At 62.5% G+C, this 115,343-nt stretch carries 94 protein-coding genes and 5 tRNA genes (2 of these 99 running past the window's edge); 47 read left to right on the top strand and 52 right to left on the bottom strand.

Going from position 1 to position 115,343, the window contains the following annotated elements; genetic code table 11:
- From parA to sseA, 4 genes are all read left to right on the top strand, one after another.
- Window positions 1-55, top strand: partial view of a ParA family partition ATPase gene (parA, locus tag G365_RS0101385; protein ID WP_281163839.1) — the 3' end only. 617 nt of this gene lie to the left of the window's left edge; 55 of the gene's 672 nt are visible here — the last part of the coding sequence; its start codon lies beyond the left edge, outside the window; it ends in the stop codon at window positions 53-55.
- A gap of 29 nt (window positions 56-84) precedes the next feature.
- Window positions 85-696 carry an NUDIX domain-containing protein gene (locus tag G365_RS0101380; protein WP_019643704.1) on the top strand — a complete coding sequence of 204 codons (612 nt, stop codon included), beginning with the start codon at window positions 85-87 and terminating at the stop codon, window positions 694-696.
- 67 nt (window positions 697-763) lie between these two features.
- Window positions 764-1,744, top strand: a complete 981-nt coding sequence (locus G365_RS0101375; RefSeq protein WP_026345001.1) for a cysteine synthase A — start codon at window positions 764-766, stop codon at window positions 1,742-1,744.
- Between the two features lie 104 nt (window positions 1,745-1,848).
- Window positions 1,849-2,706 (top strand): 3-mercaptopyruvate sulfurtransferase, encoded by an 858-nt coding sequence (gene sseA, locus G365_RS0101370; RefSeq protein ID WP_019643702.1) that lies wholly within the window; start codon window positions 1,849-1,851, stop codon window positions 2,704-2,706.
- Between the two features lie 85 nt (window positions 2,707-2,791).
- Here sseA and G365_RS0101365 read toward each other — a convergent pair whose 3' ends face one another.
- The gene (locus tag G365_RS0101365) at window positions 2,792-3,043 is read right to left on the bottom strand and encodes a hypothetical protein (RefSeq protein WP_019643701.1); all 252 of its coding nucleotides are present in this window, start codon (window positions 3,041-3,043) and stop codon (window positions 2,792-2,794) included.
- Between the two features lie 344 nt (window positions 3,044-3,387).
- Between G365_RS0101365 and metC the strand changes: the two genes are divergently transcribed.
- Genes metC through G365_RS0101345 form a run of 3 tightly spaced genes read left to right on the top strand, consistent with a single transcriptional unit; the run spans window position 3,388 to window position 6,073 of the window.
- The gene (gene metC / locus G365_RS0101355; RefSeq protein ID WP_019643699.1) at window positions 3,388-4,554 is read left to right on the top strand and encodes a cystathionine beta-lyase; all 1,167 of its coding nucleotides are present in this window, start codon (window positions 3,388-3,390) and stop codon (window positions 4,552-4,554) included.
- Complete coding sequence (gene hisI, locus G365_RS0101350) at window positions 4,554-4,973, top strand: phosphoribosyl-AMP cyclohydrolase (protein ID WP_019643698.1); 420 nt, start codon at window positions 4,554-4,556, stop codon at window positions 4,971-4,973. Before metC ends, hisI begins: the two co-directional genes overlap by 1 nt.
- Window positions 4,970-6,073, top strand: coding sequence for a CobW family GTP-binding protein (locus G365_RS0101345; RefSeq protein WP_019643697.1), 1,104 nt, complete (start codon window positions 4,970-4,972; stop codon window positions 6,071-6,073). Before hisI ends, G365_RS0101345 begins: the two co-directional genes overlap by 4 nt.
- Window positions 6,074-6,317: 244 nt before the next feature.
- On the opposite strand, the gene G365_RS22555 is transcribed toward G365_RS0101345, so the two are convergent.
- Window positions 6,318-8,378 carry a sensor histidine kinase gene (locus tag G365_RS22555; RefSeq protein WP_019643696.1) on the bottom strand — a complete coding sequence of 687 codons (2,061 nt, stop codon included), beginning with the start codon at window positions 8,376-8,378 and terminating at the stop codon, window positions 6,318-6,320.
- A 71-nt stretch (window positions 8,379-8,449) separates the two neighbouring features.
- Window positions 8,450-9,508, bottom strand: coding sequence for a TRAP transporter substrate-binding protein (locus G365_RS0101335; protein WP_019643695.1), 1,059 nt, complete (start codon window positions 9,506-9,508; stop codon window positions 8,450-8,452).
- Window positions 9,509-9,800: 292 nt separating this feature from the next.
- On the opposite strand from G365_RS0101335, the gene G365_RS0101330 reads away from it, so the two are divergent.
- The 4 genes from G365_RS0101330 (at window position 9,801) to G365_RS0101315 (ending at window position 11,029) form a co-directional block, all read left to right on the top strand.
- A tRNA-Pro gene (locus G365_RS0101330) sits at window positions 9,801-9,877 on the top strand.
- 154 nt (window positions 9,878-10,031) lie between these two features.
- Window positions 10,032-10,331, top strand: coding sequence for an ETC complex I subunit (locus tag G365_RS0101325; RefSeq protein ID WP_019643694.1), 300 nt, complete (start codon window positions 10,032-10,034; stop codon window positions 10,329-10,331).
- A gap of 69 nt (window positions 10,332-10,400) precedes the next feature.
- Window positions 10,401-10,477 (top strand) — tRNA-Arg (locus G365_RS0101320).
- Window positions 10,478-10,708: 231 nt separating this feature from the next.
- Complete coding sequence (locus G365_RS0101315; RefSeq protein ID WP_019643693.1) at window positions 10,709-11,029, top strand: hypothetical protein; 321 nt, start codon at window positions 10,709-10,711, stop codon at window positions 11,027-11,029.
- 19 nt (window positions 11,030-11,048) lie between these two features.
- On the opposite strand, the gene G365_RS0101310 is transcribed toward G365_RS0101315, so the two are convergent.
- Window positions 11,049-11,552: a DUF192 domain-containing protein gene (locus G365_RS0101310; protein ID WP_019643692.1), complete on the bottom strand. Its 504-nt coding sequence runs from the start codon at window positions 11,550-11,552 to the stop codon at window positions 11,049-11,051.
- Window positions 11,553-12,169: 617 nt separating this feature from the next.
- On the opposite strand from G365_RS0101310, the gene G365_RS0101305 reads away from it, so the two are divergent.
- Window positions 12,170-13,429 carry a putative Na+/H+ antiporter gene (locus tag G365_RS0101305; RefSeq protein WP_043741065.1) on the top strand — a complete coding sequence of 420 codons (1,260 nt, stop codon included), beginning with the start codon at window positions 12,170-12,172 and terminating at the stop codon, window positions 13,427-13,429.
- 28 nt (window positions 13,430-13,457) lie between these two features.
- Complete coding sequence (locus G365_RS0101300) at window positions 13,458-15,122, top strand: sensor domain-containing diguanylate cyclase (protein ID WP_019643690.1); 1,665 nt, start codon at window positions 13,458-13,460, stop codon at window positions 15,120-15,122.
- On the opposite strand, the gene G365_RS0101295 is transcribed toward G365_RS0101300, so the two are convergent.
- From G365_RS0101295 to tpiA, 6 genes are all read right to left on the bottom strand, one after another.
- Entirely contained in the window at window positions 15,123-15,689 is a 567-nt protein-coding gene (locus G365_RS0101295) for a Panacea domain-containing protein (RefSeq protein WP_019643689.1), read from the bottom strand.
- 134 nt (window positions 15,690-15,823) lie between these two features.
- A complete protein-coding gene (eno, locus tag G365_RS0101290; protein WP_026344998.1) occupies window positions 15,824-17,101 on the bottom strand; it encodes a phosphopyruvate hydratase in 1,278 nt (425 codons plus the stop codon).
- Window positions 17,102-17,161: 60 nt separating this feature from the next.
- Window positions 17,162-18,019: a 3-deoxy-8-phosphooctulonate synthase gene (kdsA, locus tag G365_RS0101285; protein ID WP_019643687.1), complete on the bottom strand. Its 858-nt coding sequence runs from the start codon at window positions 18,017-18,019 to the stop codon at window positions 17,162-17,164.
- A gap of 46 nt (window positions 18,020-18,065) precedes the next feature.
- On the bottom strand, window positions 18,066-19,694 hold the full coding sequence (locus tag G365_RS0101280; protein WP_019643686.1) for a CTP synthase: 1,629 nt from the start codon (window positions 19,692-19,694) through the stop codon (window positions 18,066-18,068).
- Between the two features lie 381 nt (window positions 19,695-20,075).
- Window positions 20,076-20,378 carry a preprotein translocase subunit SecG gene (secG, locus tag G365_RS0101275; protein WP_019643685.1) on the bottom strand — a complete coding sequence of 101 codons (303 nt, stop codon included), beginning with the start codon at window positions 20,376-20,378 and terminating at the stop codon, window positions 20,076-20,078.
- A gap of 209 nt (window positions 20,379-20,587) precedes the next feature.
- Window positions 20,588-21,346, bottom strand: coding sequence for a triose-phosphate isomerase (gene tpiA, locus G365_RS0101270; protein ID WP_019643684.1), 759 nt, complete (start codon window positions 21,344-21,346; stop codon window positions 20,588-20,590).
- 337 nt (window positions 21,347-21,683) lie between these two features.
- Here tpiA and G365_RS0101265 point away from each other — a divergent pair, with 337 nt between their 5' ends.
- Both G365_RS0101265 and trpE read left to right on the top strand, forming a co-directional pair.
- A complete protein-coding gene (locus tag G365_RS0101265) occupies window positions 21,684-23,567 on the top strand; it encodes a peptidyl-prolyl cis-trans isomerase (protein ID WP_019643683.1) in 1,884 nt (627 codons plus the stop codon).
- Between the two features lie 171 nt (window positions 23,568-23,738).
- On the top strand, window positions 23,739-25,238 hold the full coding sequence (gene trpE / locus G365_RS0101260) for an anthranilate synthase component I (RefSeq protein ID WP_019643682.1): 1,500 nt from the start codon (window positions 23,739-23,741) through the stop codon (window positions 25,236-25,238).
- Between the two features lie 115 nt (window positions 25,239-25,353).
- Here trpE and G365_RS0101255 read toward each other — a convergent pair whose 3' ends face one another.
- The gene (locus tag G365_RS0101255) at window positions 25,354-27,159 is read right to left on the bottom strand and encodes an ABC-F family ATP-binding cassette domain-containing protein (protein ID WP_019643681.1); all 1,806 of its coding nucleotides are present in this window, start codon (window positions 27,157-27,159) and stop codon (window positions 25,354-25,356) included.
- A gap of 192 nt (window positions 27,160-27,351) precedes the next feature.
- On the opposite strand from G365_RS0101255, the gene G365_RS0101250 reads away from it, so the two are divergent.
- The gene (locus G365_RS0101250; RefSeq protein ID WP_019643680.1) at window positions 27,352-28,149 is read left to right on the top strand and encodes an undecaprenyl-diphosphate phosphatase; all 798 of its coding nucleotides are present in this window, start codon (window positions 27,352-27,354) and stop codon (window positions 28,147-28,149) included.
- A 19-nt stretch (window positions 28,150-28,168) separates the two neighbouring features.
- On the opposite strand, the gene G365_RS0101245 is transcribed toward G365_RS0101250, so the two are convergent.
- Complete coding sequence (locus G365_RS0101245) at window positions 28,169-30,727, bottom strand: glycogen/starch/alpha-glucan phosphorylase (RefSeq protein ID WP_019643679.1); 2,559 nt, start codon at window positions 30,725-30,727, stop codon at window positions 28,169-28,171.
- 109 nt (window positions 30,728-30,836) lie between these two features.
- Entirely contained in the window at window positions 30,837-31,085 is a 249-nt protein-coding gene (locus tag G365_RS0101240; RefSeq protein WP_155976078.1) for a hypothetical protein, read from the bottom strand.
- 305 nt (window positions 31,086-31,390) lie between these two features.
- Between G365_RS0101240 and G365_RS0101235 the strand changes: the two genes are divergently transcribed.
- Window positions 31,391-32,434, top strand: a complete 1,044-nt coding sequence (locus G365_RS0101235) for an aldo/keto reductase (RefSeq protein WP_019643677.1) — start codon at window positions 31,391-31,393, stop codon at window positions 32,432-32,434.
- A 21-nt stretch (window positions 32,435-32,455) separates the two neighbouring features.
- Here the strand turns inward: G365_RS0101235 and alkB are convergent, their stop codons facing one another.
- The 4 genes from alkB to G365_RS0101215 form a co-directional block, all read right to left on the bottom strand.
- Entirely contained in the window at window positions 32,456-33,121 is a 666-nt protein-coding gene (alkB, locus tag G365_RS0101230) for a DNA oxidative demethylase AlkB (protein WP_019643676.1), read from the bottom strand.
- Window positions 33,122-33,124: 3 nt separating this feature from the next.
- Window positions 33,125-33,907, bottom strand: a complete 783-nt coding sequence (locus G365_RS0101225; protein WP_019643675.1) for an N-acetylmuramoyl-L-alanine amidase — start codon at window positions 33,905-33,907, stop codon at window positions 33,125-33,127.
- The gene (locus G365_RS0101220) at window positions 33,907-34,764 is read right to left on the bottom strand and encodes a DMT family transporter (RefSeq protein WP_019643674.1); all 858 of its coding nucleotides are present in this window, start codon (window positions 34,762-34,764) and stop codon (window positions 33,907-33,909) included. The genes G365_RS0101225 and G365_RS0101220 overlap by 1 nt, the downstream gene beginning before the upstream one ends.
- A gap of 115 nt (window positions 34,765-34,879) precedes the next feature.
- Window positions 34,880-35,659: a DnaJ domain-containing protein gene (locus tag G365_RS0101215; RefSeq protein ID WP_019643673.1), complete on the bottom strand. Its 780-nt coding sequence runs from the start codon at window positions 35,657-35,659 to the stop codon at window positions 34,880-34,882.
- Window positions 35,660-35,802: 143 nt separating this feature from the next.
- On the opposite strand from G365_RS0101215, the gene G365_RS0101210 reads away from it, so the two are divergent.
- From G365_RS0101210 to G365_RS0101195, 4 genes are all read left to right on the top strand, one after another.
- Window positions 35,803-36,351 carry a prolyl-tRNA synthetase associated domain-containing protein gene (locus tag G365_RS0101210; RefSeq protein ID WP_019643672.1) on the top strand — a complete coding sequence of 183 codons (549 nt, stop codon included), beginning with the start codon at window positions 35,803-35,805 and terminating at the stop codon, window positions 36,349-36,351.
- A 60-nt stretch (window positions 36,352-36,411) separates the two neighbouring features.
- On the top strand, window positions 36,412-37,815 hold the full coding sequence (locus tag G365_RS0101205; protein WP_019643671.1) for an FAD-linked oxidase C-terminal domain-containing protein: 1,404 nt from the start codon (window positions 36,412-36,414) through the stop codon (window positions 37,813-37,815).
- 356 nt (window positions 37,816-38,171) lie between these two features.
- A complete protein-coding gene (locus G365_RS0101200) occupies window positions 38,172-38,828 on the top strand; it encodes a LysE family translocator (protein WP_019643670.1) in 657 nt (218 codons plus the stop codon).
- A 298-nt stretch (window positions 38,829-39,126) separates the two neighbouring features.
- Window positions 39,127-39,465 carry a hypothetical protein gene (locus G365_RS0101195; RefSeq protein ID WP_019643669.1) on the top strand — a complete coding sequence of 113 codons (339 nt, stop codon included), beginning with the start codon at window positions 39,127-39,129 and terminating at the stop codon, window positions 39,463-39,465.
- Between the two features lie 75 nt (window positions 39,466-39,540).
- Here G365_RS0101195 and G365_RS0101190 read toward each other — a convergent pair whose 3' ends face one another.
- The gene (locus G365_RS0101190; RefSeq protein ID WP_245554686.1) at window positions 39,541-41,355 is read right to left on the bottom strand and encodes a M3 family oligoendopeptidase; all 1,815 of its coding nucleotides are present in this window, start codon (window positions 41,353-41,355) and stop codon (window positions 39,541-39,543) included.
- A gap of 285 nt (window positions 41,356-41,640) precedes the next feature.
- Here G365_RS0101190 and G365_RS0101185 point away from each other — a divergent pair, with 285 nt between their 5' ends.
- Window positions 41,641-43,431: an AMP-dependent synthetase/ligase gene (locus G365_RS0101185; protein WP_043741199.1), complete on the top strand. Its 1,791-nt coding sequence runs from the start codon at window positions 41,641-41,643 to the stop codon at window positions 43,429-43,431.
- On the opposite strand, the gene pdxR is transcribed toward G365_RS0101185, so the two are convergent.
- A complete protein-coding gene (gene pdxR, locus G365_RS0101180) occupies window positions 43,422-44,921 on the bottom strand; it encodes a MocR-like pyridoxine biosynthesis transcription factor PdxR (RefSeq protein WP_019643666.1) in 1,500 nt (499 codons plus the stop codon). The genes G365_RS0101185 and pdxR overlap by 10 nt on opposite strands.
- A 106-nt stretch (window positions 44,922-45,027) precedes the next feature.
- On the opposite strand from pdxR, the gene G365_RS0101175 reads away from it, so the two are divergent.
- Window positions 45,028-46,254 carry a benzoate/H(+) symporter BenE family transporter gene (locus G365_RS0101175; RefSeq protein WP_019643665.1) on the top strand — a complete coding sequence of 409 codons (1,227 nt, stop codon included), beginning with the start codon at window positions 45,028-45,030 and terminating at the stop codon, window positions 46,252-46,254.
- 85 nt (window positions 46,255-46,339) lie between these two features.
- Here G365_RS0101175 and G365_RS0101170 read toward each other — a convergent pair whose 3' ends face one another.
- The 4 genes from G365_RS0101170 to G365_RS0101155 all read right to left on the bottom strand — a co-directional run bounded on the left by G365_RS0101170 (window position 46,340) and on the right by G365_RS0101155 (window position 50,842).
- Window positions 46,340-46,546 carry a heavy-metal-associated domain-containing protein gene (locus G365_RS0101170; protein WP_019643664.1) on the bottom strand — a complete coding sequence of 69 codons (207 nt, stop codon included), beginning with the start codon at window positions 46,544-46,546 and terminating at the stop codon, window positions 46,340-46,342.
- Between the two features lie 15 nt (window positions 46,547-46,561).
- Window positions 46,562-47,749, bottom strand: a complete 1,188-nt coding sequence (locus tag G365_RS0101165; RefSeq protein WP_019643663.1) for a divergent polysaccharide deacetylase family protein — start codon at window positions 47,747-47,749, stop codon at window positions 46,562-46,564.
- 218 nt (window positions 47,750-47,967) lie between these two features.
- A complete protein-coding gene (gene cueR / locus G365_RS0101160) occupies window positions 47,968-48,423 on the bottom strand; it encodes a Cu(I)-responsive transcriptional regulator (protein ID WP_019643662.1) in 456 nt (151 codons plus the stop codon).
- 190 nt (window positions 48,424-48,613) lie between these two features.
- Complete coding sequence (locus G365_RS0101155) at window positions 48,614-50,842, bottom strand: heavy metal translocating P-type ATPase (RefSeq protein WP_019643661.1); 2,229 nt, start codon at window positions 50,840-50,842, stop codon at window positions 48,614-48,616.
- A gap of 261 nt (window positions 50,843-51,103) precedes the next feature.
- Here G365_RS0101155 and G365_RS0101150 point away from each other — a divergent pair, with 261 nt between their 5' ends.
- The 5 genes from G365_RS0101150 (at window position 51,104) to lexA (ending at window position 54,898) form a co-directional block, all read left to right on the top strand.
- Window positions 51,104-51,694, top strand: a complete 591-nt coding sequence (locus G365_RS0101150) for an anthranilate synthase component II (RefSeq protein ID WP_019643660.1) — start codon at window positions 51,104-51,106, stop codon at window positions 51,692-51,694.
- Window position 51,695: 1 nt separating this feature from the next.
- Window positions 51,696-52,730, top strand: coding sequence for an anthranilate phosphoribosyltransferase (gene trpD, locus G365_RS0101145; RefSeq protein ID WP_019643659.1), 1,035 nt, complete (start codon window positions 51,696-51,698; stop codon window positions 52,728-52,730).
- A gap of 5 nt (window positions 52,731-52,735) precedes the next feature.
- A complete protein-coding gene (gene trpC, locus G365_RS0101140; RefSeq protein WP_019643658.1) occupies window positions 52,736-53,533 on the top strand; it encodes an indole-3-glycerol phosphate synthase TrpC in 798 nt (265 codons plus the stop codon).
- A 2-nt stretch (window positions 53,534-53,535) separates the two neighbouring features.
- Entirely contained in the window at window positions 53,536-54,012 is a 477-nt protein-coding gene (gene moaC / locus G365_RS0101135) for a cyclic pyranopterin monophosphate synthase MoaC (RefSeq protein WP_019643657.1), read from the top strand.
- A 166-nt stretch (window positions 54,013-54,178) separates the two neighbouring features.
- Entirely contained in the window at window positions 54,179-54,898 is a 720-nt protein-coding gene (lexA, locus tag G365_RS0101130; protein WP_019643656.1) for a transcriptional repressor LexA, read from the top strand.
- A 15-nt stretch (window positions 54,899-54,913) separates the two neighbouring features.
- Here lexA and G365_RS19800 read toward each other — a convergent pair whose 3' ends face one another.
- Window positions 54,914-57,265: a ComEC/Rec2 family competence protein gene (locus tag G365_RS19800; protein ID WP_169545020.1), complete on the bottom strand. Its 2,352-nt coding sequence runs from the start codon at window positions 57,263-57,265 to the stop codon at window positions 54,914-54,916.
- 223 nt (window positions 57,266-57,488) lie between these two features.
- On the opposite strand from G365_RS19800, the gene gltX reads away from it, so the two are divergent.
- Window positions 57,489-58,895, top strand: a complete 1,407-nt coding sequence (gene gltX / locus G365_RS0101120; protein WP_019643654.1) for a glutamate--tRNA ligase — start codon at window positions 57,489-57,491, stop codon at window positions 58,893-58,895.
- A 242-nt stretch (window positions 58,896-59,137) separates the two neighbouring features.
- Window positions 59,138-60,442, top strand: coding sequence for a citrate synthase (gltA, locus tag G365_RS0101115; protein WP_019643653.1), 1,305 nt, complete (start codon window positions 59,138-59,140; stop codon window positions 60,440-60,442).
- Between the two features lie 195 nt (window positions 60,443-60,637).
- On the opposite strand, the gene G365_RS0101110 is transcribed toward gltA, so the two are convergent.
- The 11 genes from G365_RS0101110 to G365_RS0101060 all read right to left on the bottom strand — a co-directional run bounded on the left by G365_RS0101110 (window position 60,638) and on the right by G365_RS0101060 (window position 71,464).
- Window positions 60,638-60,712: transfer RNA gene (locus tag G365_RS0101110), tRNA-Lys, on the bottom strand.
- Window positions 60,713-60,858: 146 nt separating this feature from the next.
- Window positions 60,859-61,368, bottom strand: coding sequence for a peptidylprolyl isomerase (locus G365_RS0101105; RefSeq protein ID WP_245554670.1), 510 nt, complete (start codon window positions 61,366-61,368; stop codon window positions 60,859-60,861).
- A 124-nt stretch (window positions 61,369-61,492) separates the two neighbouring features.
- Window positions 61,493-61,993, bottom strand: coding sequence for a pantetheine-phosphate adenylyltransferase (gene coaD / locus G365_RS0101100; RefSeq protein ID WP_019643651.1), 501 nt, complete (start codon window positions 61,991-61,993; stop codon window positions 61,493-61,495).
- 167 nt (window positions 61,994-62,160) lie between these two features.
- Window positions 62,161-64,824 (bottom strand): DNA gyrase subunit A, encoded by a 2,664-nt coding sequence (gyrA, locus tag G365_RS0101095; protein WP_081628414.1) that lies wholly within the window; start codon window positions 64,822-64,824, stop codon window positions 62,161-62,163.
- Window positions 64,825-65,156: 332 nt separating this feature from the next.
- Entirely contained in the window at window positions 65,157-65,756 is a 600-nt protein-coding gene (gene ssb / locus G365_RS0101090) for a single-stranded DNA-binding protein (protein ID WP_019643649.1), read from the bottom strand.
- Window positions 65,757-65,962: 206 nt separating this feature from the next.
- Complete coding sequence (locus G365_RS0101085; protein WP_019643648.1) at window positions 65,963-67,066, bottom strand: branched-chain amino acid ABC transporter substrate-binding protein; 1,104 nt, start codon at window positions 67,064-67,066, stop codon at window positions 65,963-65,965.
- Window positions 67,067-67,291: 225 nt separating this feature from the next.
- Entirely contained in the window at window positions 67,292-67,636 is a 345-nt protein-coding gene (locus tag G365_RS0101080) for a DUF6867 family protein (RefSeq protein ID WP_019643647.1), read from the bottom strand.
- Window positions 67,636-68,346 (bottom strand): ABC transporter ATP-binding protein, encoded by a 711-nt coding sequence (locus G365_RS0101075; protein WP_019643646.1) that lies wholly within the window; start codon window positions 68,344-68,346, stop codon window positions 67,636-67,638. Before G365_RS0101075 ends, G365_RS0101080 begins: the two co-directional genes overlap by 1 nt.
- Entirely contained in the window at window positions 68,346-69,251 is a 906-nt protein-coding gene (locus G365_RS0101070) for an ABC transporter ATP-binding protein (RefSeq protein ID WP_019643645.1), read from the bottom strand. Before G365_RS0101070 ends, G365_RS0101075 begins: the two co-directional genes overlap by 1 nt.
- Window positions 69,251-70,543: a high-affinity branched-chain amino acid ABC transporter permease LivM gene (livM, locus tag G365_RS0101065; RefSeq protein ID WP_019643644.1), complete on the bottom strand. Its 1,293-nt coding sequence runs from the start codon at window positions 70,541-70,543 to the stop codon at window positions 69,251-69,253. The genes G365_RS0101070 and livM overlap by 1 nt, the downstream gene beginning before the upstream one ends.
- A gap of 3 nt (window positions 70,544-70,546) precedes the next feature.
- Entirely contained in the window at window positions 70,547-71,464 is a 918-nt protein-coding gene (locus G365_RS0101060; protein WP_026344990.1) for an ABC transporter permease subunit, read from the bottom strand.
- Between the two features lie 401 nt (window positions 71,465-71,865).
- On the opposite strand from G365_RS0101060, the gene uvrA reads away from it, so the two are divergent.
- Window positions 71,866-74,697 (top strand): excinuclease ABC subunit UvrA, encoded by a 2,832-nt coding sequence (gene uvrA / locus G365_RS0101055; RefSeq protein WP_019643642.1) that lies wholly within the window; start codon window positions 71,866-71,868, stop codon window positions 74,695-74,697.
- A 29-nt stretch (window positions 74,698-74,726) separates the two neighbouring features.
- Here the strand turns inward: uvrA and G365_RS0101050 are convergent, their stop codons facing one another.
- From G365_RS0101050 to G365_RS0101015, 8 genes are all read right to left on the bottom strand, one after another.
- On the bottom strand, window positions 74,727-75,254 hold the full coding sequence (locus G365_RS0101050) for a GNAT family N-acetyltransferase (RefSeq protein ID WP_019643641.1): 528 nt from the start codon (window positions 75,252-75,254) through the stop codon (window positions 74,727-74,729).
- A 118-nt stretch (window positions 75,255-75,372) separates the two neighbouring features.
- Window positions 75,373-77,229 (bottom strand): dihydroxy-acid dehydratase, encoded by a 1,857-nt coding sequence (gene ilvD / locus G365_RS0101045; protein WP_019643640.1) that lies wholly within the window; start codon window positions 77,227-77,229, stop codon window positions 75,373-75,375.
- A 146-nt stretch (window positions 77,230-77,375) separates the two neighbouring features.
- On the bottom strand, window positions 77,376-78,272 hold the full coding sequence (locus G365_RS0101040) for an HAD-IIA family hydrolase (protein WP_019643639.1): 897 nt from the start codon (window positions 78,270-78,272) through the stop codon (window positions 77,376-77,378).
- Between the two features lie 79 nt (window positions 78,273-78,351).
- Window positions 78,352-78,972 (bottom strand): hypothetical protein, encoded by a 621-nt coding sequence (locus tag G365_RS0101035; RefSeq protein WP_019643638.1) that lies wholly within the window; start codon window positions 78,970-78,972, stop codon window positions 78,352-78,354.
- Window positions 78,973-78,984: 12 nt separating this feature from the next.
- Window positions 78,985-81,705 carry a valine--tRNA ligase gene (locus G365_RS0101030; protein ID WP_019643637.1) on the bottom strand — a complete coding sequence of 907 codons (2,721 nt, stop codon included), beginning with the start codon at window positions 81,703-81,705 and terminating at the stop codon, window positions 78,985-78,987.
- A 245-nt stretch (window positions 81,706-81,950) separates the two neighbouring features.
- A complete protein-coding gene (locus G365_RS0101025; RefSeq protein WP_245554668.1) occupies window positions 81,951-82,604 on the bottom strand; it encodes a DUF2497 domain-containing protein in 654 nt (217 codons plus the stop codon).
- 343 nt (window positions 82,605-82,947) lie between these two features.
- On the bottom strand, window positions 82,948-84,345 hold the full coding sequence (locus tag G365_RS0101020; protein ID WP_043741192.1) for a TolC family outer membrane protein: 1,398 nt from the start codon (window positions 84,343-84,345) through the stop codon (window positions 82,948-82,950).
- Between the two features lie 262 nt (window positions 84,346-84,607).
- Window positions 84,608-85,258, bottom strand: a complete 651-nt coding sequence (locus G365_RS0101015; RefSeq protein WP_019643634.1) for a protein-L-isoaspartate O-methyltransferase family protein — start codon at window positions 85,256-85,258, stop codon at window positions 84,608-84,610.
- Between the two features lie 364 nt (window positions 85,259-85,622).
- Between G365_RS0101015 and G365_RS0101010 the strand changes: the two genes are divergently transcribed.
- The 3 genes from G365_RS0101010 (at window position 85,623) to G365_RS0101000 (ending at window position 86,599) form a co-directional block, all read left to right on the top strand.
- Window positions 85,623-85,696: transfer RNA gene (locus tag G365_RS0101010), tRNA-Cys, on the top strand.
- A 20-nt stretch (window positions 85,697-85,716) separates the two neighbouring features.
- Window positions 85,717-85,791: transfer RNA gene (locus G365_RS0101005), tRNA-Asn, on the top strand.
- Between the two features lie 265 nt (window positions 85,792-86,056).
- A complete protein-coding gene (locus G365_RS0101000; protein ID WP_155976076.1) occupies window positions 86,057-86,599 on the top strand; it encodes a hypothetical protein in 543 nt (180 codons plus the stop codon).
- A 14-nt stretch (window positions 86,600-86,613) separates the two neighbouring features.
- On the opposite strand, the gene G365_RS0100995 is transcribed toward G365_RS0101000, so the two are convergent.
- Complete coding sequence (locus G365_RS0100995) at window positions 86,614-87,537, bottom strand: glutaminase (RefSeq protein ID WP_211217644.1); 924 nt, start codon at window positions 87,535-87,537, stop codon at window positions 86,614-86,616.
- A gap of 200 nt (window positions 87,538-87,737) precedes the next feature.
- Between G365_RS0100995 and G365_RS0100990 the strand changes: the two genes are divergently transcribed.
- The 5 genes from G365_RS0100990 to G365_RS0100970 all read left to right on the top strand — a co-directional run bounded on the left by G365_RS0100990 (window position 87,738) and on the right by G365_RS0100970 (window position 93,407).
- Entirely contained in the window at window positions 87,738-88,115 is a 378-nt protein-coding gene (locus G365_RS0100990; protein WP_019643631.1) for a CidA/LrgA family protein, read from the top strand.
- A complete protein-coding gene (locus tag G365_RS0100985) occupies window positions 88,115-88,858 on the top strand; it encodes an LrgB family protein (RefSeq protein WP_019643630.1) in 744 nt (247 codons plus the stop codon). Before G365_RS0100990 ends, G365_RS0100985 begins: the two co-directional genes overlap by 1 nt.
- 183 nt (window positions 88,859-89,041) lie before the next feature.
- Window positions 89,042-89,767 carry a substrate-binding periplasmic protein gene (locus G365_RS19795; RefSeq protein WP_019643629.1) on the top strand — a complete coding sequence of 242 codons (726 nt, stop codon included), beginning with the start codon at window positions 89,042-89,044 and terminating at the stop codon, window positions 89,765-89,767.
- 174 nt (window positions 89,768-89,941) lie between these two features.
- Window positions 89,942-90,535 (top strand): 2OG-Fe(II) oxygenase, encoded by a 594-nt coding sequence (locus G365_RS0100975; RefSeq protein WP_019643628.1) that lies wholly within the window; start codon window positions 89,942-89,944, stop codon window positions 90,533-90,535.
- 160 nt (window positions 90,536-90,695) lie between these two features.
- Window positions 90,696-93,407: a bifunctional acetate--CoA ligase family protein/GNAT family N-acetyltransferase gene (locus G365_RS0100970; RefSeq protein ID WP_019643627.1), complete on the top strand. Its 2,712-nt coding sequence runs from the start codon at window positions 90,696-90,698 to the stop codon at window positions 93,405-93,407.
- 125 nt (window positions 93,408-93,532) lie between these two features.
- Here G365_RS0100970 and G365_RS22550 read toward each other — a convergent pair whose 3' ends face one another.
- Complete coding sequence (locus G365_RS22550) at window positions 93,533-96,619, bottom strand: bifunctional diguanylate cyclase/phosphodiesterase (protein ID WP_169545018.1); 3,087 nt, start codon at window positions 96,617-96,619, stop codon at window positions 93,533-93,535.
- Between the two features lie 582 nt (window positions 96,620-97,201).
- Here G365_RS22550 and G365_RS19785 point away from each other — a divergent pair.
- Window positions 97,202-98,560, top strand: a complete 1,359-nt coding sequence (locus tag G365_RS19785) for a TolC family outer membrane protein (RefSeq protein ID WP_019643625.1) — start codon at window positions 97,202-97,204, stop codon at window positions 98,558-98,560.
- Between the two features lie 209 nt (window positions 98,561-98,769).
- Here the strand turns inward: G365_RS19785 and G365_RS0100955 are convergent, their stop codons facing one another.
- The gene (locus G365_RS0100955; RefSeq protein ID WP_019643624.1) at window positions 98,770-101,064 is read right to left on the bottom strand and encodes a CHASE2 domain-containing protein; all 2,295 of its coding nucleotides are present in this window, start codon (window positions 101,062-101,064) and stop codon (window positions 98,770-98,772) included.
- A 277-nt stretch (window positions 101,065-101,341) separates the two neighbouring features.
- On the opposite strand from G365_RS0100955, the gene G365_RS0100945 reads away from it, so the two are divergent.
- From G365_RS0100945 to G365_RS0100930, 4 genes are all read left to right on the top strand, one after another.
- Window positions 101,342-103,126: a peptidase domain-containing ABC transporter gene (locus G365_RS0100945; protein WP_019643622.1), complete on the top strand. Its 1,785-nt coding sequence runs from the start codon at window positions 101,342-101,344 to the stop codon at window positions 103,124-103,126.
- A gap of 5 nt (window positions 103,127-103,131) precedes the next feature.
- Window positions 103,132-104,466, top strand: a complete 1,335-nt coding sequence (locus tag G365_RS0100940) for an HlyD family type I secretion periplasmic adaptor subunit (protein ID WP_019643621.1) — start codon at window positions 103,132-103,134, stop codon at window positions 104,464-104,466.
- Between the two features lie 119 nt (window positions 104,467-104,585).
- Window positions 104,586-105,380 carry a motility protein A gene (locus G365_RS0100935; protein WP_019643620.1) on the top strand — a complete coding sequence of 265 codons (795 nt, stop codon included), beginning with the start codon at window positions 104,586-104,588 and terminating at the stop codon, window positions 105,378-105,380.
- Between the two features lie 23 nt (window positions 105,381-105,403).
- On the top strand, window positions 105,404-106,072 hold the full coding sequence (locus tag G365_RS0100930; protein WP_019643619.1) for an OmpA/MotB family protein: 669 nt from the start codon (window positions 105,404-105,406) through the stop codon (window positions 106,070-106,072).
- 144 nt (window positions 106,073-106,216) lie between these two features.
- On the opposite strand, the gene G365_RS0100925 is transcribed toward G365_RS0100930, so the two are convergent.
- From G365_RS0100925 to G365_RS0100915, 3 genes are all read right to left on the bottom strand, one after another.
- Window positions 106,217-107,041, bottom strand: coding sequence for an MBL fold metallo-hydrolase (locus tag G365_RS0100925; protein WP_019643618.1), 825 nt, complete (start codon window positions 107,039-107,041; stop codon window positions 106,217-106,219).
- Window positions 107,042-107,145: 104 nt separating this feature from the next.
- Entirely contained in the window at window positions 107,146-107,901 is a 756-nt protein-coding gene (locus G365_RS0100920) for an SAM hydrolase/SAM-dependent halogenase family protein (RefSeq protein WP_019643617.1), read from the bottom strand.
- Between the two features lie 5 nt (window positions 107,902-107,906).
- Entirely contained in the window at window positions 107,907-109,196 is a 1,290-nt protein-coding gene (locus G365_RS0100915; protein ID WP_019643616.1) for an MFS transporter, read from the bottom strand.
- A gap of 223 nt (window positions 109,197-109,419) precedes the next feature.
- Here G365_RS0100915 and G365_RS0100910 point away from each other — a divergent pair, with 223 nt between their 5' ends.
- The 3 genes from G365_RS0100910 (at window position 109,420) to G365_RS0100900 (ending at window position 113,440) form a co-directional block, all read left to right on the top strand.
- The gene (locus tag G365_RS0100910) at window positions 109,420-110,592 is read left to right on the top strand and encodes a M20 aminoacylase family protein (RefSeq protein ID WP_019643615.1); all 1,173 of its coding nucleotides are present in this window, start codon (window positions 109,420-109,422) and stop codon (window positions 110,590-110,592) included.
- Window positions 110,589-111,569: a 2-hydroxyacid dehydrogenase gene (locus G365_RS0100905; RefSeq protein WP_019643614.1), complete on the top strand. Its 981-nt coding sequence runs from the start codon at window positions 110,589-110,591 to the stop codon at window positions 111,567-111,569. The genes G365_RS0100910 and G365_RS0100905 overlap by 4 nt, the downstream gene beginning before the upstream one ends.
- Window positions 111,570-111,718: 149 nt before the next feature.
- Window positions 111,719-113,440, top strand: a complete 1,722-nt coding sequence (locus tag G365_RS0100900; RefSeq protein ID WP_019643613.1) for an EAL domain-containing protein — start codon at window positions 111,719-111,721, stop codon at window positions 113,438-113,440.
- A gap of 26 nt (window positions 113,441-113,466) precedes the next feature.
- On the opposite strand, the gene G365_RS19780 is transcribed toward G365_RS0100900, so the two are convergent.
- The 3 genes from G365_RS19780 to G365_RS0100885 form a co-directional block, all read right to left on the bottom strand.
- On the bottom strand, window positions 113,467-113,916 hold the full coding sequence (locus G365_RS19780; protein ID WP_019643612.1) for a hypothetical protein: 450 nt from the start codon (window positions 113,914-113,916) through the stop codon (window positions 113,467-113,469).
- Window positions 113,917-114,341: 425 nt separating this feature from the next.
- Complete coding sequence (gene mce / locus G365_RS0100890; RefSeq protein ID WP_019643611.1) at window positions 114,342-114,746, bottom strand: methylmalonyl-CoA epimerase; 405 nt, start codon at window positions 114,744-114,746, stop codon at window positions 114,342-114,344.
- Window positions 114,747-114,858: 112 nt separating this feature from the next.
- Window positions 114,859-115,343: the final stretch of a ribonuclease J gene (locus tag G365_RS0100885; protein ID WP_019643610.1), read on the bottom strand. It continues 1,198 nt past the right edge of the window; 485 of the gene's 1,683 nt are visible here — the last part of the coding sequence; its start codon lies beyond the right edge, outside the window — the gene reads right to left on this strand; the stop codon is at window positions 114,859-114,861.

Genomic DNA, 115,343 nt, shown 5'->3' with positions numbered 1-115,343 from the left:
AATCAAAGCCCTGTCAGCCGAAATCTGCACCCACCTGCATTTGACCCCGGCCTGAGCCCCCCGCGCAACCATATCGGAATCATCATGACCTCCCCCAGCCACCGCCCCACAGCCGTCAAGGTTGCGCAGAAAGAAACCCTGTTCAAAGCCTATTCCCGGCTGGACCGCTACCGCCTGCGGCACGAGCTGTTCGCCGGTGGCATGGGGCCGGAGGTCAGCCGGGAAGTGCTGGAACGCGGCCACGCCGTTGCGGTGCTGCTGTTTGACCCGGACCGGGACTGTGTTGTGCTGATCGAACAGTTCCGCCCCGGCGCCTATGCCGCCGGAATGGAGCCATGGCTGATTGAAGTCGTGGCCGGAATTATTGAGGACGGTGAAACGGCGGAAGATGTCGCCCGCCGGGAAACCATCGAAGAAGCAGGTCTGATCCCGGAAAAGCTGTTCCGGGTGCAGTCGTGGCTTGCAACCCCCGGCATCAGCTCGGAAAGCATCGAACTGTGGTGCGGCCGGGTAGACAGCCGCCAGGCCGGGGGTCTGCACGGCGTCGCGGCTGAAGGGGAAGATATCCGCGTTTTCGTATCCCCCCTGCCGGAAGTCCGGCAGGCGCTGCGCGATGGCCGCTACACCAACGCCGCAACGCTGATCGCCCTTCAGTGGCTGCTGTTGAACGAGGATGATATACGAAAAAAACTGTGATTATCCCTTGAGGGAAAAACAAACAACACCTATCATTCCGTTAAATACTCCATTCAACGGAATGATCATGGACATTAAAAGCGGCCTGACCGGCAGCATCGGCAATACCCCGCTCATCCGTCTGGACTGGGCCTCCCGTCAGGCGGGCTGCACCATTCTGGGCAAGGCGGAGTTCCTTAATCCCGGTGGGTCGGTCAAGGACCGTGCCGCGCTTGCCCTGATCACCGATGCTGAAGGGCGCGGCGTGCTGCAACCTGGCGGCACAATCGTCGAAGGCACCGCAGGCAACACCGGCATTGGTCTGACCCACGTCGGCAATGCCCGTGGCTATAAAACCATCATCGTCATGCCCGAAACCCAGAGTCAGGAAAAGAAGGACACCCTCCGCCTGCTGGGGGCTGACCTGCGGCTGGTTCCGGCAGTCCCCTTCAAGGACCCCGGCAATTACGTCCACGTTTCGCGCCGGATTGCCGAAGAAACCGGCGGCTTCTGGGCCAACCAGTTTGACAACGTCGCCAACCGGCAGGGTCACATCGACACCACCGGACCGGAAATCTATGAACAGTCCGGCGGCACTGTCACCGCCTTCACCGCAGCGGTGGGCACCGGCGGCACGCTGGCCGGGGTTTCCATTGCCCTGAAGGCCCGCAATCCGGCGATCCGTTGCGTCGCGGCTGATCCGCACGGCTCCGGCATCTATGACTGGATCAAGACCGGCACCCCGAAGGCGGAAGGCAGCTCGATCACCGAAGGGATCGGTCAGGGCCGGGTGACCGCAAACCTTGAGGGCGCACCGCTGGATGACGCCATCCGGGTTTCTGACGCCGAAGCGCTGGAGGTTCTGTACGCCCTACTGCAACACGACGGCCTGCTGCTGGGCGGGTCTGCCGGTATCAACGTTGCCGCCGCCATCGCGCTCGGCCGTCAGCTGGGGCCGGATGCCGTGGTTGCCACCATTCTGTGTGATGGCGGGGCCCGCTATCAGAGCAAGCTGTTCAACCCGGATTTTCTGCGCCCGCTGGGTCTGCCGACCCCGCCCTGGCTGTAAGGGGCCGCATGGCCGGTTGACCTGCCGGGTCCGCCGGGGTATGGCCTTTCGGGGTGCTTCTGTCAACGGAAGCACCCCGAAGCCAATATCGCCGGGAGGATACCGTGACCGATTACATCAATCCCGACGCCCTTGTCAGCACCCAGTGGCTGGCGGACCGTCTTCAGGCCCCCGATATCCGTGTGGTGGATGCCACCTTTTTTCTGCCGACCCTGAACCGGGATGCCCGGGCAGAATACCAGCGCTGCCACATTCCCGGCGCGGTCTTCTTTGATATCGACGACATCGCCGATACCGCCAGCCCTTACAAGCACACCATGCCCGCACCGGAGGTCTTCTCCGCCAAGGTCCGCAAGCTGGGGCTGGGCGATGGCAATCATATCGTTGTCTATGATGCCAATGGCGGCGCTGCGGCAGCAGCCCGGGTGTGGTGGATGTTCCGCTATTTCGGTCACCGGTCAGTCTCCGTCCTCAACGGCGGACTGGGCAAGTGGGTTGCTGAAGGCCGCCCGACCGATGACATGCCGCCGGTCCCGCGAGACCGGCATTTCACCGCACGGGTCAACACCACACTGTTCCGGTCTGCGGAAGACCTGCTGGCCAATATAACCAGCCGCCGCGACACCGTGATCGATGCCCGCGCTGCCGCCCGCTATCGTGGGGAAGCGCCGGAACCGCGCGCGACCCTGCAGGTCGGCCATATTCCCGGTGCGCTGAACCTGCCCTTTGCTGAGCTGCTGTCACCGCAGGATCAAACTTTTCTGCCCGCCGACGCCCTGCGCCAGAAATTCGCCGATGCCGGAATTGACCTGAAAGCCCCGCTGGTTGCCAGCTGCGGCTCCGGCGTAACCGCCTGCGTCATCGCCCTGGGGGCCTATCTGCTGGGCAACACCGATGTCGCGGTGTTTGATGGCTCGTGGGCCGAGTGGGGCATGCGGACCGAACTGCCGGTCGAGGTTTAAGACCTGCCTCATGAGCCAAAGCAAAAGGCAGGGGCCTGCGGGCACCCTGCCTTTTCTACTTCCGGCACGTTACACCGGCACCCGTTCAGGCAGCCGCAACCGCAGCATTTGCCTCTTCCCGCCGGACACCATAGGCCCCGATGCTGGCATGCGAGCCATCGGGGAAGCGCCACAGATTGGCGTCTTTCAGGCGGCCATTGAAGCCGATAACGATTTCTTCAGCCAGATGGATCACCTGCGCCGGGTCAACAGTCATGCGCCAGCTGTGGCCATGGCGGCTTTCCATGGTCAGGGAAAACAGGGTACAGGCATGGCTGGCGGTGGGGATGGACGGCACGGGATTTCTCCTGTCAAGGCGGTAGCGCGATGGCGGAGCTTCCTTCCCACGGTAAAGCGGCTTAACCCGCTTCCGGCCCGGACCTCTGGGGATGATCCGGTTTCTGTTATTGGCTGCATTGCAGTGCAACAATTCTTAAATGCATACCTACACTTTATTGCAGCGCACAACACCCCTCCTTTTACGCGCGGCAGCCATGCATTTTGCGAATGCCACGCAGTTCTCCCGCAAATCGGCATTTGCAACCGGCCGATTTGATGATCAGAATGGATCCCTTTTTTCCGCCGGGGCAGACCCGCCGGAACAGGGACAGAAAACGCGGATCAGAATAAGGCTTAGCGACCATGAAGCGTGACACCCGGATCATCCACGCCGGCAGCCATCCCGAGCGCTGGAACGGCGCGGTCAATCCCCCGGTCTGGCGGGCATCCACCATCGTGTCGCCATCGGTTGCCGCCCAGCGGGATCTGAACGGCCCTAACCGCTTCGCCAATGTCACCTACGGGCGCCATGGCACCCCGACCAGCAAGGCCTTCGAGGAAGCGGTGGCGGAACTGGAAGGGGGCAGCCATTGTATCGCCGTCGGATCCGGGCTTGCCGCGATCACCGCGACCCTGACCGGCCTGCTGGAAACCGGCGACCATCTGCTGATGACCGATGGCTGCTATGGGCCAACCCGCTATTTCTGCGACAAGTCCCTCAGCCGCTTTGGCATCGAGACCACCTATTACGATCCCCGCATCGGTGCCGGTATCGCCGATCTGATCCGCCCGAACACCAAAGTTGTGTTTGTGGAAAGCCCCAGCTCGGGGACTTTTGAAATTCAGGATATCCCCGCGATTGCCGCCGCAGCCCACGCCGCCGGGGCGCTGGTGGTGGCTGATAACACCTGGGGCCTTGGCACATTCCTGCCGTTCAGCCATGGCGTCGATGTGTCATTGCAGGCCGCGACCAAATACATCGTCGGCCATTCCGACGCCATGCTGGGCACCATCACCGTCAATTCCGCCGATCTGTATGCCCGGGTACGCGGCAGCGTCGCCCTGTTCGGCTTCAGCGCTGGCAGCGAGGAAGTCTGGCTGGGCCTGCGTGGCCTGCGGACTGTGTCAGTACGCCTGCGCCAGCAGTTCGACAGCGGCCTGAAAGTCGCCCGCTGGCTGCAGGCCCGGCCGGAAGTATTGACCGTCTGGCATCCGGCCCTGCCGACACACCCGGATCATGCCCTGTGGCAGCGGGATTTTACCGGCGGCTGCTCGCTGTTTTCGTTCGAGCTGCACCCGGTGGCGCGGGATCGGCTGGAAGCGATGGTCGATGGATACCATCTGTTCCAGCTCGGCTATTCCTGGGGCGGCTTTGAAAGTCTGGCTGTCGTAACATCAGACGAATACGCCCGTACCGCCACCGCCAAAAGCGGCAACCCGATCATCCGCCTGCATGTGGGTCTGGAAGACCCCGATGATCTGATTGCCGATCTGGAGCAAGGCTTCGCCCGCCTGAAGGACCTGCCGTAATGACCGAGACCTATACCATTCCCAGCACAGAAGCCGTCGATGCCCTGCTGTCAGAGGTGCGCTTCAATGCCGACGGGCTGATCACCGCCATTGCCCAGCAGCACGACACCGGCGAAATCCTGATGCTGGCCTGGATGAATGCCGACGCCCTGCGTGAGACCCTGCTGACCGGCCGGGTCTGTTACTGGTCGCGGTCCCGCAAGGGGCTGTGGCGGAAGGGCGAAACCTCCGGGCAGATGCAAAGGCTGGTCGATCTGCGCGTTGACTGCGACGGCGACGCCGTGCTGGCGTTGGTCCATCAGGATGGGGTCGCCTGCCACACCGGGCGCCGCAACTGCTTCTTCCGTGCCATCCGCGACGGCGTGGTGGTCAATGTGGCAGAGCCGCTGATTTCTGAAGAGGAGCTGTACGGGCGATGAGCCAGCCATCCTCCCCCCTGCTGCCGGTAACGGTCCTGACCGGTTTCCTCGGCAGCGGCAAGACCACCCTGCTCAATGCCCTGCTGCCCCAGCCAGCCCTGAGCAACGCTGCGGTCCTGATCAATGAATTCGGTGAGATCGGCCTGGATCACCATCTGGTGGCGCAGGCCGATGATGACATTGTGGTGCTGCAATCCGGCTGCGTCTGCTGCACGGTACGCAGCGATATGATCACCGCCCTGCGGGATCTGTATCTGCGCCGGGTGCGTGGTGATATCCCGGAATTTGACCGGGTGGTGATTGAAACCACCGGGCTCGCTGACCCAGCCCCGATTCTGCATACACTGCTGACGGACCCGCTGCTGTCAGCCCGCTACCGGATGGATGGGGTCGTGACCACCATTGATGCGGTCAACGCCCTGTCCCAACTGGATCACTTCAACGAGCCGGTGAAGCAGGCGGCACTGGCCGACCGCCTGATCCTGACCAAAACTGATCTCGCCGGACCGGAACGGACCGCGCAGATACAGGCCCGGCTGCGGGCGCTCAATCCGGCGGCCCCGCAGATCATTGCCCTGCATGGCGGGCTGGATGCGGCCACCCTGCTTGACTGCGGTCTGTTCACGGTACAGGGAAAACACCCCGACGCCGAAGGCTGGCTGAAGGCAGAAGCCTACGCCAGCCATGACCACAGCCACCATCACGATCACACCTGCACCCCGGCCTGTGATCATGATGACCACCACCATCATCACCATGACCACGGCGATGACGCCCAGCGTCACGCCGGTATTTCCAGCTTCTGCCTGACATTCGACACCCCGGTCGAATGGAGCCGCTTTATCGAGGCGGTGGAGATGCTGGTCACCACGCAAGGGGATCGGCTGCTGCGCCTGAAAGGTATCCTCGACGTTATCGGGCAGGATGTTCCCGTGGCGATCCACGGCGTTCATCATTTATTCCACCCACCGGCCCCGCTGCCGGATTGGGGGACACTGCCCCGCCAGAGCCGGGTGGTCTTCATCACCCACGGGCTGGAAGCCGAAGCGGTGCAGGGGCTGTTCAGTGATGTGCTGCAGCTTCCCGCACACCGTATCTAACACCGATGCAGCCTAAAGCCGTACAGGCCCTGCGAGAAAGCAGAGAAAAACAGTCACCTTTTTTCTATGATGTTTCTAAAGTGCATTGACAGCGCCATAATCCCGTATATGGTTGTCCTTGGCCGGTTTTTACAAATCGGCCTCCCTCTTTGAGACTCCCCTTGCAGCCATCGGTTTTCCGGTGGCTGTCTTTTTTTGTCCGGCCCGCAGGGTTTTTCCGGTCAGGTTTTAAAGAGGGAGAGCCTCAGGGTGGCAGGGGCCGATGCTCGGCGGGCCCTGCCTTGGGCAGCTGGAAGTAGAAGGTTGCCCCCCGCCCCTCTTCCGCCGAACACCAGATCCGGCCGCCATAGCTGTCAACCAGCTTGCGGCAAATGGCCAGACCGATGCCGGTGCCCTCATACTCCGACACCGAATGCAGGCGCTGAAACAGCTTAAAGATCCGGTCCTGATACTCAGCCGGAAACCCGATACCATTGTCTTTTACCGAAAATTCCCACTGCGCCCCCAGATCTTCGCAGCCGATCACCACCTCCGGCACCCTGTCCGGAGACCGGTACTTCAGGGCATTGCCAATCAGGTTGACGAACAGCCGCGACAGATCCGTCTGGCGGCAGACCAGCAACGCCTGCCCGTCAAAGGGGATCACCTGCGCCCCGGCCCCGGCAATACTGGCAGACAGCGACGTCAGCACATCGGCCAGAACATCCCGGGCATCTACTTCCGTCAGCGGCATCACCTCGCGCCCGGCCCGGGAATAATCCAGCAGATCGCGGATCAGGCTGGACATCCGGTGTGCCCCCTGCACGGCATAGGTAATGTATTCCCGGCCATCAGCCGACAGGTCAGCCCCATGACGGCGCTGCAACAGCTGCAGATAACTGACGACCATCCGCAGGGGCTCCTGCAGATCGTGGGATGCCACATAAGCGAACTGCTCCAGCTCGGTGTTCGACCGGGCCAGTTCATCGGCCTTGGCGGCAAGGCTCTGCTCTGCTGTCCGCCGCTCAGAGATGTCGGCGACCACAGCCACCAGATTACCCGCACCTTTACCGCCATCGGCATCCTGCGGTGTCAGACTGACCTCCACCCACACCGGCACACCGTTGGCCCGCATATACCGCTTCTCGTACACCAGTCCGACCGGACTGATTCCCCCCAGACTGCTCTCCGTCCGCCGCAGATCTTCCGGGTGGGTCAACGCCTGAATGTTCACCCCGATCAGGTCTGCCGTCCGACGTCCGACGATCCGGGCAAAGGCATCGTTGGCAGCATGGATGACCCCATCCCGCCCCAGCAGAACAATACCCGCCCCGGCATTGCTGAAGATGGAATGCAGCTGGGCCTCGCGCACCGACAGCAGCCTGATCGCCTGACGCTGACGCTCCAGCGCACGGTGCAGCATGACCATTGCCCCGATCACCACCAGAGACAGCAGCCCGCCCAGCAGGGCATAGTTCCGGGTATCTTCCCGCCAGCGGTCCAGTGCGTCGTCCTGCTCCACCGCAACCGCCAGCAGCAGGTCAAAGCCTTCAATCTTGTGATAGGTGACCAGATGCGGCTCCGGGGTTTCGACAACCCGGGTTTCCGCACAGCAGGGGCCATCCGGGGCCAGAAACTTCAGGGCCCAGTCCGGGGCCCGTTCGGATGGCAGAAGGTTGGAGCTGGGGGTTTCAACCACCCGCCCGGCCTGCCGGTACAGCACGCTCTGACCGGATGCCCCCATATCAGACGCATTAAAGACTGCCATAAAAAAATCACGCCGGACCATCGCCGTCACTGTCCCGAGGCGGTCCCCCTGCGGCGACAGGATGTGGCGTGAAAACCCGATCACTTCTGACAGGTCCCCCACCTGCACGGATTGCCCCACCAGCAGCAGACCATTCGCCGCAGGGTCCATCGACACATAATTCCGCGGCAAGGGATAAATGCCGCGCAGATTCCGGCTGCGGCTGTCAAACACCAGCACCCCGTCGGCATCGGTCACCAGCACCCGTGTCACCTGCGGCAGCCCGGTAAAGGTTGCAACCAGATAATCCAGTGCCCGGTAACGCTCGAACTGATATCTCTGCCATTCCCGCGCCAGCGTTTCCTCGCTGCGGCGCAGGGCGACATCAAGATTGGCAACCACAGAGCTGAAATTATAGGCCAGAGAGGTGGCAAGCCGGGCGTTATAGCCCTGTGCCCGTTCCAGTTCCCGCCAATACGAATGAGTTGCGAACAGCGCCCCGAATGCCCAGATGGCCAGAAGCAATCCACTGCCCAGCAGCAGGGGCAGTAACGGGCGAAGGCGGGACCGCAGCGTCATTGGCGTATCCTCATCATCTCAGGCCCTTCCGCAGCATTGTAAGAACCACAGCACTCTTTGGGTCAACCGGCTTAGCGGGGAACACGACGCGGCAGGCCCTGCAGTTCCTCCCACGACAGTTCCTGCTCCATAAACGCCGTCAGGCTGCGATACACCCGGGCAAATTCCGGGTCACGCTTTGCCTTATCCTCCAGCACGTCACGGCTGGTACGGGCCAGCGCCTGTAAAACACCGTCAGGGAACCGCCGGACCGTCACCCCAAGGGCGCGGATCTGTTCCACCGCCGTCACCTGTGACCCGGTCTGTGCCGTCAGCGTCCACAGGGTATTCAGGCGGCAGGCCGTCTCAATCCCCCGGCGGTCCGCGGCGGTCAGTCCCTTCCAGACCCCGGCGTTGACAATCAGTGCGTTCCAGCTCGACGGCTGATGCCAGCCGGGAAAATAATAATGGCGGGCAAACGTCTCGAAACCGATGCTCATATCCGCCATCGGCACCGAAAACTCGGCCGCATCCAGCGTTCCCCCGGCAAGCGCCGGATACATCTGCTCTAACGGCTGGGCCGATGTCACCGCCCCCAGCTTTTGCAGCACCTCGCCCCCCAGACCGGAGATGCGCATCCTTAGGCCCCTGAAGTCTTCCGGGGAGCGGATCTCGGCACGGAACCAGCCACCGGCCTCCGATGCGACGATGTGGCAGGGCAGAATTTCGACCCCTTGCGGGCGGAAAACGTCTTTGAGCAACGTCAGGCCGTCGCCCCCATACATCCAGGAAACCGCCGTCGCCGGAGACGGACCAAACGGCATCGCCCCCAGCAGTTCAGCGACCGGCACCTTATCCGCCCAGTACCCGACCCAACCGAAGCCGGCAGCGACCTTCCCGCTCTGTACCGCAGTCAGCACATCCTTCCCGGCGATCACCTCGCCGGAGTTATAGAGACGCGCCGCCAGCCGTCCGTCCGTCTGCTCGTTAATCAGGCCGGTCAACCGGGTCTCGCTGTCAGCGATGAAGGCAACGCCGCGCGGAAACGTCGAGTGGATCTCAAACTCCGCCGCAGCGGCCCCCCGGAGGAAGACCATTATACCCACCGTCAGCGCCGCAATCGCCCCCGCCGCTTTCCTGTGTCCGCTCATCCTCACGCCCCTCACTCTCAGGCATCCCCTGAGTCTTACAGACAACGGTTACGGTAGCACGTTCAGGGATGAAACCCAGCCCCGACCTTCCTCTAACAGACGTATGAACTGACCAAGCCGGGGCAGTTCCTTACCGCAGCAGAGATACCCCGCATAGTAACCACATCCACAGAATGGAATAAAGCCGGTAACCGGCTTACGCCGTCCGGACAAAGTGAAAAGAGATCTGGATTGCTGCGGGTTTAGCTTGCCAAGCGATGACAAACCCCATATTTTCCGCTTCGGACAGGTCCGGGGTGTAGCTCAGCCTGGTAGAGTGCCTGCTTTGGGAGCAGGATGTCGGAGGTTCGAATCCTCTCACCCCGACCATAATGTCCAGTCAAATCCGGTCAGGTTACGGTCAGCACCACGGCAGTGGCGGCTGAGACCGCCGCCGGTAGGAATGAAAACAGAACCGTCCGCCTTCCGCCGCACAGACGGCAGCGGAACGACAGGCGGTAGTGACTGCGGGAGTTACCGAACGATGGCCACTGTTGTCCGCATTTTTCGTCCGGCGAAAAACGCCATGCAGTCCGGGCGCGGCACTCTCGGCACCTGGCTGCTGGAAGTTGAAGCCTCAGCCCCGGTTGCCAACGACGGCCTGATGGGCTGGGCCGGATCTGCTGATACCGCGAAACAGATCCGCCTGAAGTTCGCCACCCGGGAAGAGGCTGTGAGCTACGCCAAGCGTCAGGGCTGGACCATCCGCCTGTCGGAGCCCAACGAGCGGTCAATCCGCCCGAAAAGCTACGCCGAAAACTTTGCGTTCAACCGCGTTTCCTGACATGGGCCGTCGGGCTGACGGTTTCCGTCGGCCCGGCCCGTTAAGCCTGCCACTGTCAGGATCATTTCTGCGCCCTTAGCTCAGCTGGATAGAGCAGCCGCCTTCTAAGCGGCTGGTCGGGGGTTCGAATCCCTCAGGGCGCGCCAGACACCCCGCTTCTGCACCAGCAGGGCGGGGTTTTTGCATTCTGCCATCCGATTGCGGGCAAACAGGGCCCTGACCGCCCTTTCCGGCGGAATATTCCCGCTCTTTCTGGTCCATGATCACTATTGGTTTACCCCGCCGACAGGCGCACCATAGCTGGGTGAACGGGCAGATGCGGATCTGCCGGTCCACACCGGGGGGTCTCCATAGCGGCATAGCCGGAAGGAGGGACCATGGCACACATTATCGATCACAATACCTTTCGGGTCATGAAAGCCTGCCGTGAGATTGAGCACACCAACTCAGGGATTCTGAGTCATGTGCAGCAGCTGCGGTGTGACGCCATAAAAGTTGGCCAAACACTGCAGGAAGCCGGTCGGGTTCTTGAGGATGCCCTGGTGGAGTTTGCACAGGTCCAGCAGCGGCTGTCCCTGTCGCAGGATGAGCACGCCCGCATCATGCAGATGGTTGACGAGATCATGGCCCAGAGCCCGGTCTTTCAGGCGCTGGCTGCAGAAAGCGTTTCCGCGCCCCCTCTCGCCGGTCAGGGGTGAGGGGGTCCCGCCCCTCTCCTCAGGGGGTGGGCCGGAACATCGGCTGAATCAGGCGGTCCCCGACCGCAATCCCGGCGCGGGCGGCTTCGCCCCCCGGCAATTCCAGTACGGCACGGACCGGCACACCGGACCGGCGGATCGTCAGGCTCTGCGGCTCAGCATTGGCATCAATGCGGGCGATCCGTCCATCTTCCGTGATGAAAAGCATATCCAGAGAAATCAGGGTATTCTTCATCCACATCGCGACATCACGGACGCTGCCGAAATCAAACAGCATCCCGTGGCCGGCAGGCAGACTGGTCCGGTGCATCAGGCCCCGCTCCCTCTGTGCCGGGGTCAGCGCCATCTCCACCCGATAGGCCCGCGTCCCTCCGGTGGTTTCAATCTGCACTGTCTGCACGTCAAACCTCAGATCTTCCGTCTGTGACGGTGCCTGCGCGCGGGCATCCACCGGGGCCAGCCCCGCCCCTGACCAGACCGTCAACACCAGTATGGCCGCACAGACCCGACGACACCATCCCATCCTGCACTCTCTCATTCTGTTATCATCCCCGGCCGGAGTGTCCCCCGGCTGCCACACCGGGCCCGCCCTGCCCCCGGAGGAGGACAAAAAACTGTCCCGGACGACCATTTTGGCCTGACCACCGGACCGTGATACATTTGGGTATCTTCCGCTATACCTTTTTCATGTTTCTCCCGAAACCGTCACTGGATATAGTCCCTTTTGTCGCGCAGGTTTCCCGGCGCGACGGTAACAAAACCAAAGTTTGCTGTAGATTTATGGCGCATCTTGCGCTAAACGATCTAATACCTTTGGTCGAAACGAAATGCAGATTCAGCGAGGGGCGCCCCCCGACTGCCCCCCATGCCCTTCGCTGGAAGAAACGCCGGACAGCCATGCTGTCCGGCGTTTTCTATTGCACCGCACACAGAATTTTCCGCAATTTCTGCGGCGGAACCGGGTAAAATCCGGTCTCAAACTGTCTGCTGGCGGGTGTTTTTCTTGCGCCATGCCAAGTCGGCATCCATTATGGGGCAACCGTATCCGATCCTCTGCCGACAGGTGGCCCCGACCGGGCCGATGGCTGTCTGTACCGATGGATCAGAACACCGCCGACGCAATGAGGACCCCGGAAGCCCATGCACCCGACAACAGTTGAGATGATCGGCGCTGGCCTGTTCGCCATCGCCGTTCTTCATACCTTCTCCACCAAATTTTTTGAGCATCTGGCCCACACCCGCCCGGCTCACGCCGGTCTGTGGCACCTTCTGGGCGAGGTGGAGGCGGTTTTCGGGTTCTGGGCCCTTGTTCTTGTTATGTTCATGTTTTCTATTGACGGGAAGGCGGCCGCGACCACCTACCTTGATACCCAGAATTATACTGAGCCCCTGTTTGTTTTCGCCATTATGGTGATCGCCGGCAGCAAGCCGATCATTCAGGTGGCCCGGGTCGGCGTCAGCGCCATTGCCCGGCTGCTGCCGATGCCCGCCGGGATGGCCTATTTCATCACCACCCTGTCTGTGGTGCCGCTGATGGGGTCATTGATCACCGAACCGGCAGCAATGACCCTTGCCGCCATGCTGCTGCGGGACCGCTACTACAGCAACCCGATTTCCCAGCGGCTGAAGTACGCCGCCATCGGCACCCTGTTCGTCAACGTCTCAATCGGTGGCACCCTGACCCCCTTCGCCGCCCCGCCGGTGCTGATGGTTGCCGCCAAGTGGAACTGGGACCTGATGTATATGCTGACCCATTTCGGATGGAAGTCAGCCATTGCCGTTCTGGTGAATGCCAGTGTGCTGACTGCCCTGTTCGCCGCCGAGCTGCGCCGCCTGCCTGCGGCCCCGGCAGATCATCCGGCAGATCAGGTTCCCGTTGCCGTTATGATGATCCACATGCTGTTTCTGGGCGGTGTCGTCCTGTTCTCGCACCATCCGGCCGTGTTTATGGGGCTGTTTCTGTTCTTCCTCGGCTTCACGCAGGCCTACCGCCGTTATCAGGATCCGCTGATCCTGCGGGAAGGGCTGATGGTCGCCTTCTTCCTGGCCGGGCTGGTGGTGCTGGGCGGACAGCAGAAATGGTGGCTGCAGCCGATGCTGGCCAATATGGATGCGACGATGATTTATTTTGGCGCCACGGCCCTGACCGCAATCACCGATAATGCAGCCCTGACCTATCTCGGCTCGCTGGTCGATGGCCTGAGTGAATCGTTTAAATACGCACTGGTGGCCGGTGCGGTGACCGGTGGTGGCCTGACCGTCATCGCCAATGCCCCCAATCCCGCCGGTTTCTCCATTCTGCGTGGCAGCTTTGACGAAGGCGCGATCAACCCGCTGTATCTGTTTCTGGCAGCCCTGCCGCCGACCATTACAGCCATTCTCGCCTTCCAGCTTCTCTGACCGACGCCCCTAACCACATGAGATTACGATGTTTTTCAACAGCCTGCGAACCCGCCTGACATTGTGGTTCGGGGGACTGGCCCTGACCGGCGTTGTTGTTGCAGGTGCCTATGTCGGTTCCATCGCCACAGACGAACTGAAAACAATCGCCGGGCACCGGCTGGAAGCGGCGGCAGAGTCCGCCGCGGCCCTGCTGTCAGAAAACCTGCGGGAGCGGCAGCTGGAAGCCCAGCTTCTGGCGCAGGGGCCTCTGTTTACTGACGGCGATCTGGCGGGCAGAGATGTCCGCCGGGTTCTTGATATACGAAAAGCCGCCCATGGGGCCTATGCCTGGATCGGGGTCACCGATCAGACCGGGCTGATCCTGCAGGCGACCGACGGTGTTCTGGTCGGCCAGAATGCCGCGGCGAGGCCGTGGTTTCAGGCCGGGCAGAGCGGAAATTTCTTTGGCGACATCCACGAAGCGGTGATGCTGGCCAAACTTCTCCCCCAGCCGACCAGCGGGCAGCCGCTGCGCTTCATTGACATCGCCACCCCGGTCCGGACCCGGGATGGTGCATTGCGCGGCGTTCTGTCAGCCCATGTCACCTGGGACTGGGTGACCGAAACCATTGCCACAGCGGTCAGGGATTCCCTGAACAACACGCAGGCCGAAGTGATTCTGGTCAACGGAAACCGGTCTATCCTCTATCCCTACAGCCTGATTGGTGCGGAACAGGCACCCGCCCTTCCAGACCGCAGCTTCCGTGATCTGACATGGCCGGATGGTGCCGCGTATCTGACTGCCGCCGCGCAGGTGGATACCGGCCCTGATTCCAGCGTTGTCTGGACCATTCTGGTCCGCCAGCCCCGCGCTGATGCCGTTGCCCCGGTGCAGGCGTTGATCAGAAAACTCCTGGTCCTTGGCCTGATCGGTGTGGTGGTTTTCTCGGCGATCGCGTATCGCTTTGCGCTGCGTCTCAGCCGCCCGATTGAGGATCTGGCCGAAGCCGCCCGCAGCATTGAGGAAAAAGACCGCCTGCCGGAAACGTTCCCCAACGCAAAAACCGGTCCCGCAGAAATCAGGCTGCTGAACACAGCCTTCCGGTCGATGGCGGAAAGCCTGCTGAAGCGGGAACACGATCTGGCGGCCCTTAACGCGTCTCTTGAAATGCTGGTCGCACAACGGACCGCCGCCCTTGAGGAGGCCAACCGGGAACTGCAACGTCTCGCCACCCATGACGGCCTGACCGGAGTGCTGAACCGTCGCCGCTTTGACGCCATTGCGGCTGAACACTTCAGCCTGTTTCAGCGGTCCGCCATTCCGTTCACCATTCTCCTAGTAGATGCCGACCACTTCAAGAGCGTCAACGACACCTACGGCCATCAGGCCGGGGACCGGGTGTTGCAGGCGCTGGCCGGGTTGCTGCTGACCAACATCCGCACCTGCGATATCCTCGCCCGCTATGGCGGGGAAGAATTCGTGCTGCTGCTGCCGGAAACCCCGGCCCAGCCCGATGGAGAAGGACTGGCTGAGCGGCTGTGCGCTCTGGTCGCCAAGGCCCCCTTCCCTGACGTCGGGACCATGACCATCAGTCTGGGGGTGGCACAGGTGCTGACCACCGACAGCAGCATCGCAGATGCCATCGCCCGGGCCGATATGGCCCTGTACGAAGCCAAACGGAGCGGGCGGAACCGCGCTGTGACCGGATAATCAGGAGGCCGGGGGCGTTTTACGCCCCGGCGTCCAACTGGTGACATTGACCGGCTTGCCGGTCTGCGAGCGCATGACCCGTGGCCGCAGCACCCGGTCAATCGGCGGAGCTGCTTTCAGGCTCTGCTCGTTCTGGGTCGGCTTACGGCCATAATAGGCCACCATTGCCTCCAGCGGGATCAGCGCGCGCCGCCCCTGCGCAAAGGCATCCTGATAGGGGGGGTGGCTGCACACCAGCTTATTCAGATACTCGGCACTGTGCGGGCTGAACTTACGCCACAGACTGTCGAGAAACGGCTGCACCTCCGGCGGGATCTTCTGATAATCCACTTTCGGGCGGCCATGCTCAAACGCCCGCCAGGAAGACGGCTCCAGCGGCCCCATGCCCGACGCGATGAACAGACAGGGCATCAGCATGTCCCCCCGGCTCATCACCGCATAATAGGCCTGCGCCAGAAACAGCAGGCGTTGCAGCTTCTGGGGCTGCAGATATTCCCCGTCATCCAGCGCCCGGTCGATCAGCCAGAAAGCCACATCAAACACACTGTCGCAAATGGGCGGCTTCATCCCGTCTTCCAACCCCTGTCTTTTTTCCGGCTTTGATCCTGCCGTTGCCCAGCATACCGACCCGGCAGCAAAAAAGAAACGGGCCGGAGCATCTCGCCCCGGCCCGTCTTCTGTACCAATCAAACCGGAAGGGATCAGCCCTTCAGGATCGAGGTCCCGGCATACAGGGCGGCATCGCCCAGCTCTTCCTCGATACGGATCAGCTGGTTGTACTTGGCCATACGGTCAGAACGGCTGAGCGAGCCGGTCTTGATCTGGCCGCAGTTGGTGGCAACCGCGATATCAGCAATGGTGCTGTCTTCGGTTTCGCCCGAACGGTGCGACAGAACGGCAGTGTAGCGGGCCTTATGGGCCATCTGCACGGCTTCCAGGGTTTCCGACAGGGTGCCGATCTGGTTAACCTTAACCAGAATGGAGTTGCCGACGCCCTTCTGGATCCCGTCAGCCAGACGGACCGGATTGGTGACGAACAGATCGTCACCGACCAGCTGCACCTTGCTGCCGAGCGCGTCGGTCAGCAGCTTCCAGCCATCCCAGTCATCTTCAGACACGCCGTCTTCGATCGAGAAGATCGGGAAGCGGCTGCACAGGTCTTCGTAATACTTCACCATACCGGCAGCATCCAGCACCTTGCCTTCGCCGTCCATCCGGTACAGACCGTCCTTATAGAACTCGGTCGAGGCGGAATCCAGCGCCAGCATGATGTCTTCGCCCGGCTTGTACCCGGCCTTTTCGATCGACTTCATGATGAAGCTCAGCGCTTCGTCAGCCGACTTCAGGTTGGGGGCGAAGCCGCCTTCGTCACCGACGTTGGTGTTGTGACCGGCGTCGTGCAGCTGCTTCTTCAGGTTATGGAACACTTCCGAACCCATGCGGATCGCATCGGCGACCGAACCGGCGGACACCGGCATAATCATGAATTCCTGAATGTCGATCGGGTTGTCGGCATGCTGGCCGCCGTTGATGATATTCATCATCGGCACCGGCAGGGTGCGGGCATAGGCACCACCGATGTAACGGTACAGCGGCAGGCTGGATTCTTCAGCAGCAGCCTTGGCAACGGCAAGCGACACGCCGAGGATGGCGTTGGCGCCCAGACGGGCCTTGTTCGGGGTGCCGTCGAGGTCGATCATGATCTGGTCGAGCAGAACCTGATCATCCGCATCCAGACCGGCGAGCGCCTGGAAGATCTCGTCGTTGACCATGTCAACGGCCTTCAGCACGCCCTTGCCAAGGTAACGGCCCTTGTCGCCGTCACGCAGTTCAACCGCTTCATGCGCGCCGGTGGAAGCCCCCGAGGGAACGGCGGCGCGGCCGAAAGCGCCGCTTTCCAGAATCACATCGACTTCGACGGTCGGATTGCCGCGGGAGTCGAGGATTTCACGGGCATGAATATCAACAATGGCGGTCATGGAGGACATCTCCCAGGGTTGAAAGTGGCAAAGCCGGAATGTTGGGTAAAAAACCCGGCCTTACAGTACAACCGGATTGGCCTTGGCCAGCCGGTCGAATTGCACCAGAACCTGAAGCAGGGACTGCATCTGGTCCAGCGGAATCATGTTCGGGCCGTCAGACGGCGCGCAGTCAGGATTTTCGTGGGTCTCAATGAAGACCCCGGCAATCCCCAGTGACAGGGCTGCCCGGGCCATCACCGGGGCAAATTCCCGCTGACCGCCGGAAGAGCCGCCCTGACCGCCCGGCTGCTGCACCGCATGGGTGGCATCCATGATGATCGGGCAGCCGGTATCCCGCGCCATGGTCGGCAGGCCCCGCATATCGACCACCAGCGTATTATAGCCGAAAGAGGCCCCGCGCTCGGTGACAATCACGTTGCTGTTGCCCGCCCCGTCAAGCTTGGCGACGACGTTCTTCATATCCCACGGGGCAAGAAACTGCCCCTTTTTGACGTTCACCGCCCGTCCGGTTGCTGCGGCAGCCAGCAGCAGATCTGTCTGACGGCACAGGAACGCCGGGATCTGAAGCACATCAACCACCGGGGCCACCTCGGCGCAGTGCCAGGGCTCATGCACGTCGGTCAGCACCGGAATGCCATAGGTGTCCCGGATTTCGGCAAACACCGGCAGCGCCGCTTCCAGCCCCGCCCCACGACGGCCCCCCAGCGAAGTGCGGTTGGCCTTATCGAAGGAGGTTTTATAGATCAGCGGTACGCCGGTGGCCTGACAGATTTCCACCAGACGGCCCGCCGTCTCCATCGCATGATCCCGGCTTTCCATCTGGCAGGGGCCGGCGATCAGCACCATCGGCAGATCGTTCCCGAATGTGACGGAGCCGACAGAAACATGACGCGGGGCGGCGGCAGTCTGGGTCATCTGAATATCCTTAAAACCGGCAGGAAAACCAGCGGGGAGTTGGCAATCACACCAGGCGCGACTTGGTCAGCGCCGCAGTGATGAAAGAGGTGAACAGCGGATGCGGATCAAACGGCTTGGACTTCAGTTCCGGGTGGAACTGCACACCGATGAACCACGGATGATCTTTGTATTCAACAATTTCCGGCAGCAGACCGTCCGGCGACAGACCGGAGAAGCGCAGACCGGTGGCTTCCAGCTGGTCCTTATAGTGCACGTTCACCTCATAACGGTGACGGTGACGCTCCCGGATCACTTCGGTGCCATAGATCTCGCGGACGCGGGACCCTTCTTCCAGATGGCACTCATAAGCCCCCAGACGCATGGTACCGCCCAGATCACCGGAGGCAGAGCGCTTGACCAGCTCGTTCCCGCGCAGCCATTCGGTCATCAGACCGACCAGCGGGGTTTCCGACGGGCCGAATTCAGAGGACGATGCCTTCGGCAGCCCGGCCAGATTGCGGGCACATTCGATCACCGCCATCTGCATGCCGAAGCAGATACCAAAGTACGGCACATTGTTTTCACGGGCGAAGGTGGCGGCCCGGATCTTCCCTTCCGAGCCACGCTCCCCGAAGCCGCCCGGCACCATGATGCCGTCAACCCCGCTGAGGACGTCGACCGGATTTTCCTTCTCCAGTTGCTCGGCGTCGATCCACTCCAGCTTAACCTTGACGTTGTTGGCGATGCCGCCATGGGTCAGGGCTTCCGACAGGGACTTATAGCTGTCGAGCAGCGAAGTGTACTTGCCGACCACACCGATGGTCACTTCCCCTTCCGGCTTGGTCACCCGTTCCAGAATGGTGTGCCAGCGGCTGAGATCCGGGGCCTTTTCATGCGGCAGATGGAAATGCTTGCACACCTGAGTGTCCAGACCCTGCGCATGATAATCAATCGGCACCGCATAGATGCTGGAGGCATCAAGGGCCGCAATCACGTTCTTTTCATTGACGTTGCAGAACAGCGCAATCTTGCGGCGCTCGCCTTCCGGGATCGGGCGGTCAGAGCGGCACATCAGGATATCGGGCTGAATGCCGACGCTCAGCAGTTCCTTCACCGAATGCTGGGTCGGCTTGGTCTTCAGCTCCCCGGCGGTCGGAATATAGGGCAGCAGGGTGACATGAATCACCATCGCCCGCTCACGGCCCAGCTCGTTGTTCAGCTGGCGGATCGCTTCAAGGAACGGCAGGCTTTCGATATCGCCGACGGTGCCGCCGATTTCACACAGACAGAAGTCTTCATCGGTCAGGTCAGACAGGACGAAGGTTTTGATCTGGTCGGTGACGTGCGGAATAACCTGCACGGTACCGCCGAGATAATCCCCCCGGCGTTCTTTTTCCAGAACGGTCTTATAGATGCGCCCGGCGGTGACGTTATCTGACCGGCGGGACGAAACACCGGTGAAGCGCTCGTAATGGCCGAGGTCGAGGTCAGTTTCGGCCCCGTCGTCGGTCACATACACTTCGCCGTGCTGGGTCGGGCTCATGGTGCCGGGATCGACGTTAAGGTACGGATCCAGCTTGCGCATGCGCACTTTGTAGCCGCGCGTCTGCAGACAGGCGGCAAGTGCCGCCGACGCCAGCCCCTTACCCAGAGAAGAAACCACACCGCCGGTGATGAAGATGAACCGAGTCATGGAGCGACACTCTGCCTGCTAAAAACGGGATCGGCCACCACCGGCGGGCACTGCGGATAAGGGTATCCCGGCACACCACGGGGCAGCATCTGACCTGCATCAAGATTGCGGACCCGGCGATATGGCAGACATAGCCTTACCATTCCCCCGGATCCAACGGAAACGGATCGAAAAATGCCAACCGGGCGGCAAACGCCGCCCGACGGGCCCCGGGGGCACCCCCGGAACCATGTTCAACCTGTCCCGCGCTTTTCGGGGGCGGGATCCCCTGTGCGTCAGTCTGCTGCCGGATTTAACCACCGGGGTCTCCCCCACAGGACCGTAACAGCAGACGCCGGAATGTCCGGGCAACGGAACGGGGCCGGAAAGCCCCGCCGCAGCTTACTGCGACACCGGAGCGGCCGGGGCCGCCGGGGTCTGGGCCGGAACATCAACGATCGACGACTTGGCGCCGGAACCGCTGTTGTTGGCCAGAATCGCCAGCACCAGGCTGGTGATGAAAAACGCGGTCGCCAGAATGGCGGTGGTACGGGTCAGGATGTTGCCGGCAGCGCGGCCAGACACCAGACCGCCGCCGCCACCGCCGCCAATGCCAAGGGCACCGCCTTCGGAACGCTGCAGCAGAATGACGCCGACCAGAGCAAGCGCGATCAGCAGATGGATGACCAGAACGACGGTAATCATGGACAATCAATACCCATTCTGGGCTGATGCACCGCACCGCGCCTGCGGACCGGCACCGATCAGCCTAACCTCTCAAACGCGGCTTTTTAATGTGACCGCGCGCCAGATGCCAGCACTAAATGCACTGATCATCCGTTTTTCCCCGAATGCCACCCCTGCGTGCCCTGCACGGCCCAAGGCAGCACAGGGCGCGGGGGCAGGCAAAAGTCTTACGCAACCGCCTCAGCAATTGCCCAGAAATCATCGACCTTCAGACTGGCACCGCCGACCAGCGCGCCATCAACATCAGCCAGCCCCAGAAACTCCATGGCGTTAGACGGTTTGACCGAACCACCATAAAGAATGTTCAGGCGCAGCGCCCCATCCCCCAGCACTTCCGCCGCGACCTTCCGGATTTCGGCATGCACTTCAGCGACGTCATCCGGGGTCGGGGTGCGGCCGGTGCCGATCGCCCACACCGGCTCGTACGCCAGAACGGTGTTTTCCGCCGTCGATCCGGCCGGCATCGAGCCGCGCACCTGATCGGCCACAACCCGCAGGGTTTCGCCACGGTCGCGCTCCGCCTCGGTCTCGCCGATGCAGATCACCGCCACCAGACCGGCAGCCTGAGCGGCCTGAGCTTTGTCCTTCACCACAGCATTGGTCTCGGCGTGATCCTGACGGCGCTCCGAATGGCCGACAATCACATGGCTGGCCCCGACGTCACGCAGCATCCACGCCGAAATATCGCCGGTGTGAGCACCCTTTTCATTGCGGTGACAGTCCTGCCCGCCAACCTTCAGGCCGGACCCGGCGGCCTGCGCCGCAACGGCGGCAACCAGTGTTGCCGGGGGGCACAGCAGCATGTCGAACGCCGGGGCCGACAGGGCCTTATAGCGCGCAGCAAGACCGGAAACGAGCAGGTCGGCATCAGCCCGCAGGCCATTCATCTTCCAGTTACCGGCGATCAGCGGACGACGCGAGCTCATTTTCTGTCCTCTTCTTTTAAAGGGCGCTGTGGCTGTTGCAGGGACCTGCAGGGCAATACCCTAGATCCCCTTGATCTCGGCAGGGTGTTTACCATGATCGCCACATTTTTCCAACGGCACTGACGCGTCACGGTCGCCGGGCAGGATAAAAAGCGGCAGCCGATCATACTTTTCCGCTGCGGCAGATGTGTTCCATGGTTGCGGCCCCGGCGGGCTGTCCGTATCATGCGCCGCCTGAGATGACTGCCTTCGGCGGGATCTCGCTTTCTGATTTCCTCGCGGAAGGGCCCCCGCGTCTCCGTATTCACAGCCCTTCCGTTCAGTCTGGGACTTCCCTATGCTTGACGTTCTGCGTAAATCCTCCGGATCGTGGGTTATCAAAATCCTGTTCGTGCTGCTGATCCTCAGCTTCGGCGTCTGGGGTGTCGGTGACGTGGTGCGCGGTCTGGCCACAGACCGGGTCGCCATCAAGGTCGGCGATATCGAATATGATCCGGCCTACGTCGCCAAGCAGTTCTCCCGGCAGGTGGAACAGTTCCGCGGCATGTTCGGCCCGACATTCAACGCGGAATCGGCCAAGCAGCTTGGCATGCTCGACAGCACGGTTGCCGGTATCGTGTCCTCCGCCACCCAGCAGATGGCGGCGAAGGATCTTGGTCTGGTGGTCTCTGATCACGGCCTGCGTCAGGCGATTGTTGAGCAGCCCGCGTTCAAGGGGGCCGACGGCAAGTTTGACAAGGATCTGTATCAGCGGACCCTGATGTCAAACAACATGACCGAAGATATGTACCTTAAGCTGGTACGGCCTGACCTGACCGTCCGCCGCCTGACCGGCAGCGTCGAGGTGAACGCCGCCGCCCCGAAAATTCTGGCGGAAACCCTGTACCGTTATCAGCAGGAAACCCGCAGCGGCGAAGCGCTGGTGGTTTCTGCCAAGGCGCAGCCGCTTGACAAGACTGCCACCGACGATGACCTGAAGGCCGTCTACGATGCCAATGCCGCCCGCTTTATGGCCCCGGAGACCCGTGCCATTTCTGTCCTGCTGCTGCGCAGCGGCGATATGAACAGCCGGATCGAGGTCAGCGAGCAGGAAATCGAAAGCCAGTACACCGCCAACAAAGACCAGTACACCAGCCCGGAAACCCGGGATGTGTCACAGGTGCTGGTGGAAACTGAAGATGCTGCCAAAGCCGTGATTGCCGCCGCCAAGACCCCTGCGGATCTGGAAAAGGCTTCTGCCGCTGTTAACGGCAGCGTCTTCCTGCCGATGGGGGCCGTCACCCGTGACGGTCTGCCGGGCGAAACCGCTGATGCGGTTCTGGCGCTGACCCCCGGCCAGATTTCCGCCCCGGTGCAGAGCCCGCTGGGCTGGCATGTCTTCGGCGTGACCGCCGTTCACGCTGCGGCCCTGAAGCCGCTGGCTGAGGTGAAGGACGAGATCCGCAAGGAACTGGCCCGCGCCAAGGCTGAAGACGCGGTCTATCAGGTTGCCCGTCAGGCGCAGGATGAACTGGCGAGCGGGGCCGGTTTTGCTGTTGCCGCCCAGAAGCTGTCCCTGCCGCTGATCGACCTGCCCGCCGTCACCGACAAGGGCATGGATGCGGCCGGCAAGCTGGTCACCACCCTGCCGGATGGCATGCGGGACCAGATCCTTGCCAGCGCCTTTGCCCTGCAGTCCGGCGAGGAAAGCCGTCTGGAACAGGCCGAGGGCGGGCAGTTCCTGCTGCGCGTCAACGCCATCACCCCGGCGGCACAGCGCCCGCTGAACGATGTGCGGGCAGAGGTCACCGCCCTGTGGGAAGACAGTGCCCGTAAGGCCAAGGCTGAGGCCGTTGCCCAGTCCCTGACCGAGCAGGCCAAGACCGGCAAGCCGCTGGCATCGCTGACCGACCCGGCCAAGGGCATCACTCTGGCCCCGATCCCGGCAGTGACCCGTAACGGCACCGCCGGTGCCAGCACCCTGCCCCGTCAGATGGTGCAGAAGCTGTTCTCCATGGCGGTCAACGATACCGCGATGGTTGCCGGTGACTCCGGTGCCACCGTACTGCACCTGACCACCATCACCGCCGCTGATCCGTCAAAGGATCCGGCCGGGGTCGAGGCTGTTGCCGCCACCCTGAAACAGGAAACCGCCGCCGACCTCACCGATGCTGTCACCGATGGCTTCGGCACCCGCTTCAAAACCGTCGTGAAGCGGGAGTTGATCGAAAAGGCGCTGTAAGCCAAAATCCGGCTCCGGGGTCGCAGACACTGCGGCCCCGGTTTCGTTTCCGGCGCGTTTCAAAACGCCCCGTCCCCTCTCCCCCAACCCCCAGCCCGGTCTTTTTTTTCTCACCCCGGCCCCGGACCAAACGCAACAGACGGGGCCACGATCACTCAGGAGTACCTTCCCATGTTGACGCTTCCCGCGTTCCAGGACTTCCGCACCGCCTATGCTGCCGGTCAGGCGCAGGTGGTCTGGTCCCGCATGGTGGCGGATCTGGAAACCCCGGTTTCTGCCATGCTGAAGCTGGCTGACGGCCAGCCGAACAGCTTCCTGCTGGAATCGGTGGAAGGGGGCGCGGTGCGCGGGCGGTATTCCTTTATCGGGCTTAAGCCGGATATCTTGTGGCGATGCCACGGTAACAGCGCAGAAATCAACCGCTCCGCCCGGCTGACCGCCGACGCCTATGAACCGGCAGGCGATACCCTGACCTCCTTCCGGGCTCTGGTGGCGGAAAGCAGCATTGACCTGCCGCAGGGCCTGCCGCCGATGGCAGCCGGTCTGGTCGGGTACATGAGCTATGATTTCGTGCGGCTGGCCGAGCGCCTGCCCGATGCCAATCCCGACACCATCGGCATCCCCGACGGTATTTTCATGCGCCCGACGGTGATGGCAATCTTCGACAACGTCGACGGTCTGGTCACGATCGTCACCCCGGTACGTCCGCAGGATGGCGTCTCGGCTGAAGCGGCCTATCAGCAGGCCGGGGAACGCATTGCCGATGTGATGGATGACTTCCAGCGGTCCCTGCCCTACCGGCGGGAAACCCCGCGTGCGACCGACACCCCGCCTGAACCGGTCAGCAACGTCAGCCGGGAAGAGTTCCACGGCATGGTTGCCAAGGCCAAAGAATACATTTCGGCAGGCGATATTTTTCAGGTCGTGCTGTCGCAGCGCTTCCGCATTCCGTTCAAGCTGCCGCCGTTTGCCCTGTACCGGGCCCTGCGGCGCACCAACCCGTCCCCGTTCCTGTTCCATCTGGATCTCGGCGACGCCACGCTGGTCGGATCCAGCCCGGAGATTCTGGTCCGGCTGCGGGATGGCAAAGTGACGATCCGCCCGATCGCCGGGACCCGCCCGCGCGGCAAAACCCCGGAGCAGGACCGTGAACTGGCCGAAGACCTGCTCGCCGATCCGAAAGAGCTGGCCGAACACCTGATGCTGCTGGACCTTGGCCGCAACGACGTCGGCCGCGTTGCCAAGGTCGGCACCGTCAAGGTCACCGACCAGATGATCATCGAGAACTACAGCCACGTGATGCACATCGTCTCGAACGTGGAGGGTGAGATCGCCGAGGATCACGATGCCCTGTCGGCGCTGATGGCCGGGTTCCCGGCGGGAACGGTCTCCGGGGCGCCGAAGGTGCGGGCGATGGAAATCATCGACGAGCTGGAGAAGGAACGCCGCAGCTTCTACGCCGGGTGCGTCGGTTATATTTCTGCCAATGGCCAGATGGATACCTGCATCGCCCTGCGGACCGCGCTGGTCAAGGACGGTGAAGTGATTATTCAGGCCGGAGCCGGGATCGTTCTCGACAGCGACCCGGACAGCGAATACGAGGAATGCCGCAACAAGGCCCGGGCTCTGGTCCGTGCCACCGAGGAAGCGGTTAACTTCGCCCGGCGCTGACCGCCCCCCCCTTTTAAACACTAAAACCGGGGAAGAGTGCCGCTGGCCTCTTCCCCGGTTTCTTTTTTACGCTCAGATAAACCCCACAGGCGGGCAGCAGAACGGAAAGCCGCGATCAGCCCCCCAGCTCTTCCTTCAGCATCTCGATTTCCAGCCACTGTTCCTCGGCGGCAGCCTGTTCGGCCTTCAGCGCTTCCAGCCCCTCGACAGCCTTGGCGAACCCCTGCGGGTCACGGGTATAGAAGCCGTCGTCGGCCAGCTTCTTTTCCAGCGCCGCACTTTCCGCCTCCAGCCGCTCCATCAGCTTGGGGAACTCATCAAGGAACCGCTGCTGCTTGTAAGACAGCTTCACCGATTTCGATTTCGGCTTTTCCTTCGGAGTGTCGGCCCGCGCGTCATCCTTGCCCTTGGCCGGAGCCTGCACCTTGGGGCGCTGGCTTTCATAATCGGAATACCCGCCCGGATATTCCCGCACCAGTCCCTCGCCCTCAAAAACGATTGAGGATGTCACCACCCGGTCAAGAAAATCACGGTCATGGCTGACCAGCAGCAGGGTACCGTCATAATCGCCCAACATATCCTGCAACAGATCCAGCGTTTCCATATCCAGATCGTTGGTCGGTTCGTCGAGGATCAGGAAATTAGACGGGCGGGCCAGCGCCTTCGCCAGCAGCAGGCGGTTCCGCTCCCCGCCCGACAGGCTGCCGACCGGGCTGCGGGCCTGACGCTCATCAAACAGGAAGTCGCGCATATACCCGACCACATGGCGCAGATGGCCGCGCACATTGATGGAATCGCCACCGGTGTCAGCCAGCGTATCCCAGATGGTTTTGGCCGGATCCAGCGCGCTGCGGCTCTGGTCAAGGTAAACGGTGGACAGGTTGGTGCCGCGTTTGACCGTGCCGGTATCCGGGGCCTCTTCCCCCATCAGTATCCGCAGCAGAGTGGACTTACCGGCCCCATTGGGGCCGATGATCCCGACCCGGTCACCGCGCAGGATGCGGGTGGAAAACGGGGTGAGGATCACCCTGTCCCCATACGCCTTGCTGATGCCTTCCGCCTCAATCACCAGCTTGCCGGAGGTCTGGCCGCTGTCACTTTCCATTTTGACAAGCCCGGTCCGGGCGATCATCTGGGCGCGCTCGCTCCGCAGTTCCTGCAGGCGGCGCATACGGCCCATGTTGCGGGTCCGGCGGGCCTCGATACCCTTTTTCGACCACGCCACTTCCTGCTCAAGAAACTTGTCGAACTTGGCGGTTTCCACCGCCTCCTGCTCCAGAATACCCTGTGACCAGCCTTCAAAGTCCTTAAACCCGGCCTCCAGACGGCGCACCACACCCCGGTCCAGCCACAGGGTGGTGCGGGTCAGCCGGTTGAGGAAGGCACGGTCGTGCGAGATCAGGATAAAGCCGCAGCGGGTGTTCGACAGATAGTCTTCCAGCCACTGAATCGTCGGCAGATCCAGATGGTTGGTCGGTTCGTCCATCAGCATGATATCGGGCTGGCTGACCAGCAGCCGGGCAATGGCGGCCCGGCGCTTTTCCCCACCCGACATTGCCGCCGGATCGGCATCCGGACGGACCTGAAGATCATCCAGCATGATATCGACGGTATGATAATCGTGCAGCTGCTCCGGCCCCAGACCGGCTGCCACGTAATCATGGGCAGTCGCGAAGCCGGACAGGTCAGGCTCCTGCGGCAGATAGGCGATGCGGGTGCCGGGCTGCACAAAAATCTCACCGCTTTCGGCATCGACCATTCCGGCGATCACCTTCATCAGGGTCGATTTGCCGGACCCGTTACGCCCGACCAGACAGACGCGGTCCCCCTTACCGACCGCCAGCTCAACCCCCTGAAACAGAGGATGACCGCCAAAGCCAAGGCGGATGTCACGCAGGGTCAGCAGGGGAGGAAGAGCCACGGGCGCACCTGTCACTATCAAGCATCGGAAAAGATGCCCCGATGATTACGGCCTCCTCCCGCCTGCGGCAAGAGAAAAGGCCCAAATAACAGAGGCCAGCCATGCTGCACTGCCCCCTTGCACCGCGCCGCCGCCGGAGCCATGATGCCGCCGAACCCCCTCTCCCCCTTTTGCTGACGAGTTTCCGCGATTATGGATCTGCTGCTTCTGGCTGCCTTTCTGGGCATCATCGAAGGCCTGACCGAATTTCTGCCGGTGTCATCCACCGGGCATCTGGTGCTGCTGGTCGATCTGCTGGGGTTCCCTGCCCCGTCGGGTAAAACCTTTGAGGTGGTGATCCAGCTCGGGGCGATTCTGGCCGTCTGCGTCGCCTATTTCCCGCGTCTGTGGCAGGCGGCGACCGGCATGGTCAGCGTGCGCAGCGAACAGATGTTCGTCCGTAATATCCTGATTGCCTTCCTGCCTGCCATGGTGATCGGGGCCGGGGCGTATTCGATGATCCGTGCCCTGCTGGACTCCCCGATGGTGGTGGCAGTGGCGCTGGTGGTCGGTGGCATCGCCATTCTGCTGATCGAACGACGGAACCACAGCCCCCGCTTCCATGCCATCGAAGAGTTTCCGCTGCCGCTGACCGTCAAAATCGGCCTGTTTCAGTGTATTGCCATGATCCCCGGCGTTTCCCGCTCCGGGGCGACCATCATGGGGTCTCTGCTGATGGGGGTTGACCGTAAAACCGCCGCCGAGTTCTCTTTCTTCCTTGCCATCCCGACCATGGCCGGGGCCACCGCCTACAGCCTGTATAAAAACTGGTCAGCGCTGGACTTTTCTGCCCTCGGCATGATTGCCGTCGGCCTGATCACCGCCTTTCTGACCGCCCTGCTGGTGGTGCGGGTGGCAATCGGCTTTATCGGGCGGCACGGGTTTGCGCCGTTTGCATGGTACCGCATCGCGCTGGGTCTGGTGATGATCGTCGTCCTCACCCTGCGCTGATCCGGCTTTTCAGCCCCCGTTACCGATACGGCCCCAGATCCTGCATGATCGGGGCCGTTGCCTTTACGCCCCAGATATCGCGGGCGTAATCCAGTACCGTCAGATCGGCCGAGAATTTACCCATCCGCGCCACGGTGGTAATCGCTGACCGGGTCCATCCCTGCGGGTTCTGCCATGCGGCATCCACCTGTGTCTGCGCCGTCAGATAGGCCGCATAATCAGCCAGCAGCAGATAATGATCACCGCCATACAGCAGCGCATCGACCAGCGGGCGGAAAGCCTCCGGTTCTGTCGGGCTGAAATAGCCACCCCGGATCATATTGAGCACTTCAGCCAGCTCCGGGTTGGCATGCATCACCGCCAGCGGATCATACCCCCCGGCACGGCGGGCGGCGACGTCTTCCGCTGACAGACCGAAGAAGAACAGGTTTTCCTCCCCCACCTCTTCAGCGATTTCAATGTTGGCACCGTCGCGGGTGCCGATGGTCAGGGCCCCGTTCAGGGCCAGCTTCATGTTGCCGGTGCCCGAGGCCTCGGTCCCGGCGGTGGAAATCTGTTGCGACAGATCTGCGGCGGGAATGATCACCTCTGCCGAAGACACATTGTAGTTGGGCACAAACACCACCCGCAGCCAGTCCCGGGTCCGGGGATCGGCGTTGATCACGGCAGCAACGGCATGAATCAGCCGGATGGTCAGCTTGGCCGCGGCATAGCCCGGGGCGGCCTTACCGGCAAAAATTACGGTCCGCGGCACCATACCGGCTGTCAGGCCATGCCGAAGACGGTTATAGCGGGTGATGACGTGCAACACGTTCAGCAGCTGACGCTTATATTCATGAATGCGCTTGACCTGCACATCAAACAGGCTGCCGGGGTCGATCCAGACCCCCAGCGTCCGCCCGGCGAAGCTGGTGAAACGGTCTTTGTTGGCTGCTTTGGCGTGCCGGAACTCCTCGGCGAACCCGGCATCTTCGGCCAGCGGCAACAGGGCCCGCAGCAGATCCAGATTGACCGGCCAGTCTTCCTCCACATGCCGTGAAATCAGCCGGGCCAGCGGGCGGTTGGCCTGATTCAGCCAGCGGCGCGGGGTGATACCATTGGTGCGGTTGACGATTTTATCCGGCGTAAGGCGATGGAAATCCGCGAACAGGCCGGATTTCATCAGGTCGGTATGAATCCGCGCCACCCCGTTAACGCAATGGCTGCCGACCACCGCCAGATGGGCCATCCGCACCCGCCGGGGGCCCGTTTCCTCAATCAGCGACACCCGCCGGATCAGATCCTCATCCCCCGGCACCTGTGCCCGCACCTGATCCAGAAAACGGCGGTTGATTTCGTAAATGATCTGCAGATGGCGCGGCAGAAGCCGTTCAAACAACGCCACCGGCCAGCACTCCAGCGCCTCAGGCAGCAGGGTGTGATTGGTATAGGCAAAGACGCCGTGACTGATCTCCCACGCTTCATCCCAGCCCAGGCCCTGCTCGTCCATCAGCAGGCGCAGCAGCTCGGGGATGGCGATGGTGGGGTGGGTATCGTTGAGCTGGATTGCCACCTTTTCCGGCAGCAGGGACCAATCGGCCCCCGACTGGGCCCGGAACCGGTGCAGGATATCGGCCACCGACGCGGCGGCAAAAAAGTATTCCTGCCGGAAGCGCAGCATCTTGCCTTGTTCGGTGGAATCATCGGGATATAGCACCTTTGACAGGCTTTCCGATTCCATTTCCGCCATCACCGAGCCGATGTAGTCACCCCGGTTGAAGTCCTGAAGATCGAATTCCCGCGAGGCCCGCGCCGACCACAGCCGGATGCTGGAGGCACCAAAGCCGCCATACCCCGGCACCGGCAGATCGTTGGCAATCGCCAGCACCTCTTCGCCGCTGACCCACAGGAAGGTGTGATGGCCTTCACCGTCATCCACCATTTCCACCCGCCCGCCGAAACGGACCGGATAGCAGACATCCGGGCGCTTGAATTCCCACGGATTTCCATAGGTCAGCCAGTTTTCCGGCACCTCAACCTGCCGCCCGTCGTCAATCCGCTGACGGAACATGCCGTGGTGATAGTGAATGCCATAGCCTTCGCCGGGGATCCCCAGCGTGGCGAGCGAGTCAACGAAGCAGGCGGCCAGCCGCCCCAGCCCGCCGTTGCCCAGCGCCGCCTCCGGTTCCTGTTCGCGGATGGCCCCGAAATCCAGCCCCATCTCGGCCAGTGCGGCGTGACAGATATCCATCATGCCAATCGCCAGCAGGTTGCTTTCAAGTGACCGGCCGATCAGGAATTCCAGCGACAGATAACAGACCCGCTTGGCGTCAGCGCTGGCTGCGGCCCGCTGGCTGTCAGTCCACGTTTCCACCAGCAGATCACGGGTGGTATGCGCCAGCGCGGTGTACCAGTCATGCAGGCTGGCTTCTTCCGCACCGCGGGCCAGAGTGTGCTTCAGGTGGGCATACAGACGGCGTTTGAAGACGTCGATATCGCCACGGTTCAGGCGGCTCCAGTCAACAGTCATCCAGTCGGCAGAGGACAGACCATTGCCCCCGTCCTCGGCCTTTGCGGCCTGATCCCGGTTTTCCTGCATGGCCTGACGCTCCTGCGCTGATCCCCCGCCGGAAGAGTATCACGGAGACAGCCCCGGAGACAAACCGGGCAGATGTGGCAGGCGCGCCCACCTGCCACTCTGGCATGTTTCAGTGCCTGACAGTCGGCACCCCGCTGCTGCCTCCGCTGCGGTATACCTCCAGCCAATAGCGGCGGAAGGGGTGATCAACCGCCTCATTCTCGGCCCGGAATTCAGCCAGATCCCGGGGCATCGGGTCACCGGCACCGCAGGCAGCGGTAAAGACCGACGACCAGCAGACCCGATAGAGGGTCCTTTCCTGCGGGGTCAGGGGGGCTTTTGCTTTTTTCTGGCTGCTCCGGTTTTCAGAGCCGGCCATTTCTGTATCTTTACGGGGTTCTGCCTGCGCACTATCTGCTTTCAGCCCGGCCTCAGGCTGACGGCTGCCTGCCTTGCAGACTTTCTCGGAAATCATGATCGACCTCCCGATGGGGAGTGCGGTACCGGGATTTTCAGCCGCCACCACGGCGGTTACCGGCAGGACTCCCTGATTTATTTATTGTACGCCTGCCGGAGCCGGGAAAATATTACCAAAAGGTTTATTTGCACTGCGAAATCCACAACACTGGTTCCGGTACCGGGCTCCCCGCCCGCTCTCTCTCCATTCCCTGAGGAGTTTGTTCATTGGAATACCGTTCCCTTGGCCGCAGCGGCCTGAAGGTGTCCACCATCAGCATGGGCACCATGACCTTCGGTGAACAGAACACCGAAAGCGAAAGCTTCGCCCTGCTGGATATCGCCCGCGATCACGGCATTAATTTTCTGGATGCCGCCGAGCTGTACCCGATTTCTCCCCGCCCGGAAACACAGGGCCGGACCGAAGAGATCGTCGGCAGCTGGGTCAAAGCCCGTGGCAACCGCAGCGACGTGATCATCGCCACCAAAGTGGTCGCCTACAGCCCGCCGATGCCGTGGTTCCGTGGCCCCGATCACCGTCTGGACCGGGTGAATATCGAGGCTGCCCTTGATGCCTCGCTCAAGCGGTTGCAGACCGATTATATCGACCTTTACTACCTGCACTGGCCGGACCGGCAGACCAACTTCTTCGGCCGTCTGGGGTATGATCATCACCCGGAACAGGACCAGACCCCGCTGGAAGAAAGCCTGTCGGTGCTGGCCGACGCGGTAAAGGCAGGCAAGATCCGCCATATCGCCGTCTCGAACGAAACACCGTGGGGCGTTCACCGCTGCCTGCGGGCGGCGGAAACCGCCGGAGCCCCGCGTATTGCCTGCATCCAGAACCCCTACAGCCTGCTGAACCGGACCTTCGAGGTCGGGCTGGCGGAAATGGCCCTGCGGGAAGACGTGCCGCTGGCCGCCTATTCCCCCCTTGGCGGCGGGGTCCTGACCGGAAAGTACCGTAACGGGGCCAAACCGCAGGGCGCCCGCGTCACCCGCTGGCCGGAACGCTATGCCCGCTACACCAAGCCCGCCGCCCTGACTGCGACGGAGCTGTACTGCACGCTGGCCGAAGCCGCCGGATGGTCACCGACCACCATGGCAATCCGCTATTGTCTGGAACGCCCGTTCCTTGCCTCTGCCATTGTCGGGGCAACCACGCCGGAACAGTTCGCCGCCAGCCTGGCCGCTGCCGACCGCCCGTTGCCGCCGGAACTGACCGCCGCGATTGAGGCGATCCACACCGCTTACCCCAATCCGGCACCGTAACAGCGGCAAGCGTTTTCGCTGTCACCCACCGGCACGGCGGAAGGTCAGGTTGATCCTGACCTCCCCCGTCGCCGGATGGACCGCCGCCTTCAGCGGGGCGATACCGTGGAACACCAGCCGCGACGGCCCACCCCACACCACCACATCCCCATGATGCAGGGCAATGCGGCGCACCGGGCCGGTGCGTGTCAGACCCCCCCACAGGAACACCGCCGGGATCCCCAGTGACAGCGACACAATCGGCTGGGTAAAGTCCACCTCATCCCGGTCCTGATGCAGCCCCATCTTGACCCCGGGGGCATAGCGGTTGATCAGGCAACTGTCAGGGTCAAACCCCGGATACCCTGCCTCAGCCGCCGCCGCGCGGGCAAAGGCATGCAGTACGGCGGGCATCTCCGGCCACGGCTGCCCGGTCAGTGGATCCTGCGACACATAGCGGTATCCTTTGCGGTCAGTCACCCAGCCAAGCGCACCGCAGCTGCTGGTCGCGACCGACATTGACTGTCCGCCCGGCGTCTGCATCTGCCGGAACGCCGTCTGCGCCGTCACCGCCTGCACCGCCGCCAGCACCGCATCCTGCTGTTCCCCCAACTGGCCGCGCAGCAGCGCCGCGCCGGGGGCGATCTCTTCCCGCCGGGTCTTCAGGCTGCCTGCGCCGTCGCCCAGCGCGGAAAACAGGTCGGTCATCTCCTATCCTTCCTCTGGTGCTTTCTCTGGCCCTTTCTTTGGCCCTTGCCCTGACAGGGCCTGTGCCACCGCCGACAGCATTGCCAGCGTTTGCGCATCCGGCTGTCCGGACAGATCAGCCGGACGGTAGCGACGCTGAAAGGCCACCAATGCCGCCCGCAGGCCATCCGGGGTTTCGGCGTCACCGTCCCCCAGCGGGTAGCCGATGCGCCGCAACAGGGCGGCGGCATCCGCTGGGGTGGCCTGTCCCTCGCCGGGGGACGGGAACAGACCGACCCCCTGCGCCGCCAGAAACCGCCAGTCAAACAGTTCGCCGGGGTCTTCCTTCCGGGCCGGGGCCACATCAGCATGCGCCACCACACCACCGGGAGAAATCGCCGGGTGCCGGGACAGGATATCACGGCACAATGCCGTCACCGCCTGCATCTGCACCGCCGGAAACGGACGGTAGCCGAATTCATGGCCGGGGTTGACGATCTCGATCCCGATCGAATGGCTGTTGACGTCCGCCCGGCCCCGCCAGCAGGCCACCCCGGCATGCCAGGCCCGCCGGGCTTCCGGCACCAGCTGAAAGACCGTTCCGTCTTCCTCCACCATATAATGGGCAGACACCTGCGCCTCGGCCTGACACATCCGCAGCAGGGCTGCCGGACCATCCGGCATGCCGGTATAATGCAGCACCAAAAGATCCACCACCGCCCCGGCGGCGCGTGGCCCATGGTTGGGCGACGGCACCACGGTCAGCCCCGGCAGGGCTGCATCAGGGGAAAAGACCGCTCCCGCCATCAGGCGCCGCCCCTTTTTGCCTGCCGCCACAGAATGATCCCGACCCCGCCCAGCGTCAGCAGGCCCCCGGCGATTTTCTCCGGCCCGACGGCCTCGCCCAGCACCCATGCACCGACAATCACCCCGAACACCGGGTTAAGCAGCGAAATCGGCACCACCTGACTGACAGTGTAACGCCCCAGCAGCCAATACCACAGACCATAGGCGATGATCGACGATCCCACCGCCGTATAGACCATTGCCCCCCAGCCGACCAAAGACGCCTGCTGAATGGCCTCAATCTGCCCATGCTCAAACAGCAGGGTCCACAACAGGCATTGCGGGACGGCAAACAGCGACATCCAGCCGGTCAGGGCAATCGGGCTGACATCGGTCACCTTTTTCACCAGCAGGTTTGAGACCGCCCAGAAAAAGGCAGAGACAATCAACAGCGCCGCAGGGGCGAAGGCAGGCACATGCGGGCCCCACGCCAGCACCGCCGCCCCGGAAAAGGCCACCAGCAGGCCGCTGATCCGCCAGATCCCCAGACGGTCCCCCAGAAAGACCACACCAAGCAGGGTGGAAAACGGCACCCCCAGCTGCAGCAGCAGGGCGCTGGTGCCTGCCTCGGTCATCTGCAGGGCGACAAACAGCAGGGCGAAATGAGCTGACCCGAAAGAAAAGGACAGCAGCAGCACCCCCGGCACCTGCCTGCGGGTGATACGATAGAACGGCACCAGCAACACCGCCACCAGCGCGAAGCGCAGGGTAATCAGCAGCAGCGGCGGAAATTCCGAGACCCCCAGTTTGACGGCAACGTAATTCGCGCCCCAGAGAATCATCACAAACAGGGCCAGTAACGTATCGCGGACACTCACGGTGCAACACTCCGGGGAGACGGGGAGAGAGAGAGGGGGGGAGCAAAAATCAGACCCCGCCCGCATCAGGGGTACGGGCGGGGGTGGCAAAGTCGGGAAGCCTGTCAGAAGGCTGTCAGCGGCGGTATCCGCGCTGGCGGGATATTTCATCCCAGGCTGCATTGATATCCGCCATCCGGCGGTTAGCAACAGCAATAAACTCCTCAGGCAATCCCTGTGCCATCAGGGTATCCGGGTGGGTCTCCCGCAGCAGACGGCGATAGGCGGCACGGATTGCCGCCTCGTCACTGTCCGGCGCGACGCCCAGAACCTGCCATGGATCGGGGCCGGACCCTTTCGCTCCCGGCCCGGCGCGGTACTGTCGCCAGTCGCGTCCCGGTCTGCCCAGATCTTCAGCAATTGCCTGCAGGTGCGGCGCCGCCTGCTCCAGCCGACCGGCAGCGGCGGCAATCATGCCCAGCGCCTCAAGGATCTCATCCAGCAGACCCGGACTGTTTTCAAACAGCGCGGATAAAACGGCGGTCACTGTTTCCGGCCCGTTGTCTGACTGCCATGCCCGGCTGTACAGACCCCGCACGCCATCCTGTTCCTCAGGCCCGATACTGGCAACCCGGATCAGGGCCGCAAAGCCGTCAGCCTCACTCAGGCCACTGGCCCGGGCCACCTTGGCTGACAGCAGCACCACCCCCATGGCGAACCCGCTCTGGCGGCCCTGTTCTTTGGCAGAGGCGACAAAGCCCTGCCAGCCCGGCATAAAGGCCATGGGATTGAACAGGTTCCGAAAGGGGTTGCGGTCATAGAACAGATGCCCGACCGAGGCCCCCATCATCGCCCCAAGCGGGCCACCGACCATCATGCCGGTCATACCGCCGACCAGTTTGCCCCAGATGCTCATCGGCTTCAGTCTCTCCGCAGGGTCATCCGGCTATGATTTATGCAAAAAGCGTGATGCGGTCCACTGTTCCGGCTTGACCGGATCCAATCAATCCCGGCACCATTCCGGCCCGCATAACCGGAACATTAAGTCACCCGCCGATCATGAGCAATCCCGCAGCCGAAACCGCGCCTTCCGCCCCGCTGTCCCTGTCGCCCCGCCATGCCAGCCGGGCCGGGTTGATGGCTTTCCTCGACGGGCTGGACATCCGCACCAGCACCGTTGACCATCCGCCGATCATGACCGTCGATGACGGTCATCAGTTCTGGGCCGATATCCCCGGCGTCCATTGCAAAAACCTGTTTCTGCGCGATGCCAAAAAGCAGACCTGGCTGGTGGTGGCCCCGATTGACCGCCAGATCGACCTGAAGACCCTGCCGGACCGGATCGGATCAAAACGGCTGTCCTTTGGCTCGGCAGAACGGCTGGTGGATATGCTGGGGGTGTTTCCCGGCTCCGTCACTCCGTTTTCGCTGATCAACGACCGCGACGCGCAGGCCGTGCGGGTGGTGCTGGACCAGTGGATGATGGATCAGCCGCTGCTGAACTATCACCCGCTGGAGAATACCGCCACCACCACAATTTCCAATACCGACCTGCTGACCTTTGTGCGGGCCTGCGGCCATGACCCGCAGATTGCCGCACTCGCCTGACGTTCCGGGTTCCCGACGTTCTGCCTTCCTGACTCCCCCTTCCGTTGACTGGACACGATCATGTCGCATCTGCCCCCCGCCCTGCCCGCCCGCACCGCATCACCCGAGTGTCTGGCTGAACTGGCCGCGCTGGTCGGAGACCGCCTTGCCACCGGCACCGCCATCCGCGAACAGCATGGCAAGGATGAATCGTTCCATGCCCCCTTCCCGCCCGATGCCGTGGTGTTTGCCATCAGCACCGAAGAAGTGTCGGCGGTGGTCAAAATCTGCGCCCGCTACGGAACTCCGGTCATTCCGTTCGGTACCGGCACCTCGCTGGAAGGGCACATCGCCGCCCTGCAGGGCGGTATCTGCATTGACGTGTCGCGCATGAATGCGGTGCTGGAGGTCCGGGCCGAAGATCTGGACTGCACCGTACAAGCCGGTGTGACCCGGAAGCAGCTGAATGAATTCATCCGGGACACCGGCCTGTTTTTCCCGATTGATCCGGGTGCTGATGCCAGCATCGGCGGCATGACCGCCACCCGCGCCAGCGGCACCAATGCCGTACGCTATGGCACCATGCGCGAGAACGTGCTGGCCCTGACCGTGGTGCTGTCTGACGGGCGGGTGATCCGCACCAGCCGCCGCGCCCGGAAGTCCGCCGCCGGGTATGATCTGACCCGCCTGTTCGTCGGCTCGGAAGGGACGCTCGGCATCATCACCGAAGTGACCCTGCGCCTGTACGGCATCCCCGAAACCATTTCTGCTGCCGTCTGCCCGTTCCCCGGCGTCGAAGAGGCGGTTAACACCGTGATCGCCACGATTCAGAGCGGTATCCCGGTGGCCCGTGTTGAATTCCTCGACGCCCTGCAGATGAAGGCGATCAACGCCTATTCCAAGCTGTCTCACGCCGAAATCCCGACCCTGTTCTTCGAGTTCCACGGCTCCCCCGCCGGGGTACAGGAACAGGTCGAGATGGTGCAGGCACTGGCAGCCGACCACGGCGGCACCGACTTCCAATGGGCCAACGCACCGGAAGACCGTGCCCGCCTGTGGGATGCCCGCCATAAGGCCTATTATGCCGGTCTGGGGCTGCGCCCCGGCTGTTCCGGTTTTTCGTCTGACGTTTGCGTGCCGATCTCGCGTCTGGCGGACTGCATTGTCGAAACCCGCGCCGATCTCGATGCCAGCGGCCTGCTGTGCCCGATCGTCGGGCATGTCGGTGACGGTAACTTCCACGTGCTGTTCATCGTCAACCCCGATGACCCGCAGGAAATGGAAACCGCGCTGGCCCTGAATGAGCGGCTGGTACAGCGGGCCCTGTCGATGGATGGCACCTGCACCGGTGAGCATGGTGTCGGATATGGCAAGATGGATTTTCTGGAGACAGAACACGGCGACGCGCTGGATGTCATGCGGTCGATCAAGAAGGCGCTTGATCCGGCCAATCTGCTGAATCCGGGCAAGATCGTCCGCCTGTAAACCGACCCCGCCTGTCCCCCGACCCCTGACGGCCCCTTTGCTTATAACGGCGGAGGGGTCGCCTCTTTTTCATAAGCACAGCTTATCCTCACCCTTAGGGAATGCAGCTTGAGGGGCCGCCCCTGACACGGCAGCATAGGGCCGTCAGAGACAGGGGGCCTCCCCCTGCCTGCTGATGGATGAGGTTCATTTCATTCCCCCTGATTGTTACAGGTATCCCAGACGTTAACAGCCTCGGTGTTCCGGCGGCAGGCCACCTGCTGACCCCAGGCCGGAACACCCCCTTTTCCCCTGTTCTGCTTATCCGGTGGCCTCACCCGTATCCGATGGCCTCACCGGGCCGGAGCCTTCGTGCCATGCTGATCGACCTTGAACTGTATCGCCTTTACCTGCTTGCCGTGCTGGTCCTGATTGTGATCCCCGGCCCGGATATGTTGCTGATCCTCAGCCGTGGCCTGTTTGAAGGCTGGAAATCCGGCTGGATTGCCAGCGCCGGAATTTTCTTCGGGGCACTGGTGCATTCCGTGCTGGCCGCATTCGGCGTATCCGCCCTTATTGCCGCGTCACCGCACCTGTTTGATGCCATGCGGCTGATTGGGGCGGTCTATCTGGCATGGATCGGTGCCAAGTCGCTGCGGGGGGCATGGCAGATGTGGAAGGCGCAGGCCGACGGCGGTGTTCCGCAGGTTGAGCGGCTGTCAACCCGCCGCACCTTTCTGCACGGCATGATGACCAATCTGCTGAACGTGAAGGTGATTCTGTTCTTTCTCGCCTTCGTACCGCAGTTCATCAATCCGTCCCTCGGCCATGTCGGCCTGCAAAGCCTGATCCTCGGCCTGACCCTGACCCTGTGCGGCACCGGCTTCCTGCTGGTGATGTCGGTGATGGCATCCGGCGTCGGCCGGGCCCTGATGGGCAATGTGCGGGTACGGGCAGCGCTGGATGGCACCGCCGGGATCATCTTCCTTGGGTTTGCGGTGCGCCTGTTCCTGACCGAACGGAAGTTCGTCTGATCCTTTTTCCGGCCTGTTGCCGCACAGGAACAGGTCAGACAGATCCCGGTCTTTTCCAAAAGGCCGGGATCTTTTCTGTATCCAGAATACTGTGTCTCAACAGACACCCCAAATTAGCCGTATAGATATAGATTTTCTTTTTTATATCAGATTGATGATAAAAAATAAAGAAACACTTAAAAAGAGATTTTATAAAATAATACACTCTTAGAGAGAATCGCCCGATGATGATCAGGCGCATCAGGGGGATGCGCTTCCGCTCTGACGGAACACCCACCATCTCATAGGGGATTGCTCCATGACTGATACCGCTACCCTCTCCGCCACCCGTGTCGGCATTGCCCGCCCGAATGCCACCAACGTGTTTGTCTCCTCGCAGTTCGGTCTGCTGATGGTCAGCCATTGCAGTGCCAATGTGTCCTCGATCCCCGGCGCCACCACCGTGCAGGTTAACCTGCCGGCCAACCACCCGGACTTTCAGGTCGGCACCGAATATATCGTCGGGGGCCAGCTGTCTGATCCGCCGGCTGAATATATCGAGCCGTTCGTGCTGAAGAACGCGGTGTTCAAGGGCTACGGCACCGGCCTGCTGCAGAATGTCGGCTTCTTCGTCGGCATGATCGTCAAGCCGGAATAATCCCCGGCCCGAAGCGATAAAAAACCCCCGGTGCCTGCCCACCGGGGGTTTTTCCTGTTCCCGGGAAGCGGGGCCTCAGCCCAGCTTTTCCAGCTCATCGATAAAGCCTGCCACCACCGACAGGCCCCGCTGCCAGAAAGCCGGGTCACTGGCATCCAGCCCGAACGGGGCCAGCAGCTCTTTATGCCGCAGGGTCCCGCCCGCCGACAGCATCGCCAGATACTTGGCCTCAAACTCCGGCAGGCCCTGCTGGTAGACTTCGTACAGAGAATTGACCAGACAATCCCCGAAAGCATAGGCATACACATAGAACGGGGTATGGATGAAGTGCGGAATGTACGACCAGTAATGGGCGTATTCCGGCTCGAAACGGATTGCCGGCCCAAGGCTTTCGCCCTGCACCTGCATCCAGATTTCACCGATCCGCTCGGCCGACAGTTCGCCGCTGGTGCGCCGCTCGGCATGCAGGGCCTGCTCGAAGTGGTGGAAGGCAATCTGCCGCACCACGGTGTTGAGCATATCCTCAACCTTCGAGGCCAGAAGCACCTTGCGGCGGGCCGGGTCAGTCTCGGCATCCAGCATTGCCCGGAAGGTCAGCATTTCACCGAAGACTGAAGCGGTTTCGGCAAGCGTCAGCGGAGTATCCGACAGGAAGCAGCCCTGTTTTCCGGCCAGAATCTGATGGCAGCCATGGCCCAGCTCATGGGCCAGCGTCATCACATCGCGGCCCCGGCCCATGTAATTCAGCAGCAGATACGGATGGGCGCTGGGCACCACCGGATGGGCAAAGGCACCGCTGGCCTTGCCCGGGCGGGCGGGGACGTCAATCCACGCATTATCGAAAAACTTCTGACCGACCGCCGCCAGATCCGGGGAAAAGCGCCGATAGGCCCCCAGCACCAGTTCCGTCGCTTCCGGCCAGGTATACTTGCGGTCGCTGTCGTCCGGCAGCGGGGCATTGCGGTCCCAGTATTCCAGCTGGTCCTGCCCGAACCATTTCGCCTTCAGGGCATAATAGCGGTGAGACAGGCGCGGATAACTGTCCCTGACGGCAGACGCCAGCGCGTTAACCACCTCGTCCTCCACCTGATTGCTCAGATTGCGGGAGGCCATCGGCGAGGCGTAGCCGCGCCAGCGGTCGTCAATTTCCTTATCTTTCGCCAGCGTATTGGTGATCAGGCTGAACACCCGGCTGTTTGCCCCCAGCACCGTGCCAATGCTTTTCGCCGCCGCCTTCCGCACGGCCGGGTCGGTGCTGGACAGCAGGTTGGTCGCCTCGGTGATCGTCAGGTCCTTGCCATTGACCGGAAAGCGCAGCGCCGCCAGCGTCTCGTCAAACAGACGCACCCATGCCCCGGCACCGGTGATGCCTTTCTCGGTCACCATCCGCTCAAGATCATCGGTCAGCTGATGATCCTTGTACTGGCGGATCCCGTCGATCCACGGGCGGTAACGGGCCACCACCGGGTCGGTCAGCAGGGTCGCCAGCGCCGCATCGTCAAGACGGTTGATTTCCAGCGTGAAAAACAGCGTCAGGGTGGAAATATCCGTCCCCTTCTCGCTCAGGCCCTGATAAAAGCGGCCCACCTCGGGGTCGCTGACGTTGCCTGCATGCACCAGCTGGCCGTAGGACAGCGCCTTATACAGCACCTCGCACAGATCTTCATAAGCCCGGATGGCCGTACCGAACTCCGCCGGAGACAGGCCAGCCACCTTGCCCTGATACGCCGCGGCAAAGGCCCGGGCGGCAGCATCGACCGCGTCCAGATCCGCCTTCAGCTCGGCAGAGTCCGGGGCCGGGTACAGGTCGCGCAGATCCCATTCCGGCAGTGCCCCCAGATCAGCCCCGTCAGAGGCCACGGCACCGGCCTGTTCCCGCATCACACGCATCATCATCAGCACCATCTCCACACTTTTATTCCGGCACGGCGACACCATATTCGCGATAGCAGAGGGGGCGCCTGCCCTATACACTGTCATTGAACACTACTATGGGGTCTGAACACCGCTGCGGCAATGACAGATCAGAAAAGCGGCGTCAGACTGCCGTATCCGTCACAGCCATGCCGTATGCTGCGCAGTAAAGATTGCCCCTGCCGGAATTTCGGGTTAACCGGAACCGGATTTTAACAAGGGAGGATCACGGTGCCTGGCCGTGTTGTTGATTATGCCGCCATGACCAGCCTGCCCGGGCTGTTCTTCGATCAGGCGCAGGCCCTGCGGGGCGCCCCGTTTCTGCTGGCCAAACGCGCCCGCGACAATACCCCCCTGCAAACCTTCTCCGCCTGGAGCTGGGACGAGGTTGCCGCAGCCGTGACCGCACTGGCCAACGGGCTTGACGCGATTGGCGTCCGCCCCGGCGACCGTGTGGTGCTGGTGTCGGAAAACCGGCCGGAATGGTGCATTGCCGATCTGGCGGTGATGACCGCCGGGGCAATTACGGTGCCCGCCTATACCACCAACACCGCCAACGACCATCTGCACATCCTGAATGACAGTCAGGCCAGCGTGGTGATCGTCTCCACCGGCAAACTGGCCCGGCAGGTCCTGCATGCCGCCACCCAGATGGGGCATCCGCCGCAGGTGGTGCTGATTGACCCCACCGATCTGCATCAGAACCCCGGCGTGGTGCTGCACCGCTGGAACGACCTGCTGGCGCTGGGCGACGGCAAACCGGCACCCGCCGCGCTGCACACCCTGAAACGGACCGATACCGCCTGCATCATCTATACCTCCGGCACCGGCGGGGCTCCTAAAGGGGTGGAGCTGTCGCACGGCGCGATCATCACCAACAGCGAAGGCCCCTACCGGGTGCTGAAAGATCTTGGCGTCGGGCAGGAAGTGTTCCTGTCCTTCCTGCCGCTGTCGCACGCTTATGAACATACCGCCGGACAGTTCTTCCCGATGTCGCTGGGGGCCCGGATCTATTACGCTGAAGGACTGGAGGCTCTGGCCACCAACCTGCAGGAAGCCCGCCCGACGATTATGACCGCCGTCCCCCGGCTGTACGAGGTGCTGCGCCAGAAGATTCTGCGCGGGGTGCAGGCACAGGGCGGCCTGAAAGAAAAACTGTTCCTGCGGACTGTCGCCATCGGCATGAAGCGCCAGTGCAGCCCGGAAAGTCTGACACTGGCCGACCGCCTGCTTGACCCGCTGCTGACCCTGCTGGTCCGGCGCAAGGTGGCGGCCCGCTTCGGCGGCAGGCTGAAAGCGTTTGTCTCCGGCGGGGCACCGCTGAACGCCGATGTCGGCCACTTTTTCACCGCGCTGGGGGTGCGGATTTTACAGGGCTACGGCCAGACCGAAGCCTCGCCGGTTATTTCGGTCAATGTCCCCGCCTCGGTCAAAATGGATACGGTCGGCCCGCCCCTGTACGGTGTGACTGTCAGACTGGCAGAGGACGGCGAAATCTGCGTGCGGGGCGAAACCGTCATGAAAGGCTACTGGAACAACCCAGAAGCCACCGCCGCCGCCATTGATGCCGAAGGCTGGCTGCATACCGGCGATATCGGCACCCTCGACAGCCTCGGGCGGCTGAAAATCACCGACCGCAAGAAGGATATCATCGTCAACTCCGGCGGGGATAACGTCTCACCGCAGCGGGTTGAGGGGTTCCTGACGCTGGAGCCGGAAATCGCTCAGGCCATGGTCTATGGCGACCGCCGCCCGCATCTGCTGGCCCTGATCGTGCCGGACCCGGACTTCATCCAGACCTTCCTGTCGCGCCACGGGCTCGACCTTATGCCGCAGGAAACCCTGATTGCGCGCGCTGACTTCCGGGCGGCCATCAGCGATGCCGTCAGCCGGGTTAACCGCAACCTGTCCAACATTGAGAAAGTCCGCAAATTCGTGCTGGCCCCGGCCGCCTTCACCACCGACAACGGTATGCTGACCCCAACCCTGAAAATCCGCCGTCATGTCATCCGTCAGCACTACGCCACGGCACTGGATGCCCTTTACGAGTGACCGGCGCCCCGCAGGCGGCCGAACGCCCCGGCCAGCGCCTTGACCGCCTCTTCCATCTCCGTGGTGGTATAGGCGGCAAACCCGAGAAGAAAGCCGGATATACCGGGGCTGTTGCGGTCGGCATACAGCCCCGACAGCCCGAGAAGAGTGACCCCGGCGGCGCGGGCGGCCTCAACCGCCGCCTGTTCCGTCGTGGCATCCGTCAGGCCGCAGGCCATCTGCAGGCCACCGGCGGGGCAGTGCGCCTCCAGCCTGCCGGACAGGTGGCGGCGTACCAGCCCTGACAGCACATCCAGCCGCCGTGCATACAGGCTGCGCATACTGCGGACATGGGCCCCGAAATGGCCCCCTTCCATAAACCGGGCCAGCGTCAGCTGGGCCAGCGGAGCGGTATGGCCATCCAGCAGGGTCCGGGCCGCCGTCATCGGCTGCACCAAGTGCGGCGGCAGCACCGCATAACCGATCCGCAGGCCGGGAAACAGCGACTTGGTGAAGGTGCCGATGTAGATGGTCCGTCCATGCGGATCCAGCCCCTGCACACAGGCCGTCGGCCTGCCCGCATAATGAAATTCGCTGTCGTAATCATCCTCGATGATCCACGCCTGCTGCCGGGCTGCCCAGTCAATCAATGCCAGACGGCGATCCAGCGCCAGCGTCGCCCCGGTGGGGAACTGATGGGACGGTGTCAGGCACAGGGCACGGGCCGGGCGCGGATCATCCAGAACCGGCGCGACCGTAATCCCCTGCCCGTCAACCGGTACCGGAACGCAATCAAGCCCCGCAGCCTCAAATGCCCGTCTGGCACCGTAATAGGCGGGATCCTCGAGATAGATCCGCTCCCCCGGATCCAGCAGAACCGTCGCACACAGCATCATTGCCTGCTGGGCACAGGTCAGCACCAGCACCTGATCAGGGCTGGCCCGCGCCCCCCGTTCCAGATTGACATAATCGGCGATGGCGCGACGCAGCGGCTCCACCCCCTGCGGATCACCATGCAGCAGGGCGCGGGTTCCCGCCTCTTTCATCACCTGCCGCTGCAACCGCTCCCACAGGGCCAGCGGAAACGTCCGCGTCTCCGGTATTCCCGGCGCGAAAGGGTGCGGCGATGCCGCTTCACGCACACCGCCCCCCATCGCCATCATCGTCCCGCGCCGGCTGAGGGCCGGGGGTGAGACCATCGCGCCGGAAGACTGCCGCCGGGGCCTGACCGGAAACCCCGAGCCGTCAGCCACAAAGCTGCCGCTGCCGACGCGGCGTTCGATAAACCCTTCAGCATGCAGCTGGGTATAGGCGGCCTCCACCGTATCGCGCGAAACCCCGAGCGAGACCGCCAGCGCCCGCGATGCCGGAAGCGGTCTGCCCGGCGCGATCGCCCCATCCAGAATCATCTGCCGGATCGCCCGCTGAATCCGTGCGTGCAGGGGCAGTGCCGCCGATGCGGGATGCGTCAGCCATGACTTGACACTTTCCAGCTGCGAATGCCTGAACAATTGGTCTGATCCTATCGAAAAAATTGGCGGGATCAGTCAGGCCACTGGCCGGGTAAATGTCAAGCCGCATCCACGGTGACACCCCCATGCGGAGACACCCCCGACCATGTCGACCCATTCCTCCCCCCTGCGTCTGCGGGATCTGCCCAACCCGGTTATTGCCGGGATGATCTCTGTGATCGTCAACTATGGCGGCACCTTCATCCTGATCTTTCAGGCTGCCCGCGCCGCGGGCCTCAGCCCGGAGATGACCGCATCGTGGGTGTGGTCCGTCTCCATCGGTGTCGGCCTCACCGGTCTGTTCCTGAGCTGGCGCTACCGCGAGCCGATCATCACCGCGTGGTCAACCCCGGCAGCGGCCTTTCTTGTCACCACGCTGGCCACAACCCCCTACGCCGAGGCGGTCGGGGCCTACATGCTGTCAGCCGCCGCGTTTGTCCTGCTCGGCCTGTCAGGATATTTTGAGAAAGTGATCCGGCTGATTCCGGCGGGCATCGCCTCCGGCCTTCTGGCGGGCATTCTGCTGCCGTTCGGAATCGGGGCTTTTGGCGGGGTCACCGTCGATCCGCTGCTGGCCGGTCTGCTGATTGTCGCCTATGTGACCCTCAAGCGGATATCCGCCCGCTATGCGGTGGTGGGCATTCTGGTCCTCGGGCTGGCTTTTCTGCTGATGCAGGACCGGGTTGATCTGTCCGGCCTGCGCCTGGCCACCGCCGCCCCGGTCCTGACCGTACCCGATTTTACCCTGAATTCCGCCCTGAGCGTTGCTTTGCCGCTGTTTCTGATTACCCTGACCGGCCAGTACATGCCGGGGATGCTGGTCTTGCGGAATGACGGCTTCCGCACCAGTGCCAATCCGGTGGTCACCGTCACCGGGCTGGGGTCGCTGCTGATGGCACCGTTCGGGTCCCACGCCTTCAACATTGCCGCCATCACCGCCGCCATCGCCACCGGGCGGGAGGCCCATCCAGACCACTCAAAACGCTGGGTCGCCGGACTGGCCGCCGGGGCCTGCTATGTTCTGGTCGGGGTGTTCGGGGTCACGCTGGCGGCTGTCTTCATGGCCTTTCCCGCCACCTTTATCACCACGCTGGCCGGTCTGGCCCTGCTGGGGACCATCGGCGGCAGTCTGGCCGGGGCAATGGCTGACCCTGCCGGTCGGGAAGCGGCGCTGATCACGTTTCTCGCGTCCGCCGCCAATATCAGCCTGCTGGGAATCGGCGGGGCGTTCTGGGGGCTGGTCATCGGCCTGACCGCCCATTTCGCCCTCAACGGACAGGCCCTGAGCGGCCTCCGCCGCCGCAAAGCCATACAGGCAGCCTCTGCCGATTAACTCACTGTCCCGACAAGGGAAACAGAAAAGGGGCAGAGCCGTCACCGGCCTCTGCCCCTTTTGCTATCTTACACCGTACCCTCTCTTACACCGTACCGGCGTAATCAAAGCCGGCATCTTCCACCGCCTTACGGACCACCGCATCGTCAAGCGCTGCGGCATCCACCGTCACCCGGGCGGTCGGCAGATCGATGCTGACCGTCGCCCCCGGAACCGCACCGGCAATCGCCTTCTGCACCGACGCGGCGCACCCGCCGCAGGTCATGCCATCCACCTTGTATGTCTTGCTCATGCTGTTTTCTCCTGATCAACCGGCCCCGGACCGCATCCGGACCAACGTGGACAACGGCACCAGTACGAAGCCTTTTTCCGACAGCGTCGGCAGCCATTGGCTCAGGCCCCGGATGGTGACGTCCTTCGGGTGGCCGATCGCCACCGCATACCCGTGCTTACGGGCGATGGCCTCCGTTTCCGCCAGCTGGCGGGTGACAAAGGCGTTCGTTTCCTCGTGATCCAGAAACACATTGCGGTCGATGGTCGGGATTCCGGCCTCGGCAGCGGTTTTGCTGCCGACACTGCGCCCGGAGGTTTTTGAATCGAGGAAAAACAGATTATGATCCTTCAGCACCTGCATCACCGGACGCAGCCCTTCCGCATGTTCCGTAAAGGCGCTGCCCATGTGGTTGTTGATGCCAACGATGCCATCCAGACGCCCAAGGTAATCCACCATCCGGCGGTGGATCTCATCGGGGTCCATACCAACCCGCAGCACATCCGGCCCGGCATTGATATTGCCCTGCGGCTGCATCGGCACATGCATCATCAGTTCATGCCCGGCACGGCGGGCATCCGCGGCCTGCTTCTTCAGGTCGCTGGCATAGGTCAGAAACGATGTGGTGATTGGCCCCGGCAAAGCCGAAATGCGGGCCGTCCGCCCTTTATCCAGCCCCATGTCATCAATCACGATGGCAATCATCGGCTTTTTTCCGGCCCCGGCGGGCGGCGGCAGGGCAGCATCTTTCCAGCCTTTCTGGATCACTGCCGCGTGCTGCTGCGGGGCCTGCGTCTGGGCCGGAGCCACAGGCGGAGCAGCAGCCGGTGCCACCGGAGGCGGGACGGCCGCATCCGGGATCTGCCCGCTGACACCCCCGGCGGCCAGCGGATCGGTCAGACGGACTCCTCCGGCCAGTGCCGTCGGGGCCGCCAGCGGTGTGGGGGTGACCACCGCCGGGCCGTAATCAGCCTCATAAGCCGGGGTATCTTCTCCCTCCACAGCCGGATCGGGGGCCTGAACCTGCCCGGTAACGGCCCGTGGCGCGGTCTCAGTCTCCGCGACCAGACGATCCATCGCTGCCGTATCCAGCCCGCGCGTCTGGGCAGACGGCCCCCCATTGCCACGGCCCAGAGACCATCCGACCAGAATTCCGCCGATCACCAGCACGGCAACCACCCCGATCAGCAGCAGTGGCCTGTCACGGCGGAACAGCCCTGACAAACGGCCCTGACCGGGGGGCGGTCCGTCGCCATCATCCCCCCCACCTGAGGCCGCGGCACGGCCATGGGGCCGCGGACGCTTCACCGCGGTACGGCGGACTTTTGACGGTTCTTTCTGGGGCCGGGAGGGCCGGGGGGAGGAGACCCGCTTACTCACAATCGCTCAACCTGTTGTTTTATCCTCGATACCGTCCCGAACGCAGCGGTACGGCAGCCGGATCATACCCGGCTTTCCCGGAATGACGAGTGATGTTCGCAACACCCCTCCTCTGCACGGTCTGCACCGCTCTCTCCGGCCAGCCGGTCAAGGATGGGACAGTCAGGGCGATCATCCCCGTGGCAGTTCCGCATCAGATCTGTCAGGGCCTGCCGCATTGCGGTCAGCTCAGTCATCTTGCGGTCAATCTCCGCCACCTGCTGTTCGGCCAACGCCTTCACTTCGGCACTGGTCCGGCTGCGGTCCTGCCACAGGGTCAGCAGATGCCCGACATCCTCGACACTGAAGCCCAGAGACCGGGACCGGGCGATAAAGCGCAGAATGGTAATGTCACGCGCGCCATATACCCGGTATCCGGCCTCCGTCCGGGCCGCGGCCTCAATCAGACCGATACTTTCATAATAGCGGATGGTTTTGGCGGTCAGCCCGGTCTCACGGGCCAGCTGAGAAATGTTCACAGTTTTTGCCCTTTTATATGTTTGGTTTTTTGTCTCTTTGGTCCCTCAAGCGCCGGGCGCGGGCATCCGCCCGCTTGGCTTACGCGCCCACGCGGGCGCGGGCCCTCAATGGGCCAGTCGGTCTGCTCCGCAGACCTCCGTCTCTTTGGTCCCCCAGACGCCGGGCGCGGGCATCCGCCCCTTTGCCTCCTCACCTCAGTGCCTCCGGGGCTTTCCAGCGGCGCAGCAACAGTGAGCTGGTCACCACAGAGACACTCGAAAAAGCCATCGCCGCCCCGGCCAGTGCCGGGGACAACTGGCCTGCCATCGCCAGCGGCAGCGCCACCACATTGTACCCAAAAGCCCAGATCAGATTGTGCCGGATCTTCCGCCATGTCGCCGCCGAAACCGACAGGGCCGCAACCAGCACCAGCGGATCACTGCGCATCAGGGTCAGCCCGGCGGTCTGCATCGCCACGTCACTGCCTGCCCCCATGGCAACCCCAAGGTCGGCCTGCGCCAGCGCCGGGGCGTCGTTAACGCCATCGCCCACCATCGCCACCACCCGGCCTGCCGCCTGCAGCGCCGCGACCTCAGCCGCCTTGTCAGCGGGCAGAACCTCTGCCCGTACCCGGTCAACTCCGACTGCTGCCGCCACGGCCTGCGCCGTCACCCGGTTGTCGCCGGTCAGCATCACGGTCTCTGCCCCCGCAGCCTTCAGCAGCGTCACGGCCCGGACCGAGGACGGGCGGACCGGATCACTGACAGCCAATGCCCCCAGCAACCGCGCTTCCGCCGCCAGCCACATCACGGAGTGCCCCTGACGCTCCTGCGACACGGCCCAGTTTTCCAGCGCGGCGGTGTCAATGCCGCGTTCCTGCATCAGACGGCGGGAGCCGATCCACAGGGCCTGCCTTTCTACCGCCGCTGTTGCGCCCCGCCCGGTCAGGGCCTGAAAATCCTGCAGGGGCGGCACCGCCAATGCCTCCGCTTCGGCCTGTTCGCGCACGGCTTTTGCCAGCGGATGCTCACTGCCCTGCTGCAGGGCAGCCGCAAGACGCAACACCTCCCGCCGGTCCAGCCCCGCCGGATCATGCACCATGATCCCGGTCAGCACCGGATGCCCGGCGGTCAGGGTGCCGGTCTTGTCAAACACCACCGCCGTCACCCGGTGCGCCACCTCCAGCGCCTGCGCATCCCGGATCAGAATGCCGTGCCGTGCCGCCACCCCGGTGCCGACCATCAGGGCCGTCGGCGTTGCCAGACCCAGCGCACAGGGGCAGGCAATCACCAGTACCGACACCGCTGCCACAAAACCCGCCTCCAGCGATCCGCCGATCAGCCACCAGCCGAAAAAGCTGATACCCGCCAGCGCCACCACCACCGGCACAAAAACCGCCGAGACCCGGTCAACCAGCTTCTGCACCGGCGCCTTGCCGGTCTGGGCCTGCTCCACCAGTGTGATGATCCGCGACAGGGTCGCCTCGGCCCCCACCGCCGTCGCCTGCACCGTCAGCAGTCCGTTCCCGTTGACCGACCCGCCGATCACCCGGTCACCCGGCACCCGCTCCTGCGGCAGGCTTTCGCCGGTCAGCAGCGCCTCATCCACGGCGCTGGTCCCGTCAACAACCGTACCGTCCACCGGGACCCGTTCTCCCGGGCGGACCAGAACACGGTCCCCCGTGCGCACGGCCGCCACCGGCACTTCCACCACCCGGTCGCCCTGCTCCACGCGCGCCGTTTCCGGCCGCAGCGTCATCAGCGCCCGCAGCGCGGCACCGGCAGAACGCTTGGCCCGGCTTTCCATCACCTTTCCCAGCAGCACCAGCGTAATCACCACCGCCGCGCCTTCAAAGTACAGCGCCAGATGCCCGCCGTGCAGCGGATCAGCCGTCAGCACCCGCCACGCCGAAAACGCCCACGCCGCCGTGGTGCCCAGCACCACCAGCACATCCATGTTGCCGACCCCGCCCCGCAGCGAGGCAAACGCCCCACGATAAAACCGGGCCCCGATCCAGAACTGCACCGGCGTTGCCAGCAACAGTTCCTGCCAGGGGGTCAGCAGCATCGTTCCGCCCAACAGCGGCGGCAGCATATTCAGCACCAGCGGCAGGGTCAGCGCCGCTGACAGCACAAACAGAACCACCTCCCGCCGGGCTCTGGCGGCGGCCTGCCGCTCCAGATCCGCCTCGGCGGCGGTGCTGTCTTCGGCCAGCGGAACGGCACCGAAGCCCGCCCGCTCCACTGCGGCCACCACGGCAGCCAGACTCAGCGCCTCCCCGCCGTCGACCGCAGCCTTTTCGGTGGCAATATTGACGGAAACAGCGCGCACCCCCGGCACTTTGCCGATGACTTTCTCAAGCCGGGTGGCGCAGGCGGCACAGGTCATGCCGGTGATGGCAAACGATGTATGGTCAGAAGATACAGGCGATGCTGTCATGGTCGGGACTCCCGGTGGTCCGCGTGATCTGTCATTGGCATCACCCTGCACCTTCCTGTCACAGGAAGGTCAAGCGGAAAAATCATCCCTCCGCCAACGGCAAAAATCACCGATGCCGCTGCTGTGGCTTGACGCACCGGCAGCCGCCGCCCATTCTGGCGGCCTCACCGCCACCGCGTGACCGGGTCCAAACCAGGGCACTTACCGGGGGCCTTCCTGAATGGCACGCCATCGCCATTTCATTTAAGGGGTTATGATCTGATGTTTACCCTGATCGACAACTACGACAGCTTTACCTATAACCTGTGGCACTACCTCGGTGATCTGGGGGCAGAGGTGAAAGTGGTGCGGAACGACGCCGCCACCGTTGACGAGGTTTTAAGCTGGCGCCCGCAGGGTATCATCCTTTCTCCCGGCCCCTGTGACCCCGACCGTGCCGGGATCTGCCTTGAGCTGATCCGCCGCGGGGCCGGGGCCGTGCCGATTTTCGGCGTCTGCCTCGGGCATCAGTCGATCGGTCAGGCTTTCGGCGGGCGGGTGATCCGTGCGCCGCAGCCGCTGCACGGCAAGGTCAGCGCCATCAGCCATCAGGGGCGCGGTGTGTTCGCCGGGCTGCCCAGCCCGTTTAACGCCACCCGCTATCATTCCCTGATTGTCGAACGCGCCACCCTGCCCGACTGTCTTGAAGTCACTGCGGAAACCGCCGACGGCCTGATTATGGGGCTGGCGCATAAAGAGTTTCCGATTCAGGGCGTGCAGTTCCACCCGGAAAGCATCGCCAGCCAGCATGGCCATGACCTGCTGCGCAACTTCCTGACTGACTGCACCGCCCCGAGCCAGAAAGCCGCCTGACATGTCCGGACTGAAAGACATTCTCCCCCGCCTTGCTTTGGGCGAAACCCTGAGCGAGGCGGAAGCCGAAGCCGCCTTCAACATCATCATGACCGGGGAAGCCACCCCGTCACAGATCGGCGGCTTTCTGATGGCCCTGCGCCTGCGGGGCGAAACGGTTGAGGAAATCACCGCCGCCGCCCGTGTCATGCGCGGCAAAGCCCACCGCCTGACGGCCCCCGCCGGGGCGATTGACGTGGTCGGGACCGGCGGCGACGGGGTCGGCACCTTCAATATCTCCACCGGGGCGGCACTGGTCATCGCCGGGGCCGGGGTGCCGGTCGCCAAGCACGGCAACCGCGCCGCCTCGTCCAAATCCGGCTCGGCTGATGTGCTGGCGGCGCTGGGCGTCAACCTTGATGCCGACATGGCGCTGGTTGAGCAGGCCATGCGCGACGCCGGGATCGGCTTTATGATGGCGCAGCGTCACCATGCCGCCATGCGGCATGTGGCCCCGGCCCGCACCGAAATGGGCATGCGCACCATTTTCAATCTGCTCGGCCCGCTGACCAATCCGGCAGGGGCATCGTTCCAGCTTCTTGGCGTGTTCGACGCCCGCTGGCTGGAACCGATCGCCGCCGCCCTGCTCAACCTGGGGCTGACCCGGGCAATGGTGGTGCATGGCTCCGACGGGCTGGACGAGGTGACCACCACCGGCCCGACGCTGGTGGCGGAACTGCGCGACGGTGCGGTACGGCGGTGGGAAATCACCCCGGAGATGGCCGGCATCCCCCGCGTACCGCTGGACGCCCTGAAGGGCGGTGACCCGGACCATAATGCGCAGGTGATCCGCGATATGCTCAACGGTGCCCCCGGCCCGTACCGTGACATCGTGGTGCTGAACGCCGCCGCCGCCCTGATGGTCGCCGGTAAGGCCGGTGATATCGCCGCCGGGGCTGATCTGGCCCGTGCCGCCATCGACAGCGGCGCCGCCCGCACCGCACTGGAACGTCTGGTCGCCGTGACCAACACCCCCACCCCCCGCGAACAGGACTGACGACCGTGAGCGACGTTCTCACCCGCATCTGCGACACCACCCGCGCCGAAGTGGCCCGCCGCATCGCCGCCCGCCCGCTGGCAGAGGTGGAGGCCGCAGCCCGCACCGCCGATGCCCCGCGTGGGTTTGCCAACGCCCTGACCCGCCATGTCGGCGACGGGCGCTATGGCCTGATCTGCGAAATCAAAAAGGCATCGCCCTCCGCCGGGCTGATCCGGGCTGATTTTGATCCGGCGGTGCTGGCCCGCGCCTATGCCGCCGGCGGCGCGAGCTGCCTGTCGGTGCTGACCGACGGGCCGTTCTTCCAGGGGCATGACGACTACCTCATCGCCGCCCGCGCCGCCTGTACCCTGCCGGTGCTGCGCAAGGACTTTATGGTCGATCCCTATCAGATCGTCGAAGCCCGCGCCCTGTCAGCCGACTGCATTCTGCTGATCATGGCGGCGCTGTCTGACGCGCAGGCGAAGGAAATGGAGGATCTGGCCCTGTCACTGGGCATGGATGTGCTGATCGAGGTCCACGACGCCGAGGAGCTGGACCGGGCCCTGACCCATCTGCGCTCGCCGCTGATCGGGGTCAACAACCGCAATCTGAAGACCCTGAAGACAGACATTGCCACCACCGAGCTGCTGGCCGCCCGTGTGCCCGCCGACCGGGTTCTGGTGTCAGAAAGCGGTCTTTACGCCCGCTCCGACCTTGACCGGATGGCCGAAGCCGGGGCCAGACGCTTCCTGATCGGTGAAAGCCTGATGCGGCAGCCGGATGTGACCGCCGCCGTGCAGGCCCTGTTGCAGGCAGCCTGAGCATGGCCGATCTGTCGCACTTCGACGCGCAGGGCAACGCGTGGATGGTTGATGTCTCCGACAAAGACATCACCGAACGCAGCGCCACCGCCAAAGGCAGCGTCTTCATGCAGCCGGAAACCCTGCGCCTGATCGCGGCGCGGGGTTTTAAAAAGGGCGACGTCCTCAGCATCGCCCAGCTGGCCGGGATCATGGGGGCCAAACGGACCCCGGACCTGATCCCGCTGTGCCATCCGCTGGCCCTGACCAAGGTGGAGGTCACCCTGACCTGTGACACCGACCGTAACGCGGTCGAGATCACCGCCACCTGCAAACTGAAAGGCCGGACCGGGGTGGAGATGGAAGCCCTGACCGCCGTTTCCGTCGCCGCGCTGACCGTGTACGACATGTGCAAGGCGGTCGATAAGGGCATGCGGATCAGTGACATCCGCCTGACCCACAAAGAGGGCGGAAAATCCGGCCTGTATCAGGCTGACTGACCCCTGCCACCGGAACGGGGGGCCATACCACCGATAGTTTGTAATTGACGGACTTTCGGAACCAAAGTAGAACAAACAGAACAGTTTATTCTTTGTTCTTCTTTGGTGTGGCCTACCCAGCCGCGCCTTTCTCCGCGTCTCCGGGTCCGGGCCAGAGGATTTTGCCATGCTGACCAGCAAACAGTACGAACTGTTGCGTTTCATCGAAGCCCGCCTGCGGGAAACAGGGGTTTCCCCTTCCTTTGACGAGATGAAGGCGGCACTGGATCTGAAATCCAAAAGTGGGATCCACCGGCTGATCACCGGATTGGAAGAACGCGGTTTCATCCGTCGTCTGCCGCATCGTGCCCGCGCGCTCGAAATTCTCCGTCTGCCCGAAAACATGACCGCCACCGACCCAGCACCGGAGCCGGTGGCGGCCCCTGCCCTGCCAACCGGCACCGTCATTCAGGGGAACTTTACCCCTGCAATCTCCGGGGCGGTGATGGCTGAAACCAGCGATGCTGTCACCCTGCCCCTGTACGGACGGATCGCCGCCGGGACCCCGATTGAAGCCCTGCGTGATTCCTCCGATCAGGTCGAAGTTCCGACCGCCCTTCTCGGCCCCAGCGGGGAACATTACGCCCTGACCGTCGCCGGTGACTCCATGATCGAAGCCGGAATCCTCGACGGGGATACCATCATTATCCGCCGCTGCGAAACCGCCGAGAACGGCGCGATTGTCGTCGCCCTGATCGACCATAACGAAGTGACCCTGAAGCGCCTGCGCCGCAAGGGCAGCTCCGTGGCGCTGGAACCGGCCAACCGCGCCTACGAAACCCGGGTGTTCGGCCCGGACCGTGTCACGGTACAGGGGCGGCTGATCGGCCTGCTGCGGTCCTACTGATTTTCATAGCCTGCCCTATGGCGCACCCTGCGGAACCGGAGCAGCCTCACCGCTGTCTCCGGTTTCCTCGTTTTCAGTGGCCTCCTCTTCGCCGGTCTGACGCGCCAGCGCCCTGGCCTCCTGCCTGTTCCGGCGGGCACGCTCCTGCCCCAGCAACGACCACGGGCGGTCGCCCTGTGCATCCGCCACCGTTTCGATCCGCAGACGGGGCTTGGTGTCTCCGTCCGTCGGGCCATCCCAGTAGACAACATGGGTGCCGAGCCGCCGCAGGGCCCAGCCGTCAATAATCCGGGCCCCACCACACCCCTGACGCAGGGCAGACCAGGGCGGCAACGATACCGCAGAAACCATCACCGGCACCTGTCCGCAATCCTCGGCCACCGCAGCGGCGCTGCGGGCCAGGGCAATCAACGGCCCCTGCGCCCCGGCAGGGGTATACAGGCATCCGGCGCGGTCGCAGGCCAGCAGGTCCCCGCCTTCGGAAGCCGGGGAGAAACCACGCTCTTCCCATGCATCCGGGCCGGTTCCCCAACGGCGGGTCCAGCCATCGCGGGCAAATCCATTGGCCCGCCCCGGGGACAGGGCCAATCCATCCCCGGAGCGCACAGCCTGCAACACCCCGTCCCCATGCAGCACCGCGACCGGCAGCTGATATGTCACCGCGCTCAGGCCGAAAGCCCCGGCCATCACCAGCGCACCAGCCCAACGCAGACGGCCGGACCACAGGCAGATCAGTAAAAAGCCGGTCACCGCCAACAGCAGCTGTACCATAGACAGGGGCGGCAGGGTCAGCACCGCCCCCGGCAGATCCGCCACCCCTGCCGCCACCTGCTCCACCGCCCACAGCGACCAGCGCAGCACCGGAAACGTCAGCGCCTCCCACCCGAACGGCATCAGCAGCACCGCCAGCAACAGGCCCGGCATGATGCTGACCCCGACCAGAGGAATCGCGGTCATATTGGCCAGCACGCCATACACCGAGTAGGTCTGAAAATGGAAAATCGAGAACGGCGCAGTCGCCAGACCGGCCACCGATGTGGAGACCACCACCCCCAGCGTATAAACCACCCCGGCACGGAGTGACCCCACCACCGGCCCCTGCGCCCGCCCCCGCCAGCGGGACCAGCGCGGCCCCCAGTGATCAAACGTGACGATCAGCACCAGAACGGCGGCATAAGACATCTGAAAACTGGGGGACAACAGCGCATCGGGCCGCAGCATCAGCACCAGCAGCGCTGAAAGACCCAGCACATGCAGCGACAGCGCCGAGCGGTCAACCAAGATTGCCGCCACCATCACCGCCCCCATCACATAAGCCCGCTGCGCCGGGATCGAGACGCCGGAGATGACCAGATAAACGGTCATCATCACCAGCGCCAGCAGGGCGCTGATCTTTTTAATATCCCACCGCAGCGCCACCGGAGGGACCAGCGCCAGCCCGCCGCGCAGCAGCACCAGTACCGTTGCCGCCGCCAAAGAAAAGTGCAGCCCGGAAATCGACAGCATGTGCGCCAGCCCGGATGCCCGGTAGACGGCCACGGTCTGCTCAGGGATTGCCCCCATCTCGCCAGTGACCAGCGCCGCCGCGACCGCCCCCTCGCTGCCACCGATCCCATCGCGCAGGCGGGCCCCGATGGACAGCCGCAGACGCTCCACGGTATCAACGGCGGACCGCCACACCGTACCGTCAGCGCTATCGCCCCTCTCGACCGGACCAAGGCTGTAGCCGACGGCGCCGATCTGCTCGAACCACGCCGTACGCTGAAAATCATATCCGCCGGGAATTGACGGGACCGGGGGCGGCATCAGTCCGGCCCGCAGGGAAACCCGCTGACCGACGGCAAAGATATTTTCACCCTCAGCCGCCCCCCGGCGGACGGATAAACGCACCCGGGCCGGGGTCTGATCCGGTGGAGTACGGTCAATCCGCAGATCGGTCAGAATCAGCCGCCGGTCCTTTTCCCGTTCCTCCACCGCAGCAATGGTGCCGGTCAGACGGGCCGTGGTCTGCCGCTCCCACACCGGGGCGGACAGCCGGTGCGCATGAAGCTGCGCCACGCCAAACCCGGCCATCAGCACCGCTGCGAACAGGGCGCTTACGCCCCACCCGCCGCCGCGCCAGATCCCCACCAGCCCGGCACAGAGCCCGACAGCAAGCAGCAGCACCCCCACCCAAAGGGGTGGCTCCGCCGGCACGGCAAAATAAATCCCGACTCCGGAGCCGAAACAGATCGCCAGCACCGCCGCGCCGCCGCCGGGGGCCGGACGGAGTGCGGCCGCACCCTGTGCGGTAAAAAAGGCAAGCCGGAGAAAAAGGCGGCGAAGCCTCGAAAAATATTCATCCTTCGCCACCACCATGGTACGCATCCCTTGCTGCAAGCGCGCAAGGAATATGCTACAGACTCTCCCGGCTTGCCAATTGCTGCCTATCACGGCAGGATGCAGCAACCCAAAAGGATAGGGCCGACCGTGTGAGCCTCTCCCTGTTTCCGCCCCGGCTACAGACCGTGGTCCCCGGCGGAACCGAGAATGCCGGACGGGCGGCTGACGCTCTAGAGCAAGAACACAAGAATAAGGTCCAGGCACCGGCATGACCGTCGTTACCCGCTTTGCCCCCTCTCCGACGGGCTTTCTTCACATTGGCGGCGCGCGCACCGCGCTGTTTAACTGGCTGTACGCCCGCCATATGGGCGGCCGCTTCCTGATGCGGATCGAGGACACAGACCGTGCCCGATCAACCCCGGAAGCCGTGGATGCCATTTTCGACGGCCTGAAGTGGCTGGGGCTGGACTGGGATGAAGAACCGGTCTTCCAGTTCTCCCGCGCGGCCCGCCATGCCGAGGTGGCCCTGGGGCTGCTGAAGGAAGGCAAGGCCTATTACTGCTATTGCTCGCCGGAAGAACTGACGGCGATGCGGGAAGAACAGAAGGCCAGCGGCCAGCCGATGCGCTATGACGGGCGCTGGCGTGACCGGGACCCGTCAGAAGCGCCGGAAGGCGTGAAGCCGGTGGTCCGCCTGAAGGCCCCGCAGGAAGGCCAGACCGTGCTGACCGATCTGGTTCAGGGCGAAGTGACCGTCAACAATGCCCAGCTGGATGACATGGTCCTGCTGCGCGCCGACGGGACCCCGACCTACATGCTGTCCGTGGTGGTCGATGACCATGATATGGGCATCACCCATGTCATCCGTGGCGATGATCACCTGACCAACACTTTCCGCCAGATTCAGCTGTTCAAAGCCTGTGGCTGGGATCTGCCGACCTTCTCCCACATCCCGCTGATCCACGGGCCGGATGGTGCCAAGCTCTCCAAGCGTCATGGCGCGCTGGGGGCGGAAGCCTACCGTGACATGGGGTTCCTGCCGGAAGCGATGCGCAACTATCTGCTGCGTCTCGGCTGGGGCCGCGGTGATGAGGAAATCATTTCCACCGAACAGGCCATTGAATGGTTTGATATCGCTGATGTCGGCCGCGCCCCGTCGCGCTTCGACATGGTTAAACTGACCAGCCTGAACGGCCACTACCTGCGCCATGCTGACGATGCCCATCTGCGCGACCTGATCGTGCCCCGCATCGAAGCCGCGCTGGGTATCACTGTCAGCGACAGCCAGAAGGCCCTGCTGCTGTCCGCCATGGACAGCCTGAAGCAGCGTGCTAAAACGCTGGTTGACCTGACGGAATCAGCCCTGTTCTACGTCCGTCAGCGCCCGCTGGCACTGGATGAAAAAGCGGCCAAGCAGATGGATGCCGACGGCAAAGCCGTTGTCAGCGCCCTGCGCGACCGCCTGTCACAGGAAACCGCCTGGACCCGCGAACAGCTGGAAGAGGCGGTCCGCATCTTCTCGGAAGAGAAGGAGCTGAAACTGGGCAAAGTCGCCCAGCCCCTGCGCGCGGCACTGTCGGGTTCGACTGTTTCCCCGCCGATTTTTGAAGTCATGGAACTGCTTGGTAAAGACGAAAGCCTTGCCCGTCTGGGTGATGTTCTCGCTGCGGGCTGACATCCCGCCGCCCTGTGCGGCCCTGTCTTAATTTTTATGCTACCGGAGAAAGACCCACCCGTCCTGGGCCCCTTTCTTCCGGCATTTACCCCCGCTGCCTCCGGCGTCGGCCAACCGGACCGGAGCAGACGGAAAAATCGATAAGCGGCCCGGGCGCGCAGCCTGCTGCAGTCCGGGTCACGGCAAAATCGGGTCTCCTCTCCGGGGACCAGAGAAAACAACACCAAAGTGAGGTTTTGCGCATGTCGAACGGAAAGAATTCAATTACCGTCGTAGACAACCGGAACGGTGCGTCTTACGAATATCCGATCATTGACGGCTCCACCGGCCCGAGCGTCGCGGACATCCGCAAATTCTACGGTGAAACCGGCCTGTTTACCTATGATCCGGGCTTCACCTCCACCGGCTCCTGCGAGTCCAAGATCACCTACATCGACGGCGATGCCGGCGTTCTGCGCCACCGCGGCTATGCCATCGAAGATCTGGCTGAAAACTGCGACTTCCTCGAAGTGGCTCACCTGCTTCTGCGCGGCGAACTGCCGAATACCGCTGAGCGCGAGACCTTCGAAAGCACCATCACCCATCACACCATGGTGCATGAGCAGCTGACCCGCTTCTATCAGGGTTTCCGCCGCGATGCGCACCCGATGGCGATCATGTGCGGCGTGGTCGGCGCCCTGTCGGCCTTTTATCACGACTCTCTGGATATCAACGATCCGCATCACCGCATGGTGTCGCAGCATCGCCTGATCGCCAAGATGCCGACGATTGCCGCCTGGGCCTACAAGTACTCCACCGGCCAGCCGTTCATGTACCCGAAGAACAACCTCAGCTACGCTGAGAACTTCCTGCACATGATGTTTGCCACCCCGTGCGATGAATACAAGGTCAATCCGGTTCTGGCCAAGGCCATGGACCGCATCCTGATCCTGCATGCTGACCACGAGCAGAACGCCTCGACCTCCACCGTCCGTCTGGCCGGTTCTTCGGGTGCCAACCCGTTTGCCTGTATCGCTGCTGGCATCGCCTCCCTGTGGGGTCCGGCTCACGGCGGCGCCAACGAAGCCGTGCTGAAGATGCTGAACGAAATCGGTCACAAGGACCGTATTCCGGAATTCATCAAGCGCGCCAAGGACAAGAACGACTCGTTCCGTCTGATGGGCTTCGGTCACCGCGTCTACAAGAACTACGATCCGCGCGCCAAGATCATGGCCCAGACCTGCAAGGAAGTTCTGGACGAACTCGGCGTCCACGACGAACCGCTGCTGCAGATCGCCATGGAACTGGAACGGATTGCGCTGGAAGACGAATACTTCGTCGAAAAGAAGCTGTACCCGAACGTGGACTTCTACTCGGGCATCATCTTCCGCGCCATGGGCATTCCGGTCTCCATGTTCACCTGCCTGTTCGCTCTGGCCCGTACCACCGGCTGGATCGCACAGTGGGGCGAAATGATCGAAGATCCGCATCAGAAGATCGGCCGTCCGCGTCAGCTGTTCACCGGTGTTGCCGAACGCAAGTTCGTCGCTCTGGCGGACCGCCCGTAAGACGCCCTGCCCGTCAGGGTAAGGCAGAAAACCCCGGCACAGGATTGTGCCGGGGTTTTTCTTTATCAAAGGCCGCCAGCCTTCAGGCAGGCCTTATGCGCCCTTTGAAATCAGCGCAAAGCATCGAGAGGCCTGCAAAGATTTTGGATACAAAAAAACCGGCAACGCATAAGCGGCCGGTTTAAATTTATGTGATGGTGTGCCCGGAAGGATTCGAACCTTCGGCCATTCGATTAAAAGTCGAATGCTCTACCACTGAGCTACGGGCACTTATCACATCTCTGGCGAACCAGATTTTCCTTTTCTTTCACCGTCTTGCTGACGCTCCCCGGTGAAGAGGGCCGCAAGATACTCAGTGCGGCCCTATCGGTCAACCCCTAAATCTCAGATTTTTTTAAAAATCTGAGATCCCCGCCTTATTTGGCGTCGGCGGCAACCTGCATCTTCACGATGGCATCCGGATAAGCGACCTTGCCGTTGTTGTTGCGGTCACCCTTCTTGATCTGATCGACAAAGTCCATGCCTTCGACGACCTCACCCCAGACGGTGTACTGACCATCAAGGAAGGCAGCCGGAGCAAAGCAGATAAAGAACTGGCTGTCGGCGGAATCCGGGCTCTGGGCACGGGCCATCGACAGGGTGCCACGGACGTGCTTCTCCTTGGAGAATTCGGCCTTCAGCTTCTTCCCGGAGCCGCCCATGCCGGTGCCGGTCGGGTCACCGCCCTGCGCCATGAAGCCATCAATCACGCGATGGAACACGGTGCCATCGTAGAAGCCCTGACGGACCAGTTCCTTAATACGGGCAACATGGTTCGGGGCCAGATCCGGGCGCATCCGAATAACGACGCGGCCAGCGGGAAGGTCAAGATACAGGGTGTTTTCCGGATCCAGCTTCGGGGCGGCATCAGCGGAGGGGGAGGTCATGGCAATAAAAACTCCGATCAACAGAACGAGAAGTACTTTAACAAACCGCATGGGACGATCCATCTCTATCGGCAGATCCGGCCCTCTTGTCCGGGCATCTGCGGCCCGCCCGAAGGGCACCCGGTCACGCGTCGCGACCAAAGCGCTCCAACAGGGCCTCCTTCACCACAGCAGGAACAAAGGAGTCAATCACTCCATCCAGCTTGGCAATTTCTTTCACAAAGCGGGACGAAATGAACTGGCAGCGTTCCGACGCCATCAGAAAGATGGTTTCAACCGTCGGATCCAGCCGGGCGTTCATTCCCGCCATCTGAAACTCGTATTCAAAGTCCGACACCGCCCGCAGACCCCGCACGATCACCGCCGCGTTCTGCTCTGCGGCAAAGCGCATCAGCAGACCGCTGAAGGGCTTTACCTCGATCACGGTCCCGTTGGTTTTCAGCCCTGCGACGGCGGCACGGGTCAACTCCACCCGCTCATCCAGAGAAAACAGCGGCCCCTTGCCCGCGTTAATCGCGACACCGACCACCAGCCGGTCCAGCATACGGGCGGCACGGTTGATAATGTCGAGATGGCCGTTGGTCACCGGGTCGAATGTGCCCGGATAAACTCCGATCCGCTCCATTCTCCCTCCCTCCAGTTGTTAGCTTTTATCGTTCCGGCGGAAATCCGTCTGCTGCGGAAGCCGCCGCACATAATGCCTACCATCAACAATAAGGCCGGGCATACCCCTTTTTCGTGATATGCCCGGCCTCACTCTCTCAAACATCACAGTACGGAACAGGCAGCCCCTTATCCGACATCGGTGACGGCTTCGGTCTCCGGTTCGTCACCGGCATCGTCGGCCTCATCCCCGACCATATCCCGCAGATGCGCCACCGAAACCACCCGCTCGTCCTCAGCGGTACGGAACAGGGTGACCCCCTGCGTCTTACGGCCTGCACTGCGCACATCATTGACCGGCATACGGATCAGCTGACCACCATCGGAAATCAACATAATCTGATCGTCATTGTTGACCGGGAAGGATGCCACCACCCGACCGGTCTTGCCGGTCAGATCCATATTGGCAATCCCCTGTCCACCACGGCCGACAATCCGGTATTCGTACGCGGATGTCCGCTTCCCGAAGCCATTTTCGGTGACCGTCAGAATAAATTCTTCGGTATCCGCAAAGGCCTTGAAGGCTTCCGGCGACAGGGCATCGGCGGCAGAGGCATCTTCCGCCTCGCCTTCCGCCCGGCGCAGGTGCGCTGCCAGCCGCAGATAGGCATCGCGTTCCGCCACGTCAAAACTGACATGGGTCAGCATGGACATGGAGATCACTTCATCGCCGTCACTGAGGCGGATCCCCCGCACACCGGTGGAGTTGCGGCCTGCGAAAACACGGACATCAGCCACCGGGAAGCGGATCGCCATGCCGTTGCGGGTCGCCAGCAGCACGTCATTCTGGTCGGTACAGGTTGCCACCGCGATCAGGCGTTCACCGCCCTCTTCCAGCTTCATCGCAATCTTACCATTGGACTTCACATTGGTGAAATCCGACAGGCTGTTGCGGCGGACGTTGCCGTGCGATGTGGCGAACATCACGTTCAGATCAGCCCAGCCTTCCTCATTCTCCGGCAGCGGCAGAACCGTGGTGATCGTTTCTCCATCCTGCAACGGCAGCAGATTGACAAAGGCTTTGCCTTTGCTCTGCGGGGTGCCCAGCGGCAGACGGTAAACCTTCTGCTTGTAGACCATGCCGGTGTTGGAGAAGAACAGGATCGGGGTATGGGTATTGGCAACAAACAGCGTGGTGACGAAATCTTCTTCCTTCGTCGCCATCCCGGAGCGGCCCTTGCCGCCACGCTTCTGCGCCCGGTAGGTGGACAGCGGAACACGCTTGACCCAGCCGGTGTTGGTGACGGTGACCGCCATATCTTCGCGCTGGATCAGATCTTCGATGTCGTGCTCGAACTCTGCGTCTTCCAGCACCGTGCGGCGCGGAGTGGCATAGGCGACCCGCATTTCAACCAGCTCAGCGCGCAGAATGCCGAACAGCTTCTCGCGGGATGCAAGGATCGACAGGAACTCTTCGATCTGACCGCCGATTTCGCGCAGTTCGCCGTGGATCTTGTCACGCTCCAGCCCGGTCAGGCGGTGCAGGCGCAGGTCCAGAATGGCTTTGGCCTGCATCTCCGACAGCCGGTACCGGCCATCAACGACCTTATATTCGGGGTCGGCAATCAGTTCGATCAGCGGGGCCACGTCTTCGGCCGGCCAGTCACGCGCCATCAGCTGGTCACGGGCGGTCTGCGGATCGGGGGCACTGCGGATCAGCGCGATCACCGGATCAAGATTGGCGACGGCAATGCCGAGGCCGACCAAGATGTGGGCCCGCTCGCGGGCCTTACCCAGTTCAAAGATGGTGCGACGGCGGATCACTTCCTCACGGAAGCTGATGAAGGCGGTCAGAATGTCGCGCAGGCGCAGCAGTTCCGGGCGGCCACCATTGATCGCCAGCATGTTGACGCCGAAAGAGGTCTGCAGCGGCGTGAACTTGTAAAGCTGGGCCAGCACCACTTCGCCGACCGCATCCTTACGCAGCTCCACCACCACCCGCACACCACGCCGGTCAGACTCATCCCGGATATCAGAGATGCCTTCGATCCGCTTATCGCGGACCAGTTCGGCAATCTTTTCAATCATCGAGGCTTTGTTGACCTGAAACGGAACTTCGGTGATGACGATCGCCTCGCGCCCGGCGCGAATTTCTTCAATATCACACTTGCCACGCAGAATGATCGATCCACGCCCGGTCGTGTAGGCCGAACGGATGCCACCCTTGCCCAGCACAATGCCGCCGGTCGGGAAGTCAGGGCCGGGGACGATCTCCAGCACTTCCTCTTCCGACAGGTCGGGTCGGTCGATCAGGGCACAGCAGGCATCCAGCACTTCGCCCAGATTGTGGGGCGGAATGTTGGTGGCCATCCCGACCGCAATCCCGCCGGCACCATTGACCAGCAGGTTGGGGAAGCGGGCCGGAAGCACAACCGGCTCCTGCACGCTTTCGTCATAGTTCGGCTGAAAATCCACCGTTTCACGGTCGATATCATCCAGCAGGGAATGCGCCGACTTGGCCATGCGGGCTTCGGTGTAACGCATGGCGGCGGCGGGGTCGCCATCCATGGAGCCGAAGTTGCCCTGACCGTCGATCAGCGGCAGACGCATGGAGAAATCCTGCGCCATACGCACCATGGCATCGTAAATGGCAGAATCACCGTGCGGGTGATATTTACCCATCACATCGCCGACGATGCGGGCGGACTTCTTGTATGCCTTATTGAAGTCGTAACCGCCTTCCTTCATCGCATAAAGGATGCGCCGGTGCACCGGCTTCAGGCCATCACGGACATCAGGCAGCGCACGCGACACGATCACGCTCATCGCGTAATCGAGGTAGGAGCGCTTCATTTCGTCTTCGATGGTAACCGGTGTGATATCGAAATCGGAAGGCGTCGGAACGACTGTCTCGGTCAAGGCTTTACTCGATCCAATAGATTTAGAAGAACAGACTTCCCGCCCCCTGTCACAGGGGCAGCCCAGTCAAATCCAGCGCCACATCCAGGGCCCTGCTACAGGGCTGCGGCGTCTTCTCGTGGGGGCAAAATGTAGCACAGACAGGGCGATGCGACAACCGCACAGCGCCCGCTTCTGCACAAGGACCTGTGGTGTTTTCAAACCACCGGCCACACCGGGCCGGAAAGCAAAACCGCCGATCCCAGAAGGACCGGCGGCTGCCCGCATCAGAACGGAATTTCGTCATCAAGATCGGTCGGCGGAGCATCCCACCCCGACCCGGCACCACCGCCGCTGCCGCCACCAAAGCCGCCGCCACCGGACCGGCCACCGCCCTGACCACCACCGGAAGAACGGGACGGCCCCTGATCGTAACCACCGCCGCCAAAACCGCCGCCACCACCGAAACCACCGCCGGTGTCGCCGCCGTAACCGCCATCGCCGCCGCCCATATCGCCGCCGCCGCCGCTGCCGCCACGGGAATCAAGCAGGGTCAGATCACCGCGGAACTGCTGAAGCACCACTTCCGTGGTGTAGCGTTCCTGCCCATTCTGATCGGTCCACTTCCGGGTCTGGAGCTGGCCTTCGACATAGACCTTCGAGCCCTTCCGCAGATAGCGCTCGGCGATTTCCGCCAGATTGGGGTTAAACACCGCAACGCGGTGCCATTCAGTCTTTTCACGGCGCTCGCCGCTCTGGCGATCCCGCCAGGTTTCTGAGGTCGCCAGCGTAAAGTTGACGATCTTCTGGCCGTTCTGCGTCGACCGGACCTCAGGGTCTTTCCCCAGATTGCCGACGAGAATCACCTTATTGACGCTACCAGCCATAAACCGTCACTCCACTCAGACTGTATGCTCTGCGGGGCGGCACCTGTCCCGGCGCCCCCCTGTTGCCGAAATTTACCGGCAGGAGAAAAAAAGAACAAACGGAAAAGCACAAAGATCGAACAGGCCTGCATCAGAATGCCTACACGGCAAAAGGCCCGGCGTTTCCGCCGGGCCCCTGCTTAACCGAACCAACCGGCAGAAGCCGATTACTTCTTGTAGGTGTATTCACCCTTCGACCATTCGTACATGACATAGCCCGGAGCAGTCATGTCACCCTTGGCGTCGAAGCCAAAGTTGCCCAGAACGGTCTCGAACTTGTTGGCATGCAGGGCAGAGGCAACCGGCTTAGCGTCGGTCGACTTCGCCTTTTCCACGGCCTGAGCCCACGCCTGCACAGTGGCATAGGTGTTCAGGGTGTAGGCTTCCGGATCATAGCCAGCCTTCTTGATCGCATCGACGACCGGCTTGGCAGCCGGGTTCAGGCGTGGATCGGGCGAGAAGGTCATCATGACGCCTTCACCGGCATCACCGGTCACGGCCCAGAATTCCTTGGTCACCAGAGCATCGCCGGAGATGACCTGAGTCTTCAGGCCCTGCTCACGCATCTGACGCACGATCAGACCGGCTTCGGTGTGGTAACCGCCGTAATACAGCACGTCCACGCCGTTCTGCTTCAGCTTGGTCACCAGGGTGGAGTAGTCTTTTTCACCCGGGGTGATGGTTTCGTACAGAACTTCCTGCACGCCAGCCTTGTTCAGAGCCTTCTTGGTTTCGTCCGCCAGACCCTTGGAATAGGCCTGCTTGTCGTGGACGATGGCAATCTTCTTGCCCTTATAGTTGTCGGCCAGATACTTACCGGCAACTTCGCCCTGCTGGTCGTCACCACCGACAACGCGGAACACGTTCTCGAAGCCCTGCTCGGTCAGAGTCGGGTTGGTCGAAGCCGGGGAGATCTGCAGAATGCCTTCTTCGTTGTAGATCGCCGACGCCGGGATCGAAGAGCCCGAGCAGAAGTGACCGGCAACGAACTTAACCTTCTGGTTGACGAACTGGTTGGCGACGGCCACAGCCTGCTTCGGGTCGCAGGCGTCATCGCCGACCACCAGATTCAGCTTCTGACCCATCACGCCGCCCTTGGCGTTGATATCGGCAACAGCCTGCTCGGCCCCGCGCTTCATCTGCTCACCGAAAGCGGCATACTGCCCGGTCATCGGACCGACGGTGGCGATGGTGATGTCGGCATGGGCGGTCCCGGCGGACAGGGCCATGACGGCGGCGGCAGCAAACAGACCCTTCTTAAAGTTAGCCATATTCCTAGGTCTCCCTGATTATGATGGGTAAAGTTGCACCCAAACAGTTCTGTTCAATTCTGCTGTGAACAGCGCTGGAATGAACAGTCCTGGTGCGATCCGGCGGGGCGGTTCAGACAGCCTCCTCTGATTATCTGAACGCGCCCGTTACGATGGCCGGACATACCAAGCCGTTGTCTTAACTGTGCTTTGCCTCTTCGGCGAAATCAAGGCACGTTATTGATTTTATGCGCCTTTTTTTTGCCATCCGAACAGACCGGACCGTTCGTACTGCCACGGATATTGCATGACCATACGGGTGGTCAGGGTCATCCGGTACGACAGCAGAGCGATAACCATCAGCACCGCAGTGCCGATCACATAGCCTGACAACGACAGCAGTTGCCCTTTGAACAGCGCGAAGATGAAAAAGCGGTTCGCCGCGCCGAGCAGAAGGATATAGGGAATCACCTGCACCATTTTACGCCAGGTGACGGCCAGGGCATTGCCCACCATATAGGCCAGCCAGCCGACAAAGCCGCAGGTGAAGATAACGAAAACGAGCGGAGAGGTTCCGAGCAGACTGTCCATCAGTGACCCCCTTCCAGATAAGCGGCACGGATTTCCGGGTTGGCCAGAAGCTCAGCTCCCGAACCGGCCAGCGTAATCTTGCCGTTAACCATCACATAGCCACGATGGGCCAGCTTCAGGGCATGGAAGGCGTTCTGTTCGACCAGAAACACCGTCATCTTCTTCTCACGGTTAATGGTCTTGATCGCATCGAAAATGCCCCGGACCACCAACGGCGCCAGCCCCAGAGACGGCTCATCCAGCAGCAGCAGCCGCGGGCGGGCCATCAGGGCGCGGGCAATGGCCAGCATCTGCTGCTCACCGCCCGACAGGGTCCCGGCGCGCTGGTCCTTACGCTCTTTCAGGCGCGGGAACATCGCGAAGGACATTTCCAGATCATCATTGAAATACCGCGGGTCAGAGCGCAGGGCCCCCATCTGCAGGTTTTCATAGATGGTCATGCGGGGAAACACGCGGCGACCTTCCGGCGACTGGGCAATGCCCCGGGTCACCAGTTCGTGGGTCGGCAGACGGGTGATGTCCTCGCCTTCAAAAATGATCTTGCCTTTGGCAGCGCGGGGGCTGCCACAGACGGTCATCAGCAGGGTGGTCTTACCCGCCCCGTTAGACCCGATAAGGGTCACGATCTCGCCTTCATTGACGGTCACATCAACGCCCTTCAGGGCTTCGATCTGGCCGTAGAAGGTATGAACTCCCTGAACCTGAAGCATCATACGTCCTTCCCAGCGTTGCGGGCCAGGTCATTCTTGACCGTCTGCGGCAGGTCTTCGTCGTCAGACTCACCCAGATACGCCTTGATCACCGTCGGGTCATTCCGGACAAACTCCGGGGTTCCGTCAGAAATCTTACGGCCATGGTCAAGAACCACGATGTGATCGGAAATCTGCATGACCACGCTCATGTCGTGCTCAATCAGCAGAATACCGACCCCTTCCTGATCGCGGATGCCCAGCAGCAGCTCGTTCAGTTCCAGCGATTCACGCGGGTTCAGACCGGCAGCCGGTTCGTCAAGGCAGAGAACCGCCGGCTGAATGCACATCGCACGGCAGATTTCCAGACGGCGCTGGTCACCATAGGGAAGGTTACCGGCATCCCAGTCGGCACGGTCATACAGACCGACCTTGTTCAGCCAGTACTTGGCCCGTTCCACTGCTTCCTTCTCCGCCTTCGCATAGCGGTTCATGAACAGCAGACCGGCGAGCGAGAAAGCCGAAGCCTTCATCAGGGCATTGTGCTGGGCAACGATCAGGTTTTCCAGCACGCTCATCCGCGGGAACAGGCGGATGTTCTGGAAAGTACGGGCCACGTCCGCCTGCTGGGCGATCTTAAAGCCTTCCATCCGTTCCAGATAATACCGGCCCTTGCGCGGGTGGGTCAGCATGACGCGGCCCACAGTCGGCTTGTAGAAACCGGTGATGCAGTTGAACACGGTGGTCTTGCCTGCCCCGTTGGGGCCGATCAGCGCCGTGATCTCTTTCTTGCGGGCGGTGAAGGACAGGTCGTCGATGGCGACCAGCCCCCCAAACCGCATGGTAACGTGTTCAATTTCCAGCAGGGAGTCGTCGGAAACCTTGATCTCGTCGTTCCCCGGGCGCGTCAGGTCGTGGAAAAGCATCACGCGCTCTCCTTCTTCGGGTGCAGCCGGATCGTCGGTTCACGGAACGACAGCAGACCATTCGGGCGCCACACCATGATCACCATCATGGCCAGGCCGAACAGCAGCATGCGGTATTCTTCAAACTCGCGGAACACTTCCGGGAGGATGACGACGAAGAAGGCGGCAATCACCACACCAAGCTGGCTGCCCATACCGCCGAGCACGACGATGGCCAGAATGACCGCAGACTCAATGAAGGTGAAGCTTTCCGGGCTGACGAAACCGGCACGCACGGAGAAGAAGGAACCGGCAAAGCCACCGAACATCGCCCCCAGCGCAAAGGCCGACAGCTTGATGTTGGTCGGGTTGATCCCCAGCGACCGGCAGGCAATTTCGTCTTCCCGCAGGGCTTCCCACGCCCGGCCCACCGGCAGCTTGCGCATGCGCTGGGTGAACAGGTTGGTCAGGGTCGCGAGAACCAGAATGACGAAGTACAGGAAGATGATGCGCTGAACCGGAGAGTGGTCAATGCCGAAGAAGGAGGCAAAGGTACCATGATCCCCGTTCTTGAACGGCAGGCCGAAGAAGGTGATCGGCGGAATACCGCTGATGCCGTTCGGGCCGCCGGTGAAGTCGGTCCAGTTGATCAGGATCACGCGGATGATTTCACCGAAACCGAGGGTAACGATCGCCAGATAGTCACCGCGCAGACGCAGCACCGGGAACCCGAGGATAACCCCGAAGAACGCGGCGAACACACCGGCAAGCGGCAGAACAACCCAGAACGACCAGCCGAACTGCGTGGCAATCATGGCGTAGGAGTAAGCCCCCACCGCATAGAACGCCACATACCCAAGGTCGAGAAGACCGGCCAGACCGACCACGATGTTCAGACCCCACCCCAGCATGACGTAGATCATGAAGGTGGTGGCGATGTAGATCACGTAGCGGTCAGGGTAAACAACCGGAAGCAGGACCCCGATGGCCAGACCGGCAAGACCGATCAGCGCCATATTGTTGTGGATCCCCTTCCCGAAGGCGGCGAAAACGCCGCCTTCTGACTTTTTCTGACGGCCTGACAGCAGGATCATCAGGAAACGGCCGACGAACACCGCCGCAATGGCGATGAACAGCGCGTCCCAGCGATAGACCAGACCCAGCTTGGAGCCGAAATTATCAGCCTTCAGTGCCAGAAGCGGCAGCCCGAGCAGGCCGGCCACAAACGCGGCCTTACCGGATTCCTTGAGGGCGGCACCTACGTCGAAGCCTCCCTGCCCCGGCGCGGCCACAGCGTTTTTCATATCCGCCATGGTTTACACCTTTTCCACTTCAGGTTTGCCGAGCAGGCCGGTCGGGCGGAAGATCAGCACCAGCACCAGAATGCCGAACGTCGCGACATCCTTGTACTCGATGGTGAAATATGCCGACCAGAACGCTTCGATGAGGCCGATCAGAATACCCCCGAGCATGGCGCCCGGCAGCGATCCGATCCCGCCCAGCACCGCAGCGGTGAAGGCCTTGGTCCCGGCAAGGAAGCCGATATAGAAGTCGATGACGCCGTACTGCAGGGTTACCATCAGACCGGCCACCGCCGCCAGCACAGCACCCATCACGAACGTGGTGGAAATTGTGCGGTCAACGTTGACGCCGATCAGGCCAGCCATCGTGCGGTCCTGTTCACAGGCACGCTGCTGACGCCCCAGAGAGGTGCGGGTGATGACATACGTGAAGCCCGCCATCAGCACCACGGTCAGAACCATGATGAAGATCTGCAGATAGCTGATCACGACGTCAAAGTTGTTGCTGTCCGTAAACAGCGTCAACCCGCCGGCGATCACCGGTTCCATCGGCTTCACACGGGCACCCTGGGCGATCTGCACGGCGTTCTGAAGGGCGATGGACACGCCGATCGCTGAAATCAGCGGCGCAAGACGGAACGAACCACGCAGGGGGCGATACGCCACCCGTTCGACCGACCAGCCGTAGATTGCCGTAAAGATCATCGCCATCAGAAGGACCACCACCAGCGCCAGCGGCACGAAGGTGATCCCCAGTGCACCGAGCACGAGGAAGGTGATGACAGAGATGAAGGCACCGATCATGAAGATGTCGCCGTGGGCGAAGTTGATCATGCCGATGATGCCATATACCATCGTATAGCCGATGGCAATCAGGCCATAAATGGACCCAAGGGTGAGTCCATTTATCAACTGTTGGAGAAAGTAGGCCACCCTACCCCCGTATCCTGTTGATTGTCTCCCAGACGCCTTAACCTTTTGGTACGGCGCTTTCCGATGAGCCTATCCCAGAGGATCACCCTGTCAAGACAGATATCAGAAAACCCCGAAAGAATAGTACGTTTCACAGAACCTGCCCTGATCCACAGAAGATTCTCTTCCGTATTCACCCTTACGCACGGTTTCATTGCTTTTGCAGGTGCGCACATAACCGTCATTCCCTGCACCTTATGAACACCACGGCGACATAATATAAACCTTTGGGTAATGATCTTTCGCATCCCCCGCGTATCATGTTGCCATTTTGTACCAAACTCGCCATGCTGGCCCCATCCGTCCCCGGTGCCGACCGGCACCAGAGCACTGAACCGCCCGAGAGCAGTCAGGAACACACCATGCAAGAGATCCGGGTTCGCGGCGCACGCGAACACAATCTGAAAAACGTCGATATCACCATTCCCCGTGATCAGCTTGTGGTGATCACCGGTCTCTCCGGGTCCGGAAAATCCTCTCTCGCCTTCGACACCATCTACGCTGAAGGCCAGCGCCGGTATGTGGAATCTCTGTCTGCGTATGCCCGCCAGTTCCTTGAGCTGATGCAGAAACCCGATGTGGATTCGATCGAGGGCCTGTCCCCGGCGATTTCCATCGAACAGAAGACCACCTCGCGCAATCCCCGCTCCACCGTCGGGACGGTGACGGAGATCCACGATTACATGCGTCTGCTGTGGGCGCGGGTCGGTGTCCCGTATTCCCCCGCCACCGGCCTGCCGATTGAGGCGCAGACCGTCAGCCAGATGGTTGACCGGGTGATGACCCTGCCGGAAGGCACCCGCCTGTATCTGCTGGCCCCGATCGTGCGTGGCCGTAAAGGTGAATATAAAAAAGAAATTCAGGATCTTCAGAAGCGCGGCTTCCAGCGCGTCAAGGTCGATGGCGAACTCTATGCCATCGACGAGGTCCCGGCCCTGAACAAAAAAGTCAAACACGACATTGAGGTGGTGGTTGACCGCGTGGTGGTGAAAGAGGGCATCGCCACCCGCCTTGCAGATTCTTTCGAACAGGCGCTGGAGCTGGCCGATGGCCTCGCCTTCGTCGAACCAGCCGATGGCGGGGAGCGGATCACCTTCTCTGCCAAATTCGCCTGCCCGGTCTCCGGCTTCACCATCGACGAAATCGAACCCCGGCTGTTCTCCTTCAACAATCCGTTCGGGGCCTGCCCGACCTGCGACGGGCTGGGCGTAAAGCTGTATTTCGACCCCGATCTGGTGGTGCCCGACATCCGCCTGTCCATCGCACAGGGGGCGGTGGCCGCCTGGGCCTCCAGCGCCGGAGACCCCTCCCCTTACTATGCGCAGGCGTTGCAAAGCGTTGCCCAGCATTACGGCGTCTCAGTCGATACACCGTGGTCTGATCTGCCATCGTCCGTGCAGGCGGCCCTTCTCAACGGCTCCGGCACCGCCCCGGTGGTGATGACTTACCGGGATGGCAGCCGCACCTATACCGTGGAACGGCCGTTCGAAGGGGTGATCCCCAATATTTCCCGCCGCTGGCGTGAGACCGAAAGCCAGCAGGTGCGGGATGATCTGTCGCGCTATCAGGCCTCCGCCGCCTGCGAAAGCTGCGGGGGGAAACGCCTGAAGCCGGAAGCGCTGGCGGTGAAGGTCAACGGGAAGGATATTGCCGAAATCTCCACCCTGTCGATCGGCGATGCGCTCGACTGGTTTGGCGCCCTCAACGACGCCCTGACCCCCAAGCAGCAGGAAATCGCCGGGCGGATCCTGAAGGAAATCAACGAACGCCTGACCTTCCTGTCAAACGTGGGCCTACAGTACCTCAGCCTGTCTCGAACCTCCGGCACCCTGTCGGGCGGGGAAAGCCAGCGCATCCGTCTGGCCTCGCAGATCGGCTCCGGGCTGACCGGGGTTCTCTACGTCCTCGACGAGCCGTCGATCGGCCTGCACCAGCGCGACAACGACCGCCTGCTGGAAACCCTGAAGCGCCTGCGCGATCTGGGCAATACCGTTCTGGTGGTCGAACATGACGAGGACGCCATCCGTACGGCTGACCACCTGATCGACATGGGGCCGGGCGCCGGGGTGCATGGCGGCACCGTGGTTTCTGCCGGAACCCCGGCGCAGGTGATGGCCGACCCCGCCAGCCTGACCGGCCAGTATCTCAGCGGCAGCCGGAAAATCGAAATTCCTGCCGAACGACGCCCCGGCAGTGGAAAACACCTGTCGGTGATCGGGGCACGGACCCATAACCTGCAGAATGTAACCGCGACCTTCCCGCTTGGTACATTCACCTGCGTCACCGGGGTCTCCGGCGGCGGAAAGTCGTCGCTGGTGCTGGAAACGCTGTACAAGGCGCTGGCCAAGCAACTGCATGGTGCCCGCGAGCACCCCGGCCCGCACGACCGGATCGACGGGCTGGAGCATATCGACAAAATCGTCGATATCGACCAATCCCCGATCGGCCGCACTCCGCGCTCCAATCCCGTCACCTATACCGGGGCGTTCACCCCGATCCGTGAGTGGTTTGCCGCCATGCCGGAAGCCAAGGCACGGGGGTATAAAGCCGGGCGCTTCAGCTTCAACGTCAAGGGCGGGCGATGCGAGGCCTGTCAGGGCGATGGCGTTCTGAAGATCGAGATGCACTTCCTGCCCGACGTGTACGTCACCTGCGACGTCTGCAAAGGCAAGCGGTATAACCGCGAGACGCTGGAGATCCTCTATCGCGGTAAATCCATTGCCGATGTGCTGGATATGACGGTTGAAGAAGGCGCTGAATTCTTTCAGGCCGCACCGGCAATCCGCGATAAGCTGGAACTGCTGACCAAGGTCGGCCTTGGCTATATTCACCTCGGGCAGCAGGCCACCACCCTTTCCGGCGGCGAGGCGCAGCGCGTTAAACTGTCGAAAGAACTGTCCCGGCGGGCTACCGGGCGGACTCTCTACATCCTCGATGAGCCGACAACCGGGCTGCATTTTGAAGACGTCCGTAAACTGCTGGAGGTGCTTCAGGCGCTGGTCGATCAGGGCAATACCGTGCTGGTGATCGAACATAACCTTGAAGTCATCAAGACCGCCGACTGGATCGTCGATCTTGGCCCCGAAGGCGGCAGCGGGGGGGGCCAGATTGTCGCCTCCGGCACCCCGGAAGAGGTTGCCGCCAACCCCCGCAGCCATACCGGTAAATACCTGCTGCCTTATCTCAAACGCTGACCCCGGGCCTGTGTGAGGGGGCTTCCCCCTCACACATCCGGCAGGGCATAAACGTTCCGGGTATGGCCATCGGGGAAGAGCTCGCGGGCAAAGACCGTTCCGCCCAGTTTTGCGATCAGCCCCTGCGCGGCAAGATTGGTGTCTTTGGTATGGGTTTCAACCAGATCCAGCCCCAGCGTCCGATACCCGAACCGGACCACCGCGCGGGAGGCTTCCAGCGCATAGCCATGGCGGCGGGCTGATGGCACGATCCACCATGTCAGCTCCCGGCGCGGGTAGCCTTCCGGCCACCACAGGCCGCAGCCCCCGATCATCTTGCCGCTCGTCTTCTCAATCACCGCCCAGCGGCCATACCCCCGCAGCACCCAATGGCCGATATCGGTTGCCAGCAGCCGCCACGTCTGCTCGGCAGAAAACGGGCCGCCATAAAAATGCGAAGCCTCGGCATCCGCAAAAAATTCACTGTAAACAGCATAATCCTCTGCCTGAGGAGCCCGCATCAACAGCCGCTCGGTCTCAAGGACCGGCACCTGTGACAGAAGTGGTGACGGTTTCATCGGTCGATATCCAAAATTTTAGATTGAAAGATCTGCCCAGAGAATAGCGCAAAAAGATCAGGCCCGCCCCGGTTAATCGGGGCGGGCCTGCACATAAACACTCTGTCAGGACAGAGGATTACAGATTTTCCAGCTTGCTGACATCCCGCACCGCACCGTGAGCGGCAGAGGTGGCCATTGCCGCATAGGCACGCAGGGCGGTGCTGACCTTCCGCGACCGGGCCTTTTCCGGCTTCCACGCGGCTTTGCCCTTTGCTTCCATCGCGGCGCGGCGGGTTGCCAGAACCTCTTCAGAAACGCGGACGTTCAGCGTGCGGTTGGGGATGTCGATATCAACCATATCGCCGGGCTCGATCAGGCCGATGGTGCCCCCTTCCGCCGCTTCCGGCGAGCAGTGGCCGATCGACAGACCGGAGGTCCCGCCGGAGAAGCGGCCATCGGTGATCAGGGCGCACTGCTTGCCCAGCCCCATCGACTTCAGGTAGCTGGTCGGGTACAGCATTTCCTGCATCCCCGGGCCACCACGCGGGCCTTCGTAGCGGACAACCACCACATCCCCGGCCTTCACATCACCGCCAAGAATCTTGGCGACGGCTTCTTCCTGACTTTCGCAGACCACAGCCGGGCCGGAGAACTTGAGGATGCTGTCATCCACACCGGCCGTCTTCACGATACAGCCATCCAGCGCGATGTTGCCGTACAGCACGGCCAGACCGCCATCCTGCGAATAGGCGTGGGTCTTGCTGCGGATCACACCCTTTTCGCGGTCGGCATCCAGCGCCGCATACCGGCGGGACTGGCTGAAAGCCTCGGTGGTGCGGACACCGCCGGGGGCTGCCCGGAAGAATTCCTGCACCTGCGGATCATCGCTGACGGCGATATCCCACTTGGCGATGGCATCCTTCATGCTGGCAGAATGGACGGAACGGGTCTCGGCGTTGAGCAGACCGGCGCGGTGCAGCTCACCCAGAATGCCGATCACACCCCCGGCCCGGTGCACATCTTCCATATGGATATTGGCAACCGCCGGGGCGACCTTGCACAGGTTGGGCACACGGCGCGACAGGCGGTCGATATCAGACATGTTAAAGTCGATCTCCCCTTCCCGCGCTGCCGCCAGCAGGTGCAGCACGGTGTTGGTGGAGCCGCCCATGGCGATATCAAGGCTCATCGCGTTTTCAAACGCCGCCTTATTGGCAATGTTGCGCGGCAGAACGCTTTCGTCGTTCTGCTCATAATAGCGGCGGGCGAGATCGACGATCCGACGCCCGGCCTCAAGAAACAGCTCCTGACGGTCAGCATGGGTCGCGACGATGGAGCCGTTGCCCGGCAGCGACAGCCCCAGCGCCTCGGTCAGGCAGTTCATCGAGTTGGCGGTGAACATCCCGGAGCAGGAGCCGCAGGTCGGGCAGGCTGACCGCTCGTACTTGGCGACGTCTTCATCAGACACCGACTTGTCGGCGGCGACGATCATGGCATCGATCAGATCGACGGCCTTTTCGCCATCCTTCAGAATCACTTTCCCGGCTTCCATCGGGCCGCCGGACACGAAAATGACCGGAATGTTGAGGCGCATCGAGGCCATCAGCATACCCGGGGTGATCTTATCGCAGTTGGAAATGCAGACGATGGCATCGGCGCAGTGGCCGTTAACCATGTATTCCACCGCGTCGGCGATCACTTCCCGCGACGGCAGGGAATAGAGCATGCCGTCATGCCCCATGGCGATGCCGTCATCAATGGCGATGGTATTGAATTCCTTGGCGACACCGCCCGCCTTTTCGATCTCACGGCAGACCAGCTGCCCCAGATCCTTCAGGTGTACGTGCCCCGGCACGAACTGGGTGAAGGAATTGGCCACCGCAATGATCGGCTTGCCGAAATCGGCATCGGTCATGCCGGTGGCACGCCACAGGCCACGGGCACCCGCCATGTTGCGGCCATGGGTCGAAGTACGGGAGCGGTAGGCTGGCATCGGGAGTCCTCACACTGCGTGGAACGGGCTGTCTCCGGGCCGGAAAGAAAAGAACCGGCCGGAATGACGGAAAAGGCCACCCTGCGGTCAGGGTGGCCCATAGATGTACGAATTCCCGCTGCACGTTGCAAGAAAGTAATGCAGCCTTACAGGCTTGGCGCAACAAAATTAGGGAAAAGCCCGGCTTCGGCAAACCGCGCCGCGCTGTTCTGCCCTGACAGGAAGCCCCATTCCAGCAGCAGACAATCCATGCCCGCCCCACGCCCGCCGAGAATATCGGTATGCGGGCTGTCCCCCACCATCAGCATCCGCTGCGGCGCAATCTGCGGAAATGCCGCCAGAACCCGCTGGTATACCGGCAGGAACGGCTTACCGAGGAAAGTAATCTCCGTCAGCCCTTCCGCCGCCGCCAGATGGGCGAAATAGCCCGGCTCGGCAGAGATACGGCCAGTATAAGGGCAGCCGACATCAGGGTTGCAGACAATCATCGGGCGCGGCTGGCGACGCAGCTCTGTGAAGAAGGTCGCCACATGCGTTTCTTCCCAGAAGTTGCAGTCAACAAAAACAATGCTGTCCACGCCATCCCAGCCTGCCGGATCATCGGTCAGCGGTTTCAGCTGCGGATAGCGGTCCTGAAGGTCTTCAGGGTGCGAGGCAATCACCCCGGTCTGCCGCCCGGCCCATGGGGCCAGAATCTCCGGCAGCAGCGACCGCCCGCTGATGATCTCCTCATCTCGGATGTCATAGCCGCGCTGGCGCAGGCGGTCGGCCACACTGTGCGGCTCGTGCGTAACATCGTTGGTGACCACGCACAGCGGCGTGCCCGAAGCCCGCAGCGCCGCCACCGCCTTCAGGGAGGCCGGGAAAGCCGGCCCTCCGACGTGCAGCACTCCGTAAGCATCAAAGACGACCAGATCGTAATCTGCCGCCACATCGGCCAGACCACTGACCCGGCGCGGGGTCACCGGAGCAGGATGTGCGGGAAGACGGGCGGCGGCATCCAGATACACCTGCCAAGCCTGTTCGAAAGAAATGTAGAGCACGGGGAATCTTCTGCGACAAATGGGGTTATGAAAGAATGGCCGGACACATCCGCCCGGCCATCAGACATCGCGACAGATCTCAGGCGTCTTCGCCCAGATCCTCAATTTCCTCCTCAAGCTGCTTTTTGCGCTTCTTGAGGTAACTTTCCAGCGCCAGCACCTCAGCGTGCAGGGCCCGGACCTTTTTCATGTGGGACCGCCGCCGGTTGGACTGAAACCGCTTGAGGGGAGATTTCAGACCCAATGCCCCGGCGACCCATAACGTCATCATGCCACCGATAAAGGTCAGGGTTCCGGCGATGATGCGGCTGGGGCCGGCATCAACCGCCAGCAGACTGCCCCAGACCCCGACGGTCGCGAGACCGACACCCAGCACGATCATCGCCCGGTCCAGCGCCCGGCTTTCCAGATCACGCAGCACTTCCTTCGAGCGGATGGCCGAGGCAATTTCCAGCCGGGCCAGTTCCTGCCATTTCCGGAAGGAGACCCCTTTGGCAAGCGTCCGGTTATCGCGGATGAAGCGTTCCAGCTTCAGCACGATCACCTCGGCCTTTTCCTCGGGGGTGCCGATATCGTCGTCATCCTCCAGATCAACCCGTGCCGAACGGCCCGGCTGCCGCCCCGGCTGGGGGGGCGGCAGCTGGTGGGCCCGGCGGGAGACCGGGCCACCTGCCGAGGGACGGGCGGGCGGGCGGGCCATCTGCCCTGCCCCTTAGGCCAGACGGCTGAGGGCGTCAGCCAGCTTGGCGCGGGTGGCCTCAAACTCAGCCAGACGGTCCCGCTGCTCTTCCACCACTTCCGGCTTGGCCTTGGCCACAAAGGCTTCGTTGCCCAGCTTGGCGGCCAGCTTCTTGATCTCACCGTCAAGCTTACCGACTTCTTTGGTCAGGCGGGTCTTTTCGGCGGCGATATCAATGATGCCTTCCAGCGGCAGCATGGCGGTTGCTTCGCCCACAACGATCTGCGCCGCGTTGGCAACGGCGGTCTCTGCGGCGACCACCGTGATGCTGTCCAGACGGGCCAGCGTCAGCAGCAGCGGGCGATGGGTCTCCAGACGGGCCAGAGTGGCCGCACCGGCCCCCTTCAGCAGCAGCGGCATCCGCACCGACGGCGGCACGTTCATTTCCGCCCGCACCGACCGGATGGCGGAAATGGCATCAACCACCCAGTCCATTTCGGCCAGCGCATCAGCGTTTTCAAGACCGCTGTAGTCCGGCAGCTTGGTCGAGATCAGGGCCTGCGGGCGTTCCGCCAGCTTGCCCCACAGCTCTTCGGTGATGTAGGGCATGAACGGGTGAAGCACGATCAGAATCTGATCCAGCGCCCACGCGGCGGTGGCACGGGTTTCGGCCTTGGCGGCGGCATCGTCGCCGTTAAAGACCGGCTTGGCAAATTCCAGATACCAGTCGCAGAAGCTGCCCCAGGTAAAGTGGTAGGCCGCGTTGGCCGCATCGTTGAAGCGGTAGCCGTCCAGCGCTTCCCGCACCTTGGCGGCGCAGTCAGCGGTCTTGGCAATGATCCACTTATTCAGGGTGGTGGTCACCGCCTTCGGATCAAAGCCCGGCTGCACCACGCATTCGTTCATCTGACAGAAGCGGGTGGCGTTCCACAGCTTGGTGGCAAAGTTGCGGTATCCGGCAACGCGCTGCTCGCTCATCTTGATGTCGCGGCCCTGCGCCGCCATGGCGGCAAGGGTGAAGCGCAGCGCATCCGTCCCGTACTGGCCGATCAGGTCCAGCGGGTCGATGACATTGCCCTTCGACTTCGACATCTTCTGGCCCTTTTCATCGCGAACCAGAGCATGGATGTAAACGGTGCGGAACGGCACCTCATCCATGGCGTACATGCCGAACATCATCATCCGGGCGACCCAGAAGAAGATGATGTCAAACCCGGTGACCAGCACATCGGTCGGGTAATAACGGTCCAGTTCCGGGGTCTTATCCGGCCAGCCGAGGGTGGAGAACGGCCACAGGCCGGAGCTGAACCACGTATCCAGCACGTCGGGATCCCGCGTCAGGGCGGTGGCCTGCCCGTAGTGCTTTTCAGCGGCGGCAAGGGCCTCTTCCTCGGTCATTTCGACGAAGGGGTGACCATCCGGACCGAACCATGCCGGAATCTGATGGCCCCACCAGATCTGACGGGAAACACACCACGGCTGAATATTGCGCATCCAGTCGAAGAAGGTGTTTTCCCACTGCTTCGGCACAAAAACGGTCTTGCCGGTCTCGACGGCCTCAATCGGCTTGCGGGCCAGCGCCGGGGCATCGACGAACCACTGGTCGGTCAGCCACGGCTCGATCACCACGCCGGAGCGGTCGCCGTAAGGCACCGTCATCGGGTTTTCGTCAATCTTTTCCAGCAGGCCGTTTTCTTCAAAGAAGGCCACCACCTTCTCGCGGGCGACAAACCGGTCAAGGCCACGGAACTCTTCCGGAAGATCCAGCAGCACCGGGGCACCGTCAGCGGCCTTCACCGGGCGGGCGTGATTGCCGTCAAACTTCAGCAGGGCGGTCGGCTCGGCCAGAATCTTCGCATTGAGATCCAGAACGTTGATCACTTCCAGCCCGGCACGCTTACCGACCTCAAAGTCGTTAAAATCGTGAGCCGGGGTGATCTTGACCGCGCCGGAGCCCTTCTCCGGGTCAGCATACTCATCAGCGACAATCGGGATCAGACGGCCGGTGATCGGCAGGCGCACCATCTTGCCGATCAGATGCTTATAGCGTTCATCGTCGGGATGGACGGCAACGCCGGTGTCCCCCAGCATGGTTTCCGGGCGGGTGGTACCGACAATCACATAGGTATCGGCCAGTCCGTCCACCGGATAGCGCAGATACCACATCTTGCCTTTCACCTCGCGCTGCTCCACTTCCAGATCGGAAATGGCGGTGTGCAGCTTCGGATCCCAGTTGACCAGACGCTTATCGCGGTAAATCAGGCCGTCTTTGTGCAGCTTGACGAAAATGGTGCGGACGGCCTTCGACAGGCCTTCATCCATGGTGAAGCGCTCACGCTCCCAATCCGGGGAGGCACCAAGGCGGCGCAGCTGACGGGTGATCGCCCCGCCGGACTGTTCCTTCCACTCCCACACCTTATCGATAAAGGCAGTCCGGCCAAGATCATGGCGGGTGATGCCCTCTTTTTCCAGATTCCGCTCCACCACCATCTGGGTGGCGATACCGGCATGGTCGGTGCCGGGCTGCCACAGGGCATCCTTCCCGCTCATGCGGGCGTAGCGGATCAGCACATCCTGCAATGTGAAGGTCAGGGCGTGCCCCATGTGCAGGTTCCCCGTCACGTTCGGGGGCGGCATCATGATGGTGTACGGTACATCGCCCGACCCGACGTCGGAGCGGAATACCCCCGTCTCCTCCCACTGCTTATAAAGCCGTTCTTCAACGTCAGCAGGGTTATAGGTCTTGTCGAGCATGATTCCTGACTTCCACAGACTTTAAAACAGTAAGGCGACCCACCCGCGCCGACAGCGGACTTTGCCGGATTCGCGGCAGATGGGGGCGGCAGAATACCCAACGGCGGCAAAAAACCAAACCGCAAACAGGAAAAAATCTCTGTTCCCGCAGCCGGTCCCCCAAAACAATACCGCCGGAGCAGCCCTGCCCCGGCGGTATCACTCTGTCATCCGGCCCGGCGGACGGTGCCACCGGAAAGAACAGCTTACTTATCGCTGCCCGAAACCAGACGCTCAATTTCCTTGCGCACCAGACGCTCCACCAGATCCGGCAGGTGGTTATCCAGCCACTCCGTCAGCAGGGGACGGACCATCTCACGCACCAGACCTTCAATCGTCAGGCCGGGATTGGCACCGACACCAAGGGTCCGCTCACGGGCGATCAGCGCCAGCTCAGAGAAGGCAGCGGCTGATTTTGCCTCGGTCGGCGGAGATACCAGACGGTCCGCATCCTCAGCCACCGGCATCAAGGCAGGGGCGGGCTCGGGACGCCAAATAGATTCCAACTCGTCTTCCACTTCTTCTGCAACAGGCTGGGGGGTAGCGACAGGCTGCAGCAGCAGCGGCTCCTCTTCCTCAGCCACCATCGAGTCGGTCAACTCGAAGACTTCATCCTCTTCGTCGGGCCCGCCGATTTCCTGCGCCCGCAGAGCATCGTCCCAGGAAACCTCTGGCTCCGGTTCGGGCTCAGGCTCCGGGGTCATATCCCAGCTTGGCGCGGGCTCCGGTTCGGGCATGGGGGCAGGCTTGGGCGCAGGCGCGGGGGCCTTGGCCGCAGGCTCTTCCTCATCCTCCGACAGGATCTTACGAATGGAGGCAAGGATGTCCTCCATCGATGGTTCCTGATTCTTCTCGTCCATGGCGTACTCCGCCCCCAGCCGGACCTGTCAGGGCGGCACGGGCGCCCCTTACCTACATTAACCTAATGCAGTGATACAACATCGACCCTTAACATTTTGCAAACAACAGAAGAACAATCGATTTCCATCGGAATTATCAGATTGCCCCCTGCCCCGGGCCGACTGCGCACACATACCAGTAGCCGCGAGTGTTGCAAAGCCCTGTCGTTCTGTCCAGCCAGCGGGAATATCCAGATCCGGCTTTCCTCATCCCCGTTCCGGCTGAAAAATCAGGGCCGGAAACGGTTTATCCGTCCCGGCCCCCATTCCGATCCCGGCCCTCTGCCGGATCAATGCCACCGCCTCAGCGCAGCGGCTTACGCGCCAGCCCCACATCCTCATCCGCCGCGTCGGAAGAGCCGATCCACCTGCCACGCACATCGTCATAATGGGCGACCGGGTCATACAGCTCCACCGGCAGGGCCATGTCGCGGGCATTCAGGCGGCCAACCGCCGACAGCAGCGCATAGGTTGAGACCCGCTCATTCCGCTGCGCCCGGACCAGACCGACCCGGGCATCCAACAGTTCCTGCTCCGCATCCAGAACATCAAGCACCGTACGCGCCCCGACCTGTGCTTCCCGCTCGACCCCTTCCAGCGCGACCTCCGCCGCCCGGACCTGCGCCTGCAGAGAGGTGATCTGGGCCCGGTTGGCCTGAAGCTGCTCCCACGCCTGCACGGCGGATTCGCGGGACTGCTGGCGGGTCTGCTCCACGATCAGACGGCGCTGCCCGGCCGTATGCTTGGCCTCACGGATACGGGAATAGGTCCCCCCGGCCTCATACAGCGGCACCGCCACAGTCGCCACCACCTGATAGCCGTTGGAACGGGACTGATCGGTCGAATCATCAAAGTTGCGGAAGGCCGTCCCCTGAAGGGCCACCGTCGGCAACAGTTCGCCGGTGGCGGCATCCACCGTCTCCACCGCCGCCCGCGCCGCATATTCGGCGGCCAGCACCGCAGGTTGCTCGCTGGTCGCCAGCCCGACGGCATCCTGCAACGATCCCGGCAGGCCTTCCGCAGCGGCGGGGGTCGTCAGCTGCTCCGGCGGCAGACCGACCAGACGCTCAAAAGTCGCCCGGCTGGTCGAGAGCTGTGATTCTGCGGCAATGCGCGAGGCAGTGGCCCCGGCAAGACGCGATTCTGCCTGACTGACGTCCGTCCGGGTGATTTCCCCGACCCGGAACCGGTCACGGGTGGCGGCAAGCTGGCGTTGCAGCACCAGCTCGTTATTGCTCTTCAGCTCCACTTCCGCCCGGTCACGGACCACATTCAGATACGCCTCGGCAACGCTGGAAAACAGCCGCTGCTCCAGCACGCGCAACTGCTCCCGCGCGGCCAGAACCTGATTTTCGGCTGCTTCTGTCTGATTGAGTGTCCGGAAACCGTTAAACAGCGGCTGGGTCACGGTCAGCGATCCCTGACGGGGCTGGGCGTCCTGCGTCCGCTTTTCCCGCAGGTTGGATGTGCTGTTGTTATAGCCCACGGACCCGTTGACCGAGACAGTCGGACGCCAGCCCGACAGCGCCTGAGGAACCGATTCGTCAACACCGCGCACCCGCGCCCGCTCAGCCTGAAGCTCCGGGTTATTCAGATAGGCCGAAGCAAGGGCTTCCGGCAGGGTCATGGCGGCGGCAGATCCGGCCAGCCCCCCGGCAGCCAGAAGAATGGCGGCAACGGCCAGTGAAACGGGCTTCATCATCGTCATTTCGTCGTCAGATCCTGTGTCGTCGCGTTCAGCCGTGAAACCGGCGCCCCGTTGCTGAAAACGCCCATAATGATAAACTGAACCGTTCAGTTCAAAATGATGGCAACATCTCAGTTTGTCAACTCTGAAGAAAACAGCACGCTTTTTCCCGCAACCTTCAGCCAGCGTTGAGGATTGGCACAAAACGGCGCCCAAACAGAAAAACCCCCGCGCCGGAAGACGCAGGGGTTTTTCAGAAACCGCAGATCTGAACGGATCAGAACACGAAACCGACCGGCTTGCGGAAGCCCGGCAGCGGCAGGATGTTGGCGTCAAACAGCTTACGATGGCCAAAGCTGCTGCCGGTGCGGGTATACAGGGTGGCAACACCCTGACCGCCACCGGTGACAACCGCGACCAGACGGCCGCCGTCGGCCAGCTGGTCGAGCAGAGCCTGCGGCACCACTTCCACCGAACCATTGATGAAGATCACATTATACGGTGCCTGTGCCGGATAACCGACCTCCAGCTCACCGGCGACCACAACCGCGTTGTCATGCCCGTGGCTGCTGACGGCGGAAATCGCCATCGCCCGGAAATCCGGGTCGCTGTCCACCGACACAACGGTGTTGGCAATCTTGGCCAGCACCGCCGTGGCGTAACCGGTGCCGGTGGCAATTTCCAGCACCACATCTTCCGGGTTGATCTCAGCGGCCTGCAGCAGGCGGGCCAGCACCATGGCCTCCATCACACCCCGGCCATTGCCGACCGACAGATCATCATCGGTGTAGGCAATGCTGCGCAGGGCCTTCGGCACATAATCTTCGCGCGGCACTTCCGCCATCGCTGCAAGAACAGCCGTATCGGTCACGCCGTTCGGGCGGATCTGACCTTCCATCATATTGTGACGGGCAGCAGCGAAATCCATGGGGGGCCCCTCTCGCAACACTTTTATCATCGGGTTGAGCCGGTAACGGTGGCAGGTGCGAAGGGTCTTTCCTTCAGGACCGCCTGCGTGCCGTCTTTCCTTATACCCCGGCCTGCATCCTGCGACACCGACCGGAAGACTTTAACACAGGCGACACCAAACGCCCCGTTGCGGCGACAGGTCTCTTTGTGCGGTTTTATACCCGCCCGCCCCGGCCTTGACAATCTCTATCCATTCCCCGCGCCGGGTGACGCGGCAAAGGAGAACAATGGAAAAATCCGGCATTTGCAGGATTTTGAAAAAACGACAAAAAAGCTGTTGACCTGCCAGAGGGGCACCGTTATAAACCGCCTCCTCAGCGCAAGGCCGGGTGGCAGAGTGGTGATGCAGAGGACTGCAAATCCTTGTATACCGGTTCGATTCCGGTCCCGGCCTCCACTGAGAAAACTGATGGATATTCCGGCGTAGCTCAGCGGTAGAGCCCCCGACTGTTAATCGGGTTGTCGTAGGTTCGAATCCTACCGCCGGAGCCATCATGTAGCAGCGTCCTTCCGGGACGGAATAGCTGAAGCTGTCGCCTCTGGCGGCGGCTTTTTTGTTTTTCAGCTTCAGGCTGCATTTGCCAATCGCTTTTTGCCCAAAACATCACATTTTGTTCTGGCCGAAACGATTAAGGCGGTCACTTCCCTGTTGCCCCCGCCTGACATGGGGTTTATGCAGGAAATATGACGTAGTTTCAGGCCTGCGCATTGCAGCTGCCATTTTCTGACGGCCCATTCCGGGGGAGTTGAGCCGACCGTGACCGCTACCATGATTCCATCGGGCCTGCTCGTGCCCGCCCTGACCGTTCTGGCGCTGGCCGCCGGGGCTGGCGGTGTTGTCTTATGGCGGCGTCAGGGGCCCCTGATCCCGCTGCTGATGGCCGGCATGGTGGCCAGCGGCGGCGTTTATCTGCTTGGGCCGCTGTCTGATCCGGCGGTCAAACCCCGTAGCTTTGAATGCAGCTGGGATGCCACGGCCGCCCCATCCTCCGGCAGCCAGCGCTTCCGGGTGACCGACAGCGGCGACCACCTGCACGGCAGCTATCTGGCCGGGCAGGAGCGCCGGAAGGGACAGGTTTCCATTGCCGAGGATGACACGCTGACCTTCACCTTTCCGGCGGCCCGCACCGACAGTCCGCCGGATCTGGTGGTGGTGATCGACGGTGATGATGAAGAGTTCAGCCCGGATGTCCCCCGCGCCTTCCGCGCCCTTGGCGTGCTGGTCGGCGATGATCCGCTGAACAACCCCGATGACTTTACGGTCGAAGGGGTGTGCGTTCAGGCGACGGAAGCCCCCTGATCCCCCCAACAGGCCTACAGTACCCCGGGCACCACCGCCAGATCGGCGGCGATCAGCTCCAGTGCATCAATCCCTCTGGCCGAGTTGCCCCGTGCGTCCAGCGGCGGGGACCACACGCACAGGCTTCCCACCCCCGGAAGAATGGCGATGATGCCGCCCCCGACCCCGCTTTTGGCCGGCAGCCCGACACGGAACACAAAGTCCCCCACCCCATCGTACAGGCCGCAGGTCAGCATGACAGCCAGTGTCTGACGGGTCTGCACCGGGCTGAGGACCCGCGCCCCGTCCAGCGTGGTGCCGTTATTGGCAAGAAAAAGCGCCGCCTGCGCCAGTTCCCGGCAGGTCAGCGGAATCGCACACTGGCGGAAATACGTGCGCGTCACCTCCGCCACATCGTTTTCAAACCGGTCGTGTGCCTTCAGAAAATAGGCAATGGCCCGGTTGCGGTCGCCGTGCTGCTCTTCTGACCGCGCCACATCCTCATCAATGAAAATTTTCTTCCGTCCGCACAGCGACGCCAGAAAATCCAGAATCGCCCGCTCCGGCTGGGCATAGCGCGACACCAGCGCGTTGGTGACCGCCAGCGCCCCGGCGTTGATAAACGGATTGCGGGGAAAGCCATCCTCATGCTCCAGCTGGACCAGAGAGTTAAAGGCCGTTCCAGAGGGCTCCCGCCCCACGCGCTGCCACAGATCGTCGCCATACAGCCGCTGCGCCATCACCAGCGTGAACAGCTTTGACATGCTCTGGATCGAAAACGGCTCATCCGCCTCTCCGGCAGAGAAGACCCGCCCGTCGGTCAGGGCCAGAGCCAGACCGAAGCGGCGGCCATCCACCCGGGCCAAAGCCGGAATATAGTCCGCGACTTTCCCCCGGATCGGCTGCGCCGCCACGGTGGCATGAACACGGTCCAGCAAAGACTGATAGTCATAAGACATGATCGGGGTCATCCGGCATCAGCGGGGCCATCCTGACCGGCGTTGTTTGAGAACACCCGCCGGGGCTGTTCACAAAACACGCTGGACATTCCGCAAGGGCGGGGAGAATACTCGCGCCCTCAGACTGCCGCAACGGCAACAAGCGGTCCGCCCGTCCCTTTCCGGCGTCTTTCAGCCCTGCTTTCCGGATGGTCTTCATCATGCTGCAATCCCTGACGGTGCTGCTGCTGTGCCAGCTGGCCGGTGAAGTTCTGGTACGGCTGCTGCACCTGCCGGTCCCCGGCCCGGTCTGCGGCATGGTGCTGCTGTTTGCCGGGTTCTGTCTGCTGGGGCGGATCCCCGATGCGCTGGCCCGCACCGCCGACGGTATGCTGGCAAACATCTCGCTGCTGTTCGTACCCGCCGGGGTCGGCGTGATGCTGCATTTTGACCTGATCGCCGCGGACTGGGCTGCGATTGCGGTCGGCATCATCCTTAGCACCACCGCCGGGCTGATTCTGACCGCCCTGCCGATGCACCTGCTGCGGCGACGCCACGCCGCAGACCCCGCCGCCAGCCCCGGGAAGGAACAGCCCTGATGCAACAGCCGGTTCTTCCCCCTGAGGTACAGGACCTGTGGGTCTATCTGTCGGCCAGCCCGCTGTTTCACCTGACCCTGACGCTGGCCGCTTTTGTTCTGGCACAGGCGCTGTTCCGCCGTTCCGGCGGATCGCCGCTGCTTAATCCGGTGCTGCTGACCGTGGTGATGGTGGTGCTGGTTCTGCTGGCGACCGGCACCGATTACCGCACCTATTTTCAGGGCGCGCAGTTTGTCCACTTCCTGCTGGGGCCGGTGACGGTGGCGCTGGCCATTCCGCTGTACCGGCAGCGGGCCATGCTGCTGCGGTACGCGGTGCCGCTGGTCGCCAGCCTGCTGATCGGGTCAGCAACCGCCGTGATCTCGGCGGTGATCACCGTGCAGATGATGGGCGGCCGGGCCGATACCGTCAGCTCAATGGCCCCCAAATCGATCACCGCCGCCGTTGCCATGGGGGTTTCGGAACAGATCGGCGGCCTGCCGTCGCTGACCGCCGTACTGGTGATGATGACCGGTGTCTTCGGCGCCGTAACCGCCCCGGCCCTGCTGCGGCTGTGCGGCATCACCGACCCGGCGGCGGTCGGGCTGGCCATCGGGACAGCCAGTCACGGTATCGGCACCGCCCGCGCCCTGCAGCTGGGCGAAACCTGCGGTGCCTTCTCCGGCCTTGCCATGGGGCTGAATGCGGTGGCAACCGCCCTTCTGCTGCCGGTGCTGTGGCATCTGGCGATGAACTGGCTGTAACCGGCCCCTTGACGTCTCCGGCCCCCGCTGTCTGGTCCTGATGTACCAGACAGCGCGCCCGGCCTATGCCCGTACCGGGGGATCGCTTATAATAAGCGGTATGCAGATCCTTTCCTCCGCTTTCCGGTAACCATGGCTCCCAGACCTTCGCAGAAACAGGCTGTTCCCCCGGCGCAGCGGGCGATGACCCGGCGTGCCGTTCTGACAGCCCTTGCCGCCGCCGCAGGCGGGATCGCCCTGCTGCGGCGGGCCCGGGCAGAGGATCTGCCACCCGTGCGGATCATCACGTCAGAGTTTGCGCCCTATTCCTACTCAGACAACGGACAGGCCAAGGGAATTGCCGCCGACCGGGCACGGCAACTGCTTCGGCAGGCCGGAAGATCAATCCCGATCGAGATTTACCCGTGGGCGCGGGCCTACGAAACTGCCCTGCGCACCCCGGGGGCGCTGCTGTTCCCTGTTGCCCGGGTCCCGGAACGGGAAGATCTGTTCAAGTGGGTGGGGCAGGCAATTCCGTTTCAGGTTGCCCTGTTCCGTGCCTCTCAGCGCCCGGACATTACCCCGGCCACACTGGAAGACGCCGGACGCTACCGCATCGGGGCCCTGCAGAAAGACGTTAAGGGCGTCTATCTGACCAGCCGGGGCATCCCCCATGAGACCATTGCCGATGAAGAACTGGGCATCCGCATGCTGATACACGGCCGGCTTGATCTGCTGCCGTCAGACGTCCGGTCAATGCTGTACCGACTGGACAAACTGGGGCTGCCCGCCGATTCTGTGGTCGCAGCCCTGCCGTTGCCCGAGATTTCCCGGCCGCTGTATTTTGCTTTCAACCGCGATACTCCTGACGCGCTGGTGACAGAGTTCCGTCAGGCCCTGTCCGCCCTGCCCCCGCAGGATCAGTCCTGAACCGGACCATGCTGAAAAACAGCGGCAGCAGACTCCAGATCAATGACCGCAGACGGATGACCGGCTTATCTGTGCCCCAATGACGGTGCCGCACCCTGTTTCTGGTTTGCCTGCACCTGCCGAAGCCCGTAAAACAGCCGCCCCGTCCACGGACCGCTTGTTCAGGATCAGCCCATGTTCTCCGACATTCCCGGCCTTGCCGCCCCTGCCCGCCCGGCACAGAAACTGTGGACCTTCGAGGCCGAAACCTTTTCCCCCGAAGAATGCAGCGCCATCATCGCCCTGATGGAGACCGGACGGCAGAAAGATGCCACGCTGGTCAACGGCGAGGCGGTTTCCCGCATCCGCAGAACGGCGATTCACTGGCTGCCGGAAGGACCGGATACCGACTGGATCTATCAGCGGCTGGCCCGGCTGGTCGCCAGCGCCAACCGCGAACATTTCAATTACGCGCTGGATGGCTTTCAGGAAGATGCACAGGTCGCCCGCTATCAGGACGGTGGCTTCTATGACTGGCACATCGACCGCGGCGGGCGGGGGGCCGCAGGGCGGGCCCGCAAGCTGACCATCGCCATTCAGCTCAGCCCGCCGGATGCCTATGAAGGCGGTGACCTTCAGCTGAATCCCGAAGGCCATGTGCTGACCGCCCCGCGTGACCCCGGTACCGCTGCCGTGTTTCCGGCCTTCGTCCTGCACCGGGTGACGCCGGTCACCGCCGGGGCCCGCCATTCTCTGGTGATCTGGACCCACGGGCCGGATTTTACCTGACCCGTCACCTCTCTCTTTACCCTGAAACGACAAAGGGTTTTTGCTGCAATGCAGCATATAACCCGTTATACTGCATGTCCCGTACCGCCGCTTTCCATGAAGGGGATGGAGAGGACCCCGGCGGAGGGATAATCTGGCACAGCCTGGGGGAACTCCGACGATGAGCGTCCGGTATCTGAAGCAACTGTTCAAACCCGCATCGGTCGCCGTTCTCGGCGCCTCCAACACGGCGGACAGTGTCGGCGGCATCGTCATGCGCAACCTGCTGCAAGGGGGCTTTACCGGGCCGATTCTGCCGGTCAATCGGAAGTATCAGGCGGTTCAGGGGGTTCTGGCCTATCCCTCGGTCGCCGCGCTGCCGCTGGTGCCCGATATGGCAGTGATTGCCGTCCCCCCGGATGACACCCTGACCGCCCTGAAAGAACTGGCGGACCGTGGCACCCGGGCAGCCATTGTCGTTGCCTCCGGCATCGGCTGGGCCGGGGTCAAACCTGATGTCGCCGCCGCCATCCGTGATACGGCCCGCAGCCACGGCATCCGGGTCCTCGGCCCGAACAGTCTGGGTGTGCTGGTCCCCGGGATCGGCCTGAACGCCAGCTTCGCCCCCCAGCCTGCCAACAAAGGCCGTATCGCGTTTGTGTCTCAGTCCGGCGCGGTCTGTACCTCGGTTCTCGACTGGGCCCGCCCCAAGGGCATCGGCTTCTCCCACTTCATTTCGATGGGGGATATGCTGAACACCGATTTCGGCGATGTGCTGGATTATCTGGGGTCAGACCCCGATACCCGGGCGATTCTGCTGTATATCGAAAGCATCCCGTTACGGCGCAACTTCATGTCAGCCGCCCGCGCCGCTGCCCGTAACAAGCCGGTGCTGGCGATCAAGGCCGGGCGACGCAATGCCAGCCAGCAGGCCACCATCAGCCATACCGGCATCCTCGCCGGGGCTGATCTGGTGTATGACGCCGCCTTCCGCCGCTCCGGGATGTTGCGGGTGTACACCATCGAGGAACTGTTCGCCGCCACCGAAACCCTGTCGGTGATGACCAAGCCGAAAGGCGAGCGGATGGCCATCCTGACCAATGGTGGCGGATTCGGCGTGATGGGTGTCGATGAACTGGATGAACAGGGCGGCCTTCTGGCCGAACTGACCCCCGAAACCATCGAGGCCCTGAACAGCGTTCTGCCTGCCACATGGTCACGCGGCAATCCGGTGGATATCATGGGCGAGGCATCGCCCGAACGGTATGCCGCCGCCCTGAAGATTCTGTCCGCCGCCAAAGAGGTGGACACCGTGGTGGTCATGCACTCCCCGGTCGCCACCACGGACCCGCTGGCGATTACCGAAGCCCTGATTCCGGTGATCAAGCAAAGCCGCCGCGTCAGCATTTCCACCTGCTGGATCGGTGATGAGCTGGTCCGGGATTCGCGCCGACGCTTCCATGAAGCGGCCATCCCGACCTTTACCACGCCTTATCAGGCGATCCGCAGCTTCCTGCACACCGTCGCCTACCGCAAAAACCAGGACATGCTGATGGAAACACCCGCCAGCCTGCCCACCGAGTTCACCCCCAATATCACCATCGCCCGCCGCCTGATCAGCGATGCGCTGTCCGCCGGGCGGACCACGCTGTCAGAGCCGGAAGCCAAGGCCCTGCTGTCAGCTTATGGTATTGCCGTGGTGGAAACCCGGGTTGCCCATACCCCGGCCGAAGCCCGGGCTGTTGCAGACGCGATGGGCTACCCGGTAGTGCTGAAAATTCTGTCCGATGACATCTCGCATAAAAGCGAACACGGCGGCGTGCGGCTGGATCTGACCAGCGGCGACGAGGTGGAAAAAGCGGCCCAGAGCATGTTGACCCGCCTGTCCATCTCCTTCCCGGAGGCACGGATCAGCGGCTTTACCGTGCAGCCCATGCACCGCCATTCACTGGGGCAGGAGCTGATCGTCGGCATCAATACCGACCCGATCTTTGGCCCGGTGATCCTGTTCGGGCAAGGTGGCACCGCCGCCGAAATCATCGCCGACCGCGCCGTTACCCTGCCGCCGCTGAACATGGCACTGGCAGCGGAAGTGATCGGCCGCACCCGTATCGGCAAGGTTCTGCAGGGGGCCAAGGCCCACAGCGCCGCAGATCTGGAATCGCTGTCACTGGCCCTGATTCAGGTTGCCCAGATGACCGTCGATCTGCCGGAAATCCGCGAACTGGATATCAATCCGCTGCTGGCAAGCCCGGACGGTGTCATTGCGCTGGATGCCCGGGTGGTCCTGGCCCCCTATGCCGGAACCAATCCGACGGACCGGCTGGCAATCCGCCCCTATCCGCAGGATCTGGAGGAAACCTTTGTCATGAAAGGCGGGCGCCCGGTTCTGCTGCGCCCGATCCGCCCGGAAGACGAACCCAACCACCATGTTTTCGTATCCCGTCTGACCCCGGAGGATATCCGGTTCCGCTTCTTCGGGCTGGTGCAGGAACTGCCACACAGCCAGATGGCACGGATGACCCAGATCGACTATGACCGCGAAATGGCTTTCATCGCCACCGCCCCTGACAGTGACGGGCGGGAAGAAACGCTGGGCGTGGTCCGCGCCGTCACCGACCCGGATAACGAAACGACCGAATTCTCGATCGTCGTCCGCTCTGACCTGAAGGGCGCCGGGCTGGCCAAGGCGATGATGGTCAAAATGATCCGGTACTGCCAGAGCCGGAAAACCCGCACCATGGTCGGTCAGGTGCTGAAAGAAAATGCCCGGATGCTGACGTTCGTCGAGCATCTCGGCTTCCGCCGGGTGCGGATGGTCGAAATCGACGTGGTGGAAGTGGAACTGGACCTGCAATCCGCCAGAACCGAAGGCGTTCCTCTGTTCGACTGACAGGGCACGCCCGCCCCCGGAAAACAGAGATAAAAAACAGATAAAATAACAGCGCCCCCGTCCTGCCTAACGGGGGCGCTGTTTGTTTCACCCTGCCGGAAGAGGCTCCCCCCTCCGGAAGACCGTCAAAGAGCGGGAACCCCCACCCCCTCCGGCAATCGCCCGGCGGCAACGCTGCCCCCCGGGCCGGAATAGCGCAGAACCGCGGCCAGATCATCCGGGGCCATCGGCTTGCCGAACAGATAGCCCTGCACCACGTCACAGCCTTCCGCCCGCAGGTATTCGTACTGATCCTCGGTCTCGACCCCTTCGGCGATGACCTCAAGCCCCAGACTGTGCCCCAGATTAATGGTGGCCCGGGCAATGACCGCATCGGAATGGTTGGTCGTCATCTGCCGCACAAAAGACTGGTCCAGCTTCAGGCGGTCCACCGGAAACTGCTTGAGATAACTCAGCGAGCTGTAGCCGGTACCGAAATCGTCAATCGCCAGCTTAGCCCCCAGACCCGACAGGTCTTCCAGTGTGCGGATCGCCTCCCGCGCATCCTGCATCAGCATGCTTTCGGTCAGCTCCAGCTCAATCCGCGAGGGGTCTACGCCACTTCTGGCAATTGCATCCCCGACCTGGCGCACCAGCGTCCCCTGCTGGAACTGCACCGCCGAAATGTTGATGGCAACCGTGATCAGCGGCAACCCGGCATCCTGCCACACCCGGCTCTGCCGGATTGCCTCTTCGATCACCCAGTCACCGATCGGCAGGATCAGGCCGGAATCCTCCGCCACCGGAATAAACCGCGACGGCGGGATCATCCCATGGTCCGCATGCTGCCAGCGCAGCAGGGCTTCCACGCCGATAATCCGGCGGGACCGGACATCGACCTGCGGCTGGAAGTGCAGGCGCAGGTCGCCATTATCCAGCGCCCGGCGCAGGTCGCCTTCCAGCGCCAGCCGGGCCCGGGCCTCGTCATTCATTTCGTTGGAATAGAAGAAGCACTTCTCCGATTCCGACCGGACCGCCCGGTACATCGCCATATCGGCATTCTTGATCAGGTGGTCAGGGTCTTCGCCGTCCTGCGGATAGATGGCGATACCGACATTGGTGCCCACCCGCACCTCCAGACCGCCAATATCGACCGGGCGGTTGACCGCGTCGATCACCTTGCGGGCCAACGAAGCCGCAGCCTCGGTGTTCGGCAGGCGGCTCTGGATCAGGGCGAACTCATCGCCGCCGATACGCGCAATGGTGTCGGCCTCCGGCGCGGCGACAGCGTTGATCCGCGAGGCGATGGTCATCAGCAGCTGATCACCGATATCGTGCCCCAGCGTATCGTTAACGCGGGAAAAGCGGTCGAGATCGACGAACAGAACCGCCAGAGAGCCACGGTTGTTCCGGGCCTGATTGACGGCCTGATACAGATGGTCGCGGAACAGCACCCGGTTGGGCAGACGGGTCAGCGTATCGTAGTTGGACAGATACGCGATGCGCTCTTCCGCCCGCTTCCGCTCGGTGATGTCTTCATGGACGGTCACAAAGTGGGCAATCTGGTCACGCTCGTCCAGAATCGGGGCGACGGTCTGATCGACCGTGTACAGGCTGCCGTCCTTGCGACGCTCCACCATTTCACCACGCCAGACGCGGCCACCCTTGATGGTATCCCAGAAGCGGCGGTAGCTGTCATCATCCTGCATGCCGGACCGCAGCAGAGCCGGGGTCTTGCCCAGAACCTCATGCGCCTCGTACCCGGACAGGCGGGTGAAGGCCGCATTGACCCATTCAATCCGGCCCTGCACATCGGTGATGAAAATGGCATTGGCGGCAGCGGCCAGAGCCGTACCCTGAAGACGCATCTGCGTCTGGTCCTGCATCACCTGCAATGCATTGCCCAGACGGGCCGACACCGTATCCATCTGCTTCAGCGAGCGCTGATCAGGGGCCAGACCGGTTCCGGCAACCATCAGACAGCCGATCACCTCGGTCTGTCCCCACAGCGGCAGCGTCACCAGCCAGTCCTGCGGAACCGGCAGACTCGCCGGCAACCCACTGTCATGACCGGTCAGCAGAAGCCGCCCGCCCATGCGCATCACATCCTGCAGGACACCATTGTTCCATTCCGGCTTTGACAGCAGGTGCGCGATTGCTTCCGGTGATGCCCCGGCAACACCGCGCACCCCCAGCCCGCCCTGACGGTCCGGGACGACAATCACCGTCACCGCCAGCCCGAACAGGTCACAGATCTGGTGACAGAGCTGCTGCTGAATATCTTCCGGGTTGCCACCGGCAATCGCAGTCCGGTCCAGCTCATGCAGAAAGGCGTTCATCGCCCCGGAGCGACGCTCCTCGCTCAGGTCATGCAGCACCATCAGGCACAGCGGGTGGCCGTCATAATCGGTCCGGGTCATCACGGCCCGGACCGGCAGATGGCCGCTATCGTGCGTTCCGGCGACCGAGAAATCACAGGACACCGCCTCTTCCGACAGCAGCGCCGCCCAGTCGGCGGCAGCCCCGCTCTCTTCCCGCAGGAATTCGGAAACATGGGCCCCGCAAAGCCCCCCCGCCCGGGCCTGCCGGTCCCCCAGCAGCGCCACGGCCTGCCGGTTGGCGTCAACGATCGCCCCGCCCGCCTCAACGACCAGAAAAGCCTCCGGCAGGGTTTCCAGAAGGTGCTGGAACCGCCGGGCCTTCCGCAGATCGTCCCGCCCCTGCTCCTCGGCCTGCGCAAAGCGGATGGCGGCAGCCTCCCGCCACAGGGTGAGCTGCCGGTACAGCACCGGCAGCAGGGCAACCGGCGGCAGCAGGGCCATCGCAGCAGCAACCACAGCCCCCAGAGGTTCCGTCGGCAGGGCCAGCACGGCCATAACCGCCCTGCCGGCAGACCACAGCAGCAGCAGGAACGGGGCCGCGCCCCCGGCATCCGCGTAGGTCGCCGCCCCGGCCCGGTCATGCTTCAACAGATGTTGATAAACACCATAGGCTGCAGCAGCCCCCACCGATGCCGCAGCATAAGGGACCATTGCAACCGGCAGAAACAGGGCCGCGACTCCTGCAATCAGGGCTGCCACCAGCATCAGCAGCAGGAACGACGTCATCGACGCCGACGCCTGAACCCGCAAAAGTCGTAAAACCTTAAGGGGGTTTGACTGGGCCCCCATCACGAACAGAACCGCACCCGATGTCATCAGGCCAGCAGAGACCCCCGAAAGACATGCTGCCACAACATGCTGATTTTCCTGATATATTGACATGGAAACCGCTGTCACAGCGTCCCCGCCCGCCAGCAGGGCAAGCGCCACCGCACACTGCCGGAGCGGCCCGCCGTCTCCGTCAAGACCTCGCGACATCACCAGAAAAAGGGCTGATACCGCAATCAGGAGGAGTGGCGCATGAAGAGTCAAAGGGTCTGTCACGATGTCCATCGGGCAACAAAAGGAGACGACACTGTATCATCCTATTTTTTCCGTGGATAAGGTTTCCAATCAAGTCTGAAGCGATAAAATGTGATGAGAAAGTGCGTTGTCGGCCTGCCGACAAAAAAGGTCGGATTTGACTGATTTCGACGAATAAACTATTGGTATGAGAATTACACCGGCCATCGACTGTCTGGCCCGTTGCCCTGCCCTGCGGCAAGGGACGGAAAGATCCGTCGAAACCCGTCGCCTTCCGGCATAAATCCTGTAGCAAGGGGATTGACAGAAACCGGCGGAATACGGACGGCCGGACAGGAAGACGGACCTAAAAAGCCCCGGCGGGGGTATTCAGAAAGGCCCGGACCGGGCACCTGTTGGGTAGGGGAACCAATGACTTTACGGAACGGAAGACACCTGACCGGAGGGGTTGCACTGGCCGGACTTCTGGCTCTGGCGGGCACACCGGCTTTCGCGGCCCCCCTCTCGGATGAACTTCAGGGGCTGCTGACCCAGCACCCGAAGATCGAGGCCGGAAAGAACACGGTCTCTGCGTCGGAAGAAGCGGTCAACAAATCGTTCGCAGGGTTTCTCCCCACCGTCAACCTGACCTCCGACGCCGGATACGAGCATGTCAACAGCCCGGCCCGCCGCGATATTCAGGGCGACCCGTACAACCGTGGCCGTCAGGTCGCCTCAGTGGTCGCCAGTCAGCTTCTGTACGACGGTGGCCAGACCAGCTCGCTGTATAATGCCGCCAAGCTGCAGAAAAACGGCGCTGAGTACGAGCTGAACACCACCCAGCAGGCCGTCCTGTTCGAAGGGATCAGCGCCTACCTCAACGTCCTCCGTCAGCAGGAGCTGCTGCGTCTGTCCCGCACCAACGAGGACAACATCAAGCGCCAGCTGAATCTGGAAGATGAACGGGTCCGGCGTGGATCTGGCATTGCCGTTGACGTCCTTCAGGCCAAAACCCGCCTGCAGCTGGCGAAGGAACGCCGGATCGCGGTTGAAGGGGCCCTGAAGGCGGCCATTGCCACCTATGAACAGGTGTTCGGCCATGCCCCGGAGACCGGGCGGATGACGGTGCCCCATGCGCCGATCGCCGACCTTCCCAAGTCGGTGAATGAGCTGGTTGACATTGCCGTGCAGGAACATCCGTCGATCCGGTCCGCGGCCCTGCAGAGTCAGGTCGTTGCCGAACAGCGCGATGCCGTCGATGCCGAATATATGCCGCGGGTCACGCTGGAAGCTGCCAGCAACTTCGAGAACAACAAGAATACCGTCACCGGGGAACGGCGCGATTATACCGTTCTCGTGAAAGCAAACTGGAACCTGTACAACGGCGGCGCGACCAGCGCTGCCTCCGCCAAGGCGTCTTACGACTACGCCGGCAGCCAGAACAACGCGGTCTATGTCCGCCGTAAGGTGGAAGAACAGGCCCGGGTGGCGTGGGAAACCCTGCGGACATCCCGTGAGCGGGTCGGCCTGCTCCAGAACGCGGTCAACATTGCCAGCGAAGTTCTTGATGCCCGCCGCAAGCTGCGCGAGGCCGGGAAGGAAACTGCGCTGAACGTGCTGGACGCTGAGAACGAAGTCTATACCGCCGCCATCAATCTGGCGGCCGCCACATACGACGCCCGCGTTGCCGCCTTCCAGACCCTTCTCGCGATGGGACGACTGACCCCGACCTATGCCGCCGTGCCCCTGAAAACCGGGGAACAGGCGGATCTGGCCCTGCCGGTCAACTGACCCGTCTGCTTCAGTACAGTCCGCCCCTGCAAGCAGCCCCCGCCCGGTCCGCCCGGCGCGGGGGCTGTCTGTTTTTGCGGGGGCTGCCCGCTTTTGCACCGCAATGGCCGGAACAGGTCTGGCAAAAAGTCCGGCCCGCCCCCATAACGGCGGGCGGGCCGGGCCTTTGTCTGTCTCTGTGCCGCTGAACGTCTTACGTGCGGAACATTTTACTTACTGGTGGCCACGTAGACACCATCCCAGTCCGCACCGGGGGAACTAACCCGGTAATCGGCCAGACGGTCCGCATACAGATCATAGAACCCGTCAATATGCAGACCGTCACTCAGGCGGCGACATTCCTGCAACAGCTCTTCCGCACGGTCCCAGTCCTGCGCCCGGTAGGCCGCGATCATCAGATCATGCACCTGACGCAGGGCTATAAAGTCGGGGGTTTTGGCAAACGCTTCATCCCCCAGCAGGGTAAAGATCCGCACCGGCAGGGTTTTACCCTTCACCTTGATCAGATCCAGCTCCAGCACCGCAAAGTCCGGGGCGCGCTGATAGGTGTTTTCACCGATCACGATCGACACCCCATAGGGCTTTGACTGCCCTTCCAGACGCGACGCCAGATTAACGCTGTCACCCAGAACAGAATAGTCAAACCGCTGGTCAGACCCCATGTTCCCGACGCAGACCTGCCCGGAGTTAAGGCCGATCCCGACCTTCAGCGGAATATGCTTACGCCCTTCTTCAATCGACTCTTTTTCCAGATCGACGTTGACCTTCACCATGGTGTCCATCATTGCCAGCGCTGACCGGCAGGCATTAGCCGCGTGGTCGTCATCGTCCAGCGGGGCGTTCCAGAACGCCATGATGCAGTCGCCCATGTACTTGTCGATGGTACCACGGCGGTCAAGGATGACGTTGGTCATCGGGGTGAGGAAGCGGTTGATCAGGCGGGTCAGACCCTGCGCGTCAAACTGTTCTGAAATGGTGGTGAAACCACGCACGTCACAGAACAGCAGAGTCATATCCCGCATTTCACCGCCCAGCTTAAGCTGGCTGGGGTCCTGCGCCAGCCGTTCGACCAGCGCCGGGCTCATATAGCGGCTGAAAGCATCACGCACCTGCCGCCGTTCCGCCTCTTCGCGGGCGTAATTGGAATAGGTGAGCATCATATACAGCAGCAAGGAACACAGGGCCGGATAAACGGGGTCAATCAGCATCTTCTGGGTGTCAAAAAACCACCATGATCCGGCGGCCATGACCCCGATTGCCAAAGCCAGAATGATCACGGTCAGGCGGGCCCCGGCCAGCGGCACCAGCACCACCATCAGCAGACCGGCGGCCAGAGCCCCCAGTATTTCAATCAGCCGCGCCCCCTGCGGACGCTGCAACTGGGTACCACCCAGCACGTTCTCCAGAATCTGGGCATGCACCTCAACCCCGGGGATCACCGAATCCAGCGGGGTTGAGCGGATATCGAGCAGCCCCACCGCCGATGTCCCGACCAGAATCAGCCGCCCGGCCACCTTGGCCGGATCGACCGTGCCGCGCAGAATATCCACCGCAGAGATGTACTTGGCCGGATCATGGCGGGAGAAATAGACCCACACCCGGCCACGCTCGTCCGTTTTCAGCAGGCTTTTTCCGACCAGCACCCCTTCCACCCCCCCGGACGGAAACATCCGGATCACGGTGGAGCGGTTGCCGGTCGCCACCCGCAGCATCTCCACGCTCAGGGCAGGTTCAATGGTGCCGTTGACGTTGGCCATCATCGGCAGGCGGCGGGAAATACCGTCCAGCTCCATCGCTGAATTAAAGATGCCGCGCCCGGCGGCCACCTCCTCCAGCACCTCAAGATTCCGCACGATACCGGTATGCTGTTCCAGCCACGGGCGGGGATCCCCGCCGCGTTCGCCGATTGAATGCTGGGGGACGTTCTCGCGCCCGGTCACCGGCATCGCCTCGCTCCGCAGGGACTGCCCCAGAACCACACGGCTGCGGGAAATCATCTGCGCCAGAACGGAATCGTTATCCGGCAACCCTTCCAGCGCCTGCCGGGCCGCGTCATCCAGCCCCGGCAGCTCACCGGCGATTGCCCCCGGCGACATGCGGTCCGGCTCGGAGAAGACAATATCGAAGCCGATCACCACCGCCCCCATCTGGGTCAGGCGGTCCACCAGACGGGCCAGCGTCGTGCGTGGCCATGGCCACTGCCCGATTTCCGACAGGCTGCGCTCGTCGATATCAACAATCATCGCCGGGCGCTCAGTCACCTCACGCGGCTTGATCTGATTGTAAATGTCGAAGGTCTTGATCCGCAGAAACTGCAGGGGCACCGGCTCCCACACCCCGATGGTCATCATGGCCGCCAGCAGCAGCAGGCCAATCCCCCGGCCACGGCCAAACACGCTGCGCACCAGCCGCCGCAACAGCGGCGGCTTCGGCCCGGCCGGGCGGTTCGGCTTTGCTTTCCGGTCCGCCCCACCTCTGCCAAGGCGGCTGATCAAACTTTTCATTCCCAGTCCCCGGTCAGGCCCTGTCCCGGCCTTGTCAGCAGATCACCCCCGGCATCAGGCCGAAGCGGGGGGAACCGACAGCAGTCGGCATATCCGCCCACCCTGCCCGTCCACGCCCATAACGGCAAGAGCGGAAATACATCTGTTTCAAGCCGTTGACATTCAGGCACAGCACCGTGGACAGACAAGGCCCGACACGGCAGGATCGGCCGATATCCTTGATCCGCGATCCGCCCGGACTCCCGGCCCGGAGCAGCATGACGGAAGCCACCTTTCCATGTCCTCCCCCTCCTCCCTCACCCCACCCCCCGAATCGTGGTTCGACACGGTGCTGCGCCCGCTGTTGCCGGTCACCCGGGATCTGCTGTCCGCCTCGCTGTTCATCAACATTCTGGCGCTGGCGGGCCCGGTGTTCGTCATGCAGGTCTATGACCGGGTGGTGGCGCAGGCCGGTCTGTCCACCCTGACCGGGCTGGTGATCGGGATGGGACTGGTGGTGATTTTTGATTTCACCCTGCGGCAGATGCGGGCCCGGGTGATGCAGGGCGTCGCGGTGCAGGTGGATGTCACGGTTGGCCGCCGCCTGTTCCACAAGGTGCTGTCGCTGCCGCTGCGCACGCTGGAATCCCGCCCGACGGCAGCATGGCAGCAGACCTTTCAGGATATTGAAGTCCTGCGGAACTGCCTGTCCGGCCCGACGGTGGTGCTGCTGTTCGACCTGCCGTTCACGCTGTTGTTTCTGGCCCTGATCTTTGTCATCGCCATGCCGGTGGCCTGGGTTCTGGTCGGGGCGCTGGTGGCTTTTCTGGTGATCGCCATCCTGTCCGCGCGGGCGGTCGGATCGGCAGCGGTGAAGGAACGGGGCCGCAAGGTCAGCCGCGACGTGATGATGGCGGAAACCGTCATGGGCCGGACCACCGTCAAGGCTCTGGCGCTGGAGCGCGGCATCCTGCCCCTGTGGGAAGAGCGGCAGGCAGAAAGTATTGAGCGGTCCCTCGAGCGGGGCCAGAGTTCTGACCGCTTCGTCAACATGGCGCTGGCAGTCACCACCCTGACCACGGTACTGATGACCACGGTCGGGGCGCTGGCGATTGTTGACCAGAAGATGTCGATGGGGGCACTGGTCGCCGCCAACATGCTGTCGGGGCGGATGATCGGCCCCTTCAACCAGCTGGTGGGGGCATGGCGGACCCTGCAGGGGTTCCGGCAATCCGCCCGCCGTCTGGGCGATCTGTTCAGCCAGCCGGAAGACCGCCAGACCAGCAGCCTGAGCCTGCCACGCCCCAGCGGGGCCCTGACCGCAGACAGTATTACCTTCCGGTATGGCGCAGAGACGGTGCCAACCATCAACGCCGTCAAATACTCGTTCCGGCCCGGTGGCATCACCGCGATCATGGGCCGCAACGGCTGTGGCAAAACCACACTGCTGAAACTGCTGCTGGGCCTGTATACCCCCGAAGACGGGCGGGTGCTGCTGGACGGGGCCGACCTGTCACAGTTCACCCGGGCGGAACTGGCAGGCTGGATCGGCTATGTGCCGCAGGACTGCGTGCTGTTCAGCGGCAGTATCCGCGACAACCTGACCCGCGCCCACCCCGGCATCAGCGACGCGGATATTCTGGAAGCCTCAACGCTGGCCGGAGCCCACCAGTATATCGTCAACCTGCCGGACGGCTACGCCACCGATGTCGGGGAAATGGGCAGCCTGTTATCGGGCGGCATCCGTCAGCGGCTGGCGATTGCCCGGGCCCTGATGGGCAAACCATCGGTCCTGATCCTCGACGAACCCTCAGGCAGCCTTGACCGGCAGGCGGAAGAACACCTGCGCGACGTTCTGGTCCGGCTGTCGCAGGACCGTACCGTGATCGTCGTCACCCACAGCCCGACCCTGCTGTCGGCCTGCCGCAGCATTATTGTGATGGATCAGGGGAAAATTGCTGTCAGCGGCCCCTCCGCCGATGTGATGGGGTATCTCAGCCGGGGCGGTCAGCCGCCTCAGCCCGCCACCGGCCCCGCCGCTGCTGCCCCCTCCGTCCCCACGCCCTCCGCACCCGGAGCCTGAGCGCGATGACCGATACCCCGACCCCGATGCCCGCCCCGCCGTCCGGCTCCGCACGTCTTGATGCACTGGCTTCCACCGCGCAGGCAACCGGCCTGCGGCGGCTGGGCTGGGTGATCATGCTGTTTCTGGCCGCATTTCTGGTCTGGGCAGGGTTTGCCCGGCTGGATGAGGTCTCTGTTGCCACCGGAGAGGTGGCGCCACAGGGCAAGGTAAAAGTTGTCCAGCACCTTGAAGGCGGTCTGGTCACCGACATTTACGTCCGCGAAGGGGAACTGGTGCGGGAAGGTGCCCCCCTGATGCAGCTGGACCTTGGCAACGTTGCCGCCAGCCGGGAAGAAATCGCTGTACGGATCGACGGCCTGACCCTGACCCGGGCCCGGCTGCAGGCCGAAGCCGATGGCAGCCCCCAGCCCGTCTTCCCCCGGGAAGCCGCCAGCCGCCGCCCCCAGCTGGTCGCGACCGAAACCGAAACCTTCTCCGCCCGCCGCCGGGAACTGGAAGCCACCCTGCGGGTCATGGCGGAACAGGTCCGCCAGCGGGAAGGGGAACTGCGGGAAATGACTGTCCGTCAGCGCAACCTGACCACCAATCTGGGCCTGTCCCGGCAACGGCTGGCGATGTCCACCGATCTGCTGAAGGATGGGCTGACCGCCAAGATGGATCACGTCCAGCTTCAGGCCGAAGCCGAACAGATCAGCGGGGAACTGTCGCAGATTGAAGCTGCCCTGCCCCGGATCAACGCCTCGCTGGAAGAAGCCCGTGGCCGCGCCACCGAAGCGAGCCTGAAGTTCAAGCGTGAAGCCCGGGAACTGCTGAGCCAGACCGAACTGGACATCGCCCGCAACACGGAACTGCTGAATAAGGCCACCGAACAGCAGACCCGCACCGAAATCCGCAGCCCGATTGAAGGCGTGGTCAAAAACATGCGGATCAGCACCATCGGCGGGGTGGTAAAACCGGGCGAACCGATCATGGATATCGTCCCGTCAAAAGACAATCTGGTGATCGAAGCCAAACTGAACCCGATGGACCGGGGCTATGTCAGCATCGGGCAGGAGGCAACCGTCAAAATTTCAACCTACGATTATGCCCGTTACGGCGGCCTGAAGGGAAAGGTGATTCTGGTCGCCCCGGATTCGACCGTGGTCGAAGGCAAACCGCCCTACTTCCGGGTGGTGGTGGAGCCGGAAAAGTACTGGCTGGGGGACGTGCCGGACACCTATGTGATCTCACCGGGGATGGAAGCAACGGTGGATATCCATACCGGAACGCGGTCTGTCCTGCATTATCTGGTCAAACCGGTGCTGAAACTGAAGCACGAGGCCTTCCGGGAGCGGTAAAACAGCCCAACCGGGGGGTTAAATTTCCTTAGCCGGGCTTGCGCCGCCGCACAGTTTCGTTCACTCTGGCCTCAGACACCGTACTGAGCGGCTTTACGGTGCGTTTACAGGGTTTTCCAATGTCACTGCCTACCTTGCTTGGCGTCCTTTTCAGCATCGTGCTGTTTGTCGGTTCGATCCTGCTGAGCACGAACAAGGTGACGGTCTTTCTTGACCTGCCCAGTTTCGTGATGGTTGTCGGGGGCACCCTGGCCGCCACCTTCGTCTCGTACGAGGCCCGCTATGTCCTGCTGGCGCTGCGGCGGATGCAGTCCATCCTGTTCGTCAGCAAGGTCAACCGGGCGATTCTGACCCATGAAGTGGGCCGGGTGATCCGCTGGGGCTACATCATCCAGAAATCCGGCATGCCGGGGCTGGAGGCTGACGCCAATAAGGTGCGGCGCGACGACCGCTTTGTCGGCTTCGGGATTGATCTGGTGATTTCCGGCTATACCGGGCAGGAAGTGCGTGAAATCCTTTCGACCACTATTGAGACCACCTTCACCCGCAATGTGGTGATCGCCGACATCCTGCGCAACATGGGCGGCACCGCCCCGGCCTTCGGGATGATCGGCACGCTGGTCGGCCTGGTCATCATGCTCGACAACATGGCGGACCCCAGCAAGCTGGGCCCCGGCATGGCGGTGGCCCTGATCACCACCCTGTACGGCATTCTGTTTGCGCGCTTTCTGCTGCTGCCCGCTGCCGCCAAGCTGCAGCAGCGGGAAGAAATCCTGCGCTTCCGTAACTATCTGGTCGCGGAAGGTCTGGCCCTGCTGGCCGAGCGTAAAAGCCCCCGCTACATTCAGGACCGGATGAACGCGTTCCTCGACCCCGCCCTGCACTTCAGCATCGACAGAGTGCGGCAGAAGTGATGCCGGGCTGAGGGAGGACCGTCATGTTCGACAACACCAAGCTTGCCCCGCCGAAGCCTCCGCCGGAGGATGAAAGCTGGATGGCGACCTTCGCCGATATGGTGACGCTGATTCTGGTGTTCTTCATCCTGCTGCTGTCGATGTCAAAAATCGACAGCGCCAAATATGAAGAGGTTTCTGCCGGGATGACCAAATCCCTCAGTGACCGCAAAGTGGAAACCCCGATTGAGGAACTGCGCCAGACCATCCGTGACAATATGAAGGGCACGAAGCTCGACGATGCCATCAGCATCGGCAAAGATTCTGCCGGGGTGTCTCTGGAGATGGCCGCAACCTCTTTCTACGAGCTGGCATCGGCGGAATTCCGGCCGGAGGCGATGGATACCCTGATCCAGCTGGCCGACACCATCAAGGCCGAGCGCTTCAACGGCTTCCAGATCGCCATTGAAGGCCATACCGACGACACCCCGATCCGCACCGAGAAATATCCCAGCAACTGGGAACTGTCGGCGGCCCGGGCATCGCGCATCATCCGGCTGTTTGAGGATCAGGGCATCAACCCCAGCCGTATGCGGGCTGTCGGGCTGGCCGATACCGCCCCCAAAGTGCCCAACCGTGGCCCTTATGGCGACCCGCTGCCGCAGAATCAGGAAATTAACCGGCGGGTGGTGGTCCGGCTGCAACCCCGCTGACACAGGGCTTCCGGAACGGCATCACAAGAACGAAAACCGCTGCCCTGCCGGTGCAGCGGTTTTTTCATTCACAAAGCCTGCGGAGTAAAAATCCCCCGGAGAGGGGGAAAGATCTGCGGGAACGGACTTCTGGAAAAGAACAGCTCAGTCCAGTGTCAGTTCCATATTGTCGCGGGCAACCAGCGCCCGGTCCCACATCCGCCGGGCCTGATCCTCCAGCCGCTCCATAAACTCATCATCATGATCCGGGTCATGGTGGAAAATTGCCAGCCGGTGAACATTGGCCGCCCGGCACAGGCGCACGCCTTCCTGCCAGGTAGAATGCCCCCAGCCGACCTTGGCCGCAAACTCATCATCGGTATAGGTGCTGTCGTAGATGACGAGGTCAGCCCCCTCAATCAGATCAAGAATCCGTTGATCCGGCTGCCCCGGCACATGCTCGGTATCCGTGATCAGGCAGACGGAATGTCCGTTGTAATTGATGCGGTAGCCGGTCGCCCCGTTGGGATGATTCAACGGGGCGGTCTGTACCACCACATCCTCGCCAAACCGCAGGGTCTCACCGGAACGGAAATCGACGAACCGCAGGGTCGCCTGCAAGGCTTCCAGAGGCACCGGGAACATCGGGGTCGCCATCTGACTGGCAAAGACCTGCTGAATACCGCCACAGTCAGACAGATGGCCCGCATAGATATCAAGGGTCATCGGCTGGCAGAAAATCGGTGAGAAGAAGGGGAAGCCGTTGATGTGATCCCAGTGGGTATGGGTCAGCAGCAGCGCGCTGTTGGTCCGGCCCTGCCGGATAAACTCATTGCCCAGCCCCCGAATCCCGGTTCCGGCGTCAAGAATCAGGTGCACGTCGCCGGCTGTCACTTCGATGCAGGAGGTATTGCCCCCATACACCACATGATTCGGCGAAGGACAGGCGATGCTGCCACGGACCCCCCAGAACTTGACCTTGAATGCCATGTCACCTACCCCGAGACCAAAGGAGACGGCCCACCCCGACCGTCAGAAAACCATTAACTGCTCTCTGGAATTATTTAGAAAGCAAAACCATCACATATCAAATTTTATGTACTTTTCCAATCAATCCGGTCACCGACCACCAGCCCCAGCGAATCCCGCGCTGAGCCACCGTTGACGGCAATTTCCACCAGACCGTTGGAATTGACATACCAGAACGGCTGCCCCGGCGGGACCAGCCCGAAGGTCCGGGCAAAGGGCAGCGACCGCCCACGGATCGAGAGAACCCGGTCCGGTGCGCAGCTATCCCCGCGCAGGCCGGTCATCGCATTGCCAAAGCGGTCAAAGTAGATGACCTCCGCCAGCCGGGTCGACCAATCCGGATTGCACAGGGACTGCGGATCAATCGCCGCCACCTGCAGCGGATTTGCCTGCCCCGGCTTGACACCGCAGGCCAAAGCCGCTGCCACCGGGGCGAAAATATCACGGCCATGGAAAGAGGGGCTGGCCTGTTCCGGCCGCCACAGCACCTCCCACGCCTCAGCCCGCTGGGCGGTGGCGATCACCGCATGCAGCAGGCCGTTATCCGGGGCAACATACCAGCGCCCGTCAACCCGGGCGATCACTGCCCGGCGCTCGGTCCCTACACCCGGATCAACGACGCAGACGTGAACCGTCCCGACCGGGAACGGATTGCGGGTATAAGCCGGCAGCAGAAAGCTGGCAGCCCGCGGCTGATAGGTCGGCAGATCCGCAAACAGGTCAATCACCGGAATACCCGGCGCCTTGGCCGCCAGAACAGCCCGCACCTGCCCCAGATAGGGGCCTTCAAGACCAAAATCAGTGCTCAGAACCAGCATCATCGCAGTCAGCCTGCTTTCCTGTTGTGTCCATCTCCTGCGGCGCCGGAGCTCTTTCCAGACCGTACCATCAACACCAGCAGCCCACCAAGCGCCGCCACCACGGCACTGGACAGAAACGCCGGTACATACCCGCCCGTCAGACTGATCATCACCCCGAACAGCGACGGACCGCAGACAACCCCGGCATAGGTGAAGGCCAGAGCCCCTCCGGTGGCCCTTGCCGCATCAGCCGGGCCGGTAAGATGGGCAACCTCTGCCAGAAAAACCCCGTTCCAGCCAATGGCCGACGCCCCGAAGGTCAACGCCACCAGACTGACTGCAAAAACAGGCCACTCACTGGAAAAGAAAGCACATCCTGACGCTGTGACGGTCATCACAATAGATAAAATTGTTAGCATTTTTCGGGCGCCAAACCAATGGTCTGCAAGAGCACCCCATACAATCCGGCCAACACTGCCCGCCACCTGCGCCGCAGCAAAAATACCCCCGGCAACGATCAGCGGATACCCGATCCGGTCAACCAGATAGGTCACCAGATACGCAGAAAAAGACAGCTGTACCGCCGCAAAACAGAACGAGGCCAGCGCCATCATCCTCAGATCCCGGCGGCCCCAGACCAGCAGCAGCGGCGCGGCCCATCCGCTGCGCCGGAACAGTGCCCCGGCTTTCCGCTGCCGCTCCCGGTCCAGCGGGGGGCGCAGCGGCTGTACCAAGACAGCCAGAACCACAGCAGCAGCCCCGATCACCCCCGCCGCCGCCTGCCACCCCAGGGACAACACCAGCCACGGCACCGCCGTTCCCGCCAGAACCCCACCCAAAGGCACCCCGGTCTGCTTGATCGAAAAAATCAGACCGCGCCGCTCCGGCGGGGTCGTCCGCGCCAGCATGTGGGAGCTGGCGGGCGTTGCCGGACCATAACCAAACCCAATGACCAACGCCGCGATCACCGCCGGAACAGCCAGCCCGCTCGCCAGCCCCCATAGTCCGGCCCCGGACAGCAACAGGCAGATCTGGCTGACCCGCATGGCCCCCACGGTGCTGACAACAGACCCGGCAAACAGCGTTGCCAGCATCGCCCCCAGATAGACCAAAGACGTATAAAACCCAACCAATGCCGAATCAAAGCCGATATCCGCCGCCGCCTTGGTGGCAAACACCGGCGGGGTCAGCGCGGCACCCGAAATAAGGGCCTGCATCACGGTGGTCACCGCCAGCACCAGCCACGGCGACGGCCCCCCGGCGGCGGCGGTTTCCCGCCCGGCATCCCGGGCTGAGCCCTTGTTCGGCACCGCCATCCTCTTCCTCTTGTCCCTCATCCCGTCGGTGCCCGGCGGTTTCCTCCTCCGTACTTACCCGCCTCCACACTGCCGGACAAGGGCAACACCCCCGGTCCTGCCTGCCGAGTGACATTTTTTTGACTTTCGCTTTCCGAACCCCACCTTTAGACTTTGGACACGCTGGCTTTACCCTCCGTAAAGCCCTTAATTTTTTGACGTTTTTGCGTTCAGGACGGAACCCATGGCCGTTATCAACCGCATTGCCGCCTTCAGCCCGGAGATGGAAGCGTGGCGTCACGACATCCATCAGCACCCCGAGCTGGCCTACGAGGAACACCGGACCGCTGCGCGGGTTGCTGCCCTGCTGCGGGAATTCGGGGTTGATGAGGTGACCGAAGGGGTCGGCGGTACGGGGGTGGTCGGGGTGATCCGCAACGGCGATGGGCCGTCCATCGCCCTGCGGGCCGATATGGACGCCCTGCCGATCGAGGAAATGGCCGAAGACCGTACCTATAAATCGGTCCACGCCGGTAAGATGCACGCCTGCGGCCACGATGGCCACACCGCCATGCTGCTGGGGGCGGCCCGCTATCTGTGCGAAGCGCGGCCCTTCCGGGGGCAGGTGGTGCTGGTGTTCCAGCCCGCTGAGGAAGGCCGGGCCGGGGCCAAGGCGATGATCGACGATGGCCTGTTCACCCGCTGGCCGGTCGAGGCCATCTACGGCATGCACAATATGCCGGGCATTGATGCCGGGGCGTTTGCCGTTGCCCCCGGCCCGGTGATGGCCGCCGCCGACCGCTTCACCATCACCGTCACCGGTCATGGCGGCCACGCCGCCGCCCCGCATCTGGTGCGTGACCCCATCGTCGCCGGCACGGCGCTGGTGACGGCCCTGCAGACCATTGCGTCGCGGAATACCAAACCGACGGATACGCTGGTGGTTTCCGTCACCCAGTTTCATGCCGGAGACACCGGCAATGTCATCCCCGACAGTGCATGGCTTGCCGGGACCGTCCGCCACTTTGACAGCACCGTCGGGCAGGCAACGGAACAGCGGATGCGCGCCATCGCTGCCGGGATCGCCGCCACCTATAACGTTGACGTCGATGTGCAGTATATCACCGGCTATCCGCCGACCGTAAACTGGGACGGCCCGGCCGCACTGGTCCGCGAGGCCGCCGTCGATGTGTTCGGGCCGGAACAGGTGCAGGTGCAGGCCCCGGCGATGTTTGCCGAAGACTTCAGCTATTATCTGCAACAGGTGCCGGGCTGCTATGCCTATATCGGTAACGGCCACGGTGGGCCACACGGATGCAGCGGCCTGCACAATCCGTTCTATGACTTCAACGACGCCATCCTGCCCGGCGGAGCCAGCCTGTTCGTGCGGGTGGTCGAGAGAGCATTGCCGAAATGACAGCAGCACAGCCCGCCCGGCCGGTTATTGTTTTAAGCCGCCGCCTGCCCCCGGCGACAGAAGCAGAGCTGACCGGTCAGTACACCGTTATCACCAATACCGATGACACCCCCCTGCCCGCAGCCGAACTGGTCAGCCGCTGCGACCGGAACCGGGCGGTGGCGCTGGTGGTGACGCCGACAGACCGCCTGAGTGCGGAGACGATCAGCACCCTGCCGGACAGCCTGCGGCTGATCGCCACCTTCTCTGTCGGGTACGACCATATCGATATTGCCGCCGCGAAAGCCCGGGGGCTGACCGTCACCAACACCCCCGGCGTTCTGACAGATGCCACCGCCGACATTGCTCTGCTGCTGATCCTTGGTGCCGCCCGCCGCGCATCGGAAGGAGAACGCGAAATCCGCAGCGCCAGCTGGACCGGCTGGCGCCCCACCCACATGATGGGCACCCATCTGGGGGGCAGGCGGCTTGGCATCCTCGGCATGGGGCGGATCGGGCAGGCTGTGGCCGTCAGGGCCCGCGCCTTTGGCATGGAAATCCATTACCACAACCGCAGCCGCCTTCCCCCGGATCAGGAACAGGGGGCCGTTTTCCATCCGACCGCCGATAGCCTGCTCACAGTCTCCGATGTGCTGTCCCTGCATTGCCCGGCGACGGCGGAAACCACCGGCTTTCTGGATCGCGACCGGATTGAGCGCCTGCCACCGGGGGCTATCGTGGTCAATACCGCCCGTGGGGCCGTGGTCAACGATGCCGATCTGATCACCGCACTTCGCAGCGGCCGCCTCGCCGCTGCCGGGCTGGACGTGTTCGCCGGGGAGCCGGACCTGCACCCGGACTACCGGGGGCTGTCCAACACCTTCCTCCTGCCCCATCTGGGCAGCGCCACGGTGGAAACCCGCGTGGCGATGGGCGCCTGCGTTATTGATAGTATACAATCAGATCTCTCGGGCAGATCCCCGACGAACGCTTTATAACTCAGCCATCCCGCTTAGGCGGTGTAGGCCATACGGATCATTGCTTATCCATCTTTCCCACCGCTATCGTGCAGACTGTTTTGTGCGTTTGAATAACCCGGTGTATTATCGGGGTAATGAGTGCGATCCGCGTGGGGATGACAAGCAGTATGGCGCAGCCGATCGATCAGGTGACCCGTCTGAGAGAACAGAGGGACCGTTTCATCGCTTTTGCCTTCGCCGGGGCAGAAGTGCTGATGGAACTCGATTCCGAATACCGGATCACCTATTCCGCAGGCACCGCCGAACATCTCCTCGGGGTCAGCAGCGACAGACTGGTCGGGCTGCAGATCGACGCTCTGGTTGCCCCCGGCGACCGTGTGACCCTTCAGGAACTGATGCGGCGGATCCAGAATGCCGGGCGCATGGAGCGCACCCGCCTGCACTTCCTGCGTAAAAACGAGCCCTTCCGCGGCATCCTCAGCGGGATCACGTTCCCCGAACGGCCCGGCACCACATTCCTCACCCTCAGCCGGGCCCAGCGGGGCGACTACACCGGCCGCGACGGTGGCGGCACCAAGGGCGATCAGGCCCCGACCACCATTCCCGAACCAATCCCCCAGAACGGGGACGAATTCGCCCGTCTGGCCGCGCGGCGGCTGGAAGATGCTGAGCGGTTCGGTGAAGATGTGCGGATGACCTTGATCGACTTCGACGAGAACTCGATCAAAGACCGCCTCGACCCTGAAGCCGTTGAACAGTTTATCGAAGGCGTGGAATCCTATCTGCGCGCCTGGTCGGTGGGCGGCAACTCCGTCGGCGTGCTGGAAAACGGTAAATACGGGGTCATTCACGACAAAAACCTGCAGCCGGAACAGGTGACCTCCCGCATTTCTGAGATTGCCTCGCTGTTTGACCCTGCGGGAGAAGGGATTCAGGTCAACGCCTCAACGCTTGATCTCAGTGCTGACAGCCTGACGGCGGAAGATATTTCCAAGGCGCTGGTCTACACGATCAACCGCTTTGTCGAGGAAGGGGGCGAAGATTTCGCCATCCGTTCGATCAAAGACAGCTATACCGAAGCCATCAACGAAACGCTGACCAAGGTCAACGCCTTCCGGCAGACCCTGACCTCTGACAATTTTGTGCTGGTGTTGCAGCCGATCATCGACCTGAAGGCGTGGGGCGTCCATCATTACGAGGCACTGGCCCGTATGGTGCAGGGCGACAAACTGTTCCTGCCGGCCCGCTTTATCGGCTTCGCCGAAGAGTTCGGCGTGGTCAACGAATTTGACCTGATGGTGGTGCGCAAATCCATCTTCATGCTGAAAGAAAGCCGGAAGCTGCAGCCACGGGCATCGGTTGCCGTCAATCTGTCCGGTAAATCCCTCAGTAATGACGGCTTTGTACAGCAGCTTTTGCTGATGCTGGCAGAAAACCGCGATGTGCTGCCCCGCCTGATGTTTGAGGTGACAGAATCGTCAGAACTGAAGGATCTGGAAGCCGCAAACCGCATTCTGCAGAAACTGCGCTCCTTCGGCTGTAAGATCTCGATTGACGATTTCGGGGCCGGGGCTGCCGCTTTTCAGTATCTGAAGGCACTGCAGGTTGACTTTGTAAAGATCGACGGCAGCTATATCCGCGATGCCTTCAACACCCGCTACGGCATCCCTTTCCTGAAAGCAATGGCACAGCTGGCCACCGATATGGGCATCCAGAGCATCGGTGAAATGGTTGAAGATGCCCGTACCATGTGGCTGCTGAATGATGTCGGGGTCCAGTTCGGGCAAGGGTATTTCTTCGGCCGTCCGATGCCTGACGTGTTCAACTTCCGTCTGGCTCCGCTGCCGGACCGCAGCGGGCTGGAACGGACACTGGTCAGCCGCTACTGATCAAAGGGGGCTACGGCCCCCTTCCCTTACCGGAACCCAGCCCGGCGGCAGGCATCGTTGATCTGCTGCTGCTCGCTGTTGGTCAGCGGCGCACCATCCAGATACACCTGCCCATTGCGCAGCGTGACTTCCCCCAGCGGCACCTCACTGCCAAACTTGGTGCCACCGGCCCCCAGCCCCATGCGCTTGGCCAGATCGACGGTAATCGGGATGCGGATCACCTCCAGCATCTTCCGGCCCGCAGCCGGATCAAGGCTGCCCCCCGGCCCGTCCGCCGGGACCACGGCCCGGCCATTGACGTCAACACCGGGCTTATACTCAACATCCGCACTGGTGCTGCCGACAGTGACCTTCCGGCAGGCTGACGGGTTGATACCGACATAGTTTTCCGCTGCCGGAGCGGGAAGAGAGAACAGCAGCGGCAGACCGATGCCGGTTGCGATGGCTGCTGCGTGCCAAAAAGCCTGTATCCGCATGATCTGTTCCTAGGGCTGCGTCACTGCCAACCCACCCATGATAGCCCCGGACACCCGAAAAGCCTACCCCGCCCATTTTGTGATCAATCTGGTCATAAAAAAGTCACTCTTTTTTCTTAGCCATGCATTTTTCGCGTGACAAGAATACGCTTCCTGCATATCTTCTCTCTACCAGCAGGGGCCGAAACAGATGGCCGGGCTTGACGAACCAAACAATTCGTCGCCCCCGTCTCCGGCAGCCCGAGTTTAGGGAGGAATGCCGCATAAGCGGCGGGTCTGGAGACAGGCCACCGGTCAAAGACCGGGTGCAGCGAAAATCGCGCACAGAAAAGGCGGAGCCTGCGGGTTCCGCCTTTTTTTCATGCCGCGCAAAGGGCTATCAACAAAAAACCCCCGAAGCGGTTGCTGCGGGGGTTTTGTCAGCCTCAGGCCTGTTCCAGCTCAACCAGGGTTCCGTTGAAGTCCTTCGGATGAAGGAACAGAACCGGCTTGTCATGGGCACCAATCTTCGGCTCGCCATCCCCCAGAACCCGCATCCCTTCCGCCTTCAGCTTATCGCGGGCGGCATAGATATCGGCGACTTCGTAGCAGACATGGTGGATGCCGCCACTGGCGTTCTTGGCGAGAAAACCGGCGATCGGGCTGTTTTCTCCCAGCGGATGGAGCAGTTCGATCTTCGTGTTATCCAGCTCGACAAACACCACGGTCACACCGTGAGCAGTCTGCGGAACCGGGGCGGAAACCTTGGCCCCCAGCACATCGCGATAGGTGGCGGTGGCAGCGTCCAGATCCGGTACCGCGATGGCAACGTGATTCAGGCGTCCGATCATCTTTCTTATCCTCTCCAGTAATCTCAGATCGTTTTCATCCGACGGATCCCGGTTGGTCCGGGTGCTTTTTATAAAAGTGGGGCCGGGATTTCTCCCGGCCCAAAGTCACAGATTACAGCCGGACCAGATGCACATCGGTCACCGGCTTACGGCCCTGATCAAGGTGCAGCACCTTGCGCAGCGCCCGACGGGCGGCTTCCTGTACAGCACCGTCATCGGTCTTCTCACGACGGTCAAGACGCTCCACCGCATCCCGCACCGCGCGGACCAGAGTATCGCTGCCGCCTTCCTCGTCATCGTCCGGGGTGAACAGGCCGTGGGTGGTCACCAGCGGGTCTGCCACCAGACGGGTGCCATCCAGCACCAGCGTCACCACCGCCGCACCGTTTGTCACCATCTTACGGCGATCCTTCAGCACCGGGCTATCCATCGGCACAATGCGGTCGCCGTCAACAGTCAGCCGACCGACCGGGGCCGAAGCAATCACCTTCGGGCCAGCGGGGGCCAGCTGCAGCACGTCGCCGTTGTCGATCACCGCAGCCTCCGACACGCCCTTATTCAGGGCAAAATCGGCATGAACCTGCAGATGGCGGCGTT

The organism is Novispirillum itersonii subsp. itersonii ATCC 12639, assembly GCF_000381985.1.
GTDB classification, from domain to species: Bacteria; Pseudomonadota; Alphaproteobacteria; order Rhodospirillales; family Rhodospirillaceae; genus Novispirillum; species Novispirillum itersonii.
This window is presented reverse-complemented; position numbering and strand designations above follow the sequence as displayed.

Coding starts and splice junctions, on each gene's coding strand:
- G365_RS0101345 (WP_019643697.1), top strand. CDS start 4,970: ATGAGCCAGCCATCCTCCCCCCTGCTGCCGGTAACGGTCCTGACCGGT.
- G365_RS0100995 (WP_211217644.1), bottom strand. CDS start 87,537: ATGTCTTATGACTATCAGTCTTTGCTGGACCGTGTTCATGCCACCGTG.
- G365_RS0100945 (WP_019643622.1), top strand. CDS start 101,342: ATGTCCTCCCCCTCCTCCCTCACCCCACCCCCCGAATCGTGGTTCGAC.
- G365_RS0101185 (WP_043741199.1), top strand. CDS start 41,641: ATGACCAGCCTGCCCGGGCTGTTCTTCGATCAGGCGCAGGCCCTGCGG.
- mce (WP_019643611.1), bottom strand. CDS start 114,746: ATGATCGGACGCCTGAATCACGTTGCCATCGCGGTACCGGATCTGGAC.
- gltX (WP_019643654.1), top strand. CDS start 57,489: ATGACCGTCGTTACCCGCTTTGCCCCCTCTCCGACGGGCTTTCTTCAC.
- G365_RS0100935 (WP_019643620.1), top strand. CDS start 104,586: ATGTCACTGCCTACCTTGCTTGGCGTCCTTTTCAGCATCGTGCTGTTT.
- trpE (WP_019643682.1), top strand. CDS start 23,739: ATGTTGACGCTTCCCGCGTTCCAGGACTTCCGCACCGCCTATGCTGCC.
- G365_RS0101295 (WP_019643689.1), bottom strand. CDS start 15,689: ATGAAGCCGCCCATTTGCGACAGTGTGTTTGATGTGGCTTTCTGGCTG.
- eno (WP_026344998.1), bottom strand. CDS start 17,101: ATGACCGCCATTGTTGATATTCATGCCCGTGAAATCCTCGACTCCCGC.
- G365_RS0101070 (WP_019643645.1), bottom strand. CDS start 69,251: ATGCTTTTCCACGACCTGACGCGCCCGGGGAACGACGAGATCAAGGTT.
- G365_RS0101155 (WP_019643661.1), bottom strand. CDS start 50,842: ATGACAGCATCGCCTGTATCTTCTGACCATACATCGTTTGCCATCACC.
- secG (WP_019643685.1), bottom strand. CDS start 20,378: ATGATTACCGTCGTTCTGGTCATCCATCTGCTGATCGCGCTTGCTCTG.
- G365_RS0101210 (WP_019643672.1), top strand. CDS start 35,803: ATGAGCAATCCCGCAGCCGAAACCGCGCCTTCCGCCCCGCTGTCCCTG.
- ilvD (WP_019643640.1), bottom strand. CDS start 77,229: ATGCCAGCCTACCGCTCCCGTACTTCGACCCATGGCCGCAACATGGCG.
- G365_RS0101085 (WP_019643648.1), bottom strand. CDS start 67,066: ATGGCTAACTTTAAGAAGGGTCTGTTTGCTGCCGCCGCCGTCATGGCC.
- gyrA (WP_081628414.1), bottom strand. CDS start 64,824: ATGAAGCGCTCCTACCTCGATTACGCGATGAGCGTGATCGTGTCGCGT.
- G365_RS0101305 (WP_043741065.1), top strand. CDS start 12,170: ATGCACCCGACAACAGTTGAGATGATCGGCGCTGGCCTGTTCGCCATC.
- G365_RS0101205 (WP_019643671.1), top strand. CDS start 36,412: ATGTCGCATCTGCCCCCCGCCCTGCCCGCCCGCACCGCATCACCCGAG.
- kdsA (WP_019643687.1), bottom strand. CDS start 18,019: ATGACCCAGACTGCCGCCGCCCCGCGTCATGTTTCTGTCGGCTCCGTC.
- G365_RS0101170 (WP_019643664.1), bottom strand. CDS start 46,546: ATGAGCAAGACATACAAGGTGGATGGCATGACCTGCGGCGGGTGCGCC.
- G365_RS0101175 (WP_019643665.1), top strand. CDS start 45,028: ATGTCGACCCATTCCTCCCCCCTGCGTCTGCGGGATCTGCCCAACCCG.
- hisI (WP_019643698.1), top strand. CDS start 4,554: ATGACCGAGACCTATACCATTCCCAGCACAGAAGCCGTCGATGCCCTG.
- G365_RS0101025 (WP_245554668.1), bottom strand. CDS start 82,604: ATGGACGAGAAGAATCAGGAACCATCGATGGAGGACATCCTTGCCTCC.
- G365_RS0100955 (WP_019643624.1), bottom strand. CDS start 101,064: ATGAAAAGTTTGATCAGCCGCCTTGGCAGAGGTGGGGCGGACCGGAAA.
- trpD (WP_019643659.1), top strand. CDS start 51,696: ATGTCCGGACTGAAAGACATTCTCCCCCGCCTTGCTTTGGGCGAAACC.
- alkB (WP_019643676.1), bottom strand. CDS start 33,121: ATGACCGACCTGTTTTCCGCGCTGGGCGACGGCGCAGGCAGCCTGAAG.
- G365_RS0101080 (WP_019643647.1), bottom strand. CDS start 67,636: ATGGACAGTCTGCTCGGAACCTCTCCGCTCGTTTTCGTTATCTTCACC.
- G365_RS0101105 (WP_245554670.1), bottom strand. CDS start 61,368: ATGACCTCCCCCTCCGCTGATGCCGCCCCGAAGCTGGATCCGGAAAAC.
- G365_RS19800 (WP_169545020.1), bottom strand. CDS start 57,265: ATGCGTACCATGGTGGTGGCGAAGGATGAATATTTTTCGAGGCTTCGC.
- G365_RS0101015 (WP_019643634.1), bottom strand. CDS start 85,258: ATGGATTTCGCTGCTGCCCGTCACAATATGATGGAAGGTCAGATCCGC.
- G365_RS0101245 (WP_019643679.1), bottom strand. CDS start 30,727: ATGCAGGAAAACCGGGATCAGGCCGCAAAGGCCGAGGACGGGGGCAAT.
- G365_RS0101190 (WP_245554686.1), bottom strand. CDS start 41,355: ATGCGTGTGATGCGGGAACAGGCCGGTGCCGTGGCCTCTGACGGGGCT.
- G365_RS19780 (WP_019643612.1), bottom strand. CDS start 113,916: ATGCGGATACAGGCTTTTTGGCACGCAGCAGCCATCGCAACCGGCATC.
- G365_RS0101035 (WP_019643638.1), bottom strand. CDS start 78,972: ATGGCCCGCCCGCCCGCCCGTCCCTCGGCAGGTGGCCCGGTCTCCCGC.
- G365_RS0101265 (WP_019643683.1), top strand. CDS start 21,684: ATGCTTGACGTTCTGCGTAAATCCTCCGGATCGTGGGTTATCAAAATC.
- G365_RS0101225 (WP_019643675.1), bottom strand. CDS start 33,907: ATGGCGGGAGCGGTCTTTTCCCCTGATGCAGCCCTGCCGGGGCTGACC.
- uvrA (WP_019643642.1), top strand. CDS start 71,866: ATGCAAGAGATCCGGGTTCGCGGCGCACGCGAACACAATCTGAAAAAC.
- G365_RS0101280 (WP_019643686.1), bottom strand. CDS start 19,694: ATGACTCGGTTCATCTTCATCACCGGCGGTGTGGTTTCTTCTCTGGGT.
- livM (WP_019643644.1), bottom strand. CDS start 70,543: ATGGCGGATATGAAAAACGCTGTGGCCGCGCCGGGGCAGGGAGGCTTC.
- G365_RS22555 (WP_019643696.1), bottom strand. CDS start 8,378: ATGACGCTGCGGTCCCGCCTTCGCCCGTTACTGCCCCTGCTGCTGGGC.
- G365_RS0101215 (WP_019643673.1), bottom strand. CDS start 35,659: ATGAGCATCTGGGGCAAACTGGTCGGCGGTATGACCGGCATGATGGTC.
- ssb (WP_019643649.1), bottom strand. CDS start 65,756: ATGGCTGGTAGCGTCAATAAGGTGATTCTCGTCGGCAATCTGGGGAAA.
- G365_RS0100990 (WP_019643631.1), top strand. CDS start 87,738: ATGCTGCAATCCCTGACGGTGCTGCTGCTGTGCCAGCTGGCCGGTGAA.
- G365_RS0100970 (WP_019643627.1), top strand. CDS start 90,696: ATGAGCGTCCGGTATCTGAAGCAACTGTTCAAACCCGCATCGGTCGCC.
- metC (WP_019643699.1), top strand. CDS start 3,388: ATGAAGCGTGACACCCGGATCATCCACGCCGGCAGCCATCCCGAGCGC.
- lexA (WP_019643656.1), top strand. CDS start 54,179: ATGCTGACCAGCAAACAGTACGAACTGTTGCGTTTCATCGAAGCCCGC.
- G365_RS0101310 (WP_019643692.1), bottom strand. CDS start 11,552: ATGGGATGGTGTCGTCGGGTCTGTGCGGCCATACTGGTGTTGACGGTC.
- G365_RS19795 (WP_019643629.1), top strand. CDS start 89,042: ATGACCCGGCGTGCCGTTCTGACAGCCCTTGCCGCCGCCGCAGGCGGG.
- G365_RS0101020 (WP_043741192.1), bottom strand. CDS start 84,345: ATGATGAAGCCCGTTTCACTGGCCGTTGCCGCCATTCTTCTGGCTGCC.
- G365_RS0101200 (WP_019643670.1), top strand. CDS start 38,172: ATGCTGATCGACCTTGAACTGTATCGCCTTTACCTGCTTGCCGTGCTG.
- G365_RS0100975 (WP_019643628.1), top strand. CDS start 89,942: ATGTTCTCCGACATTCCCGGCCTTGCCGCCCCTGCCCGCCCGGCACAG.
- G365_RS0101300 (WP_019643690.1), top strand. CDS start 13,458: ATGTTTTTCAACAGCCTGCGAACCCGCCTGACATTGTGGTTCGGGGGA.
- G365_RS0100910 (WP_019643615.1), top strand. CDS start 109,420: ATGGCCGTTATCAACCGCATTGCCGCCTTCAGCCCGGAGATGGAAGCG.
- G365_RS0101380 (WP_019643704.1), top strand. CDS start 85: ATGACCTCCCCCAGCCACCGCCCCACAGCCGTCAAGGTTGCGCAGAAA.
- G365_RS0101195 (WP_019643669.1), top strand. CDS start 39,127: ATGACTGATACCGCTACCCTCTCCGCCACCCGTGTCGGCATTGCCCGC.
- tpiA (WP_019643684.1), bottom strand. CDS start 21,346: ATGAGCTCGCGTCGTCCGCTGATCGCCGGTAACTGGAAGATGAATGGC.
- G365_RS0100985 (WP_019643630.1), top strand. CDS start 88,115: ATGCAACAGCCGGTTCTTCCCCCTGAGGTACAGGACCTGTGGGTCTAT.
- G365_RS0100930 (WP_019643619.1), top strand. CDS start 105,404: ATGTTCGACAACACCAAGCTTGCCCCGCCGAAGCCTCCGCCGGAGGAT.
- G365_RS0101375 (WP_026345001.1), top strand. CDS start 764: ATGGACATTAAAAGCGGCCTGACCGGCAGCATCGGCAATACCCCGCTC.
- G365_RS0100920 (WP_019643617.1), bottom strand. CDS start 107,901: ATGATGCTGGTTCTGAGCACTGATTTTGGTCTTGAAGGCCCCTATCTG.
- gltA (WP_019643653.1), top strand. CDS start 59,138: ATGTCGAACGGAAAGAATTCAATTACCGTCGTAGACAACCGGAACGGT.
- G365_RS0100925 (WP_019643618.1), bottom strand. CDS start 107,041: ATGGCATTCAAGGTCAAGTTCTGGGGGGTCCGTGGCAGCATCGCCTGT.
- G365_RS0101325 (WP_019643694.1), top strand. CDS start 10,032: ATGGCCACTGTTGTCCGCATTTTTCGTCCGGCGAAAAACGCCATGCAG.
- G365_RS0101240 (WP_155976078.1), bottom strand. CDS start 31,085: ATGGCCGGCTCTGAAAACCGGAGCAGCCAGAAAAAAGCAAAAGCCCCC.
- G365_RS19785 (WP_019643625.1), top strand. CDS start 97,202: ATGACTTTACGGAACGGAAGACACCTGACCGGAGGGGTTGCACTGGCC.
- moaC (WP_019643657.1), top strand. CDS start 53,536: ATGGCCGATCTGTCGCACTTCGACGCGCAGGGCAACGCGTGGATGGTT.
- G365_RS0100940 (WP_019643621.1), top strand. CDS start 103,132: ATGACCGATACCCCGACCCCGATGCCCGCCCCGCCGTCCGGCTCCGCA.
- G365_RS0101030 (WP_019643637.1), bottom strand. CDS start 81,705: ATGCTCGACAAGACCTATAACCCTGCTGACGTTGAAGAACGGCTTTAT.
- coaD (WP_019643651.1), bottom strand. CDS start 61,993: ATGGAGCGGATCGGAGTTTATCCGGGCACATTCGACCCGGTGACCAAC.
- G365_RS0101335 (WP_019643695.1), bottom strand. CDS start 9,508: ATGAGCGGACACAGGAAAGCGGCGGGGGCGATTGCGGCGCTGACGGTG.
- G365_RS0101250 (WP_019643680.1), top strand. CDS start 27,352: ATGGATCTGCTGCTTCTGGCTGCCTTTCTGGGCATCATCGAAGGCCTG.
- G365_RS0100900 (WP_019643613.1), top strand. CDS start 111,719: ATGGCGCAGCCGATCGATCAGGTGACCCGTCTGAGAGAACAGAGGGAC.
- G365_RS0100915 (WP_019643616.1), bottom strand. CDS start 109,196: ATGGCGGTGCCGAACAAGGGCTCAGCCCGGGATGCCGGGCGGGAAACC.
- G365_RS0100905 (WP_019643614.1), top strand. CDS start 110,589: ATGACAGCAGCACAGCCCGCCCGGCCGGTTATTGTTTTAAGCCGCCGC.
- G365_RS0101050 (WP_019643641.1), bottom strand. CDS start 75,254: ATGAAACCGTCACCACTTCTGTCACAGGTGCCGGTCCTTGAGACCGAG.
- G365_RS0101150 (WP_019643660.1), top strand. CDS start 51,104: ATGTTTACCCTGATCGACAACTACGACAGCTTTACCTATAACCTGTGG.
- G365_RS0101075 (WP_019643646.1), bottom strand. CDS start 68,346: ATGCTTCAGGTTCAGGGAGTTCATACCTTCTACGGCCAGATCGAAGCC.
- G365_RS0101315 (WP_019643693.1), top strand. CDS start 10,709: ATGGCACACATTATCGATCACAATACCTTTCGGGTCATGAAAGCCTGC.